104 protein-coding genes, 3 tRNA genes and 1 rRNA gene (1 of these 108 running past the window's edge) are annotated in these 115,343 nt (G+C 43.4%); 61 read left to right on the top strand and 47 right to left on the bottom strand.

Going from position 1 to position 115,343, the window contains the following annotated elements:
* Positions 1 to 93, top strand: a 5S ribosomal RNA gene (gene rrf, locus EMP01_RS12205); the annotation flags it as partial.
* Between the two features lie 251 nt (positions 94 to 344).
* On the top strand, positions 345 to 1,226 hold the full coding sequence (locus EMP01_RS12210; RefSeq protein WP_129021837.1) for an alpha/beta hydrolase fold domain-containing protein: 882 nt from the start codon (positions 345 to 347) through the stop codon (positions 1,224 to 1,226).
* On the opposite strand, the gene EMP01_RS12215 is transcribed toward EMP01_RS12210, so the two are convergent.
* The 8 genes from EMP01_RS12215 to EMP01_RS12250 form a co-directional block, all read right to left on the bottom strand.
* A complete protein-coding gene (locus EMP01_RS12215) occupies positions 1,223 to 3,298 on the bottom strand; it encodes a TonB-dependent receptor plug domain-containing protein (protein WP_202616072.1) in 2,076 nt (691 codons plus the stop codon). The two genes, EMP01_RS12210 and EMP01_RS12215, sit on opposite strands and share 4 nt — an antisense overlap.
* Before the next feature lie 250 nt (positions 3,299 to 3,548).
* Positions 3,549 to 5,240 (bottom strand): Na+/H+ antiporter, encoded by a 1,692-nt coding sequence (locus tag EMP01_RS12220; protein ID WP_237559534.1) that lies wholly within the window; start codon positions 5,238 to 5,240, stop codon positions 3,549 to 3,551.
* Positions 5,241 to 5,289: 49 nt separating this feature from the next.
* Entirely contained in the window at positions 5,290 to 6,048 is a 759-nt protein-coding gene (locus EMP01_RS12225; protein WP_317125611.1) for an SDR family NAD(P)-dependent oxidoreductase, read from the bottom strand.
* Between the two features lie 37 nt (positions 6,049 to 6,085).
* Entirely contained in the window at positions 6,086 to 6,484 is a 399-nt protein-coding gene (locus EMP01_RS12230) for a helix-turn-helix domain-containing protein (RefSeq protein ID WP_129021839.1), read from the bottom strand.
* Positions 6,485 to 6,588: 104 nt separating this feature from the next.
* Positions 6,589 to 7,257 (bottom strand): MBL fold metallo-hydrolase, encoded by a 669-nt coding sequence (locus EMP01_RS12235; protein WP_129021840.1) that lies wholly within the window; start codon positions 7,255 to 7,257, stop codon positions 6,589 to 6,591.
* Positions 7,258 to 7,327: 70 nt separating this feature from the next.
* Positions 7,328 to 7,921 (bottom strand): Crp/Fnr family transcriptional regulator, encoded by a 594-nt coding sequence (locus EMP01_RS12240; RefSeq protein ID WP_161971331.1) that lies wholly within the window; start codon positions 7,919 to 7,921, stop codon positions 7,328 to 7,330.
* 1 nt (position 7,922) lies between these two features.
* Entirely contained in the window at positions 7,923 to 8,951 is a 1,029-nt protein-coding gene (locus EMP01_RS12245; RefSeq protein WP_129021842.1) for a threonine aldolase family protein, read from the bottom strand.
* Positions 8,952 to 8,991: 40 nt separating this feature from the next.
* Complete coding sequence (locus EMP01_RS12250) at positions 8,992 to 9,726, bottom strand: class I SAM-dependent methyltransferase (protein WP_129021843.1); 735 nt, start codon at positions 9,724 to 9,726, stop codon at positions 8,992 to 8,994.
* A gap of 990 nt (positions 9,727 to 10,716) precedes the next feature.
* Here EMP01_RS12250 and EMP01_RS12255 point away from each other — a divergent pair.
* Both EMP01_RS12255 and EMP01_RS12260 read left to right on the top strand, forming a co-directional pair.
* Positions 10,717 to 11,595: an ABC transporter ATP-binding protein gene (locus tag EMP01_RS12255; RefSeq protein WP_129021844.1), complete on the top strand. Its 879-nt coding sequence runs from the start codon at positions 10,717 to 10,719 to the stop codon at positions 11,593 to 11,595.
* 4 nt (positions 11,596 to 11,599) lie between these two features.
* On the top strand, positions 11,600 to 15,286 hold the full coding sequence (locus EMP01_RS12260; RefSeq protein ID WP_129021845.1) for an ABC transporter permease/M1 family aminopeptidase: 3,687 nt from the start codon (positions 11,600 to 11,602) through the stop codon (positions 15,284 to 15,286).
* 96 nt (positions 15,287 to 15,382) lie between these two features.
* Here the strand turns inward: EMP01_RS12260 and EMP01_RS12265 are convergent, their stop codons facing one another.
* The 7 genes from EMP01_RS12265 to EMP01_RS12295 form a co-directional block, all read right to left on the bottom strand.
* Positions 15,383 to 16,153 carry an SDR family NAD(P)-dependent oxidoreductase gene (locus EMP01_RS12265; protein WP_129021846.1) on the bottom strand — a complete coding sequence of 257 codons (771 nt, stop codon included), beginning with the start codon at positions 16,151 to 16,153 and terminating at the stop codon, positions 15,383 to 15,385.
* Positions 16,154 to 16,170: 17 nt separating this feature from the next.
* Positions 16,171 to 18,123, bottom strand: a complete 1,953-nt coding sequence (locus tag EMP01_RS12270) for a PKD domain-containing protein (protein ID WP_129021847.1) — start codon at positions 18,121 to 18,123, stop codon at positions 16,171 to 16,173.
* Between the two features lie 101 nt (positions 18,124 to 18,224).
* Positions 18,225 to 19,004 carry an ABC transporter ATP-binding protein gene (locus EMP01_RS12275; protein ID WP_129021848.1) on the bottom strand — a complete coding sequence of 260 codons (780 nt, stop codon included), beginning with the start codon at positions 19,002 to 19,004 and terminating at the stop codon, positions 18,225 to 18,227.
* Positions 19,005 to 19,108: 104 nt separating this feature from the next.
* On the bottom strand, positions 19,109 to 19,759 hold the full coding sequence (gene fsa / locus EMP01_RS12280; RefSeq protein WP_129021849.1) for a fructose-6-phosphate aldolase: 651 nt from the start codon (positions 19,757 to 19,759) through the stop codon (positions 19,109 to 19,111).
* A gap of 434 nt (positions 19,760 to 20,193) precedes the next feature.
* On the bottom strand, positions 20,194 to 21,462 hold the full coding sequence (gene mtaB / locus EMP01_RS12285) for a tRNA (N(6)-L-threonylcarbamoyladenosine(37)-C(2))-methylthiotransferase MtaB (protein WP_129021850.1): 1,269 nt from the start codon (positions 21,460 to 21,462) through the stop codon (positions 20,194 to 20,196).
* A 92-nt stretch (positions 21,463 to 21,554) separates the two neighbouring features.
* Entirely contained in the window at positions 21,555 to 23,066 is a 1,512-nt protein-coding gene (locus EMP01_RS12290) for a carbon-nitrogen hydrolase family protein (protein ID WP_129021851.1), read from the bottom strand.
* A 254-nt stretch (positions 23,067 to 23,320) separates the two neighbouring features.
* Entirely contained in the window at positions 23,321 to 23,893 is a 573-nt protein-coding gene (locus EMP01_RS12295) for a DUF6580 family putative transport protein (protein WP_129021852.1), read from the bottom strand.
* A gap of 150 nt (positions 23,894 to 24,043) precedes the next feature.
* Between EMP01_RS12295 and EMP01_RS12300 the strand changes: the two genes are divergently transcribed.
* The 5 genes from EMP01_RS12300 to EMP01_RS12320 are packed head-to-tail and all read left to right on the top strand — an operon-like array spanning position 24,044 to position 28,998.
* A complete protein-coding gene (locus EMP01_RS12300) occupies positions 24,044 to 25,132 on the top strand; it encodes an ABC transporter permease (protein WP_237559535.1) in 1,089 nt (362 codons plus the stop codon).
* A gap of 15 nt (positions 25,133 to 25,147) precedes the next feature.
* On the top strand, positions 25,148 to 25,921 hold the full coding sequence (locus EMP01_RS12305; protein WP_129021853.1) for a queuosine precursor transporter: 774 nt from the start codon (positions 25,148 to 25,150) through the stop codon (positions 25,919 to 25,921).
* A 16-nt stretch (positions 25,922 to 25,937) separates the two neighbouring features.
* Entirely contained in the window at positions 25,938 to 26,786 is an 849-nt protein-coding gene (locus EMP01_RS12310; RefSeq protein WP_129021854.1) for a DUF4129 domain-containing protein, read from the top strand.
* 9 nt (positions 26,787 to 26,795) lie between these two features.
* Complete coding sequence (locus tag EMP01_RS12315) at positions 26,796 to 27,989, top strand: DUF4350 domain-containing protein (RefSeq protein ID WP_129021855.1); 1,194 nt, start codon at positions 26,796 to 26,798, stop codon at positions 27,987 to 27,989.
* A gap of 10 nt (positions 27,990 to 27,999) precedes the next feature.
* Positions 28,000 to 28,998: an AAA family ATPase gene (locus EMP01_RS12320; protein ID WP_129021856.1), complete on the top strand. Its 999-nt coding sequence runs from the start codon at positions 28,000 to 28,002 to the stop codon at positions 28,996 to 28,998.
* A gap of 92 nt (positions 28,999 to 29,090) precedes the next feature.
* Here EMP01_RS12320 and EMP01_RS12325 read toward each other — a convergent pair whose 3' ends face one another.
* A complete protein-coding gene (locus EMP01_RS12325) occupies positions 29,091 to 29,471 on the bottom strand; it encodes a RidA family protein (protein ID WP_129021857.1) in 381 nt (126 codons plus the stop codon).
* A 94-nt stretch (positions 29,472 to 29,565) separates the two neighbouring features.
* On the opposite strand from EMP01_RS12325, the gene tsaB reads away from it, so the two are divergent.
* Genes tsaB through EMP01_RS12345 form a run of 4 tightly spaced genes read left to right on the top strand, consistent with a single transcriptional unit; the run spans position 29,566 to position 31,777 of the window.
* Complete coding sequence (gene tsaB / locus EMP01_RS12330; protein WP_129021858.1) at positions 29,566 to 30,207, top strand: tRNA (adenosine(37)-N6)-threonylcarbamoyltransferase complex dimerization subunit type 1 TsaB; 642 nt, start codon at positions 29,566 to 29,568, stop codon at positions 30,205 to 30,207.
* 5 nt (positions 30,208 to 30,212) lie between these two features.
* On the top strand, positions 30,213 to 30,740 hold the full coding sequence (locus tag EMP01_RS12335; protein ID WP_129021859.1) for an acyl-CoA thioesterase: 528 nt from the start codon (positions 30,213 to 30,215) through the stop codon (positions 30,738 to 30,740).
* A 4-nt stretch (positions 30,741 to 30,744) separates the two neighbouring features.
* Positions 30,745 to 31,266, top strand: a complete 522-nt coding sequence (locus EMP01_RS12340) for a dihydrofolate reductase (protein ID WP_129021860.1) — start codon at positions 30,745 to 30,747, stop codon at positions 31,264 to 31,266.
* A 10-nt stretch (positions 31,267 to 31,276) separates the two neighbouring features.
* Complete coding sequence (locus EMP01_RS12345) at positions 31,277 to 31,777, top strand: hypothetical protein (RefSeq protein WP_129021861.1); 501 nt, start codon at positions 31,277 to 31,279, stop codon at positions 31,775 to 31,777.
* Here EMP01_RS12345 and EMP01_RS12350 read toward each other — a convergent pair.
* From EMP01_RS12350 to EMP01_RS12365, 4 genes are all read right to left on the bottom strand, one after another.
* Positions 31,774 to 33,243 (bottom strand): O-antigen ligase family protein, encoded by a 1,470-nt coding sequence (locus EMP01_RS12350; protein ID WP_129021862.1) that lies wholly within the window; start codon positions 33,241 to 33,243, stop codon positions 31,774 to 31,776. The two genes, EMP01_RS12345 and EMP01_RS12350, sit on opposite strands and share 4 nt — an antisense overlap.
* 11 nt (positions 33,244 to 33,254) lie before the next feature.
* Complete coding sequence (locus EMP01_RS12355) at positions 33,255 to 34,196, bottom strand: Wzz/FepE/Etk N-terminal domain-containing protein (RefSeq protein ID WP_129021863.1); 942 nt, start codon at positions 34,194 to 34,196, stop codon at positions 33,255 to 33,257.
* A 54-nt stretch (positions 34,197 to 34,250) separates the two neighbouring features.
* Positions 34,251 to 35,324 carry a peptide chain release factor 1 gene (gene prfA / locus EMP01_RS12360; RefSeq protein WP_129021864.1) on the bottom strand — a complete coding sequence of 358 codons (1,074 nt, stop codon included), beginning with the start codon at positions 35,322 to 35,324 and terminating at the stop codon, positions 34,251 to 34,253.
* A gap of 153 nt (positions 35,325 to 35,477) precedes the next feature.
* Positions 35,478 to 36,392: an FkbM family methyltransferase gene (locus EMP01_RS12365; protein ID WP_129021865.1), complete on the bottom strand. Its 915-nt coding sequence runs from the start codon at positions 36,390 to 36,392 to the stop codon at positions 35,478 to 35,480.
* A 292-nt stretch (positions 36,393 to 36,684) separates the two neighbouring features.
* On the opposite strand from EMP01_RS12365, the gene EMP01_RS12370 reads away from it, so the two are divergent.
* On the top strand, positions 36,685 to 38,205 hold the full coding sequence (locus tag EMP01_RS12370; protein WP_129021866.1) for a GH3 auxin-responsive promoter family protein: 1,521 nt from the start codon (positions 36,685 to 36,687) through the stop codon (positions 38,203 to 38,205).
* Here EMP01_RS12370 and EMP01_RS12375 read toward each other — a convergent pair.
* The gene (locus EMP01_RS12375; RefSeq protein ID WP_129021867.1) at positions 38,202 to 38,972 is read right to left on the bottom strand and encodes a glycosyltransferase family protein; all 771 of its coding nucleotides are present in this window, start codon (positions 38,970 to 38,972) and stop codon (positions 38,202 to 38,204) included. The genes EMP01_RS12370 and EMP01_RS12375 overlap by 4 nt on opposite strands.
* Positions 38,973 to 39,054: 82 nt before the next feature.
* On the opposite strand from EMP01_RS12375, the gene EMP01_RS12380 reads away from it, so the two are divergent.
* The 10 genes from EMP01_RS12380 (at position 39,055) to EMP01_RS12425 (ending at position 49,316) form a co-directional block, all read left to right on the top strand.
* Positions 39,055 to 39,573, top strand: a complete 519-nt coding sequence (locus tag EMP01_RS12380; RefSeq protein ID WP_129021868.1) for a shikimate kinase — start codon at positions 39,055 to 39,057, stop codon at positions 39,571 to 39,573.
* Between the two features lie 6 nt (positions 39,574 to 39,579).
* Complete coding sequence (locus EMP01_RS12385; RefSeq protein ID WP_129021869.1) at positions 39,580 to 39,978, top strand: DUF423 domain-containing protein; 399 nt, start codon at positions 39,580 to 39,582, stop codon at positions 39,976 to 39,978.
* A gap of 144 nt (positions 39,979 to 40,122) precedes the next feature.
* On the top strand, positions 40,123 to 40,485 hold the full coding sequence (locus EMP01_RS12390) for a hypothetical protein (RefSeq protein WP_129021870.1): 363 nt from the start codon (positions 40,123 to 40,125) through the stop codon (positions 40,483 to 40,485).
* A gap of 17 nt (positions 40,486 to 40,502) precedes the next feature.
* Positions 40,503 to 41,090 (top strand): hypothetical protein, encoded by a 588-nt coding sequence (locus EMP01_RS12395; protein WP_129021871.1) that lies wholly within the window; start codon positions 40,503 to 40,505, stop codon positions 41,088 to 41,090.
* A gap of 191 nt (positions 41,091 to 41,281) precedes the next feature.
* Positions 41,282 to 41,626 (top strand): hypothetical protein, encoded by a 345-nt coding sequence (locus EMP01_RS12400; protein WP_129021872.1) that lies wholly within the window; start codon positions 41,282 to 41,284, stop codon positions 41,624 to 41,626.
* A 167-nt stretch (positions 41,627 to 41,793) separates the two neighbouring features.
* Positions 41,794 to 42,888, top strand: coding sequence for an efflux RND transporter periplasmic adaptor subunit (locus EMP01_RS12405; RefSeq protein ID WP_129021873.1), 1,095 nt, complete (start codon positions 41,794 to 41,796; stop codon positions 42,886 to 42,888).
* 46 nt (positions 42,889 to 42,934) lie between these two features.
* Entirely contained in the window at positions 42,935 to 46,117 is a 3,183-nt protein-coding gene (locus tag EMP01_RS12410) for an efflux RND transporter permease subunit (RefSeq protein WP_129021874.1), read from the top strand.
* On the top strand, positions 46,101 to 47,546 hold the full coding sequence (locus tag EMP01_RS12415) for a TolC family protein (RefSeq protein ID WP_161971332.1): 1,446 nt from the start codon (positions 46,101 to 46,103) through the stop codon (positions 47,544 to 47,546). The genes EMP01_RS12410 and EMP01_RS12415 overlap by 17 nt, the downstream gene beginning before the upstream one ends.
* Positions 47,547 to 47,718: 172 nt before the next feature.
* Entirely contained in the window at positions 47,719 to 48,678 is a 960-nt protein-coding gene (locus EMP01_RS12420) for a hypothetical protein (RefSeq protein ID WP_129021876.1), read from the top strand.
* Complete coding sequence (locus tag EMP01_RS12425; RefSeq protein WP_129021877.1) at positions 48,675 to 49,316, top strand: hypothetical protein; 642 nt, start codon at positions 48,675 to 48,677, stop codon at positions 49,314 to 49,316. The genes EMP01_RS12420 and EMP01_RS12425 overlap by 4 nt, the downstream gene beginning before the upstream one ends.
* A gap of 315 nt (positions 49,317 to 49,631) precedes the next feature.
* On the opposite strand, the gene EMP01_RS12430 is transcribed toward EMP01_RS12425, so the two are convergent.
* The 5 genes from EMP01_RS12430 to EMP01_RS12450 all read right to left on the bottom strand — a co-directional run bounded on the left by EMP01_RS12430 (position 49,632) and on the right by EMP01_RS12450 (position 52,351).
* Positions 49,632 to 50,090 carry a heme-binding domain-containing protein gene (locus EMP01_RS12430; protein WP_129021878.1) on the bottom strand — a complete coding sequence of 153 codons (459 nt, stop codon included), beginning with the start codon at positions 50,088 to 50,090 and terminating at the stop codon, positions 49,632 to 49,634.
* 138 nt (positions 50,091 to 50,228) lie between these two features.
* Entirely contained in the window at positions 50,229 to 50,837 is a 609-nt protein-coding gene (locus EMP01_RS12435; protein ID WP_129021879.1) for a hypothetical protein, read from the bottom strand.
* 18 nt (positions 50,838 to 50,855) lie between these two features.
* Entirely contained in the window at positions 50,856 to 51,443 is a 588-nt protein-coding gene (locus tag EMP01_RS12440; protein WP_129021880.1) for an LOG family protein, read from the bottom strand.
* A 21-nt stretch (positions 51,444 to 51,464) separates the two neighbouring features.
* Entirely contained in the window at positions 51,465 to 51,806 is a 342-nt protein-coding gene (locus tag EMP01_RS12445) for a tRNA-binding protein (RefSeq protein ID WP_129021881.1), read from the bottom strand.
* Positions 51,806 to 52,351, bottom strand: coding sequence for a GNAT family N-acetyltransferase (locus EMP01_RS12450; RefSeq protein ID WP_129021882.1), 546 nt, complete (start codon positions 52,349 to 52,351; stop codon positions 51,806 to 51,808). Before EMP01_RS12450 ends, EMP01_RS12445 begins: the two co-directional genes overlap by 1 nt.
* 69 nt (positions 52,352 to 52,420) lie before the next feature.
* Here EMP01_RS12450 and EMP01_RS15620 point away from each other — a divergent pair, with 69 nt between their 5' ends.
* Positions 52,421 to 52,564 (top strand): hypothetical protein, encoded by a 144-nt coding sequence (locus EMP01_RS15620; protein WP_202616073.1) that lies wholly within the window; start codon positions 52,421 to 52,423, stop codon positions 52,562 to 52,564.
* Positions 52,565 to 52,575: 11 nt separating this feature from the next.
* On the top strand, positions 52,576 to 52,719 hold the full coding sequence (locus EMP01_RS15795) for a dihydrofolate reductase family protein (RefSeq protein WP_394345061.1): 144 nt from the start codon (positions 52,576 to 52,578) through the stop codon (positions 52,717 to 52,719).
* Positions 52,720 to 53,048: 329 nt separating this feature from the next.
* Here EMP01_RS15795 and EMP01_RS12460 read toward each other — a convergent pair whose 3' ends face one another.
* Together EMP01_RS12460 and EMP01_RS12465 are read right to left on the bottom strand one after the other, a co-directional pair.
* Positions 53,049 to 54,125 carry a calcium:proton antiporter gene (locus EMP01_RS12460; protein WP_129021883.1) on the bottom strand — a complete coding sequence of 359 codons (1,077 nt, stop codon included), beginning with the start codon at positions 54,123 to 54,125 and terminating at the stop codon, positions 53,049 to 53,051.
* 392 nt (positions 54,126 to 54,517) lie between these two features.
* Complete coding sequence (locus EMP01_RS12465; RefSeq protein ID WP_129021884.1) at positions 54,518 to 55,246, bottom strand: Dph6-related ATP pyrophosphatase; 729 nt, start codon at positions 55,244 to 55,246, stop codon at positions 54,518 to 54,520.
* 324 nt (positions 55,247 to 55,570) lie between these two features.
* Here EMP01_RS12465 and EMP01_RS12470 point away from each other — a divergent pair, with 324 nt between their 5' ends.
* Together EMP01_RS12470 and EMP01_RS12475 are read left to right on the top strand one after the other, a co-directional pair.
* A complete protein-coding gene (locus tag EMP01_RS12470; protein ID WP_129021885.1) occupies positions 55,571 to 55,960 on the top strand; it encodes a VOC family protein in 390 nt (129 codons plus the stop codon).
* Positions 55,961 to 55,969: 9 nt separating this feature from the next.
* Entirely contained in the window at positions 55,970 to 56,539 is a 570-nt protein-coding gene (locus EMP01_RS12475) for a Crp/Fnr family transcriptional regulator (RefSeq protein ID WP_129021886.1), read from the top strand.
* A 91-nt stretch (positions 56,540 to 56,630) separates the two neighbouring features.
* Here EMP01_RS12475 and EMP01_RS12480 read toward each other — a convergent pair whose 3' ends face one another.
* Entirely contained in the window at positions 56,631 to 57,023 is a 393-nt protein-coding gene (locus tag EMP01_RS12480) for a DUF1398 domain-containing protein (RefSeq protein ID WP_129021887.1), read from the bottom strand.
* Between the two features lie 175 nt (positions 57,024 to 57,198).
* Here EMP01_RS12480 and EMP01_RS12485 point away from each other — a divergent pair, with 175 nt between their 5' ends.
* From EMP01_RS12485 to EMP01_RS15545, 4 genes are all read left to right on the top strand, one after another.
* Complete coding sequence (locus tag EMP01_RS12485; RefSeq protein WP_129021888.1) at positions 57,199 to 57,492, top strand: hypothetical protein; 294 nt, start codon at positions 57,199 to 57,201, stop codon at positions 57,490 to 57,492.
* A gap of 108 nt (positions 57,493 to 57,600) precedes the next feature.
* Positions 57,601 to 57,972 carry a DoxX family protein gene (locus EMP01_RS12490; RefSeq protein ID WP_129021889.1) on the top strand — a complete coding sequence of 124 codons (372 nt, stop codon included), beginning with the start codon at positions 57,601 to 57,603 and terminating at the stop codon, positions 57,970 to 57,972.
* A 50-nt stretch (positions 57,973 to 58,022) separates the two neighbouring features.
* Positions 58,023 to 58,457, top strand: coding sequence for a VOC family protein (locus EMP01_RS12495; RefSeq protein ID WP_129021890.1), 435 nt, complete (start codon positions 58,023 to 58,025; stop codon positions 58,455 to 58,457).
* A 1,431-nt stretch (positions 58,458 to 59,888) separates the two neighbouring features.
* Complete coding sequence (locus EMP01_RS15545) at positions 59,889 to 61,166, top strand: sensor histidine kinase (protein ID WP_161971333.1); 1,278 nt, start codon at positions 59,889 to 59,891, stop codon at positions 61,164 to 61,166.
* A gap of 550 nt (positions 61,167 to 61,716) precedes the next feature.
* Here EMP01_RS15545 and EMP01_RS12505 read toward each other — a convergent pair.
* From EMP01_RS12505 to EMP01_RS12520, 4 genes are all read right to left on the bottom strand, one after another.
* A complete protein-coding gene (locus tag EMP01_RS12505; protein WP_129021892.1) occupies positions 61,717 to 62,799 on the bottom strand; it encodes a phytase in 1,083 nt (360 codons plus the stop codon).
* Positions 62,800 to 62,874: 75 nt separating this feature from the next.
* A complete protein-coding gene (locus tag EMP01_RS12510; RefSeq protein ID WP_129021893.1) occupies positions 62,875 to 65,694 on the bottom strand; it encodes a TonB-dependent receptor in 2,820 nt (939 codons plus the stop codon).
* A gap of 685 nt (positions 65,695 to 66,379) precedes the next feature.
* Positions 66,380 to 68,104 carry a tetratricopeptide repeat protein gene (locus tag EMP01_RS12515; RefSeq protein ID WP_129021894.1) on the bottom strand — a complete coding sequence of 575 codons (1,725 nt, stop codon included), beginning with the start codon at positions 68,102 to 68,104 and terminating at the stop codon, positions 66,380 to 66,382.
* Between the two features lie 72 nt (positions 68,105 to 68,176).
* A complete protein-coding gene (locus EMP01_RS12520; protein WP_129021895.1) occupies positions 68,177 to 68,539 on the bottom strand; it encodes an iron chaperone in 363 nt (120 codons plus the stop codon).
* Between the two features lie 163 nt (positions 68,540 to 68,702).
* On the opposite strand from EMP01_RS12520, the gene EMP01_RS12525 reads away from it, so the two are divergent.
* From EMP01_RS12525 to EMP01_RS12540, 4 genes are all read left to right on the top strand, one after another.
* The gene (locus EMP01_RS12525) at positions 68,703 to 69,263 is read left to right on the top strand and encodes a hypothetical protein (RefSeq protein ID WP_129021896.1); all 561 of its coding nucleotides are present in this window, start codon (positions 68,703 to 68,705) and stop codon (positions 69,261 to 69,263) included.
* 13 nt (positions 69,264 to 69,276) lie between these two features.
* Positions 69,277 to 70,314, top strand: coding sequence for a hypothetical protein (locus EMP01_RS12530; RefSeq protein WP_129021897.1), 1,038 nt, complete (start codon positions 69,277 to 69,279; stop codon positions 70,312 to 70,314).
* 81 nt (positions 70,315 to 70,395) lie between these two features.
* Positions 70,396 to 71,943 (top strand): hypothetical protein, encoded by a 1,548-nt coding sequence (locus EMP01_RS12535; protein WP_129021898.1) that lies wholly within the window; start codon positions 70,396 to 70,398, stop codon positions 71,941 to 71,943.
* Between the two features lie 15 nt (positions 71,944 to 71,958).
* Entirely contained in the window at positions 71,959 to 72,519 is a 561-nt protein-coding gene (locus EMP01_RS12540; RefSeq protein ID WP_129021899.1) for a hypothetical protein, read from the top strand.
* 18 nt (positions 72,520 to 72,537) lie between these two features.
* On the opposite strand, the gene EMP01_RS12545 is transcribed toward EMP01_RS12540, so the two are convergent.
* Both EMP01_RS12545 and EMP01_RS12550 read right to left on the bottom strand, forming a co-directional pair.
* Positions 72,538 to 73,842 carry a serine hydrolase domain-containing protein gene (locus tag EMP01_RS12545; protein WP_129021900.1) on the bottom strand — a complete coding sequence of 435 codons (1,305 nt, stop codon included), beginning with the start codon at positions 73,840 to 73,842 and terminating at the stop codon, positions 72,538 to 72,540.
* Positions 73,843 to 73,887: 45 nt separating this feature from the next.
* The gene (locus EMP01_RS12550) at positions 73,888 to 74,406 is read right to left on the bottom strand and encodes a hypothetical protein (RefSeq protein ID WP_129021901.1); all 519 of its coding nucleotides are present in this window, start codon (positions 74,404 to 74,406) and stop codon (positions 73,888 to 73,890) included.
* A 110-nt stretch (positions 74,407 to 74,516) separates the two neighbouring features.
* On the opposite strand from EMP01_RS12550, the gene EMP01_RS12555 reads away from it, so the two are divergent.
* Positions 74,517 to 75,152: a TetR/AcrR family transcriptional regulator gene (locus EMP01_RS12555; protein WP_129021902.1), complete on the top strand. Its 636-nt coding sequence runs from the start codon at positions 74,517 to 74,519 to the stop codon at positions 75,150 to 75,152.
* A gap of 3 nt (positions 75,153 to 75,155) precedes the next feature.
* On the opposite strand, the gene EMP01_RS12560 is transcribed toward EMP01_RS12555, so the two are convergent.
* The 3 genes from EMP01_RS12560 to corA all read right to left on the bottom strand — a co-directional run bounded on the left by EMP01_RS12560 (position 75,156) and on the right by corA (position 77,554).
* Positions 75,156 to 76,214, bottom strand: a complete 1,059-nt coding sequence (locus EMP01_RS12560; protein WP_202616074.1) for a DNA topoisomerase IB — start codon at positions 76,212 to 76,214, stop codon at positions 75,156 to 75,158.
* A gap of 105 nt (positions 76,215 to 76,319) precedes the next feature.
* A tRNA-Arg gene (locus tag EMP01_RS15550) sits at positions 76,320 to 76,391 on the bottom strand.
* A 44-nt stretch (positions 76,392 to 76,435) separates the two neighbouring features.
* Entirely contained in the window at positions 76,436 to 77,554 is a 1,119-nt protein-coding gene (gene corA, locus EMP01_RS12565; protein WP_129021903.1) for a magnesium/cobalt transporter CorA, read from the bottom strand.
* A 77-nt stretch (positions 77,555 to 77,631) separates the two neighbouring features.
* Here corA and EMP01_RS12570 point away from each other — a divergent pair, with 77 nt between their 5' ends.
* Positions 77,632 to 79,155, top strand: a complete 1,524-nt coding sequence (locus EMP01_RS12570; protein ID WP_129021904.1) for a helicase HerA-like domain-containing protein — start codon at positions 77,632 to 77,634, stop codon at positions 79,153 to 79,155.
* Positions 79,155 to 79,694 carry a GNAT family N-acetyltransferase gene (locus EMP01_RS12575; RefSeq protein WP_129021905.1) on the top strand — a complete coding sequence of 180 codons (540 nt, stop codon included), beginning with the start codon at positions 79,155 to 79,157 and terminating at the stop codon, positions 79,692 to 79,694. The genes EMP01_RS12570 and EMP01_RS12575 overlap by 1 nt, the downstream gene beginning before the upstream one ends.
* 302 nt (positions 79,695 to 79,996) lie before the next feature.
* Here the strand turns inward: EMP01_RS12575 and EMP01_RS12580 are convergent, their stop codons facing one another.
* On the bottom strand, positions 79,997 to 81,277 hold the full coding sequence (locus tag EMP01_RS12580; RefSeq protein ID WP_129021906.1) for a serine hydroxymethyltransferase: 1,281 nt from the start codon (positions 81,275 to 81,277) through the stop codon (positions 79,997 to 79,999).
* Between the two features lie 132 nt (positions 81,278 to 81,409).
* On the opposite strand from EMP01_RS12580, the gene EMP01_RS12585 reads away from it, so the two are divergent.
* The 4 genes from EMP01_RS12585 (at position 81,410) to EMP01_RS12600 (ending at position 83,908) form a co-directional block, all read left to right on the top strand.
* Complete coding sequence (locus tag EMP01_RS12585) at positions 81,410 to 81,934, top strand: GtrA family protein (protein ID WP_161971334.1); 525 nt, start codon at positions 81,410 to 81,412, stop codon at positions 81,932 to 81,934.
* Positions 81,935 to 81,940: 6 nt separating this feature from the next.
* Complete coding sequence (locus tag EMP01_RS12590; RefSeq protein WP_129021908.1) at positions 81,941 to 82,801, top strand: TraB/GumN family protein; 861 nt, start codon at positions 81,941 to 81,943, stop codon at positions 82,799 to 82,801.
* Between the two features lie 49 nt (positions 82,802 to 82,850).
* Complete coding sequence (locus EMP01_RS12595) at positions 82,851 to 83,300, top strand: hypothetical protein (protein ID WP_129021909.1); 450 nt, start codon at positions 82,851 to 82,853, stop codon at positions 83,298 to 83,300.
* A 140-nt stretch (positions 83,301 to 83,440) separates the two neighbouring features.
* On the top strand, positions 83,441 to 83,908 hold the full coding sequence (locus EMP01_RS12600; protein ID WP_129021910.1) for a hypothetical protein: 468 nt from the start codon (positions 83,441 to 83,443) through the stop codon (positions 83,906 to 83,908).
* A 652-nt stretch (positions 83,909 to 84,560) separates the two neighbouring features.
* On the opposite strand, the gene murA is transcribed toward EMP01_RS12600, so the two are convergent.
* Positions 84,561 to 85,901, bottom strand: coding sequence for a UDP-N-acetylglucosamine 1-carboxyvinyltransferase (murA, locus tag EMP01_RS12605; protein WP_237559536.1), 1,341 nt, complete (start codon positions 85,899 to 85,901; stop codon positions 84,561 to 84,563).
* A gap of 99 nt (positions 85,902 to 86,000) precedes the next feature.
* Between murA and EMP01_RS12610 the strand changes: the two genes are divergently transcribed.
* Positions 86,001 to 86,885, top strand: coding sequence for a flavin reductase family protein (locus tag EMP01_RS12610; protein WP_129021911.1), 885 nt, complete (start codon positions 86,001 to 86,003; stop codon positions 86,883 to 86,885).
* A gap of 192 nt (positions 86,886 to 87,077) precedes the next feature.
* Here the strand turns inward: EMP01_RS12610 and dnaN are convergent, their stop codons facing one another.
* The gene (gene dnaN / locus EMP01_RS12615; RefSeq protein WP_129021912.1) at positions 87,078 to 88,211 is read right to left on the bottom strand and encodes a DNA polymerase III subunit beta; all 1,134 of its coding nucleotides are present in this window, start codon (positions 88,209 to 88,211) and stop codon (positions 87,078 to 87,080) included.
* A gap of 173 nt (positions 88,212 to 88,384) precedes the next feature.
* On the opposite strand from dnaN, the gene EMP01_RS12620 reads away from it, so the two are divergent.
* Positions 88,385 to 88,457 (top strand) — tRNA-Phe (locus tag EMP01_RS12620).
* Between the two features lie 196 nt (positions 88,458 to 88,653).
* On the opposite strand, the gene EMP01_RS12625 is transcribed toward EMP01_RS12620, so the two are convergent.
* Positions 88,654 to 89,985 (bottom strand): DEAD/DEAH box helicase, encoded by a 1,332-nt coding sequence (locus tag EMP01_RS12625; RefSeq protein WP_129021913.1) that lies wholly within the window; start codon positions 89,983 to 89,985, stop codon positions 88,654 to 88,656.
* A 275-nt stretch (positions 89,986 to 90,260) separates the two neighbouring features.
* On the opposite strand from EMP01_RS12625, the gene EMP01_RS12630 reads away from it, so the two are divergent.
* Positions 90,261 to 91,361, top strand: a complete 1,101-nt coding sequence (locus EMP01_RS12630; RefSeq protein ID WP_129021914.1) for a hypothetical protein — start codon at positions 90,261 to 90,263, stop codon at positions 91,359 to 91,361.
* Positions 91,362 to 91,452: 91 nt separating this feature from the next.
* On the opposite strand, the gene EMP01_RS12635 is transcribed toward EMP01_RS12630, so the two are convergent.
* Together EMP01_RS12635 and EMP01_RS12640 are read right to left on the bottom strand one after the other, a co-directional pair.
* Positions 91,453 to 92,742, bottom strand: coding sequence for a DUF389 domain-containing protein (locus tag EMP01_RS12635; protein ID WP_129021915.1), 1,290 nt, complete (start codon positions 92,740 to 92,742; stop codon positions 91,453 to 91,455).
* 485 nt (positions 92,743 to 93,227) lie between these two features.
* Positions 93,228 to 93,584: a hypothetical protein gene (locus EMP01_RS12640; RefSeq protein ID WP_129021916.1), complete on the bottom strand. Its 357-nt coding sequence runs from the start codon at positions 93,582 to 93,584 to the stop codon at positions 93,228 to 93,230.
* 823 nt (positions 93,585 to 94,407) lie between these two features.
* On the opposite strand from EMP01_RS12640, the gene EMP01_RS12645 reads away from it, so the two are divergent.
* The 6 genes from EMP01_RS12645 (at position 94,408) to EMP01_RS12670 (ending at position 100,127) form a co-directional block, all read left to right on the top strand.
* Positions 94,408 to 95,481: a fatty acid desaturase family protein gene (locus EMP01_RS12645; protein WP_129021917.1), complete on the top strand. Its 1,074-nt coding sequence runs from the start codon at positions 94,408 to 94,410 to the stop codon at positions 95,479 to 95,481.
* A gap of 101 nt (positions 95,482 to 95,582) precedes the next feature.
* Positions 95,583 to 96,671, top strand: coding sequence for a calcium:proton antiporter (locus EMP01_RS12650; RefSeq protein ID WP_129021918.1), 1,089 nt, complete (start codon positions 95,583 to 95,585; stop codon positions 96,669 to 96,671).
* A 6-nt stretch (positions 96,672 to 96,677) separates the two neighbouring features.
* Positions 96,678 to 97,334, top strand: coding sequence for a porin family protein (locus EMP01_RS12655; RefSeq protein WP_129021919.1), 657 nt, complete (start codon positions 96,678 to 96,680; stop codon positions 97,332 to 97,334).
* Positions 97,335 to 97,469: 135 nt separating this feature from the next.
* Complete coding sequence (locus tag EMP01_RS12660; protein WP_237559537.1) at positions 97,470 to 98,030, top strand: helix-turn-helix domain-containing protein; 561 nt, start codon at positions 97,470 to 97,472, stop codon at positions 98,028 to 98,030.
* Between the two features lie 96 nt (positions 98,031 to 98,126).
* Positions 98,127 to 98,339 (top strand): CsbD family protein, encoded by a 213-nt coding sequence (locus EMP01_RS12665; RefSeq protein WP_129021920.1) that lies wholly within the window; start codon positions 98,127 to 98,129, stop codon positions 98,337 to 98,339.
* Between the two features lie 498 nt (positions 98,340 to 98,837).
* Complete coding sequence (locus EMP01_RS12670) at positions 98,838 to 100,127, top strand: T9SS type A sorting domain-containing protein (RefSeq protein WP_129021921.1); 1,290 nt, start codon at positions 98,838 to 98,840, stop codon at positions 100,125 to 100,127.
* A gap of 81 nt (positions 100,128 to 100,208) precedes the next feature.
* On the opposite strand, the gene EMP01_RS12675 is transcribed toward EMP01_RS12670, so the two are convergent.
* Positions 100,209 to 100,796 (bottom strand): hypothetical protein, encoded by a 588-nt coding sequence (locus EMP01_RS12675; protein ID WP_129021922.1) that lies wholly within the window; start codon positions 100,794 to 100,796, stop codon positions 100,209 to 100,211.
* Between the two features lie 157 nt (positions 100,797 to 100,953).
* Here EMP01_RS12675 and EMP01_RS12680 point away from each other — a divergent pair, with 157 nt between their 5' ends.
* The 8 genes from EMP01_RS12680 (at position 100,954) to EMP01_RS12720 (ending at position 110,759) form a co-directional block, all read left to right on the top strand.
* Complete coding sequence (locus tag EMP01_RS12680; protein ID WP_129021923.1) at positions 100,954 to 102,324, top strand: hypothetical protein; 1,371 nt, start codon at positions 100,954 to 100,956, stop codon at positions 102,322 to 102,324.
* A gap of 107 nt (positions 102,325 to 102,431) precedes the next feature.
* Positions 102,432 to 102,845 carry a hypothetical protein gene (locus tag EMP01_RS12685; RefSeq protein ID WP_129021924.1) on the top strand — a complete coding sequence of 138 codons (414 nt, stop codon included), beginning with the start codon at positions 102,432 to 102,434 and terminating at the stop codon, positions 102,843 to 102,845.
* A gap of 6 nt (positions 102,846 to 102,851) precedes the next feature.
* A complete protein-coding gene (locus tag EMP01_RS12690; RefSeq protein ID WP_129021925.1) occupies positions 102,852 to 103,394 on the top strand; it encodes a hypothetical protein in 543 nt (180 codons plus the stop codon).
* Positions 103,395 to 103,481: 87 nt separating this feature from the next.
* Positions 103,482 to 103,554: transfer RNA gene (locus tag EMP01_RS12695), tRNA-Phe, on the top strand.
* Between the two features lie 546 nt (positions 103,555 to 104,100).
* Complete coding sequence (locus tag EMP01_RS12705) at positions 104,101 to 105,180, top strand: DUF4297 domain-containing protein (protein ID WP_129021926.1); 1,080 nt, start codon at positions 104,101 to 104,103, stop codon at positions 105,178 to 105,180.
* A 133-nt stretch (positions 105,181 to 105,313) separates the two neighbouring features.
* Positions 105,314 to 106,969: a coiled-coil domain-containing protein gene (locus tag EMP01_RS12710; protein WP_202616075.1), complete on the top strand. Its 1,656-nt coding sequence runs from the start codon at positions 105,314 to 105,316 to the stop codon at positions 106,967 to 106,969.
* A 660-nt stretch (positions 106,970 to 107,629) separates the two neighbouring features.
* Entirely contained in the window at positions 107,630 to 109,852 is a 2,223-nt protein-coding gene (locus tag EMP01_RS12715; RefSeq protein WP_129021927.1) for a hypothetical protein, read from the top strand.
* A 250-nt stretch (positions 109,853 to 110,102) separates the two neighbouring features.
* Positions 110,103 to 110,759 (top strand): T9SS type A sorting domain-containing protein, encoded by a 657-nt coding sequence (locus EMP01_RS12720; protein ID WP_129021928.1) that lies wholly within the window; start codon positions 110,103 to 110,105, stop codon positions 110,757 to 110,759.
* A gap of 351 nt (positions 110,760 to 111,110) precedes the next feature.
* Here the strand turns inward: EMP01_RS12720 and EMP01_RS12725 are convergent, their stop codons facing one another.
* Positions 111,111 to 112,157 carry a hypothetical protein gene (locus EMP01_RS12725; RefSeq protein ID WP_129021929.1) on the bottom strand — a complete coding sequence of 349 codons (1,047 nt, stop codon included), beginning with the start codon at positions 112,155 to 112,157 and terminating at the stop codon, positions 111,111 to 111,113.
* Positions 112,158 to 112,810: 653 nt separating this feature from the next.
* On the opposite strand from EMP01_RS12725, the gene EMP01_RS12730 reads away from it, so the two are divergent.
* The gene (locus EMP01_RS12730; protein WP_129021930.1) at positions 112,811 to 114,622 is read left to right on the top strand and encodes a sensor histidine kinase; all 1,812 of its coding nucleotides are present in this window, start codon (positions 112,811 to 112,813) and stop codon (positions 114,620 to 114,622) included.
* An 81-nt stretch (positions 114,623 to 114,703) separates the two neighbouring features.
* Here the strand turns inward: EMP01_RS12730 and EMP01_RS12735 are convergent, their stop codons facing one another.
* Positions 114,704 to 115,343 carry the final stretch of a helix-turn-helix domain-containing protein gene (locus EMP01_RS12735; RefSeq protein WP_129021931.1) on the bottom strand. It continues 959 nt past the right edge of the window, so 640 of the gene's 1,599 nt are visible here — the last part of the coding sequence; the start codon falls outside the window, past its right edge — the gene reads right to left on this strand; the stop codon is at positions 114,704 to 114,706.

Below are 115,343 nucleotides of genomic sequence, written 5' to 3' on the forward strand. Positions count from 1 at the left end.
TGGTGTTCACCTCTTCCCATTCCGAACAGAGTAGTTAAGCCCATCATGGCCGATGATACTGGTGTATTCCGGGAAAGTAGGTAGCTGCCATATTTATTTAAGACACCCTTCATAACTGAAGGGTGTCTCTTTTTTATGTATATACTCAAGACAAGACTACCACAACAGGTAATGTAATACAAGCAATACCATACAAATAAATAGCCCATACACAAAAGCGCCCTGAAAACAGGGCGCTTTTGGTTTTGTAAACAGATTATATACAAAGAATGTTTCAGGTATTTATATTCATATTGTGCTTTATGTCATAAACTCCTTATATTTACATCCAAATTTTTTGTTAAATGAACTTTCGTTTAGTATTCTCTGCTCTTTTTGCTTGCTTGTTCATGTTGAGCTGTGAAAAGAGTATATCTTTAAACAATCCTTCTGCAAATCCGAATCTGGATGAATTGAAACAGTATGATGTTGCTTATGGGGCGGATCCGGCTCACAGGATGGATGTGTGTCTACCTAAAGGCAGGGCAGGGAATACACCTGTTGTGATCCTGTTACATGGGGCTTACTGGACGAGCGGAGGAAAAGAAACAATGACCCGCTGGCAGGATAGCTTTCTGCGCAATAACATTGCGGCCATTAATATTAATGTACGCAATGCAGATACTATAAGTGTGCATTACCAGAATATAGTAGAAGACATACACAATGCAATCAATTACATTACTGCACATAGTAAAGAATGGGGTATACGTAATAGTGGTTATGTTTTAATAGGAATGAACTCTGGAGGGCATATGTCACTGTTATACACACATAAGTATAACTACGATGACATGATCAAAGCAGTTATTGCACTGGCTGCACCAAGTGATCTGACGGATGATATGTACCTGAGTAATATGATAGCTCTGGGCAAATTAAAGGAGCTGGAAGCAATTACCGGTAAGCCATACGTTTTGGGTACGGGCGTTCCTGCAGCCTACCTGGATGCAAGTCCGAGATTTTATCCGAAGAAAATACCTACTTTATTAATTCATGGCAAAGCCGATGATGTGGTACCCTTTAATCAGGCCGGTGCGTACCAGGTAATCCTGAATAATACTAAATGCTATAACCGTTTATTTCCGCTGTCTGCAGCAGGCTACGATCTGAATTTAACGGATCCTGCCGTAGCAGGAACCGTCTTCAAGGAAATGCAAAATTGGTGCTGGCAGTTTGGTGCTTAGGCACCGAGCTGCAGACGCAGACCAACAAATATCCTTCTGCCCTGATTGGGCCCATATACATAAGTTGGATCAAAGGTTAGCCCGTAGGGGTTTTCAGTAGTGGTCATCACCTGCCCATTACTGCCGTATGCTACTTTTTTATCGAAGGGATCGTGACTGCGTGCTATGATGAACGGATTATTCCGGTTAGGCGTCCAGTCCAGCAGGTTCTTTACTCCAGCATATATCTCCATACGCTTATTATGCTTGTAGGTCAATTGAATATTCTGCAGGCTCCACCATGTTGAGTAAGCCCTTCTTGGATCATTGGGGCCGAGTAAGGGCAATCTCATTGGGCTGTATACATTGCCCGTATAATCTATAGATACCCTTGCCGCTTTTATCAGATAAGAGACAGCCCAGGTTGCTGTAAATTTCTCAGTCAGAATCTGTTGTTTGGTCACTTTTGCAGCAGTAACCGTATTGGCCATCAGCGTCGCCCCTCCCATGAATTTCCATCCGTTGGTCCAGTTCATATCCATATTCAGACTTATACCTTTACTTTCTGCATGGCCATCCAGGTTATCATAAATAATCTTATTCGGATCGGTTTCATAATCGGGTACAATGCGGTTGGTGAAATAGGTGTAGAATCCTGTAATATCAAGACTGTAAAAATGCCCCTGTTCGCTGAATATTCTGCGGTTATAGTTCAGATTGATGTTATAAGACCGCTCCGGTTTCAGATCATTCAGAATAGACAGGCTGCGCGCACCGGTTAAGGCGGCATGCTCTTCTGTAAAGATATTCACCACCCTGAAGCCCGTACCTGCATTTACGCGGATAATATGTTCCGGACTGACTGCCCATTTATAAGCCAGGCGCGGGGTATAAATATTACCATGTATATTATGATGGTCATAACGAAAGCCCATCAGTAATTTGTGTTTATTGTTGAATGTATATTCATCCTGCAGAAATATACCGGGAAGAACACTTTTCTGAGCCTTTATGGTCGCGGCAGTATTGTCATCATAATAAGTATACCGCAGCGCAGTACCCAGCAAAAGATCATGTTTGCCTACCAGCTTATCCCAGGTCAGTTGGCCGAAGGCGATATTTTGCAATGCCATATATCTGGTAGTGCCATATACACTGTTCTGATCATGATTGTTATAAGAGAAGGAGAGCATCAGTTTCTCCTTTACCGGTAACTGGTACTTACCGATCAGCTCCCAGCGTTTGGTATAAATACTCTCTCCATATACACTGTCTCCACCTCTGAATTGAGGTGTCCAGTTCATTTCTCCACCCCAGCGATCCTCATACAGGTAGCGGCCGGCTATGCTGGCCACACGGTTTTCCTTGCGTTTGTAATTCCACTTTTGAAATACAGAAATGCGGTTTTGCAGGGTTACATCTGTAAAATTATCCTTGTTCTTATCCTCTGGCTGCTGGTAGTTGAAATAATTGACACCGGTCATCATGCTCCATTTTTTACCCAGGGGTACACTCAGGCCCAGATCTATATTGTATTCCTGCCAGCTGGTGCCCATGAGGTCAGCACTGGCCTGTATCTTATTGCCCGGTGCTTTGGTGATGATGTTGATCAGCCCTCCCACAGCTTCGCTGCCATACAAAGAAGAGGCCGGACCTTTGACCAGCTCTATACGTTCCACAATAGAATTGGGAATACCGGACAGGCCGTATACCGTAGACAGGCTGCTCACAATAGGCATGCCGTCAATCAGGACCATAGTATAAGGCCCTTCGAGACCATTGATATGGATATCGCCGGTATTGCAGACATTACAATTGATCTGCGGACGTACACCATTGATATTCTGCATGGCTTCGAAGATATTCGGAGTAGGATTCTTTTTAAAGAAGGCAGGGGTATACACCTCGACCAGCACCGGACTATTGATCTTGGACACTTCTTTCATGGTGCCGGTTACCACAACATCGTCGAGTATTGTTTGTTTACTTTCCTTTTTCAGGCTGTCTGGTGATGCGATTTCCTGGCCAATGGCCGAAGAAGTAATGGCCATCAGACCAGTAGTACATATTATATTTTGTATGAAGTTTTTCAATGCTAAATTTGTTTTATTAATGCAAAAATAAAAAAGTTAGTCCAATCTAATAATTTATTTTTCCACATCTATATTAAATTATTGTTGCTAGCATTTACATAAGATCATTTTCAAACAAATACAGGACAGTCTTGTTTACGGTATGGGATAGGGGATGATACAAATATGCCAGGGGTGCAATAGATTATAATATCCTTGCACCCCTGGCATATAATGTTGTAATAGATCTGAATACCCGTAAAGAAATAGGTTAATGGCTAATGCCGGTGACCTTCATTTCGCTGAGGTCGAGTTGCAGCTCAGCCTTGCGGATCTCGCTGTCACTGAACAGGTTTTCTCTGCGCAGTCGGAACAATTCCTGTCGCTGTATATGATACAGATCCAGTAATATATGGTTAAAGGATTGAATGCGTCCGTGCTCATCCATATTACAACCCAGTGATTCCAGTTTTTGCTGGGTCATCTGCAGATCAGCCTCCAGTTCTGCTTTTAGCTGGCGTAAAAATTCATTTACATCCAGGTGATGGTTGTGGTGCTCGTTGATCTGTTGCAGGGCCACCTTGTTCAGGTTGAAGCGGATGCCTGCCTGCTGCTCATTTTCCGGAGCAATGATATCGATCTCTTTTATGCCCGTCCATTTAATAATTAAGGGCAATGTAAGTCCTTGAAATACAAGGGTTACAAAGATTACAACAAAAGTAATGAAGATGATCAGGCTGCGATGCGGAAACGGGGTCACTTTATCGTCCATAAACAAAGGAATGGATAAGGCTGTAGCCAGGGAGACCACCCCTCTCATTCCGGCCCAGCTGATGATCAGGGGACCTTTCCAGCCGGGAGAAGGGTCTCTTCGTATGCTGCTGCTCAGCAGGCGTGGCAAGTGTGCCGCCGGAAATACCCACAGCATACGTAATATGATAGCTATTGCGCTGATAATCAATCCATAGATAATGGCATCTTTGATAGAATAATCTCCCAGTCCCTCAATCACATCTGGTAATGCCAGTCCAATAAGGATAAACACCAGTGCATTCATAATAAAGATCATTGTGGTCCAGACACCCAGCATATTCATACGGCTGTGGCCACTGCGGAACACTTCATGGGCCCGGAAAGATATAAATAATCCGCCGCTGACAACTGCCATTACCCCGGAAAAGTGGAACTGCTCTGCCCCCAGGAAAAGCATATATGGTGTCATAACCGTAAAGGCCGCATCTGTAGCTGCATTAGTGGGTAGGAACCGATGGATCACATACATAATATGCGCACCGGCCAGGCCTATAAGTACGCCCATGCCCGCCACGAGGAAAAACTGCCCTGTAGCCTGCTGCATAGAGAAACTACCTGTGAGGATCGCTGCCAGGGCAAAGCGGAACACAATCAGGGAAGAGGCATCGTTTACAAGGCTTTCGCCCTCCAGTATGGTCAGTATTCTTTTAGGTACTTTAAGGCCCTTTAAGACCGTAGCAGCAGCTACGGCATCTGGCGGGGATATAATGCCACCCAGGAGAAAGCCGAGGGCAAGGGTGAAGCCGGGAATGAAGCTGTTGGCACAATATGCGACCACCATCGAGGTGAAGAACACCAGTCCGAAGGCCAAAAGGCTGATTGGCCGTTTCCACTTCCAGAAATCCTTCCAGGAGGTATACCATGCTGCCTCATATAGTAATGGGGGCAGGAAAATGGTAAAAATCAGGTCCGGTTTCAGCGATATGCGTGGCAGACCGGGTATAAAGCTGATGACCAGTCCGGCTATAACCAGGAAAATTGGGTAGGCCACTTTAACCTTCTGTGCCAGCATGACCAGCATAAGTACTGCAAAAAGTAAGCCTAAAACAAGGAGTAATGTATGATGCATAAATGAATAACAAATGGTGGATAAACAGAACGGCCACCATACCGGCATGGTAACCGGCACAATGGCTGTTCCAAAATACAAAAAAAATGTTTTTTTATTTATGATCTGTTTTTCGCGCTATAAGAATTCTTTATAAGAACATACCGCCTGATATTTCAATGCGCTGTGCAGTGATCCATTTCGCTTCATCGCTACATAAGAAGGCTACCACACCACCGATATCGCCTGGCACACCCACGCGACCCAGGGCCGTTTGTGCGGCCAGCATATCATTGAGTTGTTTATTATCTCTTACCAGGCCACCACCAAAATCGGTTTCAATAGCACCCGGCGCCACAATGTTTACATTGATGCCCCGGCTACCCAGTTCTTTAGCCTGGTATTTAGTCAGTGTCTCCATTGCGCCTTTCATGGAGGCGTAAGCTGCATAGCCCGGAGTGGCAAAACGGGTAAGACCGGTAGAGATATTGATGATACCACCACCATCGGCAATGAGTGTAGACACCAGTTGCTGGGTCAGGAAGAAGGCTCCTTTAAAGTGAATATTCATCAACTGATCAAACTGCTCCATAGTAGTCTGCTCAAATGAGGCGTGAATACCAATACCTGCATTATTGATAAGGTAGCTTATTTTATCTGTCTGTAAATGAGTAGATAATGATTCCTTGAGTGTGTCTGAAAATGCAGCGAATGACTGACTATCGGCAGTATCCAGCTGCAGGGCATGGGCCTTAACGCCTTGCTCCTGCAGCGCCAGCACTACCTTGTTTGCTTCTTCAGTATTGCTTTTATAAGTAATGATTACATCCAGGCCTTTCGATGCTAATGCCTCTGCCATGTTTCTGCCTAAACCGCGGCTGCCGCCGGTTACTAATGCTATTTTGTTCATATTGATTTGTGATTTGAAGACACAAAATTTCAACATTTTACCGCATTGTCATGGTGTTAGCTTCGGTATTTTGCAGCGTTATATATTTTTTACGAAACTGGCCCGGCGTCAAGCCCTCAAATTTTTTGAAAAATTTGGAGAAATTGGAAGGATCGTAAGTAAGGATGCGGGCAATATCTGCCACAGATACGGCATCTTTCAGCAGCATATTTTTAGCAATATCCAGTATCTTCTGGTCATAAAAATGGCAGGGATGGTAGCCGGTGTGTTCTTTTATGGTATCAGAAAGGTGGGAGTGCGATACATGCATGGCCGCCGCAATATCTTTCAGTTCCATCATCTCAGCGGTAGCGCCGGATAAAATATCGGCTAGGTGCTGGTCTATAAAATCCAGGTATTCTCTGGTCATCGTTTCCGGACGTGTCGTTTTGCTCATATCAGTTCTGCTACAGTGTTATCGGTCAGGGTTACGTGCTTGGTATTTCAAATGTAGAACAAATTGATATGCCACACTTGATAACGACGATTTTAAACAAATTATTACAATTTCGCCGCGAAGCTTTCGAACTGACTTTTATCATTGTGCAGTACCGGTCCGTGTCCGAAGCATATGGTTCGGGGATGTAGCCTGGCCAGCTTTTTTAAGGAGCGGATATTCAGTTCTTTATCTTTTGTGAATAAGCCCGGAGGCAGATGCAGCCCACGGATGCCGGTAAGCAGATTTATATTAGTGGCCACATCACCCAGGATCAGGGTGCCGTCCGTTTCGCGAAAAAAAGAAAGGTGTCCGCTGGAGTGTCCCGGTGTTTCGATCACGGTAAATGTGCCGATCCGATCATTCTCTTTCAATGTTTTGGCCACAGGATGTCCTGGTCCGGCCCAGTATTGCTGTTGCCATCTCGGAATAAGGTGTTGGGGGGAAGGATATTCTCCGGTTACCTTGCCTGATGTGGCCTGCTCCTGTTCCAGAGCGCTGCACCATAAAGGAATGTCGAGGGCATTGCAGATCGCATGGCTGCTGCCCTGGTGGTCGGGATGGGCATGGGTAAGTACATGTGCTTCTATCGGAAGCCCTTGGGTCGCTTTGAGTATTTTGGGAAAGGAACTGCGTATGCCGGCATCAATCAGGAAACCATCAGCGATATAGCAATTGATCATATGTCCGAAAAAAAGAGGAAGGTGGTATACACCCGGAGCTACTGTTGTCATGAAATCATGTTTTAATACAGATGTCAAAACTACCGGGTAGTGCTATACTAAAAAAGGACATTTGTCTTCATTACTGCGGCCTGCACAAAGCCTTACGTACCCTTGAGAGCGTCCTGGTGGTCATGCCGAGGTACGAAGCCAGCTGGTGTACCGGTACACGGTTTATCAGGCCCGGTTGCTCTTCCAGTATATACTGGTACCGTTCGGCCGCATTATCGAGGCGAAGGCGATTGGCCCATCTTTCTTTTTCTATAAATTCCCTGTCGGCCAGTATCTTGCCCATATGCTGCCAGGCCGGATAGCGATCCTGCAATTGCTGTAGGTTATGATGAGTGATTACCATAAGCTGGCAGGCTTCCACTGCCTGGATACTTTTATATGCCGGTACGGAATGTATCAAACTGTTATAATCGCAGGCAAAATCATGTTCCATCGCAAAGCAGGAGCTTAGCTCCCGGCCATCTTCTCTGAGCGAAAATGCCCGTAACAGCCCTTGCTGAACGAAGGCCAGCTCCCGGCATATCATCCCTTCTCGGAACAGGAATGCGCCTTTAGGTACTTGTACTGCCTGAAACTGGTTAATGCCTTCCTGCAATATGTCTTCCGGCATGGAATATAAACTGCGGAGGTATTGGGTCAGTTGCTGTGCGCCATCTTGCATCATATTATACATATTGGTTCATCGCTGCTATAAATGCATCAGCCATCTGCTCGTCTGTGGCCCAGGAAGTGATGAGCCGGATGGCAGCAGTATCTGCATCGATCTCTTTCCATACATAGAAGGCAAATTGTGCACTTAAATGTTCAATAAGCGCTTTGGGCAATATCGGAAAGATTTGATTAGTAGTTGGTTCAGAAAGAAAGCTAAAGCCTTTTTCTTTAATAGCCTGCGCCATTTTTGCCGCCATCTTATTAGCATGTCTGGCCAGGTCGAAGTAGAGATCATCCCGGAACAGTTCGAGGAACTGTATACCCATTACCCGTCCTTTGGCCAGCAGGGCACCTTTTTGTTTGAGGGCATAATCGACCTCATCCGCCAGTTCGGGCTTGCCAAATACAAGGGCTTCGCCCAGTAAAGCGCCATTTTTGGTGCCACCGATATAGAAGGCATCGGTCAGTCGTGCCATATCTTCCAGGCGTACATCATTTGATGCGGCTGTAAGGGCATGACCCAGACGGGCACCGTCGGCAAACAAGATCAGCTGATGTGCTTTGCAAAAAGCAGACAGGGCCTCCAGTTCTGCAAGACTGTATATAGTACCGGTCTCTGTAGCATTGGAGATGTATACCAAGCGGGGTTTTACCACATGTGGTCTCAGTGAATAGGCATCCAGTACTGCCTGTATATCAGCAGGTTTCAGCTTGCCATCTGTTACAGGTACAGCTATGACTTTGTGCCCGGTAGCTTCTATCGCCCCTGTTTCATTGGCTGCAATATGTCCGGTCTGCGCACTGATCACCGCCTCATGAACGCGCAGCAAAGAAGAGATCAGGATCAGGTTGGTTTGTGTACCACCTGAGATCAGGTAGATCACCGCTTCGGGGCAGTTCATTTTTTGCCTCAGGATTGCTTTTGCCTCTATGGAATAGCTATCCTCTCCATAACCTGCCTGCTGTTCGAGATTGGTCTCCAGCAGCTTTTGCAGAATGGATGGGTGTGCGCCTTCTGTATAATCGTTTCTGAAATGGTACATAGCCTTTGTCTTGAATGCGCAAAAATAGGGACAATGCCGCTTATATTCTGCCTGCTCTTAATAATAAAGGAAAATGCACTGAATGTTCGGCAGCCGTACCCCATGCGTGTTTAAGGGCTTCCGTTATGCTGTCCACAGGGTTTTCTCCATGTTTCTTTTCATAATGTTTAACGGCCGACCAGGTATTGAGGTAAGCAATCAGGTGTTCCAGGCTCCAGCTAAACGATACAGGGAAATGCGGCACCTTAATGTCAGTAAAAGGGAAGGGGATGGTCTTATACTCCTCATCAACGTACTTCCGCTCCGGATCCCAATATGGGCCCAGGATATCATCGTAGAGGTGTGCGATAATCTGGTCTACCACATTGGTTACCTTCAGATTACCATAACCCGTCACCAGTAATAAGGCCCCGGGCTTGGCGGTACGTTTAACCTCTTCATAAAAACCGTTGAAATCAAACCAGTGTATGGCCTGTGCCACCGTAATGAGATCGAAGGTGTGGTCGGGAAAATCGGTTTGTTCTGCAGGTTGTACACTGTAGCGCACATTGGGCAATTGAGGGGCTTCTTTCAGCTGCTGGGCGCTGATGTCTGTCGCCTCAACCTGTTTGAAGATGAGCGAGAGGTGCCGGGCCAGCTGTCCATTGCCGGTAGCACAATCCCAGGCATGATCCGCTGCAGGCACCTGATCTGCTAACCATTTGTATAATGCTTCGGGGTATTGTGGCCGGTACCTTGCATAGTCTGCAGAATGCTGTGAGAAAAGGTCTTTCATAATAGCAGGTATTTAGGATGTTATTATATTTATGATAAAGATCAGTACTAAATTACGCATTATAATGGTATATCTCTGGTATTAAAAGGAAGTTATCCGATACTGGCGCACGTTCCCAAACGCGTGCCTCAATTGATACAAGCAGGCACACGCGAGGGCCTAAGCCAGTGCCCGATGAACTATTGCCAGTGCCCTAAGAATCATTGCTAGTGTACTAAGAATCATTGCCAGTGTACTAAGAATTATTGCCAGTGTACTAAGAACTATTGCCAGTGTACTAAGAACTATTGCCAGGGTATTAAGAATTATTGCCTGGGTACTAAAAATCATTGCTAGTGTACTAAGAATCATTGCCAGTGTACTAAGAACTATTGCCAGTGTACTAAGAACTATTGCTAGTGTACTAAGAATCATTTGCTAGCGCACGTGCCCTCGCGTGTGTCCCTTTCCCTTTCCCTTTCATCTGCAACTAAGTGCAGTAGTCAAGCAATCTCAAAGTTTTATTGCAAAAGGAGATACCTCCATTCCGCTACGCTCCAGTCGGTATGACGAAGCGATCGTACCCGTCTTTTCGAGCAGAGCGCTGCGTCGTCGAGAAATCTCAAATTCTTATTGCAATCAGGAGATATCTCCATTCCGCTATGCTACAGTCGATATGACGAAGCAATCGTTCCCGTCTTTTCGAGCAGAGCGCAGCGCCGTCGAGAAATCTCAAATTCTAATTGTAATCAGGAGATATCTCCATTCCGCTTCGCTGCAGTCGATATGACGAAGTGATCGTAAGCCATTCCTGGCTAGCGCACGCGCCCTCGCGTGTGCCTCTTTTATCTGCAACAAAGCGCAGCCTTCAAGCAATCTCAAAGTGCCTTTTGGATAAAAATACCCGAAACGTTGATAAAATTCCCCCGCAATGGGGGATAGGTCCGATGAAATGACACACTATATTTGTTCGTATAACTTATCTTGTGGCATCAAAAACGCATTATTACTATGAATTTAGTCATTGAAAATGTAAACAAAGTATATTCTAACGGTGTAAAAGCACTGAACAATATAAATCTGACCATTGAAAAAGGATTGTTTGGTTTGCTGGGCCCTAACGGTGCCGGCAAGTCCAGCCTGATGCGTACGATTGCAGCTTTGCAGGATCCCGATTCCGGTAGCATAAAACTGGGTAATATTGATGTAATTCATCAGAAAAACGAATTGCGCAAGCAACTGGGCTACCTGCCACAGGATTTTGGTTTCTATCCTAAAGTATCGGCCTGGGATCTGCTGAATCACTTTGCGGTATTAAAGGGCATTACTAATAAAGGCGAACGCAAAGAACTGGTTTCTGCCTTACTGCAGCAGACTAATCTGTATGAGGCCCGCAGGCGTAATGTAAGCGAGTACTCGGGTGGTATGCGTCAGCGCTTCGGCATTGCCCAGGCACTGATCGGTAATCCTAGCCTGGTGATTGTGGATGAGCCTACAGCCGGTCTGGACCCTATGGAGCGTAACCGCTTTCAGAACCTGCTGAGTGAAATTGCCGAACAAACCATCGTAATTCTTTCCACCCATATCGTAGATGATGTAAAAAACCTTTGTCGTAAAATGGTGATTATGAACCACGGAACGATCTTATATGAAGGAAGTCCGCAGGATGCGGTACACCGTATCGACGGTAAAATATGGATGAAACCAATTGACAGCAGCACCTTCAGTGCGTATAAAGAAAAGTACAATGCCATCTCCTCTTCTATGGTCAGCGGATCGCTGATCCTGCACATATTCAGCGAAGAAGATCCGGGTAATGGATTTGAGCCGGCTCCTGTAGGACTGGAAGATGTGTATTTTTCTGCTATTGTCAATAACTCTATAAACTAAGCTTATGTTTGCTGCAATATTTGGTTTTGAACTGAGACTGGGTTTTAAGCGACCCATGATCTATATATTTTTCGGATTGTTTCTGGCACTGAGTATGGTGATCGGCTTTGAGCAGGTAGGCCTGTTTAATACCTTTGAGGGAGATCATAGCACCATTGCCAATTCTGCATACAGTGTATCTTCTCTGCTGGTCGCACTCAATGGCAATGTATTCGGATTGCTGAACAGCATCGTACTGGTTTCTATTATGGCCACGGCTATTCAGAAAGATTATGAGTACAATACCCATGCCTTATTTTTTACCAAGCCTATCAGTAAGGCCGGTTACTTCTTCGGACGTTTCCTGGCGGCGCTGGTACTAGGTATTTTTGTGATGTCTGGATACCTGATCGGTTATTTTATAGGACTATTGCCGGGAATGGGTAAACCTGTAGTTGGTGCATTTGAACTGATGAACTTCCTGCAACCCTTCCTGTTATTTACACTACCTAATGTATTTTTCATCGGTATTGTGCTTTTTGCCTTAACGACTTTTACCCGCAAAACACTGACCGCATACCTGTTCTGTATCATCCTGCTGATCCTGCGCAGTATTGCAGAAGCGATGAGTGCAGACCTGGATAAGAAAACGCTTTCTGCTATTATAGAGCCATTCGGAAGCATTGCTTTCGGAAACATTACGGAATACTGGACACCTGCAGAGCAGAACACTAAACTTATACCGCTGAAAGACATCCTGTTGCAAAACAGGCTGCTCTGGATTGGCATTGCCATTGTACTGACGGCTATGAGCTATTACCGCTTTAGCTTTACACAGTTTCTTACCCCTTTCCGTTTGTTTAAACGTAAGGAGGAAAGCAGTGCACCGGCTACATCCGGTTACCATACATTGTCTGATATTCCGGTAGTACGCCGTGCCTTTAACAGGGTTTCGTCCTGGTCTCAGCTGTGGTACCTGTGCAAATTTGAATTCCGTAAGATTGCACAAAGCACCTTCTTTATCATCATCGCCATACTGATGGTGGGCCTTATCTGGCTCATCAACTACTTCAGTAACAATGCGTACGAAAGTGCTATGCAACCGCTTACTGAGAACGTGATCCGTTCTGTAGGTTCTTACGGATTCCTGACCATGATCTTTGTAGTCTTCTTCTCTGGTACCGTTATATTCCGCGAGAAGGAAACCCGCACCGATGAACTGATCCATGCCACACCGGTAAGTAATACCGTGTTGTTCTTCTCTAAATATGTGGGCTTAATGGGTATTGTATTGCTGCTGCAACTGGTGGCGGTGCTTACCGGTATCATTATACAAGTATCCCAGTCTTTCCTGCATATAGATTTTATGCAGTACATGATCAGCATTGTCGTGCTGGGGCTGACTTCTTTTTCTATCACGGTAGGTATATGCCTTGCGATACAGGTATTTGCTCCGAACAAATACCTGGGTTTCTTCTTCTCTCTGATTCCTTTACTGTTATTGAGCATCCTGTTTGCTAAACTGGAGTGGAATAACAAATTATACAATTTTGATTCTGATGGTCCGCGCCTGCCTTATTCAGCTCTGAACGGTTATGGTCCTTTATTCCCATGGTTCAGTTATAAGGCTTACTGGCTCAGTTTTGTACTGATCATTGTTTTTGTGGCCTTATACTTCTACGGCAGAGGTAAGGAGTACAAGATCGGGGCGCGCCTGCGTTTTTCGAAAAAGGAAGTGACCCGTGGTATGAAACTGGCCCTTGGCCTCAGTGTAGTCTCTTTCTTAGCCTGGGGCAGTTATATTTATTACAATACACAGGTATTAAATACATATAAGACTGTAAAGGAAATAACCCGCGAAAGTGTGGAGTATGAACAAAGCTTTAAGCGTTACGAACATACCCTGCAGCCGCGTATCGTGGAAGCGAATGTTGATGTAGATATCTATCCGGACAAGGGCGGTTTTCATGCCAAAGGATTTTACTGGCTGAAAAATAAGCATCAGCTTCCAGTAGATACTGTTTATGTAAACCTTTTTGACGAGACCTCCCCGGTATTGTATAAAGAGGTGAATCTGAATGTATCATCAACTGTAATTAAAGATGATCGCAAATTTGGTGTAAAGCTGTTTAAGTTACAGCAGCCATTGCAACCAGGCGATTCTGTAAAGCTGAGTTTCGAGTTTGATTATGCGCCTAAGGGCTTTGCCAATGATGATATCAACACATTGGTGGTATCGAATGGTAGCTTCTTCAACAACCAGATGATGCCAAGCCTGGGCTATAATGATGCCTCTGAACTGTCTTCTAACCGGGAACGTAAAAAGTATAACCTGCCTCCGAAGATGCGTATGGCACGTATCAATGACAGCGCTGCTCATATGAATACGTATATTTCCAATGATGCAGACTGGATTCGTTTCGAAACACAGGTGAGCACCAGCGGAGATCAGACGGCCATTGCACCGGGCTACCTGGTGAAGCAGTGGAAAGAAAACGGCCGTAACTTCTTTAAGTATAAAATGGACAGTCCTATGCTGAACTTTTATGCATACCAGTCGGCCCGTTACGCGATTAAGAAAGATAAATGGAATGGCGTTAATATTGAGATCTATTATAATAAAGCGCATGAGTTCAATGTAGAGAATATGATCCGTTCGATCAAAGACGGGCTGTCTTATTATACGAAGAACTTCTCTCCTTATCAGCATCGCCAGGTACGTATTATTGAGTTCCCTCGATTTGCCTCCTTTGCACAGTCTTTTGCCAATACCATTCCGTTCTCTGAAGATATCGGCTTTACCAATAAAGTAGATACCAGCGACTGGAGCAAGATCGATCTGCCGTACTATGTAACCGCGCATGAGGTAGCACACCAGTGGTGGGCGCACCAGGTAATAGGAGCCAATGTGCAGGGTAGTACATTGCTGTCCGAAACTATGGCGCAGTACAGTGCATTGATGGTTATGGAGCACCGTTACGGAAAAGATAATATGAAAAAATTCCTGAAGCATGAGATGGATAATTACCTGCGCAGCAGAACTGTCGATGGCAAAGGAGAGCGTCCGTTGATGTATGTAGAGAATCAGCAGTACATTCACTACCAGAAAGGAAGTGTGATTATGTATGCGCTGAAAGACTATATCGGGGAAGACAGCCTGAATGCTGCCCTGCGTCGCTTCATTGGTCAGGTGGCCTACCAGGAGCCTCCTTATACAGATGCGGTAGCCTTTGTAAACTGTTTGAGATCAGCTACTCCGGATAGCCTGAAGTATATTATCTCCGATATGTTTGAGCATATTACCGTGTATGAAAACTATGTCAAATCGCTGAAATCAGAACCGATGTCTGATGGTCGATACAAAGTTACCCTGACGGTGGGCTGTGCAAAGTTCCGTTCCGATAGCATGGGTAATAACACTAAACAACAGGTGAATGATTATATCGACATTGGCGTATTTGCCGCTGTGGCTAAAGGGTCCAAAGAGCAATATAATCCACTGGTTTTTCATAAAGTGAAGATCGATGCACCGGAAAAAACATTTGTGTTTATTGTAAAAGAAAAACCGGTCTTTGCCGGAATAGATCCTTATAATAAACTGATTGACCGTACGCCGGACAATAATATCTGTAACTTCGGTATTGTCCCTAAAGTGCCGAACCTGTCCGAGAAGGAAGTGCGTTTCGATATGGGATCGGATGATAATGATTAATCTTTTACCTCCATATACTAATAAAGCCAGGCGATTGCCTAGCTTTATTAGTATATGGAGGTAATTTCATTTCTCTGTTATACCTGATTCGTACACTCAGGATTGCTGCACAGCAGCATCTGTTGTTTTAAAGATGCCATTGGCCTGGCGGGTACAGGTCATGGTAATTTCATTGAGGCATACATGTTCCGGAAGGGTAGCGCAATAGTAAGCCGTGCGGGCTACATCGGCAGCATGTAATGGTTCGAAGCCGTCATATGTTTTTGATGCCTTATCTTCATCACCACTGAAGCGTACCCAGGAGAATTCTGTATCTACCATACCGGGATTGATCGCAGTGACTTTGATATTATAATTCATCAGGTCTATGCGCATGCCTTCAGAAAGCGCCACTACAGCATGTTTGGTCGCACAGTACACATTACCATTGGGGTATACAGTCTTACCTGCAGTAGAGCCAATATTGATGATATGTCCTTTTTTCTCCTTCACCATCAGCGGGGCTATATGGCGGGTCATATATAACAATCCTTTCAGGTTGGTATCGATCATGGTTTCCCATTGGTCCACGTCTCCGTTTTCAATACCAGAAAGCCCGAGGGCCAGTCCGGCATTATTGATCAGTATATCGGGAGCGCCCCAATCTGCTGCGATTGTCGCTACAGCATTTTCTACAGCGGCTCTCTCACGGATATCAAAACAGGTATAATTTACGGTTACATTATATTCCTTCTGCAGTTGTGCACTTATTTCTGTCAAGCGGTCTGTGCGTCTGCCGGTGATCCATAAATCATGCCCGTTGCGGGCAAATTCTTCTGCTAAGGCCCTTCCGATTCCTGCGGTAGCGCCGGTAATAACAACTTTCATCTTTTGTATATATAATTTTATCTGAACAGGGTTATATCGCCCTTCGCTTCATAAGTTTCATTAAACGGATCTACAGCCGCCGCATGCCAGAAGTATACACCCGTCTCTGCAGGTTTGCCGTTGAAATAGCCATCCCATCCGCCGTTATTAAAGCTGTATGACTGGAATACCAGTTGGCCAAAACGATTGTATATTTTGAAATACAGCAGGCGCATATAGCCTACAGAGATCGGTTTTACTATATCATTACGTCCATCGCCATTTGGCGTAAATCCGGAAGGCACAATAAACCATGGCTTGTCTACTACCGTAATCGTTACCGAATCAGTAGCCATACAGCCCTGAGCGCTGGTAACTTTAAGATTGTAAGGATATACACCACTGGAAGTATAATTAGTTGCCGTAAGCGGGTCGGTCGGATTCACCAGAAAATCTGTCGGAGTCCATTCATAGGTAGCCCCGCCACTGCCCCGCATATTGAACGGATAGCCTTTTACAATGATAGTATCAGTACCTGCACTCGGATCGAAATAAGGAATGACAATCGTCTTTATAGCCGTATCACGACAGCCTCTCTGTGAGGCAGAGATCAGGCGTACCACATGATTTTCAATGTTGGTATTATACGTATGTACCGGGTTTTGAAGGCTGGAGGTCTGTCCGTCACCGAAATCCCATTGCCAGAACACAAATGGCGGCATCTGTGTTGTGGAAAGGTCTGTAAACTGCAGAGGACTGCCCTGGCATAAATTACCGTCATATTTGAAATCGGCATGATGCGGCAGGTATACTTTAACCAGACGGGTGATACTGTCTGCACAGGTTGTACCTCTGTTCACGATCAGTTTTACCAGGTATACACCGGTATCAGGATAGGTAAAGGTTGGTTCAAAGGCTACGGAAGTATCGGAATTGGTATTGGGTACGCCGAAATCCCAGAAAAATGTATTACCACCGGCACTGTTGTTCTCAAAGAATACAGAGCGGTCGCTTGCACATTTTATGATATAGGTGCCGGGCTCATCACTCAATTGTGGTATATCGGCAATCACATTTCGGGAACAATCCGTTACTACAAATTGCTGGTCACGACTTACTGTATTGATCACCACACCGTTACGCCATTCTTTTACACAAACAGTTACGATATACCGGCCCACCGCAGTAGGTCTTCCGGTCATTAAACCTGTAGTCGGATTAATGGCCAGTGCAGGGTTAGAAGGCAGGGGTGCTGTTGGGGTGAATGGTGGTACATAACTTACCGGGTTATATGGTGGAGCCTGAATCAGTGGCTGACCCGGCAGACCCGGATTAGGATTGAACTCATCACCGCCGATGTATGCAGAGCATAATTCATAGCTTAAAGAGTCTCCGTCTGCATCCGATGCTGAGAAGTCTACATTCAGCGGATTGTTGGCACAGATGATCTGTGGTGGTGCGGTATGAAATACAGGACTATTGTTGATACACTGTCCTGCAGTAAAAGGAGGGATATCTATCGTAAAGGTAGAACCCGTTACTCCCGGACTGAAAATATTGGTAATGCTGGCATTACGGCAACAACGCTGGTATACAAACAGGTATCCGCTTGTAGATGGTGGAAGGGTAACGGTAAACTTAAATACCATTTTGCTCATACACACATTCGGAAAGTTGCTGATACATTCATTGCTGAAGCCGGTAGGTACTACCTGCCGGATGATGGCTGGTCCGGTAGAGCCCCTGAGCACAGCTGCATTTGTACCTTTGTCAAATATGGCATAGAAAGAGGGGTCGTCTGCATTGATCGCCTCCTGATTGCCGGTAAGACAATCGTGGTATAGCGTGAATGTAAATTCAAATCTGTTATTTCCGAGACAAACGTATTGTATATCTCCGCCCATGGTGTGGCTGGCATAAACAGATTTCCCCTGACAGATCAGGAATAATGCAAACAGGTGAAACAGGATTATTTTTTTTACATATCGCATAGAGATGCTTTTTGATGGGTCTAAACTTTATATAAAAATATATAAAAAAAATGTTAAAGAGCGTTAAAGTCGGTTAAAACCCTTTATGGATAGGCATATCATTATTTGCCGGCATTGCGCGCCTCCCTGATCCGGGCTTCTTTAGCGCCTTTCAGGAATTCAGACGCAAAGATGAAGTTATTCAGCAGTTCATCCTCACTGAAGATAATTTCTTCATTAGAGCCTTCCCACTGTTTCTCGCCTTTGTGCATATACACAATATGGTCGCCGCTTTCCATTACCGTATTCATATCATGTGTATTGATTACCGTAGTGATGTTATACTCGCGCGTAATGTTTTTGATCAGGTGATCGATGACGAGAGAGGTCTGCGGATCGAGGCCGGAGTTGGGCTCATCACAAAAAAGGTATTTCGGATTCAGTACAATGGCACGGGCCAGCGCCACACGCTTTTTCATACCACCACTGATTTCGGCCGGATATTTATGGTTGGCATCGGTCAGTTCCACTTTGGCCAGTACTTCATTTACACGGGCTTTCTTTTTAGCAAAAGAATCATGGGTAAACATATTCAGCGGAAACATAACATTTTCCTGCACGGTCATACTGTCAAACAATGCAGAGCCCTGGAAGAGCATACCGATCTGCTTACGGATTTCCTTCATTTCTTTAGCATCTATAGACAATATATCCTCACCTTCATAAAGGATTTGTCCTTCTTCGGGTTTAAACAAGCCAATCATGCATTTCATCATTACCGTCTTACCACTACCACTGGCCCCAATGATCAGGTTGGTCTGGCCCGGGTACATAGAAAAACTCACATCCTTCAGAATCTCCTTGTCGCCAAATCTCTTTTTTACGTGCTTAACTTCAATCATAACCGTATGTGCTTAGATGCTTAGAATAAAAAAGCGTACCGGGAATAGCCCGATACGCAAATATAAAGTGGAAATCCTTATTTCCGGAAAAACTTCGCAAATCCTTACAGATTCTTTGCATCTGCCATAAACTGGGCCAGTCCGAGATCGGTCAGCGGGTGTTTCAGCAGTCCTGTAATAGAGCTCAGCGGACAGGTACAGATATCTGCGCCAACTTCTGCACAACGTACAATATGTAAAGGGCTACGGATAGATGCAGCCAGTACTTCAGTCATAAAGCCTTGTGCATTATAGATATTTACAATCTGCTCGATCAGTTTTACACCATCCCAACTACTATCGTCGATGCGGCCGATGAATGGAGATACCATTGTAGCACCTGCTTTTGCTGCCAGGATAGCCTGACCTGCAGAGAATACCAGGGTACAGTTGGTCTGAATACCATTGTCGGTAAACCATTTGATCGCTTTGATACCATCTTTGATCATTGGGATTTTTACCACGATATTGTCATGGATAGCTGCCAGTTTTTTACCTTCGGCCACCATGCCTTCAAAGTCGGTAGAGATCACTTCTGCACTTACCGGACCATCTACAATTGCGCAAATGTCTCTGTAGTGTTGCATGATCGCATCCTGACCTTTAATGCCTTCTTTGGCCATCAGGGAAGGGTTGGTGGTAACACCATCCAGAATACCTAAATCGTGTGCTTCTTTGATCTGATCCAGATTAGCAGTATCGATAAAAAATCTCATATAAAATTGATTGAATTTGGTGTGGCAAAGATAATTTTAAAATCCCGTGAAGCGAAATTTTTTTAATGAGTATCCGCTTAAAGGAAACAAAGATTAGGATTATGATTTAAATAGCCTATACATCTATTGCTACCTTTTGCCTTGATGCAAAAGGTAGCGCCAAAAAATCAAGGTTGTATAAATCCCTGGCTAAAAATCAAGGTGTCAGTCGGTCGCAAACACAGACTTGCTGCGCTCAGACTGTGGTTTCCGACTTTATCGACCGAGCCAATGATTTTACTAACGCCGGATTTATAAGGCCGTTCAAGCGATCTGTTCGAAAGGGCGAACAATAAGTTACCTATATGCAGATAGTCATAAAGCTTTTTATAAAGCGTGTTGCGCGCCGGCTATGCCGGCGCGCAACACGCTTTATAAAAAAAGAAATTATTAATCTAAATAGCCCATTCAACAATCTGGTTTTCCAGTTCGGGCGTATGTGCTGCCTGCACGCGGATGTAGTTATCGCTATACCCCTCCATAATGCCATTTTTATTGACATGTTCAAACAGTACCGCACGCTTCTGTCCGGTATGCTGTTCGGTGAAATAGCGCATTTTCTGATAAGAAAGATTACGCAGGCGTTTGTTGCGCTCATTGCGTATATGTTGCGGTACAACATCTTTCATATCGGCCGCCAGCGTATTGTTACGTTCAGAATAAGTAAATACGTGGAAGTAAGATACATCCAGGTTATGCAGGAACTGGAATGTTTCTTCAAACAATTCATCCGTCTCGCCCGGGAAGCCTACAATCACATCTACGCCAATACAGCAGTGCGGCATTAATGCCTTAATCTGTTGTACTCTCTCTGTATATAATTCGCGCTGGTAGCGGCGACGCATCAGCCCAAGTATCTGGTTACTACCACTTTGTAAAGGAATATGAAAGTGCGGCATAAAGCGTTTGCTTTCGGCCACAAAAGAAATAATCTCTTCGCTGAGCAGGTTAGGTTCAATGCTCGAAATACGGTAGCGGTCTATACCTTCGGTTGCGTCCAGCTCCTGAATCAGGTCAAAGAAGGTTTCTTCTTTTTTCTTGCCACCGGTATTGCCTTTACCAAAATCACCCAGGTTGATGCCGGTCAGTACAATCTCTTTAGTACCGGCATCGGCCAGTACTTTTACATTTTCAATCACATTGGCAATACTGTCGCTGCGGCTATGACCGCGGGCCAGGGGTATGGTACAGAAAGAACAGTTATAATCACATCCGTCCTGCACCTTGAGGAAGGTACGGGTACGGTCTGCAACAGAGTAGGAGGCATTGAAGCCGTTCACATCCTCGATGTCGCAGCTGCATACTTTGGCACTGTTACCTTTTGATAATTCTTTCAGGTGATGTGCCAGGTTGAATTTCTCCGCAGCACCCAGTACCAGGTCTACACCTTCTATACTGGCGATCTCCTGCGGCTTCAGCTGGGCATAACAACCAGTGATCACCACCAGGCTTTCCGGTGCTTTTCTTTGTATTTTTCGCACGATCTGGCGACATTCTTTATCGGCATTTTCCGTTACAGAACAGGTGTTGATGACATATACATCTGCCACCTCTTCAAAATCGGTCTTTACAAAACCCTCCGCTTCCAGCGTACGACTCAGGCTGGAAGTTTCTGAAAAGTTGAGTTTACAACCCAGGGTGTGAAATGCTACCGTTTTACTCATTCAAAATACTTTTAATACAAGGGGTGCAAATTTACGTAATATATCATTGATCTGCATAAAATTTAACGTTTGCCCTATAGATGCGCTCAATCTTAACGTGATTTGTTGAGCCTTTTGATCTCGTACAGGTCTGTACGGCGGTCGCGCATGGTTTTTACCGATCCGTAGTGGTGCAGCTCTTTCAGCAGTTTAAGGTCCACATCCACAATAAGGGTCATCTCTGTATTGGGTGTAGCTTCCGCCTTAATAGCATTCATCGGGAAGGCAAAGTCCGAAGGGGTAAATACCGCCGCCTGTCCGAACTGTATATCCATATTATTGACCCCCGGCAGGTTGCCCACACAGCCCGCAATAGCTACATAACACTCATTCTCAATAGCCCTTGCCATTGCACAATGGCGCACGCGGGTATATGCATTCTGCGTATCGGTAAGGTAGGGTACAAACAGGATCTTCATGCCATCCAGGGCCAGCAGGCGGGAGAGTTCCGGGAATTCTACATCATAACAGATCAGAATACCGATCTTACCACAATCTGTATTGATGGCCGCGATCTTATCGCCACCGGTAATGCTATAGTATTTTTCCTCGTTCGGGGTAATGTGGATCTTACGGTATTCGCTCACTTTACCATCGCGGTGACAGAGAAAGGAGATATTGTATAGTTTATTATCCTCCACAACCGGCATACTACCCGCAATGATATTGACATTATAGGCAATCGCATATTCCGATATTTTTATGCGGATTTCTTCTGTCTTTTTCGCCAGTTCACGCATGGCTTCATATTCCGACAAATGGTTAAACTCGGCGAGCAGGGGAGAGTTGAAGAATTCCGGAAATACGGCAAAGTCAGCATTATAGGCACTGAGGGTGTCCACAAAAAACTCAACCTGCTCAAAGAATTTCTCCATAGTGGCAAATGGACGCATCTGCCACTGCACCAGTCCCAGGCGAATGATGCTGTCACTCATAGCGTTCTTCTTACGGGAATAATAAATATTATTCCACTCCAGCAGGGCAGCATACTCTTCAGACTGCACATCTCCTTTCAGGTAATTGCGCAGTACTTTGACTACGTGGAAATCATTTGAAATCTGGAAGCTGAGTACCGGGTCATATATCTCCTTAGCCTTTACCTTTTCAATATACTGTTTAGGTGTTAGCTCATTACTGTATTTATGATAATTGGGTATGCGGCCACCCACCTTGATCTCTTTCAGGTTGCGCTGTTCGCAGAGGTCTTTACGTGCATCGTACAGACGACGGGCCAGGCGCAGTTCTCTGAAATCCGGGTGCACAAATACTTCTATGCCGTAGAGTACATCGCCATCTTCAAAATGGGTATTGAAAGAATAGTTGCCGGTAATCTCCTCATAAGTATGTTCGTCTCCGAAGAGTTTGTATTGCACAATGATAGATAAGGCACAGGCAGCCACCTTGCCGTCTACTTCCACGCAGAACTGTCCTTCCGGGAATATAGATAATAGTTTCTTGATATTTGCTTCGCGCCATACCCCACCCATGCCGTCATAGGCCTCGATCATAGCTGCTTTTAGTCCCTCATAATCCTCGATCTGCAGTTGTCTTACAATTACTTCCATATATTATTATTGTCCGTTGATTTACAATTTTTTAGAAAATGCTATTTATAGCTATCGAAAAGGTACGGTCTTTCTTTTAAAAGTGAAAGCAGGCCTGCATTAAAGTTATGTGAAGAAAAGAAGTTGTTTACTGTATTGAGCCATTAAAGCTATAGTGTTGATGTAAAGAACGGAGAGAAAATGCTTGATTTTCAGGCGCAAAAAAAAGAGGCACCGTAGGGTGCCTCTTTTCAATAATTAATAATGTATCAGGATTAAGCTGAAGCTAATACTTTGCTTTGTTTGCTGGCTTTTGCATAAGCTGCATAACCACCGAATAATACTGCGCTGAAAATTAAATCGCTCGCGAAAGTGTTTTTGTAGAATGGAATACCGGCAACCATACAATCGATCAGACCATTGATGGTAGTAGGGTACATCACATACTTAGATGGGAAGAAACCAGCAAACCATACACCAAAGTTAGAGATCAGGTAGAAAGATACTGAGCTTAATACTGAGAAACCAACAACGTTATACCACTTGGCACTTTTCATTTTAGTACCGAAGAATACAGTAACTAACATGGCACCGTATACAAAGAATTGAGATGCATCATAGAAACCGTTTCCTTTTGTGATTTCAATATAGATATCGGTAACGAGGTATGCGATCAGGGGTAAAACATAAGCATTGGCTTTGTTTTTGAAGATAGCACCGCTGAACAAACTGATGGCTCCGATACTTGCGAAGTTCCAGATATTCTGTTCAACACTCATGATACGGGATACAACAGCAAATAATACTAATACAGTTGCTAATAAGATAGTTCTTTGTTTGGTGTTCATTTTGAGAAAATTAATTGTAATTACCTATGGGGTAAGGCGGCAAAGTTACTAATTTTTTTAAAAAATTTTACAATTGTATCCTGAATAATTCCTGCAGGAAGATCAGTATTTGTTATATTTATTCTATTTTGCGGCACATATTTTTCGTCTTTGCTCAAACGACTCTATACTTTCTGTAAACGGTACAAAACCGCATCGGTAGCCCTTTTCTTCATTATAGGGGTATCATTGGTTGCGTTACTGGCCTATCCGCTGGCCAGTGACCGGACACCTGATGCCAATATGATGACCGTAGAACTGAGTGCCAAACCACCAGGTTATACCAAAACTTTTCTGAAAGTGCCTAAGGAGCAGACCATTACCCGGCCGGGCTGGCTGCAGCGCCTGCTTATGGGTACTCCTGCCGACTATCGCTTACTGCCTATCAATGGCTGGGTAAAGATCAAAGACGGTATACAGGTAAGACATTATATAGATGATGGTATGGAGGATGTACAGGTGTACTCCTTTAAAGCCCTGGGACTGCACAATGCTAAAGATGCCGTTGCAGAAAAAATATTTATAAAGAAAAGATTCCTGCTGGGAACCGATCGTTATGGCAGAGATATTTATTCCCGCCTGCTGATCGGGGCCAGGGTGAGTATAGGCGTTGGTATTGTATCGGTAGTATTATCCTTAAGCATTGGCATTATACTGGGTACCATATCCGGCTGGTACGGAGGCTGGGTCGATTATGCGGTTATGTGGCTGGTCAATATCTTATGGGCTATACCCACACTGCTGCTGGTATTCGCAATTACCCTCACTATAGGTAAAGGATTCTGGGAGATCTTTATAGCCATAGGGCTTACCTCCTGGGTAAGTGCTGCAAGGCTGATCCGCGGGCAGGTAATGCAGCTGAAGGAAATGGATTTTATAGTTGCGGCAAAGGCTTTGGGTTTAAAAGATATGCGTATTATCTTTAGACATATTTTGCCCAATATTGCCGGACCCATTACCGTAATTGCTGCGTCTAATTTTGCGACGGCAATATTAATCGAAGCCGGTTTGAGTTTTCTGGGTATAGGCGTACAACCGCCTACACCATCCTGGGGACTGATGATCAAGGAACATTATAATTTCCTGATTGCCGGAAACCCGGTACTGGCCCTCATTCCGGGTTTAGCTATTATGCTGCTGGTACTGGCATTCAATATTTTAGGCAATGCCATCCGGGATATACTGGATGTGCGTAATTAAACGATATATAAGAACATGATTACAAAAATATGGAGTGATAAACCCACCCGGTTGTTTGTGCTGATCACCGCATTCTTTGTGGCCAATGCACTCATCGCTGAATGCATAGGAGGCAAGTTATTTTCGCTGGAATCTGTATTTGGCATGCAGCCATCGGATTTTACTTTGTTTGGCGAGTCGCATCTCAGCTATACCCTTACCTGTGGTGTGCTGCTCTGGCCCCTGGAGTTTGTAGTGACCGATATTGTGAATGAATATTACGGGCAGAAAGCCGTAAAGCGCATTTCCCTTACCGCAGTGGGACTGATTATTTACGCCTTTGTCATGTTCTATGTAGCCATACATGCGCCCGCCAGCGATTTCTGGGTACATTCCAAAGAAGGGCAGGGTGTGCCCAATATGCAGTCCGGCTTTAATGCCATCTTCGGACAAGGCATGTGGATCATTATCGGAAGCCTGGTGGCCTTTATGGTAAGCCAGCTTGTCGATGTATTTGTATTTCATAAGATCAAAGAGCGAACAGGCAATAAAATGGTCTGGTTAAGAGCGACAGGATCTACGGTAGTATCACAATTAGTTGATAGCTTTATTGTATTGTATATTGCGTTTAAATTAGGTAATGACTGGAGCTGGCAACGTGTACTGGCAGTTTGCCTGGTCAATTATTCATATAAATTTGTCATGGCATTGGTACTGACTCCCGTTATTTACTGGGCGGAGGGCCTAATAGACCGTTACCTGGGCAAAGACCTGGCTATGGCCATGAAGCAGGAAGCGGCAAACAAATAGAACACAAGCATCGGAATTGAAACATTTATTTATATACTTTACAGCACTCTTATTATCGCTGAGCCTATCTCCCGGAAAGGCCAGTGCGCAGTCTGTCGTAGATGATGAAGACCCGGATGCGGCATATGTGAGCGGAGATACCGTTTATGTTTCCGACACTGCGGAGGATGGTTATACGACCTATCCGACCGAGGAATATGAAGAGGAAACCTTCACATTCTCTTACATCGATTCCATAGCGCCGGTCACGCCGGAGCCGAGAAAAATTTCAGATGCCGCATGGGCCAAGCTGACCTCAGATCCTGACTTTCGTTATACACAGCCTAAAGAGGAACCGGTTCAGGAATATAAAGAGTCGTTATGGAGTAAGATTATAACGGCTATTTTCGAATTTTTTGCAGGACCCTTCGGCACGTTCCTTTTGTGGGCTGTTGTAGGGCTTGTGGTCATTGCTATTATATGGCAGATTGTGCGTCATAATGGATTACCGATCTTTGGCCGTAAGGATAAAAAAGTAAATAATCTGCAGCAGGATGAGCTGGCCGATGATTTTATACCCGAAAGCTGGGAAGACATCATCCGTAAAGCAGAGCAGATACCCGATTACAGGCTGGCCGTACGCCATAGTTATCGACATGTATTGCTGTTACTGCATGAGCGTGGTTTGATCGCATACAGCCCTTCTGGTTCTAACTACCAGTATGTATCTGTACTGAGACAGTCAGGACATACCGAACTGCATGTATTACTGACGCAATTGCTGCGCCATTACGAGTACGCCTGGTATGGAGGCTTTACGGTTGATGCGGCGCATTACCAGTCTATACAGAGTATCTATCAACAACTGAAACAAAAAATCGCTTAAGCATTGCTCTTGAAACGTATCGCTTACATATTGCTCTGTATCCTGACCTTGTTTAGCTTTGAGGCCTGTATCAAGTCCGAGAAGAAAACAAACTGGGAGATACAGTATACCCTGGAAAGTAAAGACCCATATGGTTTTTACCTGTTCGGGGAGATGCTGCCGCACCTGTATCCGCAGGCCAAAATTCATTTTATCCCTTCCAATGCCAATATCTTCACCACCAGTTCGCAACAGCAGAAAAGTGTTTATGTAGTACTGGCAGGTGCTGTGGCCTTCAGTGAGCAGGAAATGCGCCAGCTCGATGACTGGATGTATGAAGGTAATGATGTAGTGATCATTGCTGATGAGTGGGATACTGCGCTGGTTCAGGCATTGCCGCTAAAGGTGCTTAATGCACATCATGCCCTTGATACCGATACTGCTGATCATACTATTGATAAAGTATATACCCTTAAAGCAGACGGGCAGCGTGCCGCATACCAGAGCAAGCGGATGTACTATAATATTTTTCCGGGCTTTCTGAAGACCGATACTGCGCAGAAGCAACTTACGGAGATTGCCTGGGATGATAAAGGCAATATCTGTGCCGCAGTGTTGCGTATAGGAGACGGCAAGATGGTGGTAGCAACAAATTTCCTGACCTGCTCCAACTACTTTCTACTACAGGGTAATAACCGGGAATTTATTTCCGATATTTTCAGCTATACCTCAAAAGATGCTAAGAATGTATACTTCATGGTAGCAGCGCAAAAGCGCACCAGTCGTTCGGACTGGTCTGTACTCTGGGAGCATAAAGCTACGCGTGCAGCCATCATCCTTTCTTTTATCGGCTTGCTGATATATGTATTGTTTGGCTTAAAGCGTAAACAGAAATCAATACCGGAAATTGCTCCGCTAACCAACGATGCCGCTTCATTTGCGGCAACGATAGCCAGTCTCTACTACAATAAACATAATAATCGTAACCTGGCGCAGAAAATGATCCAGCACTTCCTGGAACATGTACGTACGAGTTACCAGTTAAATACCAATGTACTGGATCAGGCTTTTGTAGAAAAGCTGAGCCTGCGGTCAGGCATAGCATTGGCTGCAACAGAGTACCTGTTCTCACAGATCAGGCAGGTACAGAGCGACAGTACCGAAATTAATGATGCATTTTTACATTCTTTATACAGGAATATTCAACAATTCTATAAAAAATAAATATTGAGTTATGGAACACCAGGAAACAAACCATACCGGTACAGAATATAAATCCAGACTGCCGATTGAGACGATCTCCGTACTGATCGATAAAGTAAAGGCAGCGATAGGTAAGACCATCGTAGGGCAGCATGAGATGATAGAACTGCTGCTTACTGCATTGTTGGCCGAAGGACATGTATTGCTGGAAGGAGTGCCGGGTGTGGCCAAAACCTTGACGGCCAAGACAATGGCAAAGTTAATTGATGCACAATTCAGTCGTATTCAATTTACCCCGGATCTGATGCCATCCGATGTGATCGGAACCAATATATTTAATCCGCAGACCACCAGGTTTGAATTCAGGCAAGGGCCTATCTTCGGTAATATAGTGCTGATCGATGAGGTAAACCGTGCTCCTGCCAAAACACAGGCAGCTTTGTTTGAGGTAATGGAAGAACGACAAATTACTTCCGATGGGGTAACGTACAGCCTGGACAAGCCGTTTATTGTAATCGCTACACAGAACCCGATTGAGCATGAAGGTACTTATCGCCTGCCGGAGGCACAACTCGATCGTTTCCTGTTTAAAATAGTGGTGGGGTATCCTACCATTGAAGAAGAATTAAACATCCTTAGCTATCACCATCACCGTGGTGCACAACCGCTTATCGCTGCTGTAGCAGCAGTGCTGAGTAAAGAAGAGCTGGAGCAATGCCGTACCTGGGTGCAGCAAGTGCATGTAGAAGAAAAGATACTGCAATATATGGCACAGCTGGTAGCTGCTACTCGTAATCATCCGTCTTTGTACCTGGGTGGATCTCCGAGAGCTACTGTAGCTTTATTGCATGCGGCTAAAGCTCTGGCGGTACTGAGAGGACGTGATTTCGTAACACCGGAAGATGTGACTCATGTACTGGTTCCTGCTTTAAGGCACCGTGTGGCATTGACCCCGGAAAAAGAAATGGAAGGTATCAGCGCAGATGAGGTGCTGAAAGAAATGATTACTAAAGTAGAGGTGCCAAGGTAATTCAAAATGTAAAAGTGAAAAATCAATCACTATAAAAATTGTTGGGCGCCGGCTATGCCGGCGCCCAACAATTTTTATACAAAAAAGTAATATTACTTAGCTGCAATTACAGAGATCTCTACATTTACCCCTCTTGGAAGACCGGCCACCTGTACCGTTTCTCTTGCAGGTTCATTTGCAGTAAAGAACTGTGCGTATACTTCATTGATCTGGGCAAACTGGGCCATATCTGTAATGAAAATAGTACTCTTCAATACATGAGTAAAATCCATGCCGGCCTCGGTAAGAATAGCCTGTACATTTTCCAGTACTTTACGGGTCTCGTCCTGTATACCGGAGGTAACGATTTCGCCGGTCGCAGGGTCCATTGGTATCTGTCCGGAAACGAATAACATATTGCCGAATTGAGTGGCCTGGTTATATGGGCCTATAGGTGCCGGAGCGGCACTGGTATTGATAATTTTCTTTTCCATGGCACAAATATACAATTCAGAAAGATATGGGCTTATAGGAAAATTAAATCGTGATTTCCAGTGCTGAACAATTATCTTTGCGTATTAACTTATCATGGCAAATATATTATTTATCGATACCGCTGCACCGCATACACATGTAGCCGTCGGTGATGCAGATGGATGTTTGAATGAGCTGAAAAATGAACTGCCTAACCAACAGGCTGCTTCCTTAAATGATATGATCGCCCAGCTGTTTGCGCAGGTTCCCCTGGAGCTGAAAAATATCGATGCGATTGCGGTGAATGCCGGGCCAGGCAGCTATACTGGTTTGAGGGTAGGATTGGGTGTGGCCAAAGGCCTATGCTTTGCGCTCGACAAACCGCTGATGCTGTTCAATAAACTGGAGCTCTTACTGAATCGCCAGCCACAACAGGCCATGGTCGTACTGAAAGCCAGAACAGGAGAGGGCTTTGCCATTGCCGGAAACGGCGCACAGATCGATCTGCCTGCACAACACATCTTCTATAACGACTTCCCGTTTGATACATACAAAGATTATGCATTGATTACTGATGATGATGCCGTAAAAGCGGCACACAGCCATGCTGCTGATCTGGGATCGCATATAATGGATATCGCTTTATGGAATAGTCAGGCGCAGCAACGCTGGCATACGCAGGACTTTGATGAACTGGCTTATGCAGAACCATTCTACCTGAAAGCGGCATTTACCACTGAACCCAAACAAAAATAATCTGTATGGAACTAGTTGCGAAAAAAGTATCAGACTCGTATACGATCATGAGTGAGTATGTACTGCCCAATGATACGAATACACTGAATAACCTGATGGGCGGGCGGCTCATGTACTGGATGGATATTGCTGCTGCGATTGTAGCACAAAAACACAGTAATAAACCATGCGTAACGGTATCGGTCGACAATGTCAATTTTCATAACCCGATCAGACTGGGCAACCTGATTACGATAGAAGGTAAGGTTACCCGTACCTTTAACTCCTCTATGGAGATTTATCTGTCGGTATGGGGCGAAGACCTGATCAAACAGGAACGCTACTTATCTAACGAAGCATACTTCAACTTTGTTGCCCTGGATTCATTGGGTAAACCTACCCGCATACCAGCCATAGAGCCGGAAACAGAGCGGGAGCAGGAAATGTATAAAGATGCTTTGCGCAGACGACAATTGCGCCTGCTGCTGGCCGGTAAGCTCAAGCTGGAAGATGAAGCAGAATTGAAATCTATTTTATTCCCGGAGAAAAAATAAGCTTATGAAACTGATCAGTGTAGTAGCTGCAAGTGAAAATAATGTGATTGGTATGAATAATACCATGCCCTGGCACCTGCCCGACGATCTGAAATTCTTTAAAAAGATGACCCTTGGCGGTCCGGTGATCATGGGCAAAAATACATGGATCTCTATAGGTGCCAGACCATTACCTAAACGGGCAAATATTGTGGTATCAACGACGATGCCGCAAGATACGCCGGGCGCTGTAGTAGTACATTCTTTTGAAGCCGCCCTTGATTATATCAGGGAGCATGTTCCGCAGGAAGGGGAAGAACAGAAAGTAAGCCTTATCGGCGGCGGACAGCTCTATCGCCAGGTACTGAATCAGTGCGATGAAATCTTTATGACCCGTGTGCATACTGAGATTGAAGAGGGTACCGTATTCTTCCCGGAGATCCGTAATAATCCAGAATGGGAAAAAATATGGGAAGAAGCCCATCCCAAAGATGAGCATCATATCTACAGCTTCACATTTGAACGCTGGATAAAAACTAACGCATAATTACCAAACATTGAATTACCTGCAATACCTGCTTAAGGCTAAAGGCCGTCATGGCACGCATTCTCCCTTTGTCTATGATTTTGTAGAACAGGCTTTGCATAGGCAGGCTGCATATCAATATCCTGCTGCTGTGCCGCAAACACAGCAAGCCCGTACACTATATCGGGTATTATCCTATCTGCGCTATACACAACTACATTTAAACCCTGCAATAATCTCGCTGAATTGGGTTTCTGCTGCATTGCCCGGTATAATTAATGCTATTCCGGAAAGGATACCAGAAGGCGCCTTGATGATTATGGATACAAAGCAGGCAGCTGAGTTTATAACATCAGCATATTTACCAGAATCTGTACAAATACTGGTTTGGCACCCCGGCCATAAAGATGAAGAAACATTGAATGTTCTCTGGGGACATCAGGCTTTTAACTGTACAATGTTTACCTGGAACTTTTCGGTACTGGTTGCAGATCCCGCGTTCAAGCGCAAGCAACACTATATCCTGCGTTAAACAGGTAATTCTTTCTGCTCCTTTTTGATCTGACGATCTACCCAGTAAAGCAAAATTACCGCAAAATAGAACAGAGACCCGATACGGAACATCTGTAATAATTCCGAAAACAGATTATTAAGGAAGAAGGCTGCTACCATCATTGCACTACACATTACCATAGCCCGGTACAATTTATTATCGGTCTTATGATAAAGTAGTTGTGCATGGTAGAATATTGCTGTGATCAGTATACCATATAATAACATCGCCGGCCAGCCTTGTTCAACCAACAGGAAGAAGAAGTAGTTATGTGTTGTTGACTTTTCCGGATTGGCACTAACGTATGTTTTAAATACTGTAACGGCATTTGGCTTGTAGAAATAATAGAAATTATTAGGGCCCACACCTACAAATGGGTGCTCCTGGCTCATACGCGTAGCGGCAATCCATCGGAAGAAACGTTCGGCTGATGACATGTCTCCCCCTACAAAGCTAGCTTTGATCAGATCATTAAAAGTATGTCTGGAATAGGTGTGCTTAAAGTCAGGTCTGTAATCAATGAATCTGTTATTATAGATCATGAAACTGACTATAAAAATACAGAATGTAAAGAATAATGGCATAAGCCAGTTGACCAGGCGCTTGCGTATAGCCCAGAAAACAATGAAAGCGAATATGGTACCCAGCATTGCGGCACGGGCAAAGGCTAAATACATGCCTACAAAATAGAACAGGAATAAGCCCAGGTAAAGCCACCTTAAACGTTTGTCTTTCTTATTGTATCTCCATAAAATGAAGAATGTAGGGATCAGCATAGACATAATGCAGGCGTGGTCTACGTGATTGTAGAAAAACGGGCGTGCTGCAATATTAGTCTCAACATAGCCAAAATGAAGATAAGCATGATGCAGGAATACATACAGTCCCACAAGTGTCATCGGGATTAAAAATACTTTGGCTAAAGTGAATATATCCTCTTTCGTTTTAAGTATAATAGATGGCAGTATGAAAAAGGTAAGTAACTGTACGGTATTAATACCCAGATACTTGATTGAGAAAATAGGTATTTGGGAGAATATTACTGATACCACTAGCCAGGTATACTGTAACGCAATGATTAAGGTAAGCGGGTGCCGCAGCAGGTTTTCGTAAACGATATTACGGTAATACAACAATAATACAATCGTAAGCCCGGCCATTAAAATGGTCAGGGGCAACTGCGGAAGGTACATCATACTCGAACCGCCGACCTGCACAATCACAGTAAATGGAATACAAACTACATAGAACCAGTAAAAAGACTTCCAGTTCAGGATAAACCATGCTGCCAGGGGCAGGGCAAATGGTATCGCAATCACCCAATAATGATGAGTGCCTGAGAAAATCGCAATACAGGTAAGCATTAGTAAGACCGCCAGTCCATAAAACCAACGCTCTTGTTTACTATATGTAAGAGATATCGTATTCGCTCGTGCTGTACTCATTAAATGCTATCCTATGCTTTGTTTTTAAATGCATTAGCAATAAGAACCAGTAAACTGGCAAAAATCAGTGAAGCCAGTACTGAACCAAGTATAACGACATATGCAGGTAAGTTAGACGTTACATTCGGAACATAAGGGCCGCTTACTCGGTAAAACACATGCATTTTATCGCTATTCAGATAGCTGTTATATTCATTCTTTAAGCTAGCTAATTTAGCATTTTGTTCATCAAGCTGATCTTTAACCTGGATCAGTGATTGTAATTTTTCAATACCAACAGCATTATCAGCATTAATGCTCTGATTATTGCTCAATACAGTACCTCTTACTGGCAGTAATTCACTGTAAAGGTTATATTGTTTGCGAATAGCAGCAATGCTGTCATTAAGCAAGTTTATAGAGTCTGTAATACTTCTTCTTTTAAAATCGATATCTTTTGTAACATCTCTGTTATAGTCTTCGAAGAAGTTGATATAAACTGCCTCTGCTTTTTGTAGTGCGGCTTCCAGTGCAGCATGTGCCAGTTTAGGATCTGTATCGGTAAACTTGGCTTCAATATCATAGTTATCCGTACGCTTCAGTTTGAATGCACTTTTGATCGCTATGAAAGCAGCTTCTTCAGATTTAAGCTTTTTTGTTTGCTGGTATTTTACCGCTTCATTGATATGGCCTTTAACATCACCGCTTTCCAGGATGGTCATGGCTTTATCCAGCTCATAATCTTTGGCAAACACATCTTTAGTATACAATGTTTTATCATTATACAACTGATTGCGATCAAAGTTCATAAAGCCTTTTACGATAATACTTGCTTCTGAAGTATACTCATTTGGTCTGATTGATACAAATATCACAGAGGCAATGAGTCCCAGTGCCGTAATACCCCATACTAATTTGCCGCGGGACTTAATTGTACGTATTATGGCTACAAGGTCATATTTATTTTGCTGCATTGGTAAAATTTAAATCTTGTTTTATGTTTTAGGCGGATAAGCAATTTTTACTATCTATATACTTTCACCAGCTTTCATCTTCTCTGCATTCTCTGCAAGCTGCAGGGCTTTCAGCATTTCGTCGATACCACCGTTCATAAACTCGTCCAGGTTGTAGCTGGTCATGTTGATGCGGTGATCGGTGATGCGTCCCTGAGGGTAGTTGTACGTACGGATCTTTGCAGAGCGGTCACCCGTAGTTACGATACTCTTACGTCTCTGGGCAATAGCCTCTTCGTGTTTACGTACTTCTTCTTCGTATAATTTGGTACGCAGCATAGACATCGCCTTTTCGCGGTTACCGAGCTGTGTACGCTCGGTCTGGCACACTACTACTGTACCGGTCGGGATGTGGGTCAGTAATACCTTGGTTTCTACTTTGTTTACATTCTGACCACCGGAACCACCGCTTCGGGCTGTCTCCATTTTTACATCACTTTCTCTCAGCTCGAAATCGATCTCATCGGCTTCAGGCATCACCTGTACGGTAGCCGCAGAGGTATGTACACGGCCGCTGGCCTCTGTTGCTGGAACCCTTTGTACGCGGTGTACACCACTTTCAAACTTCAGGGTACCATATACATCATCACCAACAACCTCCAGCTGAATATCTTTATATCCGCCCACAGTACCTTCCGCTTCATAAATCAGGGAAGCACGCCAGCCCTTTTTCTCGAAGTACTTCATATACATTCTGAACAGGTCACCGGCAAAAATGCTCGCTTCGTCACCACCTGTACCGGCACGAATCTCTAAAACAGCATTTTTATCATCCTGCGGATCTTTAGGGATCAACAGCTGGCGAATCTCTTCTTCTAACGTATCTTTTTCTTCTTCTTGTATAACCAGTTCTTCTTTTGCCATATCTCTCAGATCAGCATCACTTTCACTGGCCAGAACTTCCTTGCCGAATGCAATACTGTCCAGGCAGTTTCTGTACTTCTGGTACGCTTGCATCAGCGGTTCTAACTTTTTATACTCTTTCGAAACCTGGGTGAACTTTTTATTGTCACTTACTATTTCCGGGTTGGTTAAAGCAATACCCAGGTCATTAAACTTGGCTTGTAAGGCTTCTAATTTTTCAATCATTTATGATAAATATGTCAATATAATGTTAACTCTTAAATAAAGGTCGCTAAGATAGAACTTTATTTAAAACATAGGTGGCTTTTTTAAGGAAAGCCAGCAAATTTAAGTGATATTTTATTAAGGACGTGCCATTTCTGGACAACCGTATATTGTTTATGGTTTCTGGAACACAATGTTATCAGACTCCAATTGTACTTGTTCCAGGTAAGCGTCAATATCCTTTACTTCCTGCAAGGTACCGTCTGCTAGAATGATATTTGCCATATAACCGTGTCCTTGCAACATAGCAGCAGCTTCCTTGTGTGTGCCGTTTTGCCGGTCCGATGCAAGGAACTCCATTATGATTATAGGTTTTGATGCGGTCAGCATTTGCTGCCCTCCGGTAATAACCAGATTTTCAGCACCTTCTACGTCAATTTTAATGATCTTTGGCGCGCTTTTATACTGCGCATATAAGAGATCAAGAGATTCTGTAGGAACGGTCGTTTGCTTTGGAGGGGATTTTTTAAACCACTTTTCATGTTCAAATTGAGTGATATCTAAAGAGTTGTACTCAGAGTATAAATTTGGAAATTCATAAAAAGTTAAAGCTCCTTTATCCTTTGATACAGCCTTATTGAAAACAGATACCTGTGCTATGTTATGTGCATTCTCTGCTAGTATTGCATAACTACTCGTTGAGGGCTCAAATGATATTATTTGCCCTTTGATGCCTACCAATTCGGCCGCTAGTAATGAGAAATAGCCATAATGTGCACCAATATCCCAGAATATATCTCCTGCAACGAGGTTATTTATAAGAAATCTTGCCAGACGCACCTCAGATGGGTGTGATTTCCCCCCTGTAAGATAAATATCTGTAGAAGCCGGTAATAAAACTTTCATTTTCTTACCATAAAACAAATTACATATCACTGCCTTCTCTTTAGGCATGTACTTATACAAAAAGTTTTTATAGAAGATGGCAAATGCATATTTAAACGGGTTATTCAAAAGCCTGGTTACTTTTCCTGCATTAGCCAGTCTTTCTACAGATTCGAGCTTTTGTGTCAGAGTATGGTTGTTCATCGAATTATTGTAAATTTTTCATTGAAAGAACGGCCTGATTGTTGTTCTTTGATGCTTGATAAAATAAACTCCGGAAGGTAACTATCCGTTTAGGTGATTTATGTTATCGTTAAAATTCTAACTGTATAATGTCGGTTATTAGTATTTGAATGTGTGCGAATTTACAAATATTAAGATAGAAGCCATTCGCTAAGAGATATTATTTTATTTATGATCTTTTGTGTTTAATTTTATTGTCTGCAATTTAAAAATCATTTCATTACTTTTGCCCATTACCAGTGAAGTACAAACTATGCCGATATTAAGTCCAGCCATAAAGCAGATTATGAAAATGCGCCTCAACGCAGTAGATAATTTTATGCTTAACCCGATCGATACCCAGAAAAAAGTATTTAATGATCTTATTGGCTCGGCACAGTTTACTGATTTTGGTAAAAAATATAGCTTTGATACCATCAATGCTATTAAAGAATTTAAGGAGCGTGTACCCGTACAGGAGTATGATGATGTAAAGCCTTATATACAGCATATCCTTGACGGTGAGCAGAATGTGCTCTGGAACACCCCTATCAACTGGTTTGCCAAAAGTAGTGGTACGACCAGCGATAAGAGCAAGTTTATTCCCGTAAGTAAAGAAACCCTGGACGATACGCATTACCGTGCCGGTAAAGATGTACTGGGTATCTATGTACGCATGTACCCGGATACCGGCCTGTTTGGTGGTAAGTGCCTCACGATTGGTGGTAGCCACCAGGTAAACCAGATGAATGCTGATTGCTTCTATGGTGACCTTTCTGCAGTAATGCTGCAGAATATGCCGTTTATCGGACAGATTATGCGCTCTCCGGACCTGAAAGTGGCCCTTATGGACGAGTGGGAGAGTAAGATTGAAAGCATTATAGACAGTACTCTCAACGAAAACATCACCTATATAGCCGGTGTGCCCACCTGGACGCTGGTATTACTTAAACGTATTCTCGAAAAGACGGGCAAGAGCGATATCCGCGAGGTATGGCCTAACCTGGAATTATACATCCACGGCGGGGTAAGCTTTAAGCCTTACCAGAACCAGTTTAAACAACTGATTCCGCATGAGGATATGCATTACCTCGAAACCTACAATGCTTCTGAGGGCTTCTTTGCCGCACAGGATACTACTGATAGTGAGAATGGTATGTTGCTGTTTCTTAACCATGGCATATTCTTTGAATTCATGCCGATGGAAGAGGCCGGCAAAACCCACCCGAATACTCTAAACCTTAGAGAAGTTGAGCTGAATACCAATTATGCATTGATCATCAGTACCAACAGCGGACTGTGGCGTTATATGGTAGGTGATACCATTCAGTTTACCTCTCTGGAGCCATTCCGGATTAAGGTAAGTGGTCGTATAAAGCACTTTATCAATGCATTTGGTGAAGAAGTAATTATCGACAATAGTGATCATGCCATTGAAAAAGCCTGTGCTGCAACCGGTGCTATCGTGAATGATTATACCGCCGCTCCGGTGTATATGACCGGCGACAGTAATGGCGCTCATGAATGGATCATTGAATTTGAACAATTACAGGTGCCATTAGAAGTTTTTGTTACCGAGATGGATCTGGCTTTACAGGCTGTAAACTCCGACTACGAAGCCAAGCGCCATAAAGATATTGCATTGCGTATGCCGATTGTACACCCGGTACCTAAAGGCAGTTTTAATGCATGGCTGAAGTCTAAAGGGAAGCTCGGCGGACAAAATAAAGTTCCGCGCCTGTCTAACGAACGTAAGTTCGTGGAAGAGATTCTGAGTTTTCTGGCTACAAATTAGGAGGAGCGTTTCTGACGCAATTGCTGCAGGAAGCGGTACTTCCACCAGGCATACAAAGCACTTTCCCTTGCCAGCAGAAAGCCAATACGGCCATCCAGGAAACCTTTCTTAAATATATACTGCTTCATAAACGCATTCAAACCAGAGAGATAAGGTTTGGAATAGGTGTATTTTTTGCCTTTTTCCAGCATATTTTCTGCGCTCAGCAAGGCATACTTCCTGTTTTTTGCACGAATGTCTGCCGTATTTTCTGCCGTATGATGATACAAGATACCCTTCAGCGTTTCGAATGTTACCTGTTTGGGGAAGGTCAGCGCTTCATGCACTTTCTCCGTATCCCAACTCACCGCCTTGCGGTTGTACAGCCTCTTTTTCAATTCTTTAGATGCTCCAAAGGTACCGTAACGAACACGTTCCGTCCCTATGCGGTGCACCAGCAGGAGACAATAAACCGTATTGATCTCTTTAAACTGAACAGCGGCAAGACTTTGCTGTAATTCCGGCGAGGCAATCTCATCACTGTCTACCGATAGTATCCAGTCATATTTCGCTTTGGCCGCCAGTTCATTTTTAGTAGGTCCGTAACCTTTCCAGGTCAGCAGATGCGGTTTGATATCCGGGTATTGCAGGGCAAAATCAGCCACATCAGCCGCCAGCAGGCCATTAAAACCTACCAGTATATCATCGCTCACCCGGCGGTAACTATCTATTACCTGCAGCAGGGTGCCGTTGATCACATTACTGATTATACATACTGAAAATGCCATAATAGCCTTATAATTAATATCTTTGTGCTGTTGCAAAAAAGACCTCAAAATAACAAATTCTAAGCTGTCAAACACTACATTGATGTTAATTTTTTTAGTCGGCATGCCCGGAGTGGGCAAATCTTACTGGATGAAAAAGCTGAGCCGGCAGTTTGGTTACGAAGCGGTAGATATGGACCGCTTTATCGAACAGCATACCGGAAAAACAATACCCGAACTCTTTGCAGAAAGTGAAATGACCTTCCGTAAAGCAGAACAGGAAGCCTTACATTTACTTACTAACCGTTATGCGGGCCTATCCTGCATCATTTCTACCGGCGGCGGTGCCCCTTGTTATTTCGATAATATGGACTGGATGCTGCAGCATGGAGCAGTGGTATACCTTCAGGGCAGTGCCGCATTTATACAAAGTCGTCTGGCACATTCCAAAGTGGCGCGGCCTATGTTTTCCAATATAGCTCCCGACGAGCGACTCGGATTTATAGAAACTTTAGTCGCACAACGCAGCCCTTTTTACGAAAAAGCGACATATACGGTTGATGCATTATCGGCAACAATAGCTACCTTTGCGGGGCTTTTTAACTCACCTCATTCTAATTAGATCTTTATGTACAAGCAAGCATTGGTCGCCGCAACCATTTTCGGTATGCTGGCCGTAATCCTGGGTGCATTCGGTGCACACGCATTAAAAGAAAAACTGAGCCCGGAATTACTGAATACTTATGAAACCGCTGTGAAATACCAGTTCTACCACACCTTTGCCTTACTGGCAACAGGTATCATGTTTGCCTACATGCCGTCTGTATGGCTGCAGAGAGCCAGTCTGATGTTTATTATAGGAGTAGTGTTGTTCTGTGGTTCTATCTACGCATTGGTTGCCTTAAAACATAACGGATCAGTAGGACTGAAAGGGCTGGGTATCATCACCCCTATAGGAGGTGTATTTTTTGTGCTGGGCTGGTTATTCAGCTTGTTAGGCATATTGCAGCACACACAAAAGTCTTAAATTATTGTACAATCATACATTGAGCGTTCTGGCCTGATTCAGGTCAGAACGCTTTTTTTGTTTGCATCATAACCATTGTATGCGCTGATTCTCCTTTTTTATTATAATTTAGGGCATTGAATATAAAATGCTCATTACCCGAAAATGAAAAAAACGCTAGGTACTATTTTTACCATTCTATTACTGCATATTTTCTGCTCCTCTTGTAATTTAGGAGGCATAAAAGAGCAGGCAAATAGACAATTTGGCGATCAGCATTTTAAAACGGCTATTGCGCTGATTGAACTGCATAAAGTCCGCTTTGGTACATACCCTGAAAGCCTGGATAGCTTGAAGTATGCCGGTGACTGGGATAAAATCATAAATGGATCTGTTCATTATGAGAAGCTGGATAGCGGCTATGTACTTGATCTTGTCAACGGATGGATGGGAAAACCGAATACCTTAACATATCCAGATGAGTTCTGGCAGGGACTGGGCCTTGTAAAATCTAATATGAAACCCTGATATAATTATTCATAACTATGGCAAGACGTATCATTGCATATATTCTTTTAGGAGTAGGTGTGCTAATTCTGATGTTTTTCAGAGACTATAAGGGTACAATGATTTCTTTTCCATTCATTTATAGTTTATGTGGCTTATTGCTATGTGTATTGGGCTGTGTGTTGTTGTATCTGGGGAAAAAGAGAAAAGCGCTTCATGTACACAATCAATATAAGGAAACTATCGAGGATATAATGCAGCATGGACAGAAGGTCAAAGTAGACCTTAACCAGTGTGAGATCAGGGAAAATAATTATAGTGAAGAAAGAGAAAGATATGCAGCTGATGGTTTGTTTGCAACATTAGGTGTCGCACAGGATATACAGGCATTGAATCTGTTGACCAATGCAACGAGAAATGTGGAGAACGTACAGGTAAACCAGTCTGTAATTATATTTCATTATGATTACGGTGGACGATTAGAACGGTTTGTAAGCCCTGTGCTTCCTTTTGACCGTACAACACTTCTACTAAAACTGGGGCGAGAAAAAGAAACTACTTTATATATAGACCATAACAATACCCGCAGGTACTATTTCGACCTGGAATTCCTGTTTGAGTCGTAATGGAGCTGTGTGGACATATAAATGAACTCATTGCATCAATGGTAGTGAGGCGATCTTTATCGGTATTTTTTATTTATACTTTCTCAGAATCCTTTTAACAAAATCTTCTCTGAATCGAGCCATAAAGGACCGTGCACTCCGGGGGCTTCTCCTTAACTTTGCGACACTTCAAAAAAAGTTTTTAATTTGTCATGAACTTCAGGAAGCTAAGTCACATACTGCTACCTTTACTGATCTTCTTCGGCCTGCAGGCCGACATTATTGAGGGCTTCATACAACAACAAACACTGCAGCAATGCAGTGTCTCCAAACACAAAAAGACCAAGCAAAACCAGGACGATCCTGATGACGATGCGGCCATTGTCCGTAAAGTCAATCTTCCGCAGACTTTCATCGTAGAGCCTTTTACCCCGCTGGAAGATCGTGTTGCTGTCAATTATCCAAGCCTTATTACCGGCCACCATGCCTGTCCCGTCAATGCCCGGGCCATGCAGGAAGTCTGTTTCGGTTTACTCTTTCTCCAGCATTTGTTTTAGTCAGCTGCATCCCTTAACCAGCCTCTGTTCCTGAGGCCTGTACACCTATGCATAGCGCCTGCGCTTCGCATCAGGTATTCTTTTACCATATTTTTTAATTCCTGTACCGGAGGCTTTGTAAGAAGCCGCCTGTACGGCTATTCGTAATTTTTCCTTTTATCAATACAATGATCAGAAATTATTGGATGTATATCCTTGCAGCCGCTGTATTAGCAACAGGCTGTGGCAATGACCGTTCCGCAAAAAATGAAGACAAGGGAACCGTATATCCCGTGTTCCATCCCCGTCAGAAAGACACCGTACTCAATATTCCCTATGTGGCCGACATACAGGCTTATAAGAATGTAGAAGTCCATGCCCGCATAGAAGGCATGCTGGACAAGATATACATCAAAGAAGGACAGGCAGTGCGCAAGGGACAGCTGCTGTTCAAGATCAATGACAGCGAGTTGCAGATCGAGCGTACCAAAGCAGAAGCCGCTTATAAAAGTGCTATGGCCGATGCCTGTGTGGCGCAGGTAGAGGTAGAGCGCGTACAAATCCTGGTCGATAAAAAGATCATTACCAAGACAGAACTGGATCTTGCTAAAGCCAAGTACAGGGCCCTGATGGCCAAAGCAGATGTAGCCCTGGCCGATAAATCGGCAGTAGAACGGCGTATTTCCTATACGCAGATCACCTCACCGTTTGATGGAATAGTAGACCGTATTCCGCTCAAAGAGGGTAGTCTGCTGGCCTCCAATTCCCTGCTCACCACCATATCTGATATCCATGCCGTATTTGCCTATTTCAACATCAGTGAGAACGAGTTTTTCAAGATCCGCAGTCATGGCGATACACAGCAGGTACTGTCCATAAGCCTTATCCTGCCCGATGGCTCTACCTACCCGCACCACGGTAAACTGGAATCTGCGGAGAGTGAGATTGATGCCAGTACCGGCAACATCGCATATAAAGCAAAGTTTGAGAATCCGGAAAAGATACTGAGACATGGCGGCTCCGGTCGGCTCTTAATTACCAGGCCTATGAAGCAAGCCATGCTCATGCCGCAGAAAGCCGTGTTTGAAATACAGGATAAGAATTATGTATTCGTCGTAGATGACAAGGGAACCGTGCGCCAGCGCAGTATTGCAGTAGCCCAGCGCGTAGCGGACTACTACCTGATTAAAGGCGGTCTGGATACCAAAGACAAGGTAGTACTGGAGGGCATACAGTCTTTGAGAGAAGGACATGTGATCAAAACAAGGCAGTCATCGCTCTAAAATGCCGGTTTATTTACTATACGATTAACAAACGAATTTCAATATAATGGTAGAAACTTTTATCAGAAGACCGGTATTATCGCTCGTAATATCGATCATCATAACCCTGATTGGCGTACTGGCCATGTTCCAGCTGCCGATCACCCAATTCCCCGATATCGTTCCGCCCTCGGTTTCGGTAACCGCACGCTATACCGGAGCCAATGCCGAGGTGTCGGTCGATGCCGTGGCCGTTCCATTAGAGAAGGCCATCAATGGGGTGCCGGGCATGACCTATATGTCCACTGTATCGGGCAATGACGGTGTGACTATGATCACCGTCTATTTCGAAGTGGGTACCGATCCCGATGTCGCTGCGGTAAACGTGCAGAACCGTGTTACCACTGTGCTGGATGAACTGCCCGAAGAGGTGATCAAAGCCGGGGTAACCACCGAGAAAGAGGTAAACAGTATGCTGATGTACCTCAACATCACCAGTACTGATAACAATGCAGATGAAGACTTTATTTACAACTTTACCGACATCAATATCCTTAAGGAACTGAAGCGTATTGATGGGGTAGGCCGTGCTGAGATCATGGGCCAGAAAGATTATGCCATGCGGGTATGGCTGAAGCCTGATAAACTGCTGGCCTATAATGTATCTGCCGATGAAGTGATCGAAGCCCTGCGCCAGCAGAACGTTTCCGCAGCACCGGGCAAGACCGGAGAGAGCTCCGGAAAAGCGCATAACCAGTTGCAATACGTACTGCGCTATACCGGTAAGTTCTCAGAGCCGGACCAGTACGGCAATATTGCCATCCGTTCTCTGAGCGATGGTTCCATACTGAAGCTGAAAGATGTGGCCGATGTAGAATTCGGCGCCATGAGTTACAGCATGGTGTCCAAGAGTGGCGGTCGTCCTGCCGCTTCGATCATGATCAAGCAGCGTCCTGGCTCCAATGCCAGCGAGGTAATTGATAATATAAAAGCCAAGATGGGCGAGCTTAAAGAAAGTTCCTTCCCTCCGGGTATGGAGTTCAGTATGGCATATGACGTATCCCGTTTCCTGGATGCCTCTATATCGGCCGTACTCAAAACCCTGCTGGAGGCCTTTTTGCTGGTAGGTGTCGTCGTGTTTATTTTTCTGCAGGACTGGCGTTCGACCCTCATTCCCGTACTGGCTGTACCCGTATCGTTGATCGGCACTCTGGCCTTTATGATGATGCTGGGCTTCTCCATCAACCTGCTTACCTTATTCGCAATGGTACTGGCCATCGGTATCGTGGTCGATAATGCCATTGTGGTGGTCGAGGCCGTGCATGTGAAAATGACGGAAGAACATATGCCACCACTCGAAGCTACCATTGCAGCGATGAAAGAAATTACCGGGGCCATCATTGCCATTACCCTCGTGATGTCTGCCGTGTTTATACCGGTTGCCTTCCTGAGTGGGCCTGTGGGTGTATTCTACCGCCAGTTCTCCCTTACACTGGCCTTTGCTATTGTCATCTCCGGGATCAATGCCCTTACGCTTACCCCGGCCTTATGTGCCATTATGCTGAAGCACAGTGATCCGTCAAAGAAAAAAGGATGGCTGCAACGCTTCTTCAACGGCTTTAACCGTGATTTTGATAAAACCACACAGGGCTATCAGAAAGTGCTGAAACGTACTGCAGGCAAGCGTTTGCTCACTATGGGACTATTAGTCGCTTTCTTCGTAGCCACCTGGGGTGCTGCGGCTATATTGCCCGGAGGTTTTATCCCGACAGAAGATCAGGGTATGATCTATGTCAATGTAACGACCCCGCAGGGGGCTACAGTAGAACGTACGGAAAAGGTGCTGGATGAACTGAATAAAATGACCGGGAAGGTCGGCGGTGTGGAGAGTGTAACCACACTGGCCGGCTACAGCCTTACCAATGAGATTGCCGGTGCCTCTTATGGCATGGCTATGATCAACCTCAAAGGCTGGAAAGACCGTAAGCAAACGGTAAGTGAAGTAATGGACAGCATCAATGTACTGATGGCGCGGATTACTGATGCAAAGATCGAAGTCTTTGCCCCGCCTACGGTTCCGGGCTTTGGTAATACCAGTGGTTTTGAACTGCGCCTGCTCAATCGTGGTGCCGGTACGGTGACAGAGACATCAGACATCACCAAAGAATTTATAGAAGCCATTGAAGCTACACCGGAGGTGACCAATGTCTTTACCAGCTTCGATGCCAGCTTTCCGCAATACATGATCCATATCGATTATGATATGGCAGCGAAGAAGAATGTAACGGTAGACAATGCGATGAATACCCTGCAAACCCTGCTGGGTAGCTATTATGCAACCAACTTCATCCGTTTCGGGCAGATGTATAAAGTAATGGTTCAGGCTGCTCCGGAATACCGCCGCGAGCCGCAGGATGTACTGCATCAGTATGTCAAGAATGCCCAGGGAGAAATGGTGCCGTTCTCAACCTTTGCCCGCATAGAACGGGTATATGGCCCGGAACAACTGACCCGCTATAATATGTACACCTCCGCCATGATCAATGGTGAGCCTGCACCGGGCTACAGCAGCAGCGATGCGATTAAGGCTGTAGAGCGTGTGGCAGCAGAGAAGCTGCCCCGTGGTTATGGTTTTGACTGGAGTGGTATGACCCGTGAGGAGATACTTTCGGGCAACCAGACAGTGTATATCTTCGGACTCTGTCTCATATTTGTATACCTGCTGCTGGCCGCACAATACGAAAGTTTCCTGTTACCGCTACCGGTAATCCTGAGTTTGCCGGCCGGTATTTTCGGTTCGTTTATCTCCCTCAAATTATTCGGTCTGGATAATAATATCTATGCCCAAGTGGCCCTGGTCATGCTCATAGGCTTGCTGGGTAAGAACGCCATCCTGATTGTAGAGTTTGCGATACAGCGCCATAAAGACGGGCTCACGATTATGCGTGCCGCGATCGAAGGCGCAGCACAGCGTTTGCGTCCGATCCTCATGACCTCCTTTGCCTTTGTCGCCGGGCTCATTCCGCTGTGTATGGCCAGTGGTGCAGGGGCTATGGGTAACCGTTCTATCGGTGTGGCCGCAGCCGGTGGCATGCTCATCGGTACCTTATTCGGCGTGCTGGTTATCCCGGGACTCTACGTGCTGTTTGCCAGCCTGGACAGGAAGAAGAAAAAGAAAGTAGTGCCTGCATCTGTGCAGCACCAGGTTTCAGATGAATTTAAAAAAACAGAAAATGCACATAAAAACTAAATATATACTGGCCGGAGCCTTTAGTCTTGGCATCCTGTCCGGTTGTAACATACCCAAAAATATACCGGCGCAGCAGGTGCAGACCATGCCTGCTGCCTATCCTCAGCATACGGCCGATACGATTACCGTAGCCCAGCTGAAGATCAATGATTTTTTTACCGATATCCATTTGCAGCAACTGATTCGTGCGGTATGGGATCATAACCTTGATCACCGCATTGCCGCGCATCAGCTCGATATTGCACAGGCCTATCTTAAAGCGCGTAAAGGTGCCCTCTTGCCTGCGGTACAGGCTGGCGTGCGCTCTTCGGGTACCCGTTATGGTAAGTATACCATGGAGGGCGTGGGCAATTTTGACACCAATCTCTCTCCCAATATAGAAGACGGACAGCGTATCAATACTACAGTGAGTCCTGATTTCTGGCTGGGACTGAATGCCACCTGGGAGGTTGATCTCTGGGGCAAACTGGCACAGATGAAAAAGGCGGCACAGCTGCGCGTGCTCTCCAGTGAGCAGGGCAGGGCATTGCTCCGCTCCGCGCTCACGACACAGACTGCGGCGCTGTATTACGAACTCGTCACCCTGGATATTGAAGTGGAGATCCTGCAAGAGAATATTGTATTGCAGCAGAAAGCACTGGAAGTAGTGGAGGTGCAGAAGGAAGTAGGCCGTGCTACAGAGCTGGCGGTGCAGCAGTTTAAAGCACAGTTACTCAATACAGAAGCTACTTTATTTGAAGTAAAGCAGCAGATCCGCGCAGCGGAAAATCAGCTGAACCTGTTGCAGGGCCGCTATGAGGGAACTATTACCCGCAGTCATAGTTTTGATGTAAAGGGTTTGTCTCACCTCGTTAAACTGGGACAACCCAACCAGCTGCTGACCTATCGTCCCGATATCATGTCTGATTATTATGAGCTGGAGGCTACTCATGCTGATGCAAAGGCTATTCGTGCGGCATTCTTTCCAACCCTGCAGGTATCGGCCTACCTGGGGCTGAATAGTTTTAATCCGGAAAAGGTATTTAACCCCGCTTCTCTTATTGCACAGTTACTGGGCGGACTAACCGCCCCGGTCTTTGGGCAGCACCAGTTGCGGACCGGGTTTAAAGTAGCACAATCTCAGCAGGAAATTGCTTTCCTGCGTTACCAGCAGACGGTAAACCGTGCTTTCCAGGAAGTAAAGACCCTGGTGAGCGAAATGGACAATAACCAGAAGGTGCTGGACCTGAAAAAGCAGGAGACCGAGGCCCTCTCGCGAAGTGTGGATATTGCCAATGAAATGTATGTAGCGGCTTATGCAAATTACCTGGAGATCATAGCCGTACAAAAAAGTAAACTGGCTGCAGACCTGGATCGCCTGCGTGCACGGCGCAACCAGATGCAGATTATGATACAGCTCTATAAAGCCCTTGGTGGCGGCTGGAGCTAAACTTTGTTTATTAGTGTTTGTGTTGGTGCTGCCTGTTCAGGCAGCACTTTTTTATGGCCTGTTTTCAAACAGATAAAGTCAAGGGTGTTTTTACGGGGAAAAAAGCGGGAGAAATCTTTGGGTGGGGAGAGGGATTTGTGGTTGTTTTATGCTGATTTAAATTAAATGTAATATGAGCTCTAAAATTAAAGAAAGAGAGAAAAAGGAATCAATTGCTATATGTCTTAATTGTTATAAAATAAGATTTTACGAGAAAAACACTAAGAAAGAAAAGGATATAAGTGCAGTTTATGGAACTTCTAAGCTTGAAGATATTATGCCTATTTTTATAAAAAAAATTGACACACAAGATGTCTTTAAAAATAAAAGCGAGGATAGAATATTGTATTTAAATAAAACATTAAACTTAAAAGATAATACTTATATTGGTATAATAATGAAAGGGCATAATGGTCCCCAAACTTTAATTGATGAGATTGCTGGAAGTAAGGTTACAACTGTCAATACAGTATCAAAGGATCAATTTCATTGCTTACCATATTTATTCTTACTTTATATTAATAAGAAAAGGCCTGATAGTATAATTTTTATTGCTCAAAGTTATAGACAATATGGGTTTAAGGAAATTTTTGAGGATTGTTTTACGAAATTTACAAATCTCCAATCAACAAATACTACAGTCAAATTTGCCTCGTTATCAATTGCGTCATTGTTTGAAAAACAAATTCAAGAAGGATTTATTCGATCACTTAGATTTGTAAAACATGGTTTAAGTAAAAACGTTGAAGGAATAATAAAAGGCGACAATACGATTGCAGAAGATTATCAAATGGAGCTCAAAATTAAATCTACTAAAGGATTTAGTTTTATAAAGAAAAGTCTTAAGTATGATGATGCATCTTTTATCGAACAAATACAAATTGATGACTTTGATTATAATGATGCTTATGCAGATGTAATTATTGGAGGAAGAAAAAGGGTAATGAATGTTACTAAACCATCTGATTTTGCAGCTGCATATGATATCACAGACGATGTTGCTATTGATAGTAATACTAAGCTGCCAAATTTCGATGATATAATGAAACAAGCATTAGATATATTGAATAATGATCTAATTCCTTACTTATGAGTGGATTATTAAAAATATTTGATAGAATTGAAGTGAAAAGCTTGCTTTCACAACATCTTGCAACTTTTTATCATTACGAAAAAAGAAATTTCTATAATAAAACTGAAATTCCAAAATCGGATAAATTCATTTTTTTGGGTTTGCCTCTATTAATTGCAGTTTTTTTCAGTTTTTTAGGCTTGCGTTTTACGAAGGATTATGTTGATATTATATTAACTTGTTTATCGATTTTTACGGGTTTACTTTTTACATTGTTAGCAATGATTTTAGTATCTGTTCAAGATAATGCTAAGATTAATATTGATAATGTTGATATTGAAAATAAGAAAGTGATTAAAGCTAAAATTGATTTAACTAAACATCTATTTGTTAATATCGCTTTTTCAATCGTATTATCAATATTTGCATTAATTCTCGTACTTTCAACACAATTTCATCCAATTAAACTTATTGACCTGATCGCTAGATTAAAGGTATATTATTATCTTAAAAATTGCTATTTGTTTCTAACAAATGGGCTATCTTTCTTCTTTCTAATTGAATTTTTGCTTACTCTATTTATGATTGTTAGGAGATTTGCAGTATTATATCTCAATTTAACAGATGTTAGTCAATTCCCAAATACTAGATCAGATTAGTTACATGTCCCTAACACAGAATTTCCAGCAGGGGAGTAGACTTTACTGTAGAGTGTAATATGTTAACATCAAAAAGAATTGTCGTGCTATAATATTAATTATAATCTATTTCGAAAGAATTATGGCACTATCAAATTAGATTATGAGGTTTAAAGGGTACTAGGGTACCTCGTCTACTTGCTTCGAGCACCTCAGTGAGCGTTTTTGTTACTTCGTCATTTCGACCTTGTGGAGACATCTCCTTTAGTGTTTGTCGGGAGATGTCTTCTATCTTTTCACTTTTGAGTTTTCACTTTTGAATTCAGCCTTCGAGCCTTACAACCGCTGCTGCAATTGCTGTGCCCATTTGATGAGTTGCTGCTGCTGTGTACTGTTCAGCTGCGCATCACGATGCACCAGGGTATAAGACTTCAGGGGCATTTCATGTCCCTGTATGGTTTCTACAACCTCTTCCAGTTTGTGTTTTTGTTTGTCTGCTGTGTAGGTTGCAAACTCATCAAAGTTCAGGTGCTCTTTTCCTTCTTCTATATGATGATCCAGCCACCAGCCCAGGGGTTGCAGCTTAAAATACCAGGGGTATTGTGTATTGTTGGAATGGCAGTCGTAACAGCTGGTCTTCAGTATCTGCTGCACATCTGCCGGTACGTCGAAATGCTTCTCTATAGCGGTATGTGTAGGATGGGAATGAATATTAAGTGCAGGTTGAAAAAACTGCATGGCTATAATTGCGGCCAGTGTACCTAAGAGTATTTTTTTGCGGGTTGTAGGGGTCATGCTGTTGAATTTGAATCGTAAGCATTACACAATTATCAACGCACGGAAATCTATCCACTGTGTTTTGCAGGCACAATATACTAAATATTTACATAGGTAGCATATCAATATGAGTAATCATTTTATATAATAAAATTGCTATTTGCTGATCTTTCGTTCTAAACGCTGTATAGTTTTATTTTGGTGTTCCTTATATTGTCGCATAGGTCTTTCAGAGGGTAATTCTGATTTTTGATACTGCTCCATTACGGGGAGCGTAGTCTTTATTTTTAATGCGTAATATAAATCTTCCAGCGTACCTCTTCCAGAATTAATCTCTTTATCTAATTCTTGCAGACCTTTACTAAGACTAGAGTATTGGGTTTCGCTCTGCTGTATAAACTGCAACATTTTTTGTGCCAGTACGGAATCTTTTATTTGTTGCGCCATACTATTTACATGTTCATAGTATTTATTATTATTGCTGCTATATTCAAAGAAAACCCGGCCAGAGTCCAGCTTTGCCTTATGCATTGCTGCCATAGTCGACTCTATCTCCTGCAGTTCGGGCGATTGAGCAACTTGCTCCTGGTATAGAGATTCAATTATATCAGATTTGTCCCTTACTTTAGAGATACTACTATAGGTATTTCGTTGCGGTTCGTCCTGTAATGCATTAGGGATATTATCCGTATTATGTTCAGTTTTTCCTCCACAGGATAATAGTGTTACGCCTGACAGGAATATAATAGCATTTCTTACTTTCATGAATATAGTATAATAAATTTACGTACGATCTTTGTCCAGCCATTTGCCCACTTCAGGAGCTTCATAATTGCGCATCTGTTGCAGCAGGGTATCGATATGTTCATCGGCGATCAGCATATCCCTGTTTTGTTTGCTGAGGAAACCCTGGTGCATCATGGCATCGGCCATGGCTAACAACGGATCGTAAAAGCCCTGTACATTTAACAGGCCCATAGGCTTGCGGTGCAGTCCCAGCTGCGCCCAGGTCAGCATTTCAAACAATTCTTCCATCGTACCGAAACCACCGGGCAGGGTAATGATGCCGTCGGAAAGTTCGTGCATTTTGGTTTTGCGTTCGTGCATGGTATCAACCAGTATCAGATCGGTAAGGCCCTCATGTGCGATCTCTTTGGTGCGCAGGAACTGAGGGATCACCCCAATGGCCTGACCACCTTCATCCATCACGCCATCGGCTACAGCGCCCATCAGTCCTACTTTAGCGCCCCCATAGATGAGTTGTAGTCCCTGTGCCGCAAGGGTTTTGCCCAGGGCATATGCCTGTTGTGCATAGACAGTTTCTGCACCGGAGCTGGAACCGCAGAATACGGCGATACTGGTAATATTCATATGTATATATTTTAGTGTTGTTTATCCGATTTTCAGTCCGTTATCTACTGATTTGTCGATCGTTAAAAGTGTTACCTCATCTGCATTTACAGCGCCCAGTACCAGGCACTCACTTTTGATATTAGCGATCTGTTTGGCAGGAAAGTTTACCACCGCAATGACCTGTTTGCCTACTACCTCTTCCGGTACATATCGTTTGGTGATCTGCGCAGAACTTTTGCGGGTACCCAGTGCTCCGAAATCGATCAGTAATTTATAAGCTGGTTTGCGCGCTTCTTCAAATACCTCAGCACCAATAATCGTACCTACGCGCATATCTATTTTCTCAAAATCATTCCAGCTGATGAGTTCTTTTATATCCATTATTTTTCTTGATTGTAATGCTGTTTATCCAGGGCATACCAGTTAATGGGCCTGCCATCTTCATCCTCAAATACTTCTATAAACCGGAAACCCAGTTTGCCCAATACATGCTGCGATGCTGCATTGTCTACATCCGTCATGGCGTAGAGATTATCTGTGTTCAATTGAGTGAAACCATAGTCCACAATAGCTTTACCGGCTTCTGTTGCATAGCCTTTACCCCAGTGTTTCTGTTTGAAACGATAACCAAGCTCATAGAAATGCTGGTGCCCGTTGAAGGGTTCCGGAAAGAATTTCAGTCCCGCCCATCCCAGGCATTCACCATTCAGCTTATCCACTACCGCCCAGCGGGCAATACCATAATCGCGATATTGCTGTTGCAGCATATCGATCATTTTATATTGCTCCTCTATCTGTTTCAGGGGTTGATTGTAGATATAGCGGTGTACATCAGGATCAGAATCCATTTCGAAAAGATCAGTGGCATCCGCTTCCATTATTTCTCTCAGCAATAGTCGTTCGGTTTCCAGGAGTATATCAGGCATGGCGTATTTTAAAATGAAGTATCGTAAAGATAAGTTTTTTGTGACAATCCGGTTGGTTATGGTATGTTTATGAAATCATTTCAGGCTAAATTTATTGCAGCAAAGAGCATTGATGATAAGGCCATATTTATTAATGAAGGTCTGGTGCAGCAGGTAAAGGCCATACAACGGCAGGAGGAAAAGATATCTGGCTGTATGGTGGTGCCAAACTAATCAGAGCCTTTATCTATCATAACCTGATTGATATATACCGTGTATCGGTACACCCTGTAGTACTGGGCAGCGGTAATCCGCTGTTTGATCAGCTGGAAGAAATAATAAACCTGAAATTGAGTGAAGTAAACCGTTTTTACTCGGGAGTGGTATAACTCATCTATGCAAATACCCTAAAGTAATATCATTCAGCGAGAACAGGGACAGGATACTCGGATGAAAAGAAGAGCATTCTTGTATCCCGCCCGGTAATCGCTTTTTGTATAATTAGGTGGTGCATGAAGAAACAGATTTCCTTAAGTCTGGTATGAACCGGAATACTGTACCGTAAAGCTAAAAAAATATTGTGCAGCTATATTGCGCGTTTTTACCGTTTTAAAAGGGGTGTTTTTACGGTATGATCGTATCATTGGTTATGATACATCTATTACTTCTGGGAACAGCCACAGTAATATTAGGCCGGATAGTAAGCTGAGGCCCTGCATCACGGAAAAATAATCAGGAATATAAATGCCAGCAGGTTGACCAGAAGTACTACACCATAAACAATATTTGTACGTCCGCTGGCCAGAGACAACATGACGATGAATACAGACAGGGCAAGCAGGATCATCGATTTGATATCCAGGCCCAGGGCTACATCCATATCGAGCAGGCTACAGGTAATCGCTACCGCCGGTATCGTGAGTGCAATACTGGCCAGTGCAGAGCCTAGTGCCAGGTTGATGCTGGTTTGCAATTGATTTTTCTGGGCGGCCATTACCGCCGCAGCACCTTCCGGCAGCAGGATCACTCCTGCAATAATTACTCCCACCAGCGCTTTGGGCAGTTGATTGGCGACAACGATCTGCTCAATAGTAGGAGAGAGCTTCTTGGCCAGTAAGACTACAATACCCAGGCTGGCCAGCAGGAAGAACAGGCTTAGGAATAGCACACTTTTGCTGATCTTTACCGGATGTGCTGCTTTCTCTTTTACCACTTCGCCATTAGCCAGGAAATAGTTGCGATGCCTGGATGTCTGTGCAATCAGGAAGAAGGCATAGATGGTGAGACAGGCACCTGCAACAAAAAACAATTGTGCTTTGGAATAAAACGGTCCTCTGATACTGGTGGTGAAAGAGGGGAAAACCAGGGTAAGGATCACAATCGATACCAGGCAGACCAGCGCTATAGTGGCCGAGTGTTTAGAAAAATTCTGTTCATGATATTTTAATCCACCGATAAAAAGGCAGAGGCCTATAATACCATTAAGAATGAGCATGGTAGCCGAGTACACGGTATCTCTTGCCAGTGCCACCGCATCATCTCCACCAGAGATCATGAGTGATATGATAATTGAAACCTCTATGATCGTAATGGCTATAGCCAGAATAATGGTCCCGTAAGGTTCGCCCACGCGATGGGCTATGATTTCGGAATGGTGTACTGCAGACATTACAGAAAACAACAACAGTATAGTCGCGAGCACCTGGAACGCCCAGTTATTATCTATAAAACCTGAAAATAGTAATAACCAGGCAAGCGTTGGAAAGATAATGGACCATTGTAGTAGTTGTTTCATATACTGTCGGGAGTTGTGATTAGAAAATGTCATGAACAGCGGTCATTGAAGGGCAATGTCGCAAACTGTATAAGCCAGCACCGTAACTGAAAATCATCATTTATAGCTGATTAATAATCAATCAGAAAAATGAGTTGAACTATAGTAGCGGATCGTATCAAATTTAAGAAAAAAGAGGGAGAATGCCGCCGCGTTAATGTGATTTTTTGTAAAAAGTATACATAGTGTTTATATACAGCATACATTTCCATGTAAACCAGCTGCTCGTCAGTTATCCTATTTTTCGCTTTGAGGATAAAAATATATGAGCCGTACGAAATACATTGTTTAAAACGGCATTTTGTATCAAGGTAATAAATACAGAAGTGTTGATCTAAACATAACGTGTACTGTTATACCGGCAGCAGATCGCAATACCAGAATCCGTATGCATAAGGATCCTGCGCAGTATCTTTTGATTTGTTGTCCTCCTCTTTTGCCGGACCATATTTACGGTACACTACTTCGCCTTTGGTAAAGGCAACCGGTTGCCGGAATATGGGGCCCTCGAATACAAACGTATGAAACTCACCATGCTCACCACAGGGATCTACATTTACAGGCAGATCGTTCAGGAAGTCATGGTCGATAATTCTTCCGGCAAAGCTCTTGTCCAGGTATTGTTCATTCACACAGGTCACTATAGTTTTAAAACCCATATCTATAAAGTCGCGTATGAGTTGATCGGTAGGTTGCTTCCATAACGGGAATAAAGCTTTCAATCCTATTTGCTCCAGCTTCTGCTCCCTGTAGGCCCGCAGATCTTCCAGGAAAATATCACCGAATGCAGCATAGTCTGCACCCTGAGCCACCAGCTGATCCATTGTCTCCCGCATCACCCGCTCATAATCTTCCATAGAAGGCATTTCCGGTATCTCCATTTTGACCAGGGGTAATCCTATATGCTGAGCCTGGGCTTCCAGTAATGCAGTACGTACCCCGTGCATAGAAATGCGCTGATAAGGTTCGCTGATACTCGTGAGCAGGCACATGATTTCATAATCAGGTGCTTGTAATAGTTTATGTAAAGCCATGGCAGAGTCTTTACCTCCGCTCCAGTTAAAGATTACCTTATTGCCCATGAGCGCAAAGGTACAGTATTGCGGGGTTCTGCCATACTTAACCCAGGTGAACCGTATGCAAGAAATGGAATAAAAAACAGCTTAAGTGTTTGCTATTGTCCATTCTTGCAGTAGCTTTATAGCAGAAGTATATTCGCTTCAGAAACGCACCACACTCAATCTTTTGCCACTAGCAAGGCAAGACTACACACCTCTGTAAAACGACCGATATTTTAAAGCTGCTCCTATGGGCAGCTTTTTGTGTGAAACATTTGCGGGCCTTTAACAAGCCGATAGATTCGGGATGTTATTATTTTGTGATATTTGTATCGTAAACAGTACATTATGAAACTTACTGCATTAAGGCCCATGCTCCGCACCAACCACTTGGAGGAGACGATCCGGTTTTATACCGGAGTGCTGGGTTTTACACTTGCCGAATACAATGAAACCTGGCGCTGGGCTTCATTGTACCGGGATGAAGTATCCATTATGCTGGCCGGACCCAATGAACATGTTCCCTTTGAACAAGCTGCATTTACCGGCAGTTTTTATTTTAATACAGATGCCGTAGATGCGCTCTGGCTCCAGTGGAAAGATAAGGTTAAGGTATGTTATGCTCCTGAAACTTTTGAATGGGAGATGAGAGAGTTTGCCATCTACGATAATAATGGATACATCCTGCAATTTGGCCAGGCTGTAGAGATGAATGTATCATTGTCAGAAGAAGCGTAAAAAGATAGTATGTCAGAAAACTGGAGAGCAAATTTTAATAAAATAGCATCGGTATCAGATCAGGACTGGGATGTAATGGTCAGGCGATTACAAAAAGTAAAGTTTAAGAAGAAAGAAATTATCCTGAAGTATGGTGCGGTAGAGAACTATATTTCATTTGTCAATAAAGGTATTGTACGATACACCTTCCTGAGAGATGGCCAGAATGTATCCTTCAATTTTCATTTTCCCAATTCATCGTTCAGTGCCTACGATTCGTTTCTGTTGCGCATCCCGACAGAATACCAGATACAAGCCGTAACGGATGTAGAGATCCTCCGGATCTCGTACGATGATATTCATCAAGTATATAAAGAGTCCGGGGTAGGCAATACCATAGCGCGCAAGATCGTAGAAGGGCTGTACATCGCTAAAGTAAGGCGAGAGCTATCCCTCCTGACGGATGATGCCGAAACCCGCTACCGCAGACTATTGCAGGACTGGCCGGAGCTGGTGAAGCAACTGCCGCTTAAAGATATTGCCTCTTATATAGGTATTACACCACAGGCACTCAGCCGCATCCGCAGGATTGTACTGTAATCAAATATCTGTCCGGTCTTAGTATTCCGTAAGATCACTAAGACCGGAAAAGTATATCCGAAGGTTCATGTATTAGTGAACCAATACCAGCTTATGCTCCAGGTATTTGTTCTGTTACTATTTTATTACCTTGTTTGTCATAATAGGTACAGGTCATATCATCAAGCGATACAACCCATTTTTCAATACCTGTTTCTGCGCAATGCGTACAGAAGGTTATATAATCCGTTAGGCCCTGCTGGTGTATCTGCAGGTAATGACGAAACTGTGCTTCATTCGTGATATCGCTGATACCCAGTGGTTCGTACTGCGCTGCGGATGTTACATGAAAATCTTCTTTGCCATAATAATCGGTATGGCTATCGTGCACCCAGGTCTCAAAAGTATTGACACCCATAGCTTTTATCTCCTGTATATATTGCGGGAAATCCGCGCCGGAAGTGACTTTCTCGTGTGCCTGTTCTATCTGTGATACGGTAAACATAACGGGTGTTATTTTTTTTGAAATATATTTATGTGGGTAAATATACAAAATCATTGTAAACCAGTTTTGTAGGAGTTGTTATGTCATGTATACAGGCATTTATGCATGTTAAAGTGCATGGAAATAAACGTTAAAAATGTTATTTTTGAGTTCCTGACCTGAACTGAAAGTTACTATGAAATGCTACATTATTGAATCTAAAGGGACCCTTGTCTTCATGACGGTCTTGCTGCTCCGGGGCTGGCTGGAGCAGGCAGTGGGCCTGCATGACCACTATATTTACCCATACCTGTTTCTTGCAGGGTTTCTTTCCCTTCCTGCAATCCTGATCTATCAAACGCTTCACGACAAGAATAAATACGACCACTACAGGCACATTGCTTCCGGACAGGATTTGATGTCCGGTACTTCCATCACCTCGCCACTTATTACACAGACAATTCAGTTGTCCGGCATGCACCGTATATAGGTTCGGGCAGGCAATAACTATTAAATATAAGGCTACCGAAGCGGCTCCAGAAGTCCTTCCGGTAATCATTCAACGTTATTTTTTTCACTCAAAACCAAATACAAACAAATGAAAGTAGTCAAGTTTATTATCTGCCTCTTATTCGGACTGATGTTCCTTAACGCGGGCCTCGACAAATTATTCCATTACATGCCTATGCCTCCGATGGAGGGTGAAATGGCTATGGTAAACCAGGCATTTGGTACTATAAAATGGCTGATGCCACTGGTGGGCATTGTAGAAATCCTGGGTGGCCTGCTGTTTATCTTTCCTAAAACCAGGGCACTGGGGGCGATCATTATTTTACCGGTAATGGTGGGTATCGTATTGCATAATGCAGTATACATGCCTTCCGGTCTGGCGATTGCAGGGGTATTATTGCTGGTAAATATCTGGATCATTGCCGATAACCGTAAGAAATACAGCCTGCTGGTACAGTAATTGCAACAAGACTATATAAACATTGTGTAACCTATAAATAACCAAACAAAATGGCAACGACAAACACTTATCTGAACTTTAACGGCAATTGTGAGGAAGCATTCACCTTCTACAAATCTGTATTTGGTGGAGACTTCACTTACATGGGCCGTTTCGGCGAAATGCCGCAAGATGAAAATTATACCGTTCCTGAAGAGGACAAAAACAAAGTAATGCACGTATCCTTACCGATCGGACAATCTATCTTAATGGGCAGTGACTGTGGTGCAGAGTGGGCTCCTGGCTATGTGCCGGGAAATAACTTCTCCGTATCTATCTCTGCAGATAGTAAAGCAGAAGCAGACCGTATTTTCAGCGGACTGTCTGACGGGGGTAAGATCGGTATGCCACTGAACAACACTTTCTGGGGCGACTATTTCGGTATGCTTACAGACAAGTATGGTGTAAACTGGATGATGAACTACAACGAACAAAAAAATAAATAATCCTTACCCGGTCATTTTATTAAAAAGAAAGAGCTGCTTGTATAAGCAGCTCTTCTCGTTGTTGTTACGGTGTACTGTTTTTGTGTATAGAGTATCCGCTTAAAGGAAACAAAGTCTGGCATTATGATTTAAGTAGCCTATATATTGATTGCTATCTTTTGCCTTGATGCAAAAGGCAGCGCCAAAAAATAAAGGCTATATAAATCCCTGGCTAAAAATCAATGTGTCAGGCCATTTTGAGCGATCTGGAAAGTATGGATCGCTTATGGTTTTCATCACAGCGATAGCCATTTTGAAGTGGAGCTGCGATCGTTGAGCAGCGAACGGATCACACGTTAAGCTCAGACGATCAATGCACGCAACGGTACAAAATGGCGATGCTATGCAATCGCCTTGATGAAAACAAAGGCACTTTCGGTCCTTTTGTTGCCGGACAAAAGGACGAAGAAAAGGTTACTACAGTTAATAGCGTGGCTACAGCCTATCATTCCTCCTCAGGACTTTATGTATAGATTAGTACACTTCATTACTGATTTGTAGCCGCAAAATTAATATTGGTGCCCGGCATTTTTGTCAGTTTATGGTAGTAGATGAGTCTGTTTGTTGTCGTAAAAGTAATTGATAACCAATTGTATATGGTAAAGTTTTAATAGGTGTAGTTACAATAACATTTACATTGCAATCTCCCGTTATGGAATCACAGGCATAATGATTATTTTTAAGCAACACCCATTCTGTATGCATACCATTATACGCACATCAATATACTTTGTCGCACTTGTTTTGTCCACATTTTGGATCAGTTGTACTTCTGATCCTGCAAAGCCGGCTATTATACACCTTTCCCGGGCTGATCAGGCATATAGAGATAGTATAAATACTATTTATTATGATGTCTCATATTCCAATACTGATAGTGCCAGAGAATTAGCTTCTCTATTGAGAAAAATGAATGATCGTTATGATCCTGTTATAAGCGCTGTAGAATATTATAATGGCCTCGCTTTTTTATATGCCCGAATTGAAAGAAACACCGACTCGGCAAGAATATATAAAGATAGTTTATGGTATCTCATTAAGCATGAAAATGTACAGGCCGGGAACCTAATTGCCGAGGCATTCTTTTGTACAGCTACATATTTTCATGGAAGGGAAATGTATGATTCTGCCATTCAAAATAATCTTAAAGCACTCGAATATGTAAAAAAATCTAAAGACGACTTTTTAGAACGAAATATTCAGTCATCGCTGTCAGAACTTTATGCTATGCGGGAAGACTATTCTAAAGCAGCATTTTATTTTGAGCCGAAGGTACGGAGTGCGCTTATGTTCAAAATGCCTGTACGGGATATCATAGTATTATCCAATGCCTATGCCCGCACATTTAATGCTGATAATGATTCTGTACGAAATATTGGCCAAACATGTCTTATGGCGGCCAAACACCTTTATGATTCACTACAGATTGAAAGTACGATTCCTCAGTTATTTAATAACCTGGGAGTATACTATTTTGCCATAAATAAGCCAGACAGCGCATTGTATTATCTACACCAATGTATAGATTATTCATTAAAGCATTCTGGTGAAACTAATATGACAGAACTGGCTTATGGAAAAATTGTGAACTATTATCTGAAAAAGAAGGAGTATGCTGCCGCATTAAAAATATTCAAAGAAATGGAGCGCAATACCGATACTGCCACTTATTCACTGAACAGTAAGTTTTTATACTATGATCTGGCGTATAAAATCCAGCTGGGGATGGGCAATCAGGCTGCTATGCTGGATGCACTACAGCACTATACTGAAATTTTAAAACAGGTAGATAGCAATATTCAGAATGACCGGTTGCTGAAGTATGAAGAACAAATGAAGCAACTGGCTAATGACAACTTTATCAAGGCCAAGGAATATGAAGCCAAGAATCAGCGCTATTACGTGATTTTTGTGACCATTATAGCTATAATGACTTTTGCCGGAAGTATTTATATATTCTTCTACTGGAAGAAAAAACGATTACTGGAGAATATGTACTGGAAGCAGTTACATAAACGCAGAGAATTTGAGCACCGGAATCAACTGCTGGAGGAGCGTACGCGCATATCGAGAGAGATGCACGATGATCTGGGTACTACACTTACCTCGACCCTTATGGCTGTAGAGATGATAGAAATGTTCCCGGAACAAAAGGAGCACCTAAATATGGTAAGAAATACGGCCAATAATTTGCACCAGCAGGTCAATGAAATTATCTGGAACCTGAATACCTCGAATGATAATATCAGTAGCCTGAATAATTACATGATCAGTTTTGCCCGGAAATTCCTGGCGCAGGCCAATATCAGTTTGAAAAGTGAAGAACAGCTGGATGATGTGCACAAAACCATACCTTCTTTCCAGCGGCGCATGATATACCTGTCCTTCAAAGAGCTGATTAATAATGTTGTGAAGCATGCACATGCTACAGAGGTGAAAGTCTATATAGAAACCAAAGGAAATAATTACCACCTGAATATTGAAGATAATGGAGTAGGGATGGATACCCTGCCTGAAGATCCCGAAGACGTACCTTACGGTAGTTCGGGTTACGGACTAGGCAATATCAGCCGCAATATATCCCGCCTGTTCGGGACCGTACGCTGGCAGCGGGCCAATGCCTCTGGTGGTACCCGTGTAGATATAGATATGAATATACTGGTTGCTTAAATTTATTTTAACTGAAATCCGCATGTAGTTAACTATTTATTCGTCCTTTTGTCCGGCAACAAAAGGACCAAAAATGCCTTTGTTTTCATCAAGGCGATTGCAAAGCACCGCCATTTGTACCGTTGCGCGCATTGATCGTCTGAGCTTAACGTGTGATCCGTTCGCTGCTCAACGATCGCAGCTCCAACCAAAATGGCTATCGCTGTGATGGAAACAACAAGCGATCCGTACCGTACAAATCGCTCAAAATGGCCTTATAAATCCGGCGTTAAAAAATCATTAGCTCGGTCGATAGAGTTGCAAACCACTGTCTGAGCGCAGCGAGTCTGCGTTTGCGACCGACCGACACATTGATTTTTAGCCAGGGATGTATACAGCCTTGATTTTTTGGCGCTACCTTTTGCATCAAGGCAAAAGGTAGCAATAGATATAAATTGACTACTTAAATCATAATGCCAGACTTTGTTTCCTTTAAGCGGATAATCAGTTTATTTTATACATCAAATCCGGGCCCTTAGGTCCGGATTTGATGTATAAAAGTTGTATAACCTTATTTTTTATTTACCGCAGCATCGATACGCTGTTGCAGCAGGCACCAGTCGTACAGGTGAAAGACGCGGCCATTGCTCATTGCAACGAATATTCCTTTAGGAAAAGTACTGCCCAGGTTTACATTTGTGACCTCAGAACCATCGCTTTCAATTGTACTTACCGGAATCTCAGCGAGTAGGTTATGTTCATGTATATTTGTGGCGCTTCCTTCTCTGGGATATACCATAAAGGTGTTCTTCTGCTGGTTGCTCACCAGGATATAACCTGTGCGGGCCCCGGTTTTGTAGATAGAGATACCTTCGTGATCACTTACAAAGCCTTTGGTGGCAAAGAGTGCCAGTTCTGCATTACCTTTTGCCGGATCGGCATAGTATTTATGTACACCATGAGTCTCATCGGAATAGTATACATAACCGTTCTCATTATCTACTGCAATAGATTCGATCTCTTTCTTACCGCTGTATTGTCCGAACTTACGCACCAGCGTAGCCTTCACCTCACCTTTGCCATCGTCCTCCAGTTTGTATTGCCATAGATAACCATCTGCAGGGCCTGATTTACGGCCTACAATAGCATAGATGCTCTTGTCCGGTGCGGTGTATAAGGCAATGCCCATAGGAGCCTTTTCCGCTTCTCCTTCAAAGACCGCGATGCCTCCGTTATCGACCGGCTTCATATCCGGAAGGGTGTAGATACGCAGTGCATTGCGCTCTCGCTCAGTGGTTACGGCAATATCTGCAGGTTTTCCATTCAGTATAATGCCATAGGCTATATCTACATTATTAGGGCGTTGCAGACCACTGATGGTTTTCACCAGCTTGCCCTGCAGGTTGTACACAAACAAGCCCCCGTCAGAGTCCTTGTCCGTACCAACAATCAGGCTTTGCCCGGCATCAGCAGGATTGATCCAGATAGCAGGATCATCGGTATCATAACGGACCGTATCGGTAATGTATACAGGTTTCAGGGCAGTAGTATCATTAGAGGTGGATTGCGGCGCATGAGGCTTCTTTGTATTGCTGTTGCCGCAGGCGCTCAGTAACAGGCTAGTCGCCAGGGTAGCATATATGTATTTGGTCATAATTTATTCTTTGTTAGGTATGTATTGCCGCAATTGATATTGCGGCAATACTGTATTTATGGAACTTGATAATTGTTATTTAGAAAGGTCAAACTTGATACCGGCATTAAAACGCTGGCGGTAATACTCCATCTGCATGGTCTGTGCAGCAGTACCCTGGTAGTAACGCAGTGGCTGATTGGTGATATTGTTTACTTCAGCAAACAGGCGTAAACGTTTGGTAAAGGCATAAGAAGCATTGGCATCGAGGAATACCTGCTTGTCATAATAGCGATCCTCAAAATCATTTCCACCCAGCTCATCCAGGTAAGCCGCAGCATAGTTCAGAGACAGTCGGGCAGTGAATCTTTTGTTCTCCCAAGATAATGAGGCATTGAACATATGTGGTGCCGTACCCGGTAAGGTAATGCCTGTGCGCTGCTCGCCGTCTTCGTTAAAGATACCCTTAGCTGCCGATTTAGTGAAGGTATAGTTGGTATAGATACCGAAACCTTTCAGGAATTTGCCCGGCAGGAAATCCAGCTGGCGTTGCAGAGCCACTTCAAAACCGTATACACTTACACGCTCTCCGTTGCGCGACTGGCGCAGGGTCCAGTTGCTGCCAGCCGGTACCGGATTAGGCAGATCGGGGAATGCAGTGGCAAATTTCTCGCTGTTAAAGTTCTCATCACGATAATTGTAGATGAAATTGTTGATGTTCTTATAGAATACACCACCGGACACCAGGCCGATCGACTTGAAATAATACTCACTCATAAAGTCGAAGTTCCAGGCATAGGCGGCTTTCAGATCCGGATTACCAGCGCTTACCTCTTCATCGTCCTGTATGGTATTCACAAAAGGAGATAGCGCATAATAGTTTGGACGGGCAATGGAGGTTGTCGCTGCAGCACGCAGGATGAAGTCCCTGTTCACATTATAGCGTAAGGTTACACCAGGCAGTACATTCAGGTAACTGTTCTTCACGGTGCGTTGTCCTGCCAGTTCTTCTTCATCCTGGATCAGGTTACCGGTATAGTTGATGGCCGTATTTTCTAGGCGTACACCTGCTATCATCGAGAATTTATCGGTAAAGTTCTGGTCCCAGCGCAGGTAAGCAGCGGTAATGGTTTCTTTCGCTTTATAATTCACCGCCAGGTATTCGTCCGGTACATCCTCCCCTTCAAAGAGCGAGGTATTATTGAAATCCAGACCGCCCAGGTAGCTGCGGCTCACAAAATCGCCGGGCACATATTTGCTGCTTGGGTTCCAGTTGCGGCCATCAAACTGAGATAAGGCCACCTGGCCCAGATTGTCCATATTGCCGGTCAGCGGGCTGTATTCCTTAAAGGCATTCAGGCGTTCCTTTGTTTTCAGGCGCAGGCGACCTCCGAAACGGATACGGCCTTTCTGTCCGTCAATCACATTGAAGGGTACACGGAAGTTTACTTTTACGCCCAGCTCATCTTCAGACGTTTTATCTGTATTCTCCGTCAGCTCGTCCAGGGCATAAGTACTCAGTGCCGGAGCCTTAATGGGTTGCAGCAGTGGCTGTGCCGATGTGCCGAAATTATCGAAGTTTACCTCCTCACTCTCGTAACGGATATAACGCTCGTTAGGACGGTATTCGCTGGCGGTAGAATAGCTTAAACCCCAGTCCATATCTAACTGTGCACCGATTAAATGTTCTCCGCGCAGGCTGTAGTTCTGCACTTTTTGTTCCTCCAGGCGTGCGCCTTTGTTGCGGTTGTTATCAATACCGCCTTTGGTCTGGCGCCGGATCACACCTGTATAGCCGGTAATGTTATTATCACCGTCATATTCCGGTTCTATGTCTGTAGCTGTATAGCGGAAGCGGTTTTCCCAGTCATCTCGCCAGTTATACATCGCATTGAAGTATATACGGTTCTTCTCATTGAATTCATAGTCCAGAGCCGCTGCAACACTACGGCGTATACGCTGTACATCATATTTACGGATGTCCATTTCTTCGACAAATACATTATTGTACTCATCCTTCTTCCATACGGCTTCCACATTATCGGAGCCGTAATTGTTATTGTTATAGCTTACACTCAGTACCGCACCCAGCTTGTTATTAATGAAGCGATTACCATATACCAGGCTTCCGGTATATAATGGCTTCTGGCGTATGGGGTTATACCCGCCGGAAAGGGTAGCAGAGATACGCTGGCCGTTAGGAGAGGCCCGGGTCACCAGGTTTACCGATCCGCCGATGGCATCGGCATCCATATCCGGTGTAAGGGTTTTGTTGACCTCTATCGTCTGGATCATGTCAGAAGGAATCAGGTCCATCTGTACACGGCGGTTATCGCCCTCAGCAGAAGGGATGCGATCTCCGTTCAGTGTCACAGAGTTCAGTTCCGGTGCCAGACCGCGGATAATGATATCGCGTGCCTCGCCCTGATCGTTCTGCATGGTAATGCCCGGTATACGTTTAACCGCATCTCCGATATTGGCATCAGGGAAGCGGCCTACCTGGTCGGCCGAAACGATGTTGGTAATATTACCATTGTTCTTCTGCGTATTCAGGGCCTTGGCTTGTCCGCGCAGGCGATCGCCCATGATCACCACTTCGCTGCCCGCGATCGGGGCCTCTTTCAGCACAAGGTTGATGTTTGTGGTCTTACCGTTTCTGATCACAACAGGTGTATCTGCCGGTATGTACCCGATATAATCCACATGAATGGAGTAGGAGCCCTCCGGTACGTTCAGGAACTCGTATCTGCCATACTGATCCGAAACCGTAAAAATATTGCCCGGACTTAAGCGCAGGGTAGCGCCGGGTAATGAAAGATTTTGTCCGTCCACAATATTACCGGTCAGTAAGCCTTTCTGGGCAAACGCGGTGATGGAGAGGGCAGTGATACCACCAGACAGTAGCAGTTTTTTCATAAAATTTCCTTTTGGGTAAATGATGATTTTGCTTGTGTGCTTTTTGAATAATTGATGCTGCAAATGTGTGGCAGCATTTGAAATCATGCAAAAAACAAGGGTCAGCAAAAAGGAAACATCGTTACCGCAGGCGTATACAGAAAGGAAACAAGCGTAACATTGTGTTTGTAAACGATTGATTATCAATTGCATTGTCCGTTACGAAAATGTCCGTTAAGGAATTATTACCGAAACAGGACGTGGCTCCGGTACACACTTACGTCATGTAGACAGTAGTGGAGCTATCTCCTTTTTTGCCTCACCTGCACATAGTAGCTATCTCCGCTTCGATGGCGCCCGGTTGATGTAAAGAGGCAAATCTGCTCCAATTCGTCAAAACCTGCTCTTATATGCAAAAAACCTGCGACCAGCGAGCTTTTATGTAAGCGTTCCGAGCTGCGGTGCGCGGCGCCGCAGCTCGGAACAGGCCATTGCGCAGCTTTTGCCTGCATGCGCCCGGCTATACACCAGGCGCTCCGGGCTTTTTGTCTGAACCGCCGAGCTCCGGCATTGAGCGGATGGAGCTTTCTTCTGGATTCATCGAGCTTTGTCCTGAAACCGGTCAGGTCAGAGGTAGACAGACCTACCTCTGAGGTACCCCCTGTTGCAATCTGCTGAAATGCTTGTCTTATATAATATGTTGCTGCTAAATAGATTGCAGGAATGAGCTCAGGCTGCCGCCCTGTTCTATATTCAGTTTTTTGCGCAGGCGATAGCGCGAGACCCTCAGGCTGTCGAGCGAGATGCCCAGCATGGTCGCAATCTCCTGCGAGTTCAGGTTCATCTTCAGTAAAGAGATCAGTCTCAGGTCTGTAGGTGATAAATTGGGATTGGCCTGTTTCAGGTTTTCGAAGAAGGTATTGTGTACCTGTTCGAACGAACTGCGAAAATCTTCCCAGTGCTCGTCATTATTAAAACTCTGGCTAATGCGCTGGATCACCTCCCGCATCTGCTTTTTATGATCTCTTTTATCATCCCGCACCATCAGCTCCAGGTTTCCTTTCAGGTCTTCCAGCAACTGGTTCTTCTGGATCACATGCAGGGCATGCGTACTCAGGGCGCGGGTACCCGTCTCCAGTTGTTGTTTCAGTTGCAGTTCTTCCAGTGCTGCATTGCGCAGGCTGATAGCCAGTTTCTCCTGCTCCAGCTGTTCGTTCTGTAACCGTGTTTTAAGGGCCTCTTCTTCCAGTGCTCTCGATTTCAGCTCCGCTTCCAGCATGCGGCTTTTAGCCTCCAGCACCAGCCGTTCGTGCTCGGCCTGTGCCATAGCACTCTGCCGGCGCAGCTTTTGCCGGCTCATGATAAAAAATACAGATAGCATAACCAGTACCAGCATGATGCATGCAGTAACGGCTATAATACGATTCACACTCCGCTTTTGCTCCAGACGACTGATGGTTGTATTTTTCTTCTCCACCTCATACATCGTCTGGAAGAAAGACATCTGCCGGCTGTTCTCTATACTGTATACCTGTAGCAATACACTCCTTGCGATCTCGGCATAGTGAAAGGCACTGTCATTCTGCCCCATAAGGTTATAGGCACGGGCCAGATCCCGGTAGGCCGAACTGATCTCGTAGGGCTCATCCAGACTTAGGGCTATTTCCAGTGCCTTGCGGGTATGCAGCAATGCAGGACCGTACTGCGCTGTTTTTCTATACACATCGCCCAGGTTATTATAGGTTTTGATGGTCTGCAGGCTGGGCGCCAGGTTCTTGTAAAGATTGATGGCCTGGTTGAAATAGAGTAAAGCGCTGTCATATCGGCCCAGATCTTCGTGTATACTGCCGAGGTTTTCGTAAATATCTGCTTCTCCGGCTATATCCGACACCTTGAGGTATTGCAGCAGGGCCATGTGCTGGTAGTGAAAGGCACTATCATATTGCTGCTGTTTTTCGTAGAAGTGACCCAGTGCTCCGTAGGTTTCTGCCATACCTTGCTCATCTTTCAGACGGGTATACAGCTGCAGAGCAGCCTGGTGGCTGGATTTGACTTTGTCAATATTTTTATTGTAATAATACAAGGTGCCCAGCTCATTATATAAAGCGGCCAGCAGAGATTGGTCCCCATTGGCTTCCAGTAGTTTACGGGCATTCAGGTAGTATTCCATTGCCTGGGCATAATGCCCGAGATGAAAGCAGAGCGTACCCATCTCTTTGAGCAGTGATGCCTGTAGCCCTTCATCCTTTTTGTCCAGTGCCAGCTGGTACTGCTGGCGCAGGTTCATGAATTCTGATTCTGGCTTGGATAAGGATATACTGCGCTCGGACTCCAGCTCGAAGCGGGTGTTTTCTGTATAGGCAAATGATTGTGGCGCAGGGAGTAATAATAGGATACATAAACTGATCCCTGCCAATAAAAAGGGCTTCATAAAATTGCGGTTGTGGAATACTGCAATGTTATGAAGCCAATGTTACCGGTACGTTACGGGATTGTAAAGGCCTCAGGCTTCACACTCCTGCTTCCGGAAAGCAATGATTGCTTTAATAAAATCGAGGGGTAATGGTTTGTTTAAGGGGAACTGTATCACCGACTTGCTCACTTTCATACCCTCCAGCTCTTTGCTGAAGTGTTGCAGGAAGGCTGCTGACCAGGGAGAGGACAGGGTAAGGTGCTGTGCAAATCCTGCGTAATAGATCAGGAATTGCTTGCCCAGTTTAAATGCCGGGATCTGGTAACTGATCACCTCAGTTGCTTCGGGAGCCTGTTTCTTGATAATATCCCGGATGGTCTGCAACCGGATCTGCATTTCTGCAGGAAATACATCCTGATATTCATCGATACTCTGATAATCGGTCTTTGCCATTGATAATTGTTTCTATCAAATTTCAGCCATTTTTGCCAAACCAGTTTGTAAAAATGCGTTAATCCTTAGGCGCTTGTGTCGATGTCGCATACCGGTATCAGATAGTGTGCGGCTGCTGCAATAGCAATCAGAATTTTAAGGAAAAATACAATCTTTTCAGTAAATGGACGTTAGCTCCGGAGGAACAAATCGGGTAATTCATTTGGTGGCATTCGGGAAATTGTATAGTATTACGCGTCTTATGATATTGCTTTCAATGATTATATCGATATATAACTGGATTAAACATTTATTTGTTGTTTCACCTGCTACTTCAACGCTCGGAAAAGTTGTGTCGCATGAGCAGGAACCTAAATTTGTATGGTGTTTGGTCGGGAATGTTGTAAACGGATATCATCATCCGGTTAGCGGGGCCTTAATTCGAGGTACGAAACATTTTTCACCGGGCACAAAAGTTTATTGTTTTCCTATTGGCTGGGGAGATGGTTATGAGCGCATTCGTGTAATTGGAAAGCACCGGAAGACATACCGGAGAATGTTTATGATTGTAGATGTAAAATATATTACGAACTGGCGCTTGCAGCAGGTGTATGATCCCCATATATTGCACATTATGAAACAAAAAAACGGCTGGACTGCAAATGAGAGGGATAAGGAAACAATTTTAGAGATGCTGCAGTGGTTACCAGAGGTTTCTATTAAATCTGCTGATAGTATTCGTTAAACAAGAAAATATTATGACTCCTCTTTATATACTGACCGGTGGTTTCCTGGTGCTGGTTGCGGCTTTATACTTTATCTTCCGCAGGATTCGTTCTGTGGACAATTATCATTACCAGGATTATGGTCCGGTTACCGATCCTATGCCTGGCGCACCGACCGATGAGGAAGCAGCCGATTATACCAATAAATACTGTACCCGACTGGAAGATTTTGTGATTGATGAGTCTGTCAATGACTATGATTTACAGAAGCTTGCCGTGCTTAACGGAATTAAACTACAGATTTCGCGCGCCTGGTATCCACTGGTGCTGGACCTGATCCGTGAGCTGGATCAGCTGGGTTGGGACCGTAAGGTTAGCTGCATCAAAGAGAAGTATGCTTCGCTGCGCTTTTATACTGATTATACCTATAATGAGGTCATTAATAAATATACAGAGCGCTCAGAGAAGGTCTGTGAGACTTGTGGCGAGAAGGGAATGGTCCGCTATCATGGCTGGGAGTATGTGGCTTGTCGCAAGCATTATCTGCAGGCAAGGGGGCTGGTTACGGTGCTGCCGGAAGGGTTTAGTTATAATGGCCGAACATTCTCCTGGAGCCAGGTTGTGGCCATGAACTTTGGCGATAAGAATCATATGGGGACATATCGTCATCTGGAAATACACCTGGACAAAAAACAATTACCGAAACTGCAGCCACCGGATCTGAGTGTAAGGATATACAATAGTGTCGTAGGCTATGGTGCCCTGCTGAATCACCTGCCCCTAAATATGCCCGGTCTGGACTATGACTGGATTGACCAGTTTCGCACGGTGTCTTATTGTGATATATGTGGTTATGAAGCGGTGTACAGAAATAGTTGTGAGTGCTGTGAGAATGATACCCGGTACTTGCTCGATCCCGATGAGAACCATAGACACAGGGCTATATTATATGGTCAGCTCGAATGGCTTACCGATGAAGGAGCATATTATGAAACGCTGGAGCCACACTACCGCAAAAATCCTGATCATAAAATCATTTATACACAACAGGATATAGATGATTGGGAATAATGTATCTCTGTGAAAGCTTTCGATTTACATATCCGCATATTATCTTAGTCCCGAATATCGTAAAACATAAGCCTTATTACTTTGGATATCAACCATATCTCAGACACACTGACTACTAAAAAGAAGGAATTGTTATTTATACTGTTGCTGCTGATCTTTTTTGCGGTGCAGTTCAGGTCACTCCTGTTCGAATTACCTTATGGTATCCACGAATGGGCACAGTCCGATCGTCTTGCTTTAGCTTACGGTTATTATGAGAACGGGATGGATTTTTTCAAACCCAGCACGCTGTCGCAATTTTCGAAAGGAGGTATAACAGGTGTCGAATTTCCTATACAGGCCTATATAACAGCACTTATTGCTAAGCTTTTGGGTAAAGCATATATCAGTATTATTTTTCGATTGTTGGATACATTTATTGTAGGGTTATGCCTCTTTTTTGTGTATCGCATTGCAGCAACATTTACCCGGCATTTCCTGCTGGCGATTTTACCTCCCCTGGTACTGCTGTTGTCTCCATGCTTTCTGAATTACACCTGTAACTATATGCCCGATACCGTTTCGGTAAGTATACTGTTAGTAGGTATGGGTTTGTACCTGCAGTGCTGGTTGCAGCAAAAGCCATTGAAACGGTATGCTGCATTAATTTTATGTACACTGGCTACACTGATCAAAACTTCGTCCGGTATATATCTTATCGGTTTTGTAGCTTATGATGTGTATCGTTTATACTGCAATAAAGAACTCAAAAAGTATGTAGGGTATCTGGCTTCCGTCCTATTGTCTATAGCGGTGCTTATTGCATGTTACTTATACAATGCTTATTTGAATAAGACTTATGACAGTAGTCTTTTCCTGATGACAATTCGCCCTATAAGTCTCCGGGATGCCGGGGCCTTCCTGTTAAAGCGTTTTCCCAATACATGGCTGAAAGAGTATTTTATCATTCCTGCATATATTTTGATTGTTGGTATATTGGTATATAATTACCGCTATCGTAAACAATATGTCTTGCCACGATATTTCTTTTCTTTAAATCAGGTATTGTTAGCCGGAATATTGTTGATGTCTATTCTGATGGGCAGCCAGTTTCTCGATCATGATTATTACATCATCCCGATCTTTATGCCGTTTATTGTATTACAGGCATACAGGCTTGTAATTGTTTCCGGACAACGGGCCATAACAAGACCACAGCAGAAGGGTATAATAGTCGTAGTTGTAATACTACTCAGCTGGAGCTATATCAGTACACAACAGCGCCTGTCCTGGCAGTATAAAGGATTCTCTGATGATTACCATGCAGAATGGATGAAGCAGGGTGCTATTAATTTGAAAAAAGCTGGAGTGCCTGCCGGCGCGCAGATTATAGCACTGAATGAAAATGCTCCTAATCTTGCCATGGTTTATTTCGACCGTAAGGGGTATGTGCTTAACCATGAGCGGTGGTATGGCGATTTTGAGACAGCCAGTAGCTTTTTTAGAGATCGGTCAGTGCAATATGGTGTCTGTGAGCTGAAGGAACTGGTTAAACTATTGAAGCAAGACGGATCATTTTACACATATTTTACCCCATTGTGGCAGGATGGGGAGATGATCATTTTTAAAACTAAAGAAGTCCACCCGTAATTAAAATGACACTTTATGAAATACTTTTTTGTTTTGAGCATGTATTTACTTCTTTTGAGCTGCAATGACAGATCTGCACAAAAAATGACTGAATCTGATATAGTGAAAAAAGAAGTAAAACATTTCTTCGATTACGATGAAATCGATTACTATCAGAATTTTCTGGATAAGGAAGGTGTTATCGGGATTTTTAATAATTCACGCAGGTCGCCTGAGGATTCTTTTAAGCTTATGATATTTATGTATAACGTTCCGCGCAGTGAAAGTGATACGGCATTTATCTCCTATTTAGATGATATGGGATACCGTATGCGTAAGCTGCACCCGAATAAGTTCCCTGCTGTAGACTCTTTACTGGCGGACATGATAGAGAATCAGGCGGCAGCAGCTTGTATCAGGAAATACAGAGATATATTGATTTTCAGAAAGAAAGGCGCGATCACCGGAACTGCTAAATTCTGCTTTGAATGTTCTTCGAACCAGGTACACGCAATTGGAGGCATACATATTGATGGTATTCCTGACTTGGAAAGATTAGAATCAATATTAGAAATCCACAGGATCAAAAAGGAGTAGATAAGCTTATCTACTCCTTTACTTTTTCAGGGTGATATTGATCCCGTTTTGGGTGAAAAAAAGTTCGTTTTCTTTGATTGCAATACTAATGCCCAGTTTAGGCACCTTAAAAGTATTGGCAGCAACCGGCGTAAGCGGGTAAGCCAGCTCTTCTGCTACATCTTCACACAATAGACCATGTTCCTGATCGATGTATAGTTTTAATTGCAGCTGTACAGAATCATTGGTATACAATCCGGTATATTGCCTGAGTTGTGTATCCTGTACAAAGTAGGGTAATGCCGTGCTATCGCTGAACAGTGCCTGGTATGCATCAATATAGAATTGATTGTGCGGGTATCTTTGCCCGTTAAGGACCATAGCAATACCAATCTTAGTTGCAGTATCATAAATGACCAGCGAATGGGTACCTTTGGTATCTCCGGCATGACCATAAAGCATCTGTTTATACACCGGAATGCTCATCAGGTTACGGCCAAAATCTTCTGTTGCTGTTGGAAACATCTGTTGCAGACTTTCTGGCTTCAGAACCTTACCTGAAAAGAGTAGGTGAAAGAATGTATTCAGTTGTGCAGGAGTAGTCGATATATCACCTACACCCATAATGTTGCGGTATTGATAATCCGGCATCCTGGTCCAGGCAGACTTACTGTAATCATACTGGTAAGAAGGGAAAACATTTTCCGGGTCCATATCGGCAGTAGCAAAATCGATTAAGTGATAGGGTTTACTTAATTTCTTCGTCACTATCTGCCCATATGATGCACCGTATTCCTGTTCAATAATATATTTCAGCAGGTAATAAGCCGAGTTGGAATATGCTACGGCTGTGCCGGGTTCAAATACGACACCCTGGCGTATAATTTCTGCAATAATTTCGTCGTGTTTTGCTGTACTGTCGATCAGCCAGTTGGTACAGCCTGGTTTATGGTCGTAATCACGGCTGATACCGCTGGAGTGCTCCAGCAGGTGCCTGATCGTAATTTTGTCTGCATTAGCCATTTGCGGCAGATACCTGTCCAGACGGGTATCCAGGGTCAATTGGCCCGCTTCAATCAGTTTCCAGATCAGTACAGCAGTATATACTTTGGTGATGGAACCTATCTGGTACAGCGTATGCTTGTTCCATTTGCTATGGGGCAGGGCTGACTGTCCGAAACGGCGCTGGTATAACGGCTTGCCATCTTTAAATACAGATATTGCCCCTACGCCCTGGTTAAAAGACTCTATATGATCAATATAACGGTCCAGCTTATGGAGCTTTTGTGCAGATGCGGTAAAGCTGCAGAGGACCAGACTTAGGGGGACAATATATGTTTTCATCTCTATTAAGCTCCTCCCGGCGATCCGGGTAAGCGGCAAACAATTTTAATTCTGTTGTATACTTTCTGTATTAATTTTAATACCGGCCTTTTTTAGAAATGCTATCTGCAGTTCCTGGCATTTATCTTCCAATGCATGTAATGCATCTCTCCTGGATTCCAATTGCAACCGTATTGCCTTGCGGGCACTTGTATCCTGCTCTTCTATATATTTGATCAGCAGTGGCGTATACTCATCCGCGATTGCTGACATATATGTCAGTACATTGGTATGGAAAGCATCAGCCTCATGGCTATGTTCCAGTGTACTGGCTTTATTTTTAGTTTCATTGGTATATTCCGCAAGATTCCTGGCATCCCTTAACTCCATTTCGTGTGAGGTGAGGTCTTCTTTTTCTGAATCAAAGCCACCCCTGGCCAATTTATAATGCTTATCATCCAGGCGTTCTTTACAGGAATAAAAGTTACTGGTCATTTTCTCATTATAGGCAAAATCCTGGTTGTTATTGCAGGAAGAAGCCATGCATAAGTCCAGTAAAAGGAGGAGGAGCAGTTGCTTTTTCATCTTTTCCTGTTTAAACGTTGCAGATTTTAGCAAATATTGTGCAAATATAGCAAAACTCACTAAAAGGTGATCTTAAAATAGGTTATTTTTGTACATAATAATAATCAACCATGGATAAAGACATCAAAAAGCCGGTTGTCCGTAATAAGGAAAAAAGCAAACAGAGACTGCTTGCTGCTGTAGGGAAGATACTGAAGGCGAAAGGATTTGCGGCCCTGAAAGTAAATGATATTGCCGCTGTAGCGGGCCTGGATAAAAAACTGATCTATAATTATTTCGGAGGTACCGACGGACTTATCGATGAGTATATCCGCTCTCTTGATTTCTGGAGCAATGTATCGGAAGATGATGGTCCCGGCGACCTGAGCGATGGCGGACAAGCCTTTACCCGGAACATGATCCAGGGCCAGTATGATTATGTGGCACAGAATAAAGAGCTGCAAAAGGTATTACTATGGGGCATTACCGAGCAGCGCAAATCTCTGAAAAAGATTGCTGATGAGCGGGAAGCAAACGGAGAAGTGCTGATGGCCAATATCACCGATCCCTTTTTCGAAGAACAGTCTGAAGAGTTCCGTGCAGCTATGGCTATACTTATTTCCGGAGCATACTATCTGAATATGTATACCACCAATGCCAAAACATTTTGCGGCATAGATCTTACGCAGCCCAAAGGACGGGATCAGATCAAAAATGCATTAGGTATGCTGGTAGACCTGGTATACGAGCGTAAGCGTAAAGGCTAATGTTTAAACTGCCGGGGTAGTAGTATCCAGTCTTTTTTGCAGCAGACACAAAACCCCGAGCTCTTCTACAGAAAGCTGCTCATTTGTTTGCATCATTTTTTGTACTGCCCGGTGCACTGTGGCTAGTGTACGTCCTTGCGTATAATGCGTAATCACCCTCGGATCAATATATGAACTACGGGCGATTGCCGGTGTATTGCCCAGTTTCTCACTCACCGTTATTACGGCATCGCGAATATTCTTTTTCAGGTTTTTCTGATCTTCAGGTTCTACGGCCCCGATCTCATCCAGGGCCATAGCTGCAATCACCGTGCCAGCCCAGGTACGGAAATCCTTTGCGGAGAATTCTTCGCCCATCACCTCATGTATATACTCATTCAGGTCATTACTCCTGATATCGTGTATATTGTCCTCATCGTCAATGTATCTGAAGATTTCGTAACCCGGTAGCTCATCCAGTTCCTGTACAATTTTGGTCAGTCTGGCATCAACTACATGCTTCTCCTGATCCTGTCCCGATTTGCCGCGGTAGGTAAATATCATTTCATTACCCCTGATCTCCAGGTGCTTGCTGCGCAGGGTCGTGAGGCCATAACTCTGGTTTGCCTTGCGGTAATACTCATTGCCAGGGCGAAAGAATGCTGCTTCCAGCAGGCGTACCATAGTCGCCAGTACCTTTTCGCGGCTCAGCTTGCGCTTACGCAAATGCTGTCCCGTAACCCGGCGCATATGTTCCAGCTGCGCCGCAAAACGAATGATGCGGTCAAACTTCTGATCGTCCTGTTGCTTACGGAATTTAGGATTGTAGATATATTGTTTGCGCCCCTTGATATCATAACCTGTTGCCTGTATCTTGGCCCGCTTCGAACTATTGATACTCACTTTCTCCCATGCCGGAGGTATAACCAGCGAGGCGAAAAATGCCTTTAATGCCGGGTCCTTGACGTTCATTCCTGTTGCATCGGTATAGCAGAATCCTTTTCCTTTTCTGAAGCGGTGATAGATCATATACAATAGCTTAAGTGGTTGATACAGATTGCTTTCAGATATAAATCTACGCACTAATTGTTTAAAAGAAAGTGAAATATGATAAGCTCAGGCTTATACCAATGCGAAGCCACTTATAAAAGAAAGCGCCCGCAATTTGCGGGCGCTTTCTTTTATAAGTGGCTTCGTCAAGAATCGAACTTGAATCTGGAGCTTCGGAAACTCTTATACTATCCATTGTACTACGAAGCCGGGAGCGCAAATATAGCGCATTTTTGTGTATCCCGATATACTTTTTAGAACCAGTCTTTTTTCTTGAAATAGACCAGCATACCTACCGAAACGGCCATCATAAGCACGATAGTGAGGTAGAACCCGAATTGATTATGCAGCATCGGAATGCGCTCAAAATTCATCCCGAAAATACCACCGATCACCGTAGCCGGGGCCAGCAATACGGTTACCACCGTCAGGATCTTCATCACCTCATTCATCTTCGTATTGACCTGGTTCATATACAGGTCCTGCAGGTTGATGGTCATATCACGATAACTCTCATTGTACTCGATCGCGAGCAGGATATGGTCAAAGATATCTTTAAAGAAACGTGCATTGCTGCTGTCGATCAGTGGCGACTGCGACTTCCAGAAAGAGTATACCAGGTCACGCACCGGCGTAAGGGCACGACGCATCACCATAATCTCATTGCGCAGGTTACTGATCTCTACCAGGATATTGTTATTTGATCGGGTCGATATAGCTCTGTGTTCCAGATCCTCTAAGCGGTGTGCGAGAGATTCCAGTACTTCAAAATAATCATCGACTACTGCATCGATCAGCAGGTAGCAGAGGTAATCGGCGCTTTTCTTGCGCACGGCATCCAGCTTATTTTTCAGCTTCTGGCGTATGCCGTTGAACGGATCTTTATGATGTTCTGTCTGGAAAGACATTACATAATTCTTCCCCAGCAATATGCTCAGCTGCTCCTTCTCTACAATCCCCAGCTCCTCGTTATAGGTCAGCATAGGCAGCAGGCAGAAAAAGTGTTCGTCTATCTCATCCGTCTTGGCACGCTGGCCCACACTCACAATGTCATTTACCAGCAGGTTATGTACATTAAAATGCCCGCAGAGTTTGCGTACCTCTTTCTTGCGTATACCATCTACATTGATCCAGAATATCTTATCGGTATCAACATAATTGATAAAGCAGTCCTTTACATCTTTGGTTTTAAAGATGTCCGCCGCAATTTCATCAAAAGCATATACGGTATAATATATATTCTTCTTCTGGGCTTCAAGCTCAGGTTCGGCCTCCACCGCTTCATCAGGGCTATAGGTCTCCAGCTGCCGGTAACGGTTCGGCAACAAAAACTGAGGTACTCTATAGCGTTCTAGGACATTAAAAAATTTCACCGTGTAAAGTAAATACGATTAGACAAAAAATGGTAATTTTCGGCATTAAATTTTTATCGCTAAAATTAATACAGCTCATGGCCAATAAAGATACTTTCATCTCCGACATTAATAACGGATACACATTCAAAGGCTCCTCCTTCAGGCTGGGAGCAGGTATGCTCGATGGCGCGGTAGTGCCGGAAGCTGTTGTTCAGGTGCCGTTAAAGACCATGAATCGTCATGGACTGATTGCAGGTGCTACAGGAACCGGTAAGACCAAAACCCTGCAAATGCTGGCCGAGGGCCTGAGTGATGCCTCTGTGTCGGTACTGATGATGGATATAAAAGGAGACCTGAGTGGTATTGCCGCCACAGGCAGCAGCAATAAAATCATTGAAGAGCGCTATGCAACGATGGGGCTGGAGTGGAAAGGCAGTGCCTACCCTGTAGAACTGCTGTCTCTGAGCCAGGAGAAAGGTACCCGTTTACGCGCTACTGTTACGGAATATGGTGCAGTATTGCTTTCTAAAGTATTAGACCTTAATGATAACCAGTCCGGCCTGCTGGCTATGCTGTTTAAATATGCCGATGATAATCATTTACCAATTCTGAACCTGAAAGACCTGGTAAAGTTGCTGCAATATGCATCGGACGAGGGTAATGATGCCATCAGTCAGTCTTATGGCAATATCTCAAAAGCCTCTCTGGGCACGATCCTGCGTAAGGTGATCGAGCTGCAGAACCAGGGTGCTGATCATATTTTCGGAGAGAAGAGTTTTGAGATCGATGACCTGATGCGCCTATCCGATGATGGCCGTGGCATGATCTCTATTTTACGGGTAACGGATATACAGGATAAGCCTAAGCTGTTCTCTACCTTTATGTTACAACTGTTGGCTGAACTGTATGCCAATCTTCCGGAAGAGGGCGATATGGACCAGCCTAAACTGGTGATGTTTGTAGATGAGGCGCACCTTATCTTTAACGAAGCCAGTAAAGACCTGTTGCAACAGATCGAGTCGATTGTAAAACTAATCCGTTCTAAAGGTGTTGGTGTGATCTTCTGTACGCAGAATCCGCAGGATATACCGGCATCGGTACTGAGCCAGCTGGGTCTGAAGATACAGCATGCCTTGCGCGCCTTTACGGCCAATGACCGTAAGGCTATAAAAATGGCCGCGGAGAACTATCCCGAAACAAATTATTATACGATCGATGAAACCCTTACCCAGATGGGTATCGGAGAGGCTTTTGTAACCTTACTGAACGAGAAGGGTATCCCGACACCGCTGGTGCAGACCTATCTCTGTTCTCCGCATTCGCGTATGGATATCCTGAGTGAACAGGAGATTGATCAGCTGGTGGAGCAGTCTAAACTAGCACCAAAATATAACCAGGAGATCGATAGCGAAAGTGCCTATGAACTGCTGCAGGCCAAGATAGAAGCCAATGTAACGGAAGCTGAGGTAAAGAAACCGGACACCGTGGCCAAGAATGGCAGACCAGCTAAAGAGGAGCCTTCTGTGCTGGATAAAATACTGAACAGTGCAGCCGGAAAGCAGGCACAGCGCAGCATTACCCGCGGTTTGCTGGATGTGGTTTTTAAAATGTTTAAATAATGCAGATTACCGAAATGCAAAACGGCATCAGCCTCGAACCCCTGGATACCGGACATACTGCTGCTTTATGGCATTGCATCAGCGAGCATAAACTGTATCTGCAGCAATGGATCGATTGGGTAGGGCATTGCAGGTCCGAGGCAGATGTGGCAGCATATATACAACAGACACAGGATGAAGCTTATCGTCAGGAGGGACTTACTATGGTAGTGCGCTCAGGTAGCGCCACCGTGGGTATTGTAAGCCTGCAGCACTGGAACCGTGACCTGAATATTGCCGAGCTGGGTTTCTGGATAGTAGCATCGGAACAGGGAAAAGGACTGATGCAGCAGGCCATACGGCAATTGCTGCCCTTTGGTTTTAAGGACATGCGTTTACAGAAAGTAGAAGTTGCCTGTGCGGCAACCAATACCCGTGCCTTGCGTCTATTACAATACATGGGCTTCTCTGTCGAGGGTGTATTGCGCAGAGCCATACTGAGCAAGGGTTTGCTGACCGATAAGATAGTAATGGGTTTGCTGAAAGAAGAATACCGTTAAGCGTTATAATATTAAATTGATTATAGTTTAGTTTCATTCTTTTCCGAATAGCTACCTTTTGTCTTGATGCAAAAGGTAGCGCCAAAAAATCAAGGCTGTATAAATCCCTGGCTAAAAATCAATGGGATCGCTTATTGTTTTTATCACAGCGATAGCCTTTTGGGTTGGTGCTTAGGGAGCCTCAGCAATCGAAAAATTTGTGCCCTGAGATAAGTCATTATTTTTCGAAAGTGGTATTATATAAAATTTTAGGGCCGGTGCATTGCACCGGCCCTAAAATTTTATATAATATTCTGTAGTAATTATCCTAATTCAGGATACATGCTGAAACCACTCATGAATTCATTTACCTCACCTCTTACAGTGCTGATAACGGTTTCATCATCGGCATGCATCAGTACGCGATCCAGCCAGTTAACCACTTGCTGCATATCATTTTCTTTCAGACCACGGGTAGTGATCGCCGGTACACCCACACGGATACCCGAAGTGATGAACGGTGATTTATCATCAAACGGTACCATGTTTTTATTCAGGGTAATGTCTGCTTTTACCAGAGTATTCTCCGCTTTCTTACCAGAGATATTTTTGTTGCGCAGGTCGATCAGCAACAGGTGATTGTCTGTACCGCCGGATACCAGGTCATAACCTTTCTCCAGGAAGGCCTGAGACATAGCCTGTGCATTCTTGATCATCTGCTGTGCATATACTTTATATTCGTCCTGCAGGATTTCGTGGAAGGAAACTGCTTTAGCCGCAATTACGTGCTCCAGTGGTCCGCCCTGGATGCCCGGGAATACAGACAGGTCAAGGAGATTGCTCATCATCTTGATCTCGCCTTTAGGTGTTTTATGTCCCCATGGATTTTCGAAATCATGCTTCATCATAATGATACCGCCACGAGGTCCGCGCAGGGTCTTGTGGGTAGTAGAGGTTACAAAATGACAGTGATCGAAAGGAGAATTCAGTAATCCTGCAGCAATCAGACCGGCAGGGTGGGCGATATCCGCCATTACCAGTGCACCGATTTTATCAGCTACGGCACGGATGCGGGCATAATCCCAGTCACGGCTGTAGGCAGATGCGCCACAGATAATTAATTTAGGTTTTACTTCCAGTGCTTTTTGCTCCAGTGCTTCATAATCTACACGTCCGTCTTCTTTCTTCACACCATAATGATGCGCTACATAAGTCTTACCGGAAAAGGCTACCGGAGAGCCATGCGTCAGGTGACCGCCCATGCTCAGGTCCAGGCCCAGGATCGCATCGCCCGGTTGCAGGATTGCTGCCTGTACCGCCATGTTGGCCTGTGCACCACTGTGCGGCTGCACATTGGCATATTCAATATTAAAGATCACTTTCAGGCGATCGATTGCTAATTGTTCGCTTTTGTCTACCACTTCACAACCACCGTAATAACGCTTGCCCGGATAGCCTTCGGCATATTTATTGGTCATTACGCTGCCCATTGCCTGCATTACCTGTAAGCTGGTAAAGTTTTCAGAGGCGATTAGTTCCAGTCCTCTGCGCTGGCGGTGCAATTCTTCCTGGATCAGGTCAAAAATAGCGGTATCTCTTTGCATAAGTCTACAAATGTGTTTTGGAGGTATAATTTGATGTTTGCAAAAATAGGTTCTTTTAGGCGAATAAAACAGTTGATTTTTGCCGCATTTTTCTGCCAGGGGCACTTTGATATAACACAAAAAAGTATACCTTTGCGCACAAATTTTTCAATGCTGGGCCGATCCAAGAACCTTGTTATACAGGTTATAGACTTTTTTTATTTTCCTTTTCTGCACAAGTTTATCCCGGTGCAAACCTTTCGTTATGCAGCATGCGGAGGCGGGAATGCCTTGTTCAACCTGGTGATGTTCTATATCGGGAACAATTTTATATTTACTGACGAGCTGATACATTGCGGACCGTTTACCATGACGCACTATATTGCCGCTTTTGTATTTGCTTTGTTGTTCAGCTTTCCGTTGGGTTTTATCCTGAATAAGTATGTAGTGTTTCAGCAATCACACCTCAAAGGACGTATTCAACTGTTTCGCTATGCAATGATTACCCTGTTCAGCATTGTAGCCAACTACGGTCTGCTGCATTTCTTTGCCGGTTACCTGGGCTTATGGGCCACGCCTTCACAGGCACTGACTACGGTCATCTTATCCATTACCAGTTATTTCGCGCAGATGTATTTTTCTTTTCGGACAAAAAAGACTAATATTAGTACAAATTAATATCCCATGATGCGGTTCCTTTCCTTCTGTTGCCTGCTGCTGTTGTCAGTAGCTCAGGACCTGCGTGCGCAGGAGTCCTCTTTGTTGTGGAAGATCAGTGGTAAAGAACTGGCACAACCTTCTTACCTGTTTGGCACCATACATCAGATTTGTGAAGAAGATTACTTCTGGACTGATACCATGCAGAAATATTTTCACCGGGCCCAACAGCTGTGCCTGGAGCTGGATATGGATGATCCGCTGCTGGCAGTTAAAGTAAGCCAGCATTCCATCAACACAGGTAATAAATCCCTGAAAGATTATTTTACACCTAAAGAATACAGCCGTTTAAGTGTTTATATCAAGGAACATACCGGTCAGAGTATGGAGATGTATAACCGGCTGAAACCGATATGGCTGGTACTGACCCTTTCTAATGGAGACCTGGGTTGCGATGCCGCTACGGCATATGAGATACACCTGGTAGACTCTGCAAAGAAGTATGAGATGCCGGTCATGGGGCTGGAAACTGTAGATGAGCAGATGGCAGCCCTCAGCAGCATTCCGGAAGATAAGATCAAACCCTATATACTGGATATTATTGACGGGCGTACAGAACAGAATACAGAACTGTTTCAGCGCATGGTAGCTACTTACCTGAAGCAGGATGTAGAAGCCTTATACCGTATCATAGAGTCGGAGAATGATGCTATGCTGAGTATGGATAAGCTACTGGATAACCGTAATAAACGCTGGATCGCGCGTATAGCAGATATTGGTAAAAACAAAAGCACGTTCTTTGCGGTAGGCGCCGGACACCTTGGCGGACCGGGTGGGGTACTGGCTTTGTTGCGCCAGGCTGGGTATACCGTAACACCGCTGAGGTAAATAGATTCTTTACTGCTCAAAATAAAAATAAACAAATACTAAAAACAGAATGGAACAACAGATTAAAGAAGATTTACTCTCAAACTCAGGACTGGATGATATTTCGCAAGGTTACCTGCTGCAGACAGTGCGCTGGACCAAATTCATAGCCATTATGGGTTTTATTTTTACAGGAATTGCGTTACTGGCTATTTTGCTGAGCGGATTTGCCAGCGGCAATTCGGAAGGTGTGGCTTATGGGATCGGTAGTGCTTTAGGTAGCGGATTGGTCGGGGTGATTATACTGGGAGTCTATTTTTATCCGATCTACTGCTTGTATCAGTTCTCGCGGTATATGAAGTCGGGTCTCTATTATGAAGATAAACTACAGGTCATGCAGGCTTTTCGCCATCAGCGTAATCTGTACCGTTATATGGGTATTCTGCTGATTATTATGATCGGCTTTTATGCTCTATTATTTACGTTCGGCGGCCTGATGGCTGGTATGGGCGCAATATAGTAGTCATGAATTTATAATCAAAAAAGCGGCTGTGGCACACAGTCGCTTTTTTGATGCAATATTATCTCTAGTAAGTGAGTAGAATTAAATAATTTTTGTAATATTGGCCCTTCACTTTAAAAAAACAAAAGAACAAAACTATGGAACAACATCTTCCTGGGGGTATTATTCCCTCATCAGGCCTCAATGAAAACAGCAAGGCATACCTGGGACAGACCGTGCGCTGGACCAACTTTCTGGCTATTTTAGGATTTATCAGCATCGGACTGATGCTCTTCTTCTCACTGCTTATCATCCTGGGCGGCGGCATCATGATGAATCGCATCAGTGAGGTATCAAGCTTCAGAACGATCGGTTATACCTTATTCGGTATGCTGTATCTTGGTATTTCTATATTATACTTCTTCCCGGTATGGTATTTATACAAGTTCGGTAAATCAATGAAAAGTGGTTTACTTACCGAAAATGAGTTGCAGATTACAGAAGCATTCCGTTACCAGCGCAATTTGTACCGTTTCATGGGCATCATGGCCCTGATTGTAATTGGTATTTACATTCTTATATTTGTATTTGGCGCGCTGGGTGCAGCCTCTGGTGGATTCAGGTAAGAAGAGTAATGCTTTTTGCGTTGCTTTGTGCTGCAGCAACTGAATGTTGTGCGTCTCTGCAAGTATTCGAAAAAGAAAAATCAAAATAAGAATACTGATTATCCGCATTGGTCAACTATTTTATTCGTCCTTTTGTCCGGCAACAAAAGGACCAAAAATGCCTTTGTTTTCATCAAGGCGATTGCGGGGCACCGCCATTTTGTACCGTTGCGTGCATTGATCGTCTGAGCTTAACGTGTGATCCGTTCGGTGCTCAACGATCGCAGCTCCACTCCAAAATGGCTATCGCTGTGATGAAAACAATAAGCGATCTGTACAAATACAGATCGCTTAGAATGGCCTTATAAATCCGGCGTTAATAAAATCATTGGCTCGGTCGATAAAGTCGGAAACCACTGTCTGAACGAAGTGAGTCTGGTTTGCGACCGACACATTGATTTTTAGCCAGGGATTTATACAGCCATGATTTTTTGGCGGTACCTTTTGCATCAAGGCAAAAGGTAGCAAAAGATATATAGGATACTTAAATCATAATGCTAAACTTTGATTCCTTTAAGCAGATACTCAGTATAAGAAATATAATTAAAAATGATTGCGGTGCAGGAATATTCCTGCACCGCAATCATTTTTAATATATGCATACCGACTATGACTATGCAGTACCTCTTCTGATATCCGCTCCCAGTGCCTGGAGGCGTTTATCGATGAACTGGTAACCTCTGTCGATCTGTTCAATATTTTCAATCACACTCTTACCTTCTGCAGATAATGCTGCGATCAGCAGGGCCACACCCGCACGGATGTCCGGTGAGGACATGCGTATACCGCGTAGGGCAGTCTGACGGTTCAGTCCGATCACTACTGCACGGTGCGGATCACACAATACAATCTGTGCACCCATATCGATCAGCTTATCTACAAAGAATAAACGGCTTTCAAACATCTTCTGGTGTATCAGCACGGTGCCTTTGGCCTGTGTTGCCATAACCAGTATTACACTCAGCAGATCGGGAGACAGTCCCGGCCACGGATGATCGTAAATGTTCAGTACAGAACCATCGATAAACTGGCGTATAGTATACTGGTCCTGTGCCAGAACGATAATGTCATTGCCTTTGATTTCCAGTTCCACTCCGAATTTGAGGAATGTTTCCGGCAAGATACCCAGGTGTGCCACATCGGCATCCTTAATAGTGATCTCGCTTCTGGTCATTGCCGCCATGGCAATGAAAGAGCCTACTTCGATCATATCTGCCAGCAGGCGGTGCGCACAGCCATTCAGTTTTTCAACCCCTTCAATCTGTAATAAGTTAGAACCAATACCTTCGATCTTTGCCCCCATGCTGTTCAGCATACGGCAAAGTTGCTGTACATAAGGTTCACAGGCAGCATTGTATATAGTCGTCTTCCCTTTGGCCATTACCGCTGCCATTACAATATTGGCTGTGCCGGTTACAGAAGGCTCTTCCAGCAGAAGGTCTGCACCCCTCAGGTAGGCCCCGTCCAGGGTAAATTCTTTTTGTTCCGCATCATAATGGAAGCTCACGCCCATACGTTCAAAACCGATGATGTGCGTATCCAGTCTGCGGCGACCGATTTTATCTCCGCCGGGTTGCGGCAGGTACGTTTTACCGAAGCGTGCCAGTAAAGGACCAGCCAGCATTACAGCGCCCCTTAACTTGCCCGATTTCTTTTTGTATTCCGCAGATTGCAGGAAATTGATATCTACCGAACCGGATTCGAATGTATAAGTATCTTCTGAGATGCGTTCTACTTTTACGCCCAGGTCACCCAGAAGTTCGATCAGCATATTTACATCCAGGATATCCGGGATGTTACTGATGGTAACTTTTTCTTCGGTGAGCAAAACGGCGCATAAAACTTGCAGGGCTTCATTTTTAGCTCCCTGGGGTACAATGGTACCACTTAAGGGTTTTCCTCCCCTGATCTCAAAAGTAGACATATAGAAACGGTTGATTTTTAGTGCTTGCAAAGTACTGCAATTTTTTAAAATTTTCCCTTGTATTTATGTTATAAAATGCAGCAGGGATAATATTTTATCCTATCTTAGCCACTCTTATAGATACCAATAATGGAAATATTACCACAAGACATCAGTACCAAACAATTACATGCATATTTGCTGGGCAGTATAGCTCCGAGACCTATTTGTTTTGCCAGTACCATAGACAGCGAAGGCAATGCCAACCTGTCTCCGTTTAGTTTTTTTAATGTTTTCGGCAGTAAACCGCCGATCTGTATATTTTCCCCGGCCCGCCGGGTGCGTGACAATACTATTAAAGACACGCTGGAGAATGTGATCGCAACCAAAGAGGTGGTGATCAATGTGGTGAGTTATGATATGGTGCAGCAGATGAGCTTATCCAGCTGCGAATATCCTAAAGGGACAGATGAGTTTACCAAATCCGGCTTTACCCCGGTAGCCTCTACGCTGGTCAAGCCTTTCCGGGTGAAAGAATCGCCGGTGAGCCTGGAGTGTAAGGTGCTGGAAGTAAAATCGATGGGAGATGAGGGTGGTGCAGCCAACCTGATCATTTGTGAGGTGGTGAAAATGCACATCAATGATCGCATCCTGGACGAGCAGTTACAGATCGATCCGCATAAGATAGACCTGGTAGCCCGTATGGGTATGGATTACTATTGCCGTGCCTCAGGCGAGAGTGTCTTTGAAGTGCCGAAGCCAAACCTGAAGTTAGGTGTGGGCATAGACCAGTTGCCTTTACATATCAGACAGAGTGATGTGTTGTCTGGTAATGATCTGGGTTTGCTGGGCAACAGTACAAGCATACCGGTGGTTGCTGATATGCAGAACGATGAGCGCCTGATAGAGATCCTGAAAGACTATCGTTCTGAACCGTCGACACTGAAAAATGCACTGCATACTTATGCTAAAGAATTATTGGCCAAAGGTAAGGTAGATGATGCCTGGCAGGTATTGCTCTCTGGTGAGGGCTAAGCAAAATTGAAACCGTCATTTCGGGTATAGCGCATGGCTACCTTTTGCCTTGATGAAAACAAAGGCATTTTTCGTCCTTTTGTTGCCGGACAAAAGGACGAAGGAAATAGTTGACTAAATGTGGATTTCAGTTAAAATAATAAAGCTCCTGTACGATACAGGAGCTTTATTATTTATATCAATATATTGAAATTAGATATTCACCATTAATGGCATCAGCAGCATCAGCAGATCTTCCTGCTCTACTTTTTCAGTAGGTTTGAAAATACCTGCTCTGGAAGGAATGCTCAGTTCCAGGGCCACTTCTTCGCCTTCGATATTGTTCAGCATCTCTACCAGTAATTTCGCGTTGAATGCGATCTTCATGTCCTCACCATTGTACTGGCAGGTCATTTTTTCATTACCCTCGTAAGAGAAGTCGGTATACTGTGCACTTAAGGTTACCGTATTACCTACGATATCAAATACTACCTGGCTGGTGCTCTTATCTGCAAACACGCTTACACGGCGCAGGGCATTGATCAGGTCTACACGGTTAATGGTCAGCATAAATGGATTCTCAGCTGGTATTACCGCACGGTAAGGAGGGTATTTACCATCGATCAGGCGACAGTTCAGGCTGGTATGATTGGTTTTGATGAACAGGTGCGTATCGGTATAAGATAAAGAGATGGCAGAATCATCGTTCGGCAACCAGTTCTTCATTTGTTGTAATGGTTTTCTAGGTACAATAAAGTTACCGGTAACCGATGGGGTAATATCTGTATAAGCCAGTCGGATCAGTCGGTGTGCATCGGTAGCTACAAAAGTGATGTCGCTTTCGTTCATTTCGAAGAATACACCGGTCATTGCAGGGCGCAGGGTATCGCTGCTGGTTGCAAAGATTGTTTTATTGATCGCCTCTACCAGTTTGATAGAAGGCAGGGTAAGGGTATTGGCATTTTCCGGGTTAGGCTCTTTCGGATATTCATCCGTTTTTTCGCCACCGATTTTGTATTTACCAGAGTTGCTGGAAATCTCGATAGTATAATCCTTAGGATTGATATTAAAAGTGATTGGCTGATCAGGCAGGTTTTTCAGGTATTCCAGCAGGATCTTAGAGGTAACGCACACCTTACCGTTATTGTCTTCTCCTCCCAGTTCAGTCTGTACATCCAGCTTGGTTTTGATCATCGTCTCCAGGTCACAACCGGTAATGGTCAGGGTATTGTCTTTCAGTTCAAACAAGAAGTTTTCCAGGATAGGCATAACGGTATTGGAACTGATGATGCCGCCTACTAATTGTAAGTTTTTAAGCAGTGTAGATGAAGAAACAATAAATCTCATAATAGATCGGTATAAAAATGAGCAACAAAAATAATGTTTAATTCGGAGAAAAAATCAGGGGTGGACAAGTAGTGGAAAAAAATATGTCAAAAAAGACAAGTCAAAAATTTGGCAGGAATAAAATCTTGTGTATCTTTGCACTCCAATCAGCCGAAAGGCGCTTTGATATTTATGGTGCGGTAGCTCAGTAGGTAGAGCAATGGACTGAAAATCCATGTGTCGCCGGTTCGATCCCGGCTCACACCACAAACAGTAAAGGCTTTCAGAATACAATTCTGAAAGCCTTTTTTCTTGCGTTGAATATTTGCAATTAATGTTTGATGAAATACAGCGCTGAGTACTATATTTCAAGCTTTCGCATTCGGTGGCGGAAGTTTCAATGAATGATGAGCAATTGAATTGAAAAAAAGCTCCCCATGCCATCAGCATGGGGAGCTTTTTTCTAACGTTTCTTTCCTCTCGATTTTGGCTTGCCGTATTTGGCCATCATCTTATCTTTATGGCTTATACGCTTCGCTGGTTGTTTGCTGTTTTTAGCTGATTTTTCATGAAAAGAGGCGCCTACATTTTCACGCTTAGGTATTTTTATTTTTACCTCTTTCACGATAACTTTCGGAATTTCATCTTCTGTTAGTTCCGTAGATATTTCCAGATGATCTGGTAGCAGTCGCATGGGAATTTCGTATTTCATCAGCGACTCAATGCTATGCTTGTATTCCTTTTCCTGCTCGGTGATAAAACTTATAGCTATACCTTTTTTATCTGCTCTACCGGTTCTACCAATGCGGTGAATGTAGTTTTCGGGTACTTCCGGTAAGTCAAAATTGATCACGTGCGTTACTTCAGCAATATCGATTCCGCGTGCCACAATATCTGTAGCAATAATAAAGCGGTAGGTACCTTCTTTAAATTGGTTTACGGTATTAAATCGATGCGCCTGTTCTTTATTGCTATGTATGACGCCCACTTGTTCCGGAAAGCGGCTTTGCATTTGTTCATACAATGCATCGGCTAATTTTTTAGTAGCTGTAAAGACCAGCACCTTTGAGAAATCTTCATTTTCGTTGAGCAACAATTCCAGGAGATTGACTTTAGTGTAGAAGTTAGGCACTTCATAAGCAATCTGATTAATATTCTCCAAGGGTGTGCCCGTGGGCGCTGCTTCAATACGCACAGGCAGGTTGAAATATTGCTCGATCATTTGTTCCACCTCTTCGGTAATAGTGGCGGAGAACATAAGATTCTGCCTTCTCTCCGGCAGCAAATCCATAATGTTTTTGAGCTGCGAACGGAAACCAAGATTCAGCATCTCGTCCACCTCATCAATAACAAATTTCTTTATTGATTTTGTTTTTAAGGCTCCATTCAAGATCAGGTCATAGAGTCTGCCTGGTGTGGCCACAAGAATATCTACGCCATTCTCTACAGCAGTAACCTGTGGTTTCATGTTTACGCCGCCATACACACCGGTCACAATCAACGAGCGATGTGCGGTTAATTTTATAGCCGCTTCTACTACCTGAGCCACCAACTCACGCGTAGGTACAAGCACCAGCATTTGCGGAAACCGGTCTTTCGAAAATTCCAATTGTCGCAAGCAAGGTAATAAGTAGGCATAAGTTTTACCGGTTCCGGTTTGGGCTATGCCGCATACATCCTTTCCTGACATAATTACAGAAAAGGCCTTTTGCTGAATGGAAGTAGGATGCACAAAACCCATCTCGTCCAATGCCTTGAGTAGCGGGGCATTCAGGTTTAAATCTTCAAAAGTCATGATAAGATATTAATTCTGCGAAGGTAAACAATCTTCGGCAGCAAGAGGATAATAAACCAAAGAAGATCATTGGGCATATTGCTATGCCTGCCCAATGTCATGGCCAGGAATGCTGCGGCAGCAGGTGTTACCGATTGCGATTGTTTGCCGTTTTCGCACGTTTATCCTCTGATCCAGAACGTTTATTCATTTAGGACAAATCTTTCATTTCTTAGGGTTATTTTAGCGGCCGATTATACGATTTCTGAAAAGAGACAAAAGAAAATTATCACATCATGAAACAACATTTTACTAAGCTGGTTATTGGTTTGCTGATAATGATCGGCAGTACATGCTCGACCGCGCAATCAAAGCTATCGCCGGGAGCACAATTTCTTGAATATTACAATGCCCATGATATTAAAAAACTGGATGTCCTGCTTTCGGATGATTTTGTAATGAAGCACCGGCACATAAATTCTTCCGTTAACAAAAAGGAGTTTCTTGGTTTACGGATGAACTATTGTGCTGCGTTTAACGCCGGATATAGTACCGTAGCGGTAATTGTAGAGGGAAATCCTGAAATTATTACGGTTAAGGAGTATAGCGATGAGCTTAAATTATTGCATATAAATCCTTCTGCCTGGATTTTTTTGATTGAATCGAAAGCCGGAAAGATTACGTCTATCCTTATGGATACTACCAGAGGTGCTGATGCTTATTTTCAGGAGGCGTTCCGCAAAGAAACCGCGTTTCGCTCCTGGGTAGAACAAAAATATGGTTCCGATACACTTACTGTATTAGATCATAATGTAGATGTGTTTCACGACCTGATGGTGGAATATGCATTAAATCCAGGAAATGCCGAGGCGACGCAAAGCGAAGAAGTGATAGTGGTCAGAAATGATACTCCGGATGGTAAGACTGATTATCGTATGCCCTGTACCCATTTTGGCAAGCTTTCGCTTAAACAAAGATTGGCACGGTATCCGTTCAACAAAGCTAAAAGTGTCATGCTTATTTCCTTTACCGATAACTCCATCCTTTATCCTGACTATAAACTGAATAAGGATCGAATACTCGCTCTGGACAATGCAGAAGACACAAAAACGCTTACTGCAGCAGACATTGATGAACTCAGTGATTTACTGTTCAATGTAGGGTACGATACGGATGAGCTTTTTAAAACCCAGATACCGGAGTGCCCTGAACTCAAAAATGCCATTGTTTTCCTTGACGACAAAGGCAAACCTTTCGATTATATAGGGATATATTTTGGCTGCAACGCTGCAGAATATGACATTAATAAAATAGAGTTTCCTGTAGATTGCGATGATAAGTACGATATGCTGGGTCATTTTTTTTCAGAGCGTGGCATTCCCGTAATAGGTTTATAAGCGCATATTGCATTAAGGCCCAAGAACCAAGCCCCTGTATTATGGCAGAGGGATTATGGCCAATGTTGTTTCCCGGAAATAATAATGTTGCTTATTCTTTTCTGATAAGCAGAAAATTAGCAGCCTTTAATCTTTCCTTCAGCCAGTTGTTTAATTTAACCTCATCTATTGGTTTGTCCGTTTTGTAGAGCATTACTCCTTGTATGGTTACACTGTCAGTATTAGGATGCTGTTCTATATTTCCGATAGAAATATCGGTTATTTCCGGGAATAATATATTTAACTCCCTGGTTAATGCAGGATCATTCAGTTTATATTTATCCAGTTCATTTTTCAGTTCATTTATGGCAATATCCTTTTGGGATATCTGGTTTTCCTGTTTATTAATTTCATTCAGGATTTCGGCCTTCAGATCTTCTGAGTTCTGGCGGAACAATAGTTCTGTATTCGCAATACCCATATCAGAAAGCATACGATTATACTCTTTTATTTCTTCATTGGTCAGCTTTCTATTCAGTAATGCTAACTCTACTTTTTTTGGATTGGTGTTATAATTCAGTTTTTTGAAAATGACCATATTGCCTTTGTTTGTAAATTCGGTATTAATAAATTGGTCAATAGCCTTAGTGAACTTTTTCTCGTTCCATAAGTTATATGCAAGATAAGCGCTGGGTACAATCATAATGAATATTAATGCTGTTATGCCCAATCTTATCTGCCTGGCATATCGCATACTCTTGAAGCTTGCAGGAGGGTATTTCAAATATTTAACTACAAAAAATGTAGCGATACAGATAAAAAAACAGTTAATGGTGTATAGGTAAAAGGCCCCTGCAAAAAAAGATAAATTGAAAGTTGCGATACCGTAACCAGCAGTACATAAAGGAGGCATTAATGCCGTAGCAATGGCAACACCTGGAATAGGATTTCCTTTTTCTACTCTCGTAATGGCAATTACACCAACCAATCCTCCAAAGAAAGCAATGATGACATCATAAATATTAGGCGCCGTTCTTGCCAATAGTTCTGACTGGACATCTTTGAAAGGGCTTAGGTAAAAATAGGCAGAGGAAACAATCAGGCTTACAATGGTAGCAACCAGTAGGTTTTTTACCGATTTTTTGAGCAGCTCAAAGTCATAAGTACCCAGGGCAAATCCGGCACCAACTATAGGCCCCATTAAGGGTGAGATAAGCATCGCACCGATGATTACTGCTGTAGAGTTTACATTTAATCCAACTGAGGCAACAATAATAGCGCAGGCCAGGATCCATAGATTGGAGCCCCTGAATGAGGTATTTGCGAAAACGTTTTCCAGTACTTTCTTCTTGTCTTCCTCGCCGCTGCTTAGGTTTATGAATTCTAATATGCTTTTCTTCATTTTCTTTGATGATTTAAAGATAATACAGGCTAAGTGTACTCTTCATTTACTTTAATACGTGATGCCGGATGATCTGTGGCACCTGTCTTGTACTTGCTCCGGCAGGTACTTTTTTTCCAGTTAAGGTTGACCAGGGGAATAACACGCCTTCCGATTCTGTTGAAAAGCCCGATTTGCAGCACCTTTCCTGTTTGACATTTATTGATCAGACCAATTTGCAGTCTCTTAGCTTCAGTTGCCACATTTGCCAGTGCGGCAATACTGCCTATGAAAGGATATAATAATGAGTAATACGGATATTAAGTGTCTGTACATTGGTCAGATAGGGTTAAGTATGAAAATGATCTGTTACACTAAAAGACAAATATATATAAAATCGGTACTATCGGCTTTTACAAAACCGCAGCCGGTACAGATATCTGTACCGGCTGCGGTTTTGTAAAAGAAAATGCATCAATGTACTAAGCTGTAATGCTATATGAGTACTATTCTCCGAAAATAGAAGCACAATCCTTACCCATATCCTGCATTTTCGCTGGCAAGCCCATTTTCTCGGCCTGCTTGAGTAATTCTTTAGGAGGTGCCTGACCCGGTTTTACCGCATTCAGTTTATACAATACTTTAAGTTCTTCCAGGTTCATTTTGGCACTCAGGTCTTTAACAAAGCAGTCGCCAAATTTTTCAGATTTTTCTTTAGAGGTACCATCGTTGAGCATCTGTTTAACGATCTGGCTGCGGATCGATTTGAGGATAGAGGCTTTGGTCTCTGGTTTGGACTGTGCGATGGCTGACATGCTGCCACCCAGGAGGATCATACTTAAGGCAATGAATAGTTTTTTCATGATAATTATTTGAGGTCCGAAAATAAGGCTATCCTACTGATAATCGGCACAGTACACTTTATTTTTTTTAGATTAATTAATGCCTGTCATTTTGAGCAACAGGATAGCAGGCGCGTGCGTATATAAAGGCATACTGTGCATTACCTGTCTTCCTTTGGAAGATTCTGCAAGACCTTACGGATCAATAAGCGATGATTGACAATGTGTGAATTATATAAAGTATAAACATATTTATATAACAGTCGGGGATATGTAATATGCGACCTTTGTGTTATGAAAGTAAACTCAGCAGTAGTTAATTAAGCGGAACGGTCAATTGCTTTAAAAAAGACTGCCCTCTGTTACTAACAAAGCTGAATTTATCATCACTAAGGCACAGTTCATAGGACTGGCCTCACTAAAACAAGCTCACTAGTACAAAACTAAACTACACCGAAGAAATACTAAAACTACACCGAAGAAAAACTAAAAACAACAATAGGGCAGGATCAATCGATTCTGCTTCTGTTGCTTGTATTATTTACTGTTCCCGCAATGCCGTTTTCTGGAACTGCAAGGCTATAAACGCGGCAGGATGTGTGAATTGTGTAAATTAAAATCAGATTTGTGTAACGACCGGTTGAAGAAAATAGCCCAACTTTATACAGAAATCATTCAAAGTCTAAATTTGAAAAAAGCGAGAAGATGGGCTAAAGGTGTAACGGCCGAATCTATCTTTTGCAAAAAGATACTCTGCCTATTATTGAGGAGGTACTCAGCCTTCATCTCATATCAGCTCTTTGCTACAATTTAGGATAATATATTGTTTCTTAAACATACAGAGATGCCTAAAGTAACCTATAATAATAAACATGCCGTTTTCTTTTCTTCTTTAAAAAAAGATATTGAGGCCTATTTCCAACGGAATAATATTGCGCAGACCGGAAACTGGAATCTGTTTTTTAAAACGATAATCCTCATTTCTGCTGCATCATTCACCTACTATTTATTACTGTTTGTCTCCATGTCCTGGATGGCAGGATTACTGTTAAGTGCTTTGCTGGGATGTGTTTTAGCGCTTATCGGGTTTAATGTAATGCATGATGCCTGTCATGGTAGTTATTCCGGCAGCAAAAAAGTAAATGAGCTATTGGGGTATACATTAAATCTTATTGGTGGAAACAGCTTTATCTGGAAGCAGAAACATAATATTATACACCATACTTATACCAATGTAGACGGGATGGATGATGATATAGCCAAAAGCCCCTTTGTAAGAATGTGCCGCACGCAGAGATGGATACCTGCACACAGATGGCAGCACCTCTATCTCCCCGTTTTGTATGCGGTCAGCACATTGTACTGGATACTGTGGCAGGATTATAAAAGATACTTCAGTAAGAAAATATATACCAGTAAATTGCCCAGGATGCCGCAAAAGGAGCATATTATTTTCTGGGTCAGCAAAATAGTATACGTATTGCTGTATATAGCATTGCCCATCTGGCTTCTGGGCTGGCAATACTGGCTGATAGGCTTTCTGATGCTGAATGCAATAATGGGTTTAATAACTGCTTTTGTATTCCAGATGGCCCATGTCGTTGAAGGGACAGAATTTGTGTACGTAAGGCTCGATGATACCCTGGCTATTGAAAATGAATGGGCTATACACCAGATCAAAACAACCTCCAATTTTGCGCCTGGCAATCCTCTGGTTACCTATTTGGCCGGCGGATTAAATTACCAGGTAGAGCATCACTTATTTCCAAGAATCAGTCACGTTCATTACCCATCTATCAGTAAAATTGTAAAGCAGAAATGTGAAGATTTTAACCTGCGCTACCTTTCTACACCTAGCTTTTTCAAAGCACTATCCTCTCATTTCAGGCTCATCAAAAAACTGGGAATGCATCCTTAGTTACCTCAGGAGCATTGGTGAGTACCGTTTCTGAGTATTGTGCTATTCATCAAAATACTGTAAATAAGTTTCTTATGTAGTTTAAAGATATCCGTTAGTTTATGAAGCAAAGAATCTATCTGGCAATCTGGACTATAGTCATTCCTTTCCTTGCATGGTTTGCCTATTTCGGTATATCTGTAGGTCTGAAAGGCGGGCTGTTTCATACACTGCTTGCCCTTTTACTGATAGGTAGTGTACTGGCCTCAGTGCACCATGCAGAAGTGGTGGCCCATCGTGTCGGAGAGCCCTTTGGTACTTTCTTGCTCGCCCTGTCCATTACGATAATAGAAGTAGCACTGATTGTGTCTTTAATGCTGACCGATGGCGGCAAGGGCACAGCAGCACTTGCCCGGGATACCGTTCTGGCGGCAGTAATGATTATCCTTACCGGAATAGTCGGCATCTGCCTTTTGGTAGGTGGTGCACGGTACAAGGAGCAGACCTTTAGTCTTCAGGGTGTCAGTGCAGCACTGGTTACCCTCACCGCAATACTGGTTTTCACCCTTATACTGCCCAACTTTACGGTAAGCGGGCCCAGTGCACAATATAGCCCTGTGCAGCTTGGGGTTGTCGCTGTCGTTTGTCTGATACTGTATATAGCATTTATATTAGTGCAGTCGATCCGGCACCGTGCATTCTTCCTGCCGCCTGATGCAGATGGTAATGAAGAGGTATATGCAGAACCGCCCAATAAAAGAGAAACAACCATCAGTGTATTTTTATTACTGCTTTGTTTAAGCATAGTCGTACTGCTGGCCAAAGCGCTGGCACCGGATATCGAACGCAACGTAGCCAAAGCAGGGGCACCCAAGTCGCTGGTAGGCGTTATTATCGCTGCCGTAGTATTGCTTCCCGAAGGACTCGCTGCATATAGAGCTGCCAGAAAGAACCGGATTCAGACCAGCCTTAACCTGGCTCTGGGCTCGGCCCTTGCCAGCATCGGGCTTACCATCCCTGCGGTATCTGCGGTATCGATCATGACCGGAATGAGGATCACATTGGGTATTGACGTAAAAGCTATGGTCCTGCTGGTACTCACACAGTTTACCATTATGTTATCCCTGGCCACCGGGCGCACGAATATACTGCAGGGCATAGTCCTGCTCATGATCTTCCTGGTATATATATTCACTATAATAGTCCCTTAATGTACTATGAAAAAGATAATTATTGCGCTGCCCGCGCTACTGTTGTGGAGCAGCACTCTGGATGCCCAGCAACGGGCACAGATCGGCTTAAAAGGAGGGGTTAACTTCTCATATCTTCATACGCATGACGCAGCAGATATGAGCATGCTGGCCGGATTTAATAATGGATTCTTCGTCAGGATGCCGCTGGTCAGAAGATGGTCTTTTCAGCCAGAAATGTACTACATCACCAAAGGTGCAGATATTACATATAATAGCCCTGTTGCTGATGGCACTGCCCGGTATAAGTTTAGCTATATAGAAATGCCGGTGATGCTGGTGGCTCACATTACCCCTCGATTCAATATACAGGCAGGGCCTTATATTGCGTTCCTGCTGGATAGCGAAGTCAAAAATCAATCTGATGTTTACCTGTTCAATTACCGGGAGCATATACAGACAAGCGATTTCAACAGGTTAGATGCCGGTATAGTGCTGGGTCTTGGTTTTGACATCGGTGCCTTTGGCATTGGTACACGGTACAGCCACGGATTGATCAAAACCGGAAAGGAAAGAGACTTATCCGGCAAGATGTACCGGTTTCCTGATGCGGGCAACAGCTCAGTCATCACCTACATTTCTTACTCTTTTAGTCAGAGACGTAAGCCGGCAATCGCAGATTGATAGAGGTGTTCTGCTATGTCCTTACAAATGATCTGGCAGCGCGCTCTGAAAGTCTTATCAATATTATATCTTACTCAATTGCACACTTTCATTCGTACCTTTATGGTATAAGGTCACCATCAACAAACCGGGACAATGAAGCTCTACATAAAATATATGGTAAGCCTGCGCTGTAAGCTAATGGTGAAGGAAGAGCTTAAAAAGCTTGGGTTAAGATATGTGTTTGTTGATCTCGGAGTAATAGAAATACTGGAAGACATATCTGAGCTACAGCGGGATCAGCTAAGGGTGAATCTGTTGAAGTTGGGACTGGAACTGATGGATGACAAAAAGAGCATCCTGATTGAAAAAATTAAAAATGTAATCGTAGAAATGATTAATTATGCTGATGAATTGCCCCTGGAAAATTTTTCAGATTACATCAGCAAGCAATTGGGTTACGATTACACCTACCTCGCCAACACCTTTTCAGAGGTCAAGGGCATGACCATACAGCAATTCATCATTATACATAAGATAGAGCGTGTCAAAGAACTACTGTTGTATAACGAGCTCAATCTGACCGAAATTTCGTACAAACTCAATTATAGCAGTGTGGCCCATCTATCCAACCAGTTCAAGAAAGTAACCGGACTGTCTCCATCCTTCTATAAAAAACTCAAGCAAAAACGCAAGAACAATCTCGAAAACCTGTGATATATGTAAGTTTTTGCCCTCGATGTGTAAGGATAACCACTGTAAGATGCTCATCTTTGCATTGTAACAGTTTCGTTACAAGATAAAGAAACAAATATGGACACCAATCAGAATAAAGGAAATAATCCTTTTAAGATTACAGGTAACTGGGATGAACAATCTAAACAACTGAAAGAAAAATATACACAACTTACAGATGCAGATCTGAAATTTGAAACAGGCAAAGAAGATGCCTTGCTGACCAGAATGGAAACCAGGCTGAGTAAAAAGCGCGATGAGGTGATTCATATCATCAAAAACGTGCAGTAAGCATTTTAATAAATATTCCTATCACCTATGAAAGGTTTAATTATGTTGCTGTTTGAAGAAAGGGCAGGATTAGCTACTCTGCCTTTTTCCTTCTCAACACTAAAACAGCTTTCTGATCGGCTACACACCTTTGGATAGCACCAAACTAAATAGGATACGAATCATATACCCGCGATTCGGTCCTGGCGCACACATATAAAAGTAAAGGCTTTCAGATGTATATCTGGAAGCCTTTACTTTTAATCGATACCACAGATGATCCTTCGCCTCTGAAATCTGTGTCCCACTGTAGATCTCCTGATTTGTATGTTGTGCCAACCCAGGGCTTCTGAGCCTGAGTATAAAGCCTGCCTAGCAAAGTTTTTCTGCCTATCTGCAGATGAGGAATACCAGGCTTATGATTAGAGTTGTACTTCTTCAATTACCACTTCAAGTTTTGCTATCTGATTGTTTGTTTATTATTTCTTGATCTATATTGAGTGTATAAAAAACAATAATATGTATCAGAAATGCTATCGCCACAGCCTGTTCCTTGCAGCCATACTGGTATTCGACAGTTTGGCCATGCAGGCACAGACCATTCCCAATGCCGACTTTGAAGTCAGCACCGCTTGTCCTACCGGCCAGACACAGATTGCCCGGGCATCGGGCTGGACGAGGCCTACCGGGGGTACGCCAGACTATTTTAATAGCTGCGGGTATAATATTGGCGGCACCGTAAGCCCGAGCAGCGGCAATGCCTATGCCGGATGCTTTACCGAGCTTACTTATAGCCCTTCTGGTATCAGCAATTATAAAGAATATATTACCACCCATCTCTCGGCACCGCTCACGGCCGGGGTTACGTATACTTTCTATTTCAGTATTGCTCATCTGTACGGTGCCTCTCCAACCAATATGATACCTAATACGATTAATTATGTAGATCTGCCGGCAAATGAGCAAGGGTATATCGGTGCTGTATTTTCAACCGCGGCACCGGTTACTGCAAATACAGAAAACGGTTCGGCAAATTTCGGCGCTACTTCTCTTGTCGATGCATTTGGCAGCGGCAGGGTGCTGATCCCGGCAACGAACACGGCGGTGTATGGCACTGCCTCGCGAAATGCCTGGGTTACCGTCACGCTACAGTATACCGCAACTGGTGGTGAAGAATATATGACCCTGGGCCAGTTCCGTCACGGGATTACCTCTTTACCGGACGGACAGGGAACCTACTACCTGTTTGATAATTTTGTGCCGGTACTTACACCACTTCCGGTAAGCCTTCAGTCCTTTACAGCTACCCGGCAGGGAACAGCTGCATTGCTGTGCTGGACAACTGCTATGGAACAAAATAATAAGGGCTTTGAACTGCAACGCAGTGCAGATGGAGCAAAATGGATGCCTGTTGATTTTATCCCTTCGCGAGCTAGTGGTGGGAATAGTACAATGCCCCTGTCTTACAGTTATACCGATGTGGCACCTCTTCAGGGTGCCAATCTGTATCGTTTACGACAACTGGATGCTGACGGGCATCAGCAATACAGTGCGGTACAGTCCCTTTATGTCAACGAAGCGGCGGTGCGCATGTACCCTAATCCAGTACAGTCGATGTTGTATATCAGTGGCTTAGCTGATGGTACTTCTATTAAGTTAGTCAATATTTATGGACAAGAGATACAATCGATGATCAGTTCTGGTGCGAGCGTAAATATGGATATGTCTGTTCTGCCTGCAGGTACCTATATGGTTTATTGTACCGATGCAGCGGGTAGGGTGACTGCCGATAAAATAGTGAAACAATAGGACCGGATATCTGTTTCAGGAATCAGGTTGCATACGAGGTAACGGCCTCCGGAGTAATATCCGGAAGGCCGTTTTGTTTGCTTAGCGGTATCGCCATTGTGTGGGTGGCTTTTTGTTTTTCTTTGATGAAGCGGCAATAAATATCGCTATACCGATCAGGTTCATCAAAAACACAAATAGTATAAAGCCGCCGCCACCACTACTTCCGTGGGCATCGGATACAGGCAGGGTTATGGCAGTATCGGCTGCTGGTTTGTTTTTTGGAGGCGTATATAAACCCACGGCATCTGCCTGGGATTGTTTGTGACTCTTCTTTTTCTTCTTTTGCGGTTCTTCAGAATAAGACATCGATTGGTCTGAACTAATGCCAGCGCTGGCTGATGTATGACTATAGTTGCTTTCCTGATTGCTGTAATTTGACGTGCTGCTACTACGGCGTGTATGACTTTTATGGGTACTGCGTGCTGACGTACCGCCACTGCATACACCGCAACTACCTCCGTTAGAGCAGTGCTTGCACCGGCTGCAATTGGTACAGGCTGTGCAATAAGCAGATCCTTTGCATCGGCCTCCTGCAAAAGAAGCAGTATGATTACTAATGAGCAATAACATGCTGATTAATGCTGCACTCAGGGGGGTATGCCATCTATAGTAGTGTGCAATATTCATGATGAATTGTTTTTGATTCAGGTTTCTGAATTACAATATAATAATTTTTTACAATGATGAGAGAAAATGGGTATGTTTGATAACAAGATGCAGATCAGTTCGTTATTGTAATGGATATGCATATTACCCTAACCCCAAAATCCTGTTTTTGATCATTATGAAATGGAAAAGTATTTGTACTATATTCACTCTGATGCTGGCTATAACTGCATCTGCCCAGCAAAGACCTAAGATCAACATCAAATTTTCCAGGCTGTATGCCACTTATGAGTTTGCCAAAAAGCTGTCTGATCATTATCCCGATAATGAATATAAAAAATTGGTAGCCGGTAGTCCCGATCATGCTGCTTGTGCAAAACTGGTTCAGCAGCTGGACAGCCTCAATATCTACTATGCATTTGAGTTTCCTGACTATGCACCGGGCCAGAAGACCTCGGTGGCCACAACGACTATACTTGAACGCAACATGATCTACAGCAATAGTATAGAAGCGTTTAAGCAGGCCAGCTTTGGTATTATACCTGCTACAGAATTATTGCAGTTTGCCGATATTATCGCCAAACTGGAGCCTGTATATACAAAGCTGGTGTATGAGCCCAACAAAGATAAATTTGACCGCAAACTCGCCGATCTGGACCAGTTTGTACAGCAAACCGATCTGGGCAAGTATTTTGCACAGGGCCTGCGGTTCTACAATACACCATGGGACTTTTCCATACCTATAGATATTGCCGTGGTGCCGGGTATAGAGGATGGAGGCTTTACCGGTAAGGCTTTCTTTAATAATGCGGTGACCGAAGTGCCACTTAATTTTAACCAGAATGAAGTCCTGTTTTCTGTGCTGATGCATGAGATCTATCACACCCTCTATAACGAAGAATCTCTTGCATTTAAAAAAGAGATAAAACAATACTTCGATAATAATCCGTCGGTGAATAGCCAATATGCCTACCTGCTGCTGAACGAGGTGCTGGCTACGGCGCTGGGCAATGGGTATGTGTATGAGCAGATTATGGGCAAGCTAGATGAGGATGAATGGTATAATGTAAAGTATATCAGTGAGATGGCTAAAAAGATATATCCTGTGGTATTTGCATATGTTGCCAGTGGCCAACCGATGAACCAGGCTTTTGTCAACGGATATATTGCTATGTATGACCAGTTTTTTCCCAACTGGAATACAGAATTGCCTCATTTATTCATGTACCGTTATGTGCTGACAGACGAGGAACAGGATTTTGACTTTTTCAGAAAGAAGTACCGTTACGCAAGTGCGTATGAATACCAGACGGGCATAACAGCAACTAACCTGGAGCGCATGCGCGAGACTGCATTGACCAAAGTCATTATCATTTCCCGCGATCATAAAGCACAGCTCAACCTGGTGCGCAATGCGTTTCCGGAGCTTAAGGAGCATAAATTTAATGCCGGAAAGGAGTTTAAACACACCATATGGCTGGCAGACCGAACCAAATTAATCATCATTAATAAAAAAACGCATACTACAGAAGAATTGCTGCAGTCGTAGCGATACAATTACAGATCCTGATCTGGTGCCTTAAAGTAAACTTTAAGAAATGATCCCGCTGCTTTTCACGGAAATGTATTACTTTACAAGCTGTAAAACAGCTATTTATGAAGATGTCTAAAACACTGCTGACCACAGGTCTTTTACTGACCGCAACGGCTGCATTTGCGCAGACCGAAAAGCCCCTGAGCTGCAAAACCCTCCGCCACAGTAAGCTGGTAGCGGTAGATGAGGAAGATGAACACCGTTTTGTGCTTATCCGCGGCAAAAAACATATCGAATATTTCGGCGATAAGAAGCGCTACATTAAATCAAATATTAAATGGACCAGCGACTGCTCCTTTAAAGCTACTATGACCGAGTGTACCGTACCCAATTTTCCATTAAAAGTAGGTGCGGTGATGCTGGTACAGTTTGACGAATATAAAAGAGGGGTATGGCATGGTAAAGTCACGATAGGAGATGAATCTGTTCCTATCGAGTATGTCAATGTAGAAGAAAAAAAGAAAGATAATAAGTAATCATTTATGAAAAGACTATTCATCGTAGCACTTGCCCTTTTATGCACTATGGCATCATGGGCACAAAACAACCCTTCTGTACAGCGTAAGGGAGAATCTTTGATGCTGGACTGGCCCGATAGCGAGCACTGGAAAGTAGCCAATAACCAGGAAAATGAAGAAGTACAAATGGTGGAGCTGATACCGGAAAAAGAAACACTGGAAAACTGGACGGAAATGGGCAATATGATGTCTATAAAAGGAGCTGTGGGTGTGCCTGTAGATGTTGCTATGAATATGATGTATAACGAGGCTAAAAAGACCTCATCCAAAGCAAAGCTTACGTTTATAGAAAAAGATGAAAAGGCCGAATATCCCTGGATACTCTTTACTATAGAGACTAATGGCTTTGATGATGGGGGAGCAGCGGAATCGCAGCTATGGTATATCGTACAAGGCAAATCGGCGCTGTATACCAATTTTCGTGCGGTAAAAAAGGCGACTATCTCGCAAGCGCAGAAGCAAAAGTGGATCCGTTTTTTCAAAACAGCTAAGGTCGTAAACGGGTAGCAGGCAGGGGGTAAAATTATTTTCCCTCTTTTCTTGGAATATCAAAATCGTTTTTCTATCTTTGCACTCCCGAAAGGGAATAGTGATGGTGCGGTAGCTCAGTAGGTAGAGCAATGGACTGAAAATCCATGTGTCGCCGGTTCGATCCCGGCTCACACCACGGTGCCAAACCTCGGTTAGTGATTCGAAAAAGTTATTACTTTCAAGAAGTTCATTAGCAAAAAATTTACCCCTGGCTTTTAGTCAGGGGTTTTTTCTTTTATTTTTTAGTGTGGAGCATGAGGATCAAATTCAAAAGTTTTGGATCAATTGATCCTTGATATGCTTCTATCATGCACATTGCTCGTCATACCTTTGGAAGCTTGGCTGGTGATACTATTCCTATCCAAATGCTGCAAAAGCTGTATCGACACTCCAACGTGTCTACCACAATCGGTTATCAGTCTAACTTTATCCATTAGGAAACGGATGATGCACTAGATGCGGTAATTGGAAAGGTAAATGCCCTAAGCCCTAAATGATAAATATTAGAGAAGTTAACAATAAACGAAATAAGCCTTTGATTTTTTAAATTATTCTCTACGTTAAGTTGATAGCTTCATGGGTATATTGGTAATTTTATATAATTTAGAGCAATATTGAGAATAATTCGATGTGTAGAAATTTAATAATACAATATGAATGTATTATAAGGCTATCATAAACTATGAGTAAATCCGTAATTAATCCATTATTTGACAACCAGAGAGAAAAAGCTGGGGCAAGTACTTTTGACAAGTATTTATATCAATACCATTGGGCATTATTTAGAATTATAAAAGAGCATGATAACCAAAAAGAATATGCTGTAATTGTAGAACTTCACGAGGATGTAGTTTTATCTAGCTCTTTAGATGCTGAAAAGGCGATATTTGAGTTTAATCAGATCAAGACAAATAAGGCCTCATTCACAGTTGGAAATCTGACAAAACGAAAAAAAGTTAAATCAAAACAAGAAAATTCTGTACTCGGAAAACTCATAAGTAGTTCACATGGTAAAGTTTTTTCTGATAAAGTTTTAGATATAAACTTAGTATCAGTAAATGAATACTCATTAAAACTGAAAGAGGATAATGTTAAGCTAAATTCTATTTCTCTTTCGGATCTTCATAAAGACACTTTAAGAGATTTGACAGATGCGATTAAAGCGGAATTAGGAATTGATCCTTTACCTGACAAATTGAAATTTGTTGTATCAGAGCTGTCAGACAAGCAATTTCAAGATATAGTGATCGCCGAAATTGCGAAGGTGATTAATAATCTTTTTCCCGGTTCAAATTGTAATGCAATCAGTATTTATACTACATTATTCGATGAAATAACTCGGAAAGGCGTTATTACTGAAGATTTTCCAACTTGGGAAGAACTTATAAAAAATAAAGCATTAACATCAAATACGGTTACTCATGTTATAAATCAATTTACAGCAGTCAAAGACGAAGTGTTAATACAAGCTAAATTTACTGAAATTGCTACTGAAATGGGATTGAACACCATTACTAGGAAAAATATCGAACGAAGTTTTGTAAGATACAGACAGAGTAGATTAGGTAATAGAAGTACTTTGCAAATTGATACATGTAAGGAGATAAAGTCCCTTATTCAAAGATATGAAGATGATGGAGTGGAGAAGATAGAAGAGCTTTTAGAATTGGTAGCATCAAAATTAAGTAATATCGTTACGGATCAATTTTCTACCAATATAGATATTAAAGCGGCAATAATTTGCGAATTTATAATGGGTTAAATAATGGGTATAGAAAATTTTAAACTTTTAGTTAGAAACCTTAGACTAGGTAAACATGCCAAACTTACAATTCAAACGACTTCTAGTACTATCAAATTCCGAAAAGTCCGCAAATCAATTTCAATTCGGACCAATGAAAAATTTAATAACGGCAAAGGACAATAATGTAGGTAAGTCTACTATTGTTGAGTTATTACTTTGGACTTTAGGTTGTGAATTGCAATTTGATTCAAAATGGACAAATCGAGATTGTACAGCTCTTGTTTACTTCTCAATTGGCGATTTTGATTATTCTATACGTAGATATAAAAATCAAATTTCAATTCGAGCTGATAATGGAGAAAGGATAGATTTTCCTAAAATAACTGGAGAGTTTTCACAATGGTTTGCCGAGAAAGTGGGATTTAAAGCATTACTTCCTAGTAGGACGCAGCAATTAGAAACACCACCTCCCGCTTATTTTTTTCTTCCTTTTTATATTGATCAGAAGAAAAGCTGGTTAAGAGCTTGGGATGGATTTGAAAATCTTGGACAATATGATAATTGGAAATCTTCGATTATCAAATATCATGTTGGGTTGTTGACTCCAGAATATTTTAACATAGAGAAGGATCGTCATGATAAGAAAGGAGAACAAAAATATTTGCAAGATGACATCAAGAAGATAGATGTGACTTTAGATATAGTTGGAAAGTATATTCCGCAAATAAGTGATGCTATTACTACGGACAAGAAAAAATTTGAAAACATGACTGAAGAGATAAGGGAAGATCTAACTAGCCTCTCAATTCAGCAAGAAGCATCATTGAATGAACTAGCAAGGCTACAAGGTGAATATGCATATCAAATGCACCAGCAATCTGTTTCTTCAAGTATTATAAAAGAGTTGGATAAAGATTATCTATTTTCGGTCGAGAATATTGAGGGCGATTTAATTGATTGTCCTATATGTGGTACGACTCATGATAATTCTGTTTATAGTAAAGCGTCTATCCTTGCCGACAAACAAGAAGCAGAAAATCAACTCAATCAAATTATTTCAAATGTGAATAGTTTAGCTGCAAAAATCGAAAAAACTAACTTTAATATTGCAGATATTAGGGATCGTATCGCAATTATAAATGAAAAGTATGTGATTGAGGATGAAAATCAAAAAACAATTGTATTGTCAGAGATAATAGAGAATATAGCTGGAAAATCAATTGAATTTAAGGTCAAAGAAACACGTAATACAAAAGTCATTGAGGAAAATGAACTTAAAAATCAGTTGTCTTCGCTTAAAAAGGCTCAAAAAGATATTTTAAAGGAGATAGATGAAGAAGCCATTATGGTAGACTTCAATAATTTCTTCAATGAGTACATAAAATTTCTAGGGGCTGACGATATTAATGCGTCAGAAATAACATCTCCGTTATCATATAATAAGGTTTCAAAAGAAGGGGGAGCTGCGGAAAATGTTCGGGCTATGTTAGCTTATTATTTAACAGTTTATAATTTAATTGTAAATTATGGACAAGATATAAAAGCACCTCTAATCATAGATACTCCTAATCAACATGAACAATCCAATACTAACTATGAAAAAATCATACAGCTTTTATTGGATAAATATCCAAAGAATAACCAAATATTTCTATGTGCAATGGAAAACTCTCAGATTGATAAATATAAAACTGATGCTAATATTATTGTCTTAGATGCAAATAAAATATTGCAACAACAATTATATAATACAGTAAGGGCCGAATTTAATTTTTTTGATACTGGCGCAGATGAATTACTTCGTTAATCAGGTCGAACATAGGTCGAACAAATCGGATTTTGATATGATATAGTGTGAATTGGTATAGTTTTTATAGCGCTGATTTTCAGTTATGTGTGCTTTTTGGTATTATATGAAATCATGCATCAATGGACTGAAAATCCATGTGTCGCCGGTTCGATCCCGGCTCACAACACAAGATACAAAAGGCTTTCAGATACACATCTGGAAGCCTTTTTCTTTTCATCAGAAAACCTGTTCCGTTCAGCTATCGGCTTTGTCTTTTCTTCATATTTACAGTAATGGGAAACCTGGCTTTTTGCTCTTGATTTCCGGTTCGATCCCAGCGCGCACCACACATATAAAGCCAGATACTGCGTTGCAAATTTCTGTACCTCAAAGAGTTAAATAATCAGGGCAGGACTTGAAATTTTTATTTTATTTCTCACACCGACACGGCCTGACGTAAGCTCGCACTACTTTTACATTATAGAAACGGAGCACAATGAATCTCTTTGTTCCTGCTTCCATCAATGCCTGAGCAAGCGATATAATCATGGATATTGTAAGCGGCGCATCGATGATTTTCCCTGCTATTGCGGTATATATTAGACCGGTCGTACCCGTACCGGCAGGGCATTGTATTCCTTTTCTAAACCCTTTTATAAACCTCTAAATTAAAACACTATGTCTGTAATTATTGTAAGCGCCTCTGCGACGCTAAACACCGCATTCTTTGCCCCGGGCAACGTCTATGAATTTTATAATGACCACGATCTGCAGGCGGCGGCTATTGCCCTGCCGGCCGATGTTACGCTCCGTTTTAAAGGTGGTAGCCTCGACAATGGTACGCTTATAGGTAACGATACCATTATCGAAGCGCCAATGGCTACTATCTTTGGTAAAACCCTGGCTATAGATGCCGCCGGTACCTGGAAGATAGATCGTGCCTATTCCGACTGGTTCGATTGTTATAAGGATGGCTATTATATTGATCCTCAAACATTTGATTCTGCTACCGGAACCTATGAGTACAATGGTAATACCTATACTGCCGGTCAGTTATGCGGTGCGGTGTATAACAATGACCGTTTTATGCTGCAACAGCTGCTCAACCTCAGTGCCCTGCATACCACCATTACCGAGGGTATCTATATGGTAGACAGTGAGGGTGGAACGGGCGAGTACTTTCCCAATCAGCTGACCTGGTTCCGTAAAAAAGGACTGACCCTGCAAATTGAGGGTATTCTGAAAATGATCCCTAATGCATTTACGAACTATAACGTACTGCTGATTGCAGAATGTGACAATGTAACGCTGTGCGGATCTGGAAAACTGGTCGGCGATCTGCCAGAACACCAGGCAACCACCGGCGAAGGCGGGATGTGTCTGCAGGTAAATTCTACCACTGACATGCTGCTTGAAGGCCTGACTTTTGAGCAGGGCTGGGGCGATGGTGTGTACTACTCCTGGAGAAGATATTATAGCGTAACAGATAAGAATAATCAGGAAAAACACACCTGGAACAATGTAAAGTGCCTGTATAACCGCCGCACGGGTTTTGTTGTGGAGAAAGGCGATTATATCTCTGTGCATAACAGCGACTTCAACTACACCGGCGTGTTTAATGGTACAGCTACCTTCTCGGGTGTAGATATTGAGCCATTTGGCAGCGACGATACACCGCAGCGCTATTGTAAGGAGATCCACTTCAACCAGTGTCGTGCCAATTATAATAAAGGTACGGGCTTTCGCTTCGAAAGGCTGATGGGCGGCTCTGTAACCCATTCTGAAGCCTCATTTAACGGCGGTTCAGCCGTAGAAACCCTGCGCTGCTATGTAGTGAATGAAGATAAAGTATGGGGTGTGCATGTGACACCAGAGGACCGACGCTTCTTTGCGAATCAGATCATCATTGATGCTAATACTTTTAAGGATAACTGGGTAACCTTTACCTCTGTAGAAAGTTCGGCTCATATCACAAACAACTTCGTTCAGAATACCGGCATCTTCCTGACTGGTGCATGGCAGGAATCTGTGGTAGCCCACAATAAGGTATTCAATACCGGCAATGTGGTGTTCCTGTCCGGGCACCTGCGCAACCTGCTGATTGAAAATAACTATGTTGAGGGCATCAATGCTCCGGATGAGGGTACTGCCTCCGGCGATAACTCGGCCATCTTTGTGATCCGCCAGTGGGGTGATCCTTCAGATTTGGTGAAGAATGTAGTGTTTCAGAACAATACCTTCAAATATGCTGGCAATACGACTATTTATGGCAGTAATGACAGCCAGCCGATGCCTTACTCTTCGGTGAAAAATTACCTGTTCTTTGTCGAAGACAGAGATACGGTAGAGCCGGTAAAATTCCTGAATAACCATTTTGATGATGCCTTATGGGCACCGGAGATTAATCATAATGCCTATACTTTGTATGAAACAATGGCCGGTATTCCCAAAATCATTCAGGAAAGAACCTTCCGTGTAGAAGACCTGGAGCAGACCAGACACCTGATGAAAGGCGATATCATAGAAGCATATGGCCAGAAAGGCCTGGTGACCAGAGCTGGCTGGCTGGATATTATTGGTACCACATTTGCCAATAGCACCACCTATCAGAAATACCAGATCATTAATGATGGGTCGCACACAGGAATGTCACTGGTGGTGGGTGCCGGTACTACTGCGGCGACTGGTACTTTCCCTTACGGCTACGGCGGTAGCGGTACTGCTTCGATCAGACCGATCAACCTGGACTACCCGGTGATCGTATGGCAAAACGTAGGTACTTGTGCTGCGGGTGATCGTCCGACAGAATTCAATACACAGGGCCGTACGCTGATAGAGATTGATCCGGGTGTATCTACCCAGATGATTCAGTGGGATGGTACTGCATGGGTTGTACTGTAAGGCACATATTCATTATCTATCAATGCTGATCAAAAGGCTTCCGGGTTATATACCCGGAAGCCTTTTTGTTGATGTAAGTACAGCCTTTACAGGGTATGGAGACTGAAAGTACATCAGATCGGTTTACTCCGCGGTGGAACAATGCAGCATTCGAATATGGAGGAATCTAACATTTGTACCCGCCTGCCCGTCTATAAGAGTATATATGGCGATATGTGCGGGTATAATATAAATCATTAAATGTAGAGATATGATAAAACAGGTAAAATTGCAGCTTACGCTGTTGCTGATCATTGCCGGCTTACAGGCCCCTGCGCAAACCATTGATTCTTTTCATGTCAATCGGTTGGTCAATCCGCATGAACTGTTTGTGCGGATGCACTTCCCAGATTCCAGTTATTATATAAGCCGCACGTTCGATCGTGTAGCCCTGCTCTATCCGCCGGTCAATATTGTTACGTTTTTTTATCGTTCCTGCGATTTTGTAAAAGCCGATCCGGTAAAGGATACCCTAATACGCCTGTACACACCGGAACCTTATGGTCTGAATGTATGGCTGGTCCGTGATACGAATACAGTAGTGCAGGAATGTGATATTGTCTGGCAGACAGAGGATGCAGATAGTGTTTCCTACTATTCACCCACTACCGGTGTGGTCAGTCCGGGCAGTGACCATAAAGCATTGCAGATATATCCTAATCCTGCCAACAGTATCTTGCATGTACTGGCTGCACCGGGCTGTACATTGATCGTTTCGGATGCACTGGGCAGAAAGCAATTGCAACAGTCATTGCACAGCGCACATGAGACGGTCGATATAAGCAGCCTCTCTTCCGGCGTGTATTTCATACATTGTTACCATGATGGTCGGCTATTGCAGAGCCTTCGGTTCAGCAAATTGCCTTAAGGTATTCATATAAATTATTGGAGCAGTAAACAACATGGCCGGTAGTCTCAGACTGCTGGCTTTTTGTTTGTGCTGGTCTTAGTGTTTCGTAGATTATTAAGGTATTGAAAACTACCCGATTGCATCGGGCAGTTCATTCGTTGTCCCGATGCAATCGGGGCTGAACTTTATCGTCGTGCGTGTTTATGTTCGAATAGTTTGGGCCAGCTGTGGTTTGATAATTTCCCGCCCGGTTCTGCCAAATGGTAAAGGCTTCCAGGTGATTCATCTGGAAGCCTTTTGTGTTTTGATGTTTATAACATTAAGGTTGGAAATACTATTTTATATATATGATGCGTATTTCCCTTTGCATTAATTCATTTTCACAATCATAATATTACTGCCTGCATCTGCAGAGAGGGCCTGTGGTGCTGTAGAGGAATTGCCTCCTATACCTAATATTTTTAAATTGTCATTGGCATTCAGATAGACAAAGGTAAATATTTCCCCTTTACCTTTTGTTCCAGCTGGCGTGTTGGTCTGTTGTACCGGGTATGGTCCATATATATTACCTACGCTGCCATATGATGTGTTATTTATCTGAATGGTCAACTGAATGCCTACCGTATTGGTAACTGGGCTTGCATCTGGGGTGTGTACGCGCACCTGTATCATGTACAATCCGGCTTGCCCTGATCCTACTGTAAAGGTATTGTTACTTGTCCAGGTATTACCATTAGAGGGACTGGTAATGATGTTGTTGAACGCAATTGTAGCAGGAGTAGTACTTGTGGCTACCGGACAGCTTTCTCCTGTGCCATTCACTTTATTGGCATTTAACTGTACAACAGCACCTCCGCCACTGCCGGGTGTGGTCCAGGTCAGGGCTCCAGCTCCATTGGTAGTCAGCATCTGTCCGTTAGTACCGGTTGATGTAGGATAGGTATTGCCACCTAAAGTAGCTGTTCCGCTTGCTGTAATATTTGTAGCATTGCTGATGGCATTGCCATTCATATTAAGTGTGGTTGTGGCTGTATGATTGCCCAGATTATCTGCGCTGCCACCAGAAGGAGTGATCCATTGTGTGTTGTAATCTGCGGCATTTACTTTAGCCAGCACCTGACCTGTGGTACCTCCTGCCGGTAGGTCATTTACATTGTTCAGTATGCTCCAGGCCGATCCGTTGTAATAATAGAAGTTATTGAGCGTGCTGTCAAAAACAGTCAGGCTCTTGGCCGGATTACTGATGCCCATTCTTTGTGCTGTACTCATACGGGGAATGAGTAAGCCTTTTGAATCGCCCTGAATATCTAATGCTGCAGATACATGCGGACTGGTGGTATTGATACCAACATTATTTTGAGCAGATGCAGATATGCTGCCCCATAAAACTATACACAGTATAAAATGTTTCTTCATAACAGTATTTTATTGATTGATCGAATTACTGGATAATGATGCGCCTGGAAGGGTAGTCTCTTTTTGTGATCTTAGATCCATCAAGTATTCCCTTCTCCATTCAAATTTTGATAGATTTAATGGCAGTTGCAGGCGCAATATTAGTTCGGGTAAATGCAATTGAAAAACGTATACCTACATTTGAGTTTGAATGAATACTCTTTTGAGTTTTAACAGCGGCAGTACTATCCAGAAGAGGTATTCATTACCTTACCGGACAGCATTTTATGTCTTAGCTTGCCGGAGGGGCAACAGCTGTATTTAGGAGATTTTCCCGATGTAGCTGCTGTGCGCCCGACATGACGGTAACAATCCCTCCCGTCTTATCGAAAGGAAAGGTAGTGTAGCAGAGATAGCTACTTTTTGTATGTTTATGTTTGAATCGTTTGGCACATGCGAGGGCGCACGCGTCAGCTAGGTGTATGCTGGCTATTTATTTGATTTTCATAACTATTTGTCTATTTTTAGCCGGATTGCTGATTCTATTAAATATTTTTACGGGTTTATATTAAAGCATTTATTCACTAATCTAAATTTGTCTTTATCCTCAACCCAATTTTAGCATGCGCCATTATCTTAAGTTTATAGTGACCTGTATTCTATGCTGCTCCTTTTTGTATAAAACTCATGCAATATCACCAAAGGATTCGGCGGTACAGATAGTTCAGCGATTAACATCATTATATGAAAACAAAAAACTGAGCGAAAAAGTATATCTCGATACCATTTTCAAAACGATGGTTCTGGTTCAGTCTGAAAGAATAAGTTTCAGCAATAAGGAACTGCTCGTACTGCTAACAAAGTACAGGCAGATCAGCTGGCATAAAAATAATGATGAACGCTTAAAACAAGCATATTATACCATATTGAGCCAGCAGGCCAGATTAGATGGCAGAAACGGAGAAATGCTATATTATGCTGAACAATTGAGTGAAATAGAACAAAAGGTGAGTAATCATCCCTCCATCTTATCTTTAAACCTTATTGCCACCTACTATGACAGTAAGCTGGCCTTTCCCAAAGTGACTGCATTATATAAAAAGTATAAGCAGTTTGTCGGGAGTTTACCTAAAAGAATCGGCAATAAGGAGTTTGACCGAAAAGATGTAATGCGCAGTGCAGATCTGCTCTACCTATTCAGCACAGCTGCCTATAATGCAAAAGATACGGCTTTGGGGGCTGAAGTGAAACGTATTCTGGCACAAACTGCACAGGCCATTAAAAAAGAATATGCTACAGATATTGAGGTGTTAAGCAGGCTCAGATTTAGTGTGCTCATGGCCGAGCATGAGCAGTACAGGCTTTCCGGCAATCATGGTAATGCCTGGAAGAATCTGCAGCAACTGGACTCCTTACAGGATAGTCCCAATACCCCTCAGTACCTTAAAAGTTATATACACTTCCATGTTATTGACCAAAAGGCACTTTTCTTTCTGGATACTAAAAAGAATGACAGCGCTGAACATTACATCAATCTGCTTAATGGCTTGATTGATAAAAAAAGCGCATTAGCCCGAAGCCAGTATATGGTTAAAAAGTATGAAGCAAGGCTATTGTACAATATCGGTCGTTATAAGGAGAGTGAAGACTCGCTGGTAAAAGCATTGGAAATACTGGAAGCAGAAGGTACAAGTACCCTGTCTGAGGTAGACGAGATCATGTATGCACTGACAAAAGTTGAAGAACAGCAATTGTTACTGGCTGATTCTGCCCGCAGACAGCGGCAATCAGACCGCAGATTTGTAGCCCTGGCATTCGGCTCTTTACTGTTATTGGGGGCTGGCTTACTGATGTTTTTGGGGATCAGGCGCCGTCAGAAAGCAAGATTTGTGAATTTTAAGCTTAGTCTTGCTCAGAATATTCATGATGAAACTAATCCAGCATTGCTATATGCCAAAATATTGGCTAAAGAACAGAGAGTAAGTCAGCATTTGAATCAGAAGGGGGCATTAGAACAACATATCGATCATACCATGGAGCTGATCAGAAGTTTGTCAAAGGATTTGAAATCTGATCAGCAATTGCTTGTGTCCGGTTTGGTTCAAGACATCAGGCAGGTACTGGAAAAAATGAGTGTACTTTCTGAGTTTAGCTATACCTTAAGGGAGTCTAAAGATATAAAGCGCTTTTTAAGTCATTACCAGTATAGTAATCTTAAAGCTATTTTGCAGGAATGTATTACAAATTCTATAAAGCACGCAGTGTTCAGGCATATATATGTAACATTTTCTGTAAATGTCAATGTGCTCCAGATCAGGTACAAGGACGATGGTATTGGTTGGGAAAAAGATCAGGTGGTATCCGGTATAGGCTTGGAAAATATACAGGATAGAATAGCAAGGCTTAACGGCAATGTTCAGATAAAAAATGATTATCCCAATGGTTTTGAGATAGTAATGGATGTTAATTTAAGTGTAGTTGCATAATTGTTTTTAGTTCAGGGTATAAACCCTATACCAATGCTGCAAATATGCGGTATTGGTATAGTGGTACTGCGGTTCAGGCCATTACCGCTTCAGTTGCGCATCTTCTTCCAGGTATTTGATAAACAGGGAAGGGGATAAGCCGGTTATAGATTTGAATACGGGAGTGAACTTACCATGAGAGGAGAACCCCGTTTCCTCGGCCAGGGTACTGATTTTATATTGCCGCCACACCGGATCGTTTTTCAGCTTTTCAACAATATAGTTTATACGCAGCTCGTTGATGTAGCTGCTGAAATCTTTATGCTTGTGGTGGTTTATAACACGGCTCAGGTACCTTGTGTTGGTATTGAAATGACTGGCCAGGAAGGAGAGGGACATATTACGGTTGTTAAATAGCGTGCCGGTTTCAAACACTTCCAGGCTATTTAATATTTTTTGCATGGTCTCCTCCGTCATCATAGCAGCATCCGGCTCCCTGGGTGCTGCACTTTTATCTGCAACAAGATGCTCCACTTCTTTTGTAGTCTCCTGTACAGGCGTGTTCTGGGCTATCTTATGCTGCCGCAGTACTTCTCTTTCACGCATACGCTCCAGTATCTTCCGGAAGCGGGCTTTCTGTTGCCGCCGCTGTACCATGAGAAATGATATGGTGCCGGCAATAATAATCATTGCAATAAGGATGAGTATGTTTTTATAACTACCCCTCCTGGTTTCTTTATTA

The sequence above is a fragment of the Edaphocola flava genome, from assembly GCF_004118155.1.
GTDB lineage: Bacteria > Bacteroidota > Bacteroidia > Chitinophagales > Chitinophagaceae > Edaphocola > Edaphocola flava.

Coding starts and splice junctions, on each gene's coding strand:
- EMP01_RS12625 (WP_129021913.1), bottom strand. CDS start 89,985: ATGACTTTTGAAGATTTAAACCTGAATGCCCCGCTACTCAAGGCATTG.
- EMP01_RS12445 (WP_129021881.1), bottom strand. CDS start 51,806: ATGGATATAAAAGAACTCATCAGCTGGAATGATTTTGAGAAAATAGAT.
- EMP01_RS12225 (WP_317125611.1), bottom strand. CDS start 6,048: ATGAACAAAATAGCATTAGTAACCGGCGGCAGCCGCGGTTTAGGCAGA.
- EMP01_RS12325 (WP_129021857.1), bottom strand. CDS start 29,471: ATGGAAAAGAAAATTATCAATACCAGTGCCGCTCCGGCACCTATAGGC.
- EMP01_RS12710 (WP_202616075.1), top strand. CDS start 105,314: ATGAAAAATTTAATAACGGCAAAGGACAATAATGTAGGTAAGTCTACT.
- EMP01_RS12275 (WP_129021848.1), bottom strand. CDS start 19,004: ATGATTGAAGTTAAGCACGTAAAAAAGAGATTTGGCGACAAGGAGATT.
- EMP01_RS12515 (WP_129021894.1), bottom strand. CDS start 68,104: ATGAAGCCCTTTTTATTGGCAGGGATCAGTTTATGTATCCTATTATTA.
- EMP01_RS12650 (WP_129021918.1), top strand. CDS start 95,583: ATGAAGCAAAGAATCTATCTGGCAATCTGGACTATAGTCATTCCTTTC.
- EMP01_RS12665 (WP_129021920.1), top strand. CDS start 98,127: ATGGACACCAATCAGAATAAAGGAAATAATCCTTTTAAGATTACAGGT.
- EMP01_RS15545 (WP_161971333.1), top strand. CDS start 59,889: ATGGCGGCCAAACACCTTTATGATTCACTACAGATTGAAAGTACGATT.
- EMP01_RS12250 (WP_129021843.1), bottom strand. CDS start 9,726: ATGAAAGACCTTTTCTCACAGCATTCTGCAGACTATGCAAGGTACCGG.
- EMP01_RS12425 (WP_129021877.1), top strand. CDS start 48,675: ATGAGTGGATTATTAAAAATATTTGATAGAATTGAAGTGAAAAGCTTG.
- EMP01_RS12210 (WP_129021837.1), top strand. CDS start 345: ATGAACTTTCGTTTAGTATTCTCTGCTCTTTTTGCTTGCTTGTTCATG.
- EMP01_RS12355 (WP_129021863.1), bottom strand. CDS start 34,196: ATGCAGCAAAATAAATATGACCTTGTAGCCATAATACGTACAATTAAG.
- EMP01_RS12580 (WP_129021906.1), bottom strand. CDS start 81,277: ATGCAAAGAGATACCGCTATTTTTGACCTGATCCAGGAAGAATTGCAC.
- EMP01_RS12265 (WP_129021846.1), bottom strand. CDS start 16,153: ATGAAAGTTGTTATTACCGGCGCTACCGCAGGAATCGGAAGGGCCTTA.
- EMP01_RS12350 (WP_129021862.1), bottom strand. CDS start 33,243: ATGAGTACAGCACGAGCGAATACGATATCTCTTACATATAGTAAACAA.
- EMP01_RS12540 (WP_129021899.1), top strand. CDS start 71,959: ATGAAATACTTTTTTGTTTTGAGCATGTATTTACTTCTTTTGAGCTGC.
- EMP01_RS12390 (WP_129021870.1), top strand. CDS start 40,123: ATGAAAAAAACGCTAGGTACTATTTTTACCATTCTATTACTGCATATT.
- EMP01_RS12370 (WP_129021866.1), top strand. CDS start 36,685: ATGCCGATATTAAGTCCAGCCATAAAGCAGATTATGAAAATGCGCCTC.
- EMP01_RS12290 (WP_129021851.1), bottom strand. CDS start 23,066: ATGGAAGTAATTGTAAGACAACTGCAGATCGAGGATTATGAGGGACTA.
- EMP01_RS12505 (WP_129021892.1), bottom strand. CDS start 62,799: ATGACCAAATACATATATGCTACCCTGGCGACTAGCCTGTTACTGAGC.
- dnaN (WP_129021912.1), bottom strand. CDS start 88,211: ATGAGATTTATTGTTTCTTCATCTACACTGCTTAAAAACTTACAATTA.
- EMP01_RS12295 (WP_129021852.1), bottom strand. CDS start 23,893: ATGAACACCAAACAAAGAACTATCTTATTAGCAACTGTATTAGTATTA.
- EMP01_RS12415 (WP_161971332.1), top strand. CDS start 46,101: ATGCACATAAAAACTAAATATATACTGGCCGGAGCCTTTAGTCTTGGC.
- EMP01_RS12480 (WP_129021887.1), bottom strand. CDS start 57,023: ATGTTTACCGTATCACAGATAGAACAGGCACACGAGAAAGTCACTTCC.
- fsa (WP_129021849.1), bottom strand. CDS start 19,759: ATGAGATTTTTTATCGATACTGCTAATCTGGATCAGATCAAAGAAGCA.
- EMP01_RS12660 (WP_237559537.1), top strand. CDS start 97,470: ATGAAGCTCTACATAAAATATATGGTAAGCCTGCGCTGTAAGCTAATG.
- EMP01_RS12685 (WP_129021924.1), top strand. CDS start 102,432: ATGAAGATGTCTAAAACACTGCTGACCACAGGTCTTTTACTGACCGCA.
- EMP01_RS12575 (WP_129021905.1), top strand. CDS start 79,155: ATGCAGATTACCGAAATGCAAAACGGCATCAGCCTCGAACCCCTGGAT.
- EMP01_RS12655 (WP_129021919.1), top strand. CDS start 96,678: ATGAAAAAGATAATTATTGCGCTGCCCGCGCTACTGTTGTGGAGCAGC.
- EMP01_RS12385 (WP_129021869.1), top strand. CDS start 39,580: ATGTACAAGCAAGCATTGGTCGCCGCAACCATTTTCGGTATGCTGGCC.
- EMP01_RS12400 (WP_129021872.1), top strand. CDS start 41,282: ATGAACTTCAGGAAGCTAAGTCACATACTGCTACCTTTACTGATCTTC.
- EMP01_RS12675 (WP_129021922.1), bottom strand. CDS start 100,796: ATGAATATTGCACACTACTATAGATGGCATACCCCCCTGAGTGCAGCA.
- EMP01_RS12465 (WP_129021884.1), bottom strand. CDS start 55,246: ATGGGCAATAAGGTAATCTTTAACTGGAGCGGAGGTAAAGACTCTGCC.
- tsaB (WP_129021858.1), top strand. CDS start 29,566: ATGGCAAATATATTATTTATCGATACCGCTGCACCGCATACACATGTA.
- EMP01_RS12550 (WP_129021901.1), bottom strand. CDS start 74,406: ATGAAAAAGCAACTGCTCCTCCTCCTTTTACTGGACTTATGCATGGCT.
- EMP01_RS12395 (WP_129021871.1), top strand. CDS start 40,503: ATGGCAAGACGTATCATTGCATATATTCTTTTAGGAGTAGGTGTGCTA.
- EMP01_RS12645 (WP_129021917.1), top strand. CDS start 94,408: ATGCCTAAAGTAACCTATAATAATAAACATGCCGTTTTCTTTTCTTCT.
- EMP01_RS12520 (WP_129021895.1), bottom strand. CDS start 68,539: ATGGCAAAGACCGATTATCAGAGTATCGATGAATATCAGGATGTATTT.
- EMP01_RS12610 (WP_129021911.1), top strand. CDS start 86,001: ATGGAAATATTACCACAAGACATCAGTACCAAACAATTACATGCATAT.
- EMP01_RS12235 (WP_129021840.1), bottom strand. CDS start 7,257: ATGACAACAGTAGCTCCGGGTGTATACCACCTTCCTCTTTTTTTCGGA.
- EMP01_RS12475 (WP_129021886.1), top strand. CDS start 55,970: ATGTCAGAAAACTGGAGAGCAAATTTTAATAAAATAGCATCGGTATCA.
- EMP01_RS12335 (WP_129021859.1), top strand. CDS start 30,213: ATGGAACTAGTTGCGAAAAAAGTATCAGACTCGTATACGATCATGAGT.
- EMP01_RS12595 (WP_129021909.1), top strand. CDS start 82,851: ATGGAACAACAGATTAAAGAAGATTTACTCTCAAACTCAGGACTGGAT.
- EMP01_RS12485 (WP_129021888.1), top strand. CDS start 57,199: ATGAAATGCTACATTATTGAATCTAAAGGGACCCTTGTCTTCATGACG.
- EMP01_RS12725 (WP_129021929.1), bottom strand. CDS start 112,157: ATGAAGAAACATTTTATACTGTGTATAGTTTTATGGGGCAGCATATCT.
- mtaB (WP_129021850.1), bottom strand. CDS start 21,462: ATGAGTAAAACGGTAGCATTTCACACCCTGGGTTGTAAACTCAACTTT.
- EMP01_RS12245 (WP_129021842.1), bottom strand. CDS start 8,951: ATGTACCATTTCAGAAACGATTATACAGAAGGCGCACACCCATCCATT.
- EMP01_RS12670 (WP_129021921.1), top strand. CDS start 98,838: ATGTATCAGAAATGCTATCGCCACAGCCTGTTCCTTGCAGCCATACTG.
- EMP01_RS12495 (WP_129021890.1), top strand. CDS start 58,023: ATGGCAACGACAAACACTTATCTGAACTTTAACGGCAATTGTGAGGAA.
- EMP01_RS12405 (WP_129021873.1), top strand. CDS start 41,794: ATGATCAGAAATTATTGGATGTATATCCTTGCAGCCGCTGTATTAGCA.
- EMP01_RS12600 (WP_129021910.1), top strand. CDS start 83,441: ATGGAACAACATCTTCCTGGGGGTATTATTCCCTCATCAGGCCTCAAT.
- EMP01_RS12320 (WP_129021856.1), top strand. CDS start 28,000: ATGGAACACCAGGAAACAAACCATACCGGTACAGAATATAAATCCAGA.
- EMP01_RS12240 (WP_161971331.1), bottom strand. CDS start 7,921: ATGATGCAAGATGGCGCACAGCAACTGACCCAATACCTCCGCAGTTTA.
- EMP01_RS12690 (WP_129021925.1), top strand. CDS start 102,852: ATGAAAAGACTATTCATCGTAGCACTTGCCCTTTTATGCACTATGGCA.
- EMP01_RS12340 (WP_129021860.1), top strand. CDS start 30,745: ATGAAACTGATCAGTGTAGTAGCTGCAAGTGAAAATAATGTGATTGGT.
- EMP01_RS12640 (WP_129021916.1), bottom strand. CDS start 93,584: ATGAAAAAACTATTCATTGCCTTAAGTATGATCCTCCTGGGTGGCAGC.
- EMP01_RS12365 (WP_129021865.1), bottom strand. CDS start 36,392: ATGAACAACCATACTCTGACACAAAAGCTCGAATCTGTAGAAAGACTG.
- EMP01_RS12470 (WP_129021885.1), top strand. CDS start 55,571: ATGAAACTTACTGCATTAAGGCCCATGCTCCGCACCAACCACTTGGAG.
- EMP01_RS12450 (WP_129021882.1), bottom strand. CDS start 52,351: ATGCCTGATATACTCCTGGAAACCGAACGACTATTGCTGAGAGAAATA.
- EMP01_RS12555 (WP_129021902.1), top strand. CDS start 74,517: ATGGATAAAGACATCAAAAAGCCGGTTGTCCGTAATAAGGAAAAAAGC.
- EMP01_RS12490 (WP_129021889.1), top strand. CDS start 57,601: ATGAAAGTAGTCAAGTTTATTATCTGCCTCTTATTCGGACTGATGTTC.
- EMP01_RS12260 (WP_129021845.1), top strand. CDS start 11,600: ATGTTTGCTGCAATATTTGGTTTTGAACTGAGACTGGGTTTTAAGCGA.
- EMP01_RS12720 (WP_129021928.1), top strand. CDS start 110,103: ATGATAAAACAGGTAAAATTGCAGCTTACGCTGTTGCTGATCATTGCC.
- EMP01_RS12430 (WP_129021878.1), bottom strand. CDS start 50,090: ATGACCCCTACAACCCGCAAAAAAATACTCTTAGGTACACTGGCCGCA.
- EMP01_RS12680 (WP_129021923.1), top strand. CDS start 100,954: ATGAAATGGAAAAGTATTTGTACTATATTCACTCTGATGCTGGCTATA.
- EMP01_RS12525 (WP_129021896.1), top strand. CDS start 68,703: ATGGACGTTAGCTCCGGAGGAACAAATCGGGTAATTCATTTGGTGGCA.
- EMP01_RS12420 (WP_129021876.1), top strand. CDS start 47,719: ATGAGCTCTAAAATTAAAGAAAGAGAGAAAAAGGAATCAATTGCTATA.
- prfA (WP_129021864.1), bottom strand. CDS start 35,324: ATGATTGAAAAATTAGAAGCCTTACAAGCCAAGTTTAATGACCTGGGT.
- EMP01_RS12435 (WP_129021879.1), bottom strand. CDS start 50,837: ATGAAAGTAAGAAATGCTATTATATTCCTGTCAGGCGTAACACTATTA.
- EMP01_RS12270 (WP_129021847.1), bottom strand. CDS start 18,123: ATGCGATATGTAAAAAAAATAATCCTGTTTCACCTGTTTGCATTATTC.
- EMP01_RS12545 (WP_129021900.1), bottom strand. CDS start 73,842: ATGAAAACATATATTGTCCCCCTAAGTCTGGTCCTCTGCAGCTTTACC.
- EMP01_RS12570 (WP_129021904.1), top strand. CDS start 77,632: ATGGCCAATAAAGATACTTTCATCTCCGACATTAATAACGGATACACA.
- EMP01_RS12375 (WP_129021867.1), bottom strand. CDS start 38,972: ATGGCATTTTCAGTATGTATAATCAGTAATGTGATCAACGGCACCCTG.
- EMP01_RS12440 (WP_129021880.1), bottom strand. CDS start 51,443: ATGAATATTACCAGTATCGCCGTATTCTGCGGTTCCAGCTCCGGTGCA.
- EMP01_RS12530 (WP_129021897.1), top strand. CDS start 69,277: ATGACTCCTCTTTATATACTGACCGGTGGTTTCCTGGTGCTGGTTGCG.
- EMP01_RS12510 (WP_129021893.1), bottom strand. CDS start 65,694: ATGAAAAAACTGCTACTGTCTGGTGGTATCACTGCCCTCTCCATCACC.
- EMP01_RS12590 (WP_129021908.1), top strand. CDS start 81,941: ATGATGCGGTTCCTTTCCTTCTGTTGCCTGCTGCTGTTGTCAGTAGCT.
- EMP01_RS12630 (WP_129021914.1), top strand. CDS start 90,261: ATGAAACAACATTTTACTAAGCTGGTTATTGGTTTGCTGATAATGATC.
- EMP01_RS12635 (WP_129021915.1), bottom strand. CDS start 92,742: ATGAAGAAAAGCATATTAGAATTCATAAACCTAAGCAGCGGCGAGGAA.
- EMP01_RS12715 (WP_129021927.1), top strand. CDS start 107,630: ATGTCTGTAATTATTGTAAGCGCCTCTGCGACGCTAAACACCGCATTC.
- EMP01_RS12305 (WP_129021853.1), top strand. CDS start 25,148: ATGATTACAAAAATATGGAGTGATAAACCCACCCGGTTGTTTGTGCTG.
- EMP01_RS12255 (WP_129021844.1), top strand. CDS start 10,717: ATGAATTTAGTCATTGAAAATGTAAACAAAGTATATTCTAACGGTGTA.
- EMP01_RS12410 (WP_129021874.1), top strand. CDS start 42,935: ATGGTAGAAACTTTTATCAGAAGACCGGTATTATCGCTCGTAATATCG.
- EMP01_RS12230 (WP_129021839.1), bottom strand. CDS start 6,484: ATGAGCAAAACGACACGTCCGGAAACGATGACCAGAGAATACCTGGAT.
- EMP01_RS12460 (WP_129021883.1), bottom strand. CDS start 54,125: ATGAAACAACTACTACAATGGTCCATTATCTTTCCAACGCTTGCCTGG.
- EMP01_RS12705 (WP_129021926.1), top strand. CDS start 104,101: ATGAGTAAATCCGTAATTAATCCATTATTTGACAACCAGAGAGAAAAA.
- EMP01_RS12380 (WP_129021868.1), top strand. CDS start 39,055: ATGTTAATTTTTTTAGTCGGCATGCCCGGAGTGGGCAAATCTTACTGG.
- EMP01_RS15620 (WP_202616073.1), top strand. CDS start 52,421: ATGAAATCATTTCAGGCTAAATTTATTGCAGCAAAGAGCATTGATGAT.